We start from the raw sequence: 114,063 nt of genomic DNA on the forward strand, positions 1-114,063 counted from the left end.
CCGGATGGCCCATGTAGTTCGGCATGAAGAACACGAACACCGCGAAGATGATCATGAAGATCACCACTGCGAAGCCGTCCTTCAGCGTGACGTAGGGGTTGAACGGGACGGTGTCCTGCGGGCCCTTCGGGTCGATGCCGAGCGGGTTGTTCGAGCCGCAGACATGCAGCGCCGCCGTGTGCAGGATCACCAGACCCAGCAGGACGAAGGGCAGCAGGAAGTGCAGCGCGAAGAAGCGGTTCAGCGTCGGGTTGTCGACCGAGAAGCCGCCCCACAACAGCGTGACGATGGGGTCGCCGACGATGGGGAAGGCCGAGAACAGGTTCGTGATGACGGTGGCACCCCAGAAGCTCATCTGGCCCCAGGGCAGCACGTAGCCCATGAAGGCGGTGCCCATCATGACGAGGAAGATGATGACGCCGAGGATCCACAGGATCTCGCGCGGGGCCTTGTAGGAGCCGTAATAGAGCGCACGGAACATGTGGATGTAGACGGCGATGAAGAACATCGACGCGCCGTTGGCGTGCACGTAGCGGATCAGCCAGCCGTAATTCACGTCGCGCATGATGCGCTCGACCGAATCGAAGGCCAGCGAGGTGTGGGACGAGTACTGCATCGCCAGGAACAGGCCCGTGGCGATCATGATCATCAGCATGATGCCGGCAATCGCACCGAACGCCCACAGATAGTTGACGTTCCGCGGCATCGGGTAATGGTTGTACTCGTGATCCAGCATCGTGAAGATCGGCAGGCGGCTGTCGATCCAGTTCACGACCGGATTCTTGAACTTGGTGGCTTGAGCCTGAGCCATCTCGGGGGTCTCCAGAACCGTTGGGCCGCGTTAACCGAGCCGGATCTTGGTATCGCCGGTGAAGGCGTACGTCGGAAGGACAAGGTTGGCGGGGGCCGGGCCCTTGCGGATGCGCCCAGCGGTGTCGTAGTGCGAGCCGTGGCAGGGGCAGAACCACCCGCCGTAGTCGCCGCGCGGATCGGTGACCTTCTGCCCGAGCGGCACACAGCCCAGATGCGTGCAGATGCCGATGACGATCAGCCATTCAGGCTTCTTCACGCGGGCATCGTCGGCAACCGGGTCGCGCAGGTCGCCCAGATTGACCTTCTTGGCGGACTCGATCTCCTCGGCGGTGCGGTGGCGGACAAAGACAGGCTTTCCGCGCCAGGTGACCGTGATCGCCTGACCTTCGGCCACGGGGGCCAGATCGACGTCGATGGAGGCAAGCGCCAGGGTGTCGGCCGCCGGGTTCAGGCTGTCGATGAAGGGCCAGGCCGCCGAGGCGGCCCCGACGACACCGACCGCACCGGTGGCAAGATACAGAAAATCGCGGCGGGAACCCCCCTCGCCGCTGGAGGCCGCGTGGCCACCCGTCCCGGGCGGATGCGTGGTCTGAGCCATAAGCCTGTTTCTCCTCAAGGCATGCCCGACGCCCTTTGCCCGCGCCGGACGACCGATGGACCATTTTTATGCATGACACGGCACGCCCGCCCGCCGAAGGAAAAACCCTCAGGCACGCCGCATCGGTCCGGAGTGGGTATCTCCAGCTTCTGCGCTGCGGTATACCGTCGCGTCGACATCTTGAAAAGTCCTTGGCCGGGAGACAATTTGTCGCGTGTACAGGGGCAAGAACATTTGTATGCAAAACAAACACTTCGAGGCAAGGCCCGCGTTGCGCCTTGTGCTGTTCGAACCCGACATTCCGCAGAACGCCGGGACCCTGATGCAACTCGCAGCCGGGCTGGGGGTGGCTTTGGATCTGATCGAACCCTGCGGTTTCGTGCTGGATGACCGAAGGTTGCGCCGCGCCGGGATGGACTATCTCGACCATCTCGACTGGACCCGGCACAGCTCGTGGACCGCGTACCGCGCGGCACCGCAGGGCGGCCGGCTGGTGCTGCTGACCACGCGGGCGGCGATCCCCTATACCGATTTCCGCTTCGCCCCCGGCGACCGCCTGCTGGTCGGCCGCGAGAGTGCCGGCGTGCCGGACGAGGTGCATGAGGCCGCCGACGCCCGGCTGGTGATCCCGATGGTGCCGCCCGCCCGCTCCTTGAACGTTGCGGTCAGCGCGGCGATGGTGTTGGGTGAGGCCTTGCGGCAGACTGCCGCACTTGTTTCCACCGCTCCCGCACAGCCGGAAATGCCATCGCCATGACAACCAACTCCAGCACCGTCGAAGAGCGCAAGGCCCGTGCCGCCGCCTGGTTCCGGGACCTGCGCGACCGCATCTGCGCGGCGTTCGAGGCGCTGGAGGACGAGCTGACCGGCACCCATGCCGAGCTGCCCGCCGGCCGGTTCGAGCGCAGGAGCTGGACCCGCCCCGACCATGCCGGCGGCGAGGGCGGCGGCGGCACCATGTCGGTGATGAAGGGCCGGGTGTTCGAGAAGGTCGGGGTCAACATCTCGACCGTCCACGGCACATTCAGCCCGGAATTCCGCGCCAACATCCCCGGTGCTGCCGAGACCGGCGAATTCTGGGCGGCGGGCATCAGCCTGGTGGCGCACATGCGCTCGCCGCTGGTCCCGGCGACCCACATGAACACCCGCCACATCGTGACGACCAAGGGCTGGTTCGGCGGCGGCGCCGACCTGACGCCGATGATGGAGGACGAACGGGACACCGCCGACTTCCACGCCGGCCTGCGCGCCGCCTGCGACCGGCACGACCCCGACTATTACCCGCGCTACAAGGAATGGTGCGACCGCTATTTCTACCTGCCCCACCGCGGCGAGGCGCGCGGCGTCGGCGGCATCTTCTTCGACAACCTCGAGTCGGGCGACTGGGAGGCGGATTTCGCCTTCACCCGCGACGTCGGCACCGCCTTCCTCGACAGCTACGCCGCCCTGGTCCGCCGGCACATGAACCGGCCCTGGACCGCCGAGCAGCGCGAACACCAACTGGTCCGCCGCGGCCGGTACGTCGAGTTCAACCTGCTCTATGACCGCGGCACCACCTTCGGCCTGAAGACCGGCGGCAACACCGAGGCGATCCTGATGAGCCTGCCGCCCGAGGTGAAGTGGCCGTAAGGCGACGGCACACCCTGGGTCAGGCGGCCGGGCTTGCCCGGCCCGCAGCCGGAAAGGCCCCGCCGGGAGTGTCGACGCGGCCGGCGCCGGTGCGGAAGTAGCCTGTCGGCGTCGTCCCCATCGCCTTCTTGAACATCACGATGAAGGCGGTGACGAACTCGTAGCCCAGGTCGCCGGCCACCCGCTGGACCGTCGCCCCGCCGGCGAGGTCGCGCAGCGCGACGACCAGATGGAGCTGGCGGCGCCACTGGCCGAAGGTCAGCCCGGTTTCCTGGACCATCAGCCGCTTCAGGGACCGCTCGCTCATGGCGACATGCGCGGCCCAGCCGGCCAGCGTGCGGCGGTCGCCCGGATCCGCCGTCAGCGCCCTGGCGATCATGGCGATCTTGGGGTGGCTGGACACCGGCAGCCGCAACCCCTCCCTCGGCATCAGCGCCAGCTCGTCCAGCAGGACTCGCACGAGGCGGCCGGTGTGGTCCTCCGGGTTGTAGCCGCCCGGCACGTCGGCCAAGCGGAGGATCATCTCGCGGAGCATCGGCGACACCGACAGCGTGCAGCACTCGCGCGGCAACACTGCCGCGTCGGGTTCGACGAACAGGTAGGACAGGCGGGCGTTGGGCGTGACCTGATTGCTGTGCGGGACGCCGCCCGGAATCCACACCCCGCAATCCGGCGGAACGAGCCAGAGGCCGTTCGCCGTCGTGCAGGTGACGGCACCGTGCAAGGCCAGGATGAGCTGGCCCTGCCGGTGGCTGTGCTGCGGCACTTCGGCCTCGTAGTCGCTGAAGTCGAGATGCAGGGCGACCGCCGGACGGTCCGGGCGGTCGGAGTCGCAGTCGAAGTCGTCGATGCAGGGACGCGGCCCCGTCGCCGATGGGGACGCCGAGCGGGATGCCGGCTGGGACGCTGAATGGCCTGTTTTGGAGATCATATGGCATTATCTCCAAATTCATGCGGACGGCAATCCGCTATCACTGGGGCACGACAGCGCGGTCGCCCATCCACAGGGTGCGACCCCGAACAGCTGACCCCCATTGGAGATTGCCATGCGCATTGCCGTCGTCGGCGCGACCGGAAGGATCGGCGCCCCGCTCACCCGCACCCTGCTGGGCGCCGGGCATCAGGTAAAGGCCCTGTCGAGAGGCGGTCCGGCCCTCGACGCCCTGGTCGCGGCCGGAGCGGAGCCGTTTTTGGGAAGTTTCGACACCGGCACCGGAGATCTCGGCGAGTTCTTCCAGGACGCCGATGCCGCCTTCCTGATGGTGAAGACCGACTGGACCAACATTCACGGGCATTATCCGACGGTCGCCCGGCGCTTCGTCGATGCGCTCCGCGGCTCTCCGGTCAGGCTGGCCGTGAGCCTGACCGCCATCGGATCGGAAGTCGGCGGCAGCACGGGCCATTTTGAAAGCTTCCACCATCTGGACCGGACGCTGAACCAGCTCGACGCCATCGACCTCGTGCATCTACGTGCCGGCTGGTTCATGGAGAACATGCTGTTCTTCGCCGATGGGGTCGCACATCATGGCCGGATCGGCTGGTCGCTCCAGCCCGATGTGGCCCTGCCCTGGGTGGCGACGCAGGACATCGCCGGGCTGGCCGCCCGGGAACTGACCAACCCGACGGGCCAGCACCGCGTCGTCCGCGAGGTCGGGTCGGAGGATCTTCACCATGCCCGAGGTGGCGGCCCTCATCGCCCGGGAGATCGGCCGGCCGGTGGAGTATCGCTTCGTCGACCGGAACCGGCCGGAGGTCGAGGCCGCGTTTCTGGAGAGGTTCGGCACGCCGGACCGCTGGCTCGACGACAGCCTGACGCTGGACGCGCTGAACAGCCGGCGGGTGCGGTTCCATGACAGCCGCAGCCCGCTGCCCACCAGGATGGAGGGTTTCCTCAAGGAGGTCTGGAAGCCGGCCTATCTGCGGGCGCTTGCCGGGCAGCAGGGGACCGAAACCTTCTTCACATGGTGCTCCCGGCTCTGACGGCCGAGGAGGTCAGCGCCGCGGCGCCGAACCGCCCTGGCCCCAGGGGCCAGCCTGTAGCCAGGGCGCCCAGGCCTGCCGCACCATCTCGCCCCACAGCCGCATCGGCGCCAGCCACAGATCGGCCGCGGCCGACCCCATCGGGTCGGCGCCGCCCTGCCCTGTCCACTGCCCGCTCCGGGCACCGAAGGCGGGGCCGGCCAGCAGCAGCGGGTTCATCATGGCGGGCGCCAGCAGGCCGGCGACGGCGTCGAAGGACGGCGTGGCGCGCAGCTGGATGGCGATGACCTCCGCCCCATCCTCCCCGGCCTCGCGGTGCCGGATCTGGATTTCCAGGTTCGGCAGATGGGCGGTCAGAATCGTCTCGTCCGGCTTGCGGTCCATGGTCTGGCGCTCCAATCGGAATCGGGTCGGGGATGGGTTGGGATCTTGGGGGCTCTTGCGTCGCAACAGTACGGTTTTTGCAACTGCGAAGAAACCCTCCCCGAAGGGGGTAGCGGAAACCAACTCCCGTTCCGGCCGTTGTTGGCCATATGGACAGCCCCCTCCCCCGCCCGATGGCGCCACATCCGATGCCGCATCCGATCAGGACGGCCCCTCCCCCGAACAGGAGGCCGCCTGCGCCGGGCTTGCCTACAGCTCCGACGAGACGCCCGGCATCCGGCGGCGGCGCTACGGCAAGGGCTTCCGCTTCCTGTGGCCCGACGGCACCCAGGTGACGGAGGAGGACACGCTGGCGCGCATCCGCAAGCTGGCGATCCCGCCGGCCTACAAGGATGTCTGGATTTGCCCCGATCCGGACGGCCATCTCCAGGCGACCGGCCGCGACGCCAAGGGGCGCAAGCAGTACCGCTACCACCAGCGCTGGACCGAGCTGCGCGAGGGCACCAAGTTCGGCCGCATGGTGGAGTTCTGCCACGCCCTGCCCAAGCTGCGCGAGCGGGTGGATGCCGACCTCGGCCGGCGCGGCCTGCCGCGGGAGAAGGTGCTGGCAGCGGTGGTGCGGCTGCTGGAAACCACGCTGATCCGTGTCGGCAATGAGGCCTATGCCCGCGAGAACCGCAGCTATGGCCTGACCACCCTGCGCGACGACCATGCCGAGATCGAGGGGACGGAGGTCCGCTTCTCCTTCAAGGGCAAGTCGGGCAAGGAGTGGAACGTCGCCTTGAAGGACCGCCGGCTGGCCCGCGTCGTCGCCGCCTGCCGCGATGTGCCGGGGGACGAGCTGTTCCAGTATCTCGACCGCGACGGCCAGCACCACGCCGTGACCTCCGGCGACGTGAACGCCTATCTGCGCGAGGCGACCGGCGCCGACTTCACCGCCAAGGATTTCCGCACCTGGGCCGGCACGGTGCTGGCCGCCATGGCGTTGCGGGAGTTCGAGAGCTTCGACAGCGCCAGCGCTGCCAAGCGCAACGTCACCCGCGCCATCGAACAGGTCGCCACCCGGCTGGGCAACACCCCCAGCGTCTGCCGCAAGAGCTACGTCCACCCCGAGGTGCTGGACGCCTATCTGGAGGGCGGACTGCTGGCGTCGCTGAAGCAGGAGGTGGAGGCGGAGCTGCGCGACGATCTGGCCGGGCTGAGCGGCGAGGAGGCCGCGGTGCTGGCCTTCCTGCGCGAAAGGCTGGAGCGCGAGACCGCGGCGCGGGCGCGGGAGGGCGCGCGGCGGAAGAAGTAGGGGGCAGGCGGGAGCGTCGCCTTCCGACGGTCCCGCTTCAGATAGCCGTGGTCTCAGACCGTCTCGGCCGTCTCCGTCACCGGCAGCAGGCGGCGCATGACCAGACAGACCAGATCCCCGGCAAGGATGCCATCGGCGCCGACATGCGCCTGCACGGTGCGCAAAACCATCTCGGTGCGGTCGCGGGCGGACATGCCGCGGCTGTGGGCGAGGGCCGCGGCAAGGCGGGCCTCGCCGAAGGGCTCGCGATGGCCGTCGACGGAGTGGAGCACGCCGTCGGTGCACAGGAAGAGCGTCTCGTCCTGGGTCAGCAGCGCGGTCGCTTCGCTGTAGGGGGCGCCGCGGCGCACGCCCAGCGGCTGGCCGCCGGCCTCGGACAGGAACTGCACGGCACCGTCCGTCGCGACGCGGGCGGCACCGCGATGGCCGGCGGAGGCGTGCACCAGCGTGCCGGCGGCGCGGTCATAGACGGCGACGAAGGCGGTGGCGAAGCCGTTGAAGGGGCTTTCGCCGCACAGGCGCTCGTTGGCATGGGTCAGGATGGCGGCCGGGCCGACGCCGGGGCGGGCGGCCTCGCGGATGGCGCCGCGCACCATCAGCATCAGGAAGGCGGCGGGCACGCCGCCGCCCGACACGCCGGCGGCGACCAGCAGGCTGTGGCGCTCGTCCAGCTCGACCACATCGTAGAAATCGCCGCTGACGGCATGACCGGGCACCAGGATTCCGTAGAACTGGCTGTCGCGGCTGACCGGCAGCTGGCGCGGCAGCAGGCCGGACTGCACGTCGCGGGCGGCGCGCTGCTCCTCCTCGATCAGCTGTTCGGCGGCGGCCAGCTTCTCGCTCTTGGTCTCAAGCTCCGCCCCGCGCATGACCAGCTGGGCGTCGAGGGTCTCCTCGCGCGCGTTCGCCTCCATCGCCATGCGGCGGAAGACGCGCGACAGCCGGCCGAACTCGTCGTCGCGGTCGGCGGCCTCGTTGAGGGTCAGGGGGTTGAAGCGGCCGGCCTCCACCGCCTTGACCGCCTCGCTCAGCCGCTCCACCGGGGCCATCTGGTCGCGGGCGAAGCGCAGGCAGGCATAGACGCCGAGCGCCAGCACGAAGATGCCGACCAGCCCACCGATCTTCAGCTGGCGGCTCAGCATCGCGCCCGGGTCGGTATAGGCCACCCGCACCGCGGCGACCGTCGGCAGGGCGGCCCCGGAAGCGGCGGCGGGACCGGGACCGGCATATTTGATCGGTGCCAGCGCCAGCAGGCCGTTGCCCGACACGCGGACGGCCACGTCGCCGCCGGGCGGCAGCGCCTTGGCCGCGGCGGTGTCGGCGTCGGACAGCGACGCGCCGTCGGCCAGCACCGCGCCGCGGGCCAGCACCCGGCCGTCGCGGTCGAGCAGCCAAGCCGCCTCCACGGCACGGGTGGCGATCAGCCCGTCGACCAGACCCTCGGCCCCAGACTTGCGCAGCAGGTCGCCCAGCCGCCGCAGGTCGGCGCCGACCTGCACGATGCGCGGCTTGTCGACGCCGGCCACCCCGGCGAACTTCATCAGCTTGCCGTTCTCCATCGCCGGTTCGGACACCACCGACGCCGGGGAACGGTTCAGCAGGCCGGCATAGGCGCCGTGGCGCGGGCCGCCCTTGGCATCCTGGCCGAACAGCGGATCGGATCCGGGCAGATTGTGCAGATAGGCGCGGCCGCGGTTGTCGGTGATCCACATCTCGTCCGGGCCGCCGGCCTCGGCGATCTGCTTCAGCCGGTCGTTGATGGCGCGCGGCGCCATCTTCGCGGTTTCGGCCAGCGCCACCAGATGCGCGGTCAGCGTCGCTTCCGACAGCAGGCGTTCCGACAGCAGGGCGTCGACGTCCTGCGGGATGTCGCGCGACTGGGCGGCACCGCGGGCGAGCAGGCCGGCGGCCAGCCGCGCCTCCGTCTCGATCCGTTCGGTCAGGGCGGCGCGCGTCGTCCAGGCCATCGTCGTGGTGACCGCCGCAACCGCCAGCAGCACCAGACCGGTGACCAGCAGGATCAAACGCTGTTGGAACGTCATGGGATTGCGCCCGCCCCCCGTCGTTGAAGAAATGGCCGATGCCACCGCTTCTACCGGTCCGGGGCGCGCAAGTCCAGGCACCGGGGCGCTGCACCCGTCATGTCACGGCGACGGATGGCCGCAGCGGCCCGGCGGCAGCACGAAAGCCGTCATCGCGCCGGATCGGCAGGCGATCCACGCAAGATTCGACCGCGGGCGCGACATTATCTCTTTCGTAACCAGATGGCCGGTAAGACGAAAAACCCCGCCGCCTTCCCGCTGGTGCACGCCGATGCCGATGAATGTCCTGGAGATCGCCATCTACGCCATGGTTCTCACCGCCAGCCAGCCGAACGCCTACGAATGCGTCGCGGTCAAGCCGGAGGGGGTGAACTGCACCAACGGGCTGTCGGCGAAGCCCGACGGTCCGAACCTGCTGTTCAACACCGGCATCCAGGTGATCAAGGACCGTCAGGGCCGCGTGCAGCTGAGCAACGGGCTGCAGACCCGTTTCGACAGCTCCGCCTGGGTGGAATTCCAGGATGCGGGGAAGAAGCCGGTGGTCAGCGTCCGCAAGACCGGCCCGCTGCGCTTCCGCTTTTCCAACGGCTTCCAGTGCGAGGCGATGGGCAACCCGGAAGACATGGCCCGCTGCTACAAGCCCTGACGGCTGGCCTTCCTCAGCGATTGATGCCGCGGCGCTCCATCTCGTCCTCGATGGCTCGGCGGTTCTGCCGGAGCTGGCGCTGTTCCTCGCCCAGCCGGTCATACTGGCTGCGCAGGTCACGGTCGGAATAGTCGCTGTAGGCATTGCCGCGGCGGTTGCCCGATGCGCCTTCGTAGCGGCGGTTATCGCGGTTCACGTCGCGGCTGGCATCGCGATCATCCGCCGCGCGCCCGTCGCGGTCCTGCGGATAGGCGTTGGGGTTGACGGCCCGGTTCAGCTGGTCGAGCGCGCCGCCCCAACCGTTCTGGGATTGCCCGCTTTGGGCTAGGGCGGGCGACGACAGGGCCAGCACGGCGGCGGCGGCGAGGATGACGCTACGCATTGGACGAACTCCCCTGAGCGATTGTCGTTTCCTTCTGACAACCGCCGGGGAGCCGATCCGTCACGCATCACACCGGATCCGGCCCCAGGCCGCCGCGCCCGTGCGGCGCGTCGAGGTCCAGCTTCGGCCCCTTCGGCACGATGCCGGTCGGGTTGATGGTGGCGTGGCTGCCGTAGTAATGGCGCTTGATGTGGTCGAAATTCACCGTCTCCGCCACACCCGGCGCCTGATAGAGGTCGCGCAGATAGCCCGACAGGTGCGGATAGTCGGCGATCCGCCGTTGGTTGCACTTGAAATGCCCGACATAGACCGCGTCGAAGCGCACCAGCGTGGTGAACAGCCGCCAATCCGCCTCGGTCAGCCGGTTGCCGACCAGCCAGCGCTGCGTCGCCAGCTTGGCATCGAGGCCGTCCAGCGCCGCGAACAGCGCGTCGAAGGCCGCCTCGTACTTGTCCTGGGAGGTGGCGAAGCCGGCCTTGTAGACGCCGTTGTTGACGGCGTCATAGACGTGGGCGTTGACGCGGTCGATCTCCTCCGCCAGGTCCGCCGGGTAGAAATCGGTGCGGACGTCGGTGAAGGCGTCGAACTCGCGGTTGAGCATGCGGATGATCTCCGCCAACTCGTTGTTCACGATGCTGCCGGTCTTCTTGTCCCACAGCACCGGGACGGTCACCCGGCCGCTGTAGCCGGGCTTGGCCTTCAGATAGACCTCGTAGAGCCGCCGGGCGCCGGTGACGGGCTCCGGCTCGGCGAAGGTCCAGCCGTCGGCCAGCATCAGCGGATCGACGATGCTGACGCCGATCACGTCGTCCAGCCGCTTCAGCTTGCGGAGGATCAGCGTGCGGTGCGCCCAGGGGCAGGCCAGCGACACCATCAGGTGATAGCGCCCGGCCTCCGCCGGATAGGGGGTGGAGCCGTCGGCCGACACCCGGTCGCGGAACTGCGCCTCCGTCCGGACGAACGCGCCGCCGCTCTTCTTGGTGTCGTACCACTGGTCTTGCCACTGTCCATCGATCAGCAGGCCCACGGCTCCCTCCCCTTCTTCACTCTCTGACGAAAATCAACCGTGCAGCTTGGTGGTGATCTCGGCAACGTGGCGGCCCTGGTAGCGGGCGCCGTCTAGCTCGACCGCACTCGGGCGGCGCGAGCCGTCGCCGTCGGCGATGGTGCTGGCGCCGTAGGGCGAGTTGCCCATCACTTCCGAAACGCCCATCTGGCCCTGGAAGGAATAGGGCAGCCCGACGATCACCAGACCCAGATGCAGCAGGACGGTGTGGGTGCTGAGGATGGTGCTCTCCTGCCCGCCATGCTGGGTGGCGGTGGAGGTGAAGACGCTGCCGACCTTGCCGACGAGTGCGCCCTTGGCCCACAGCCCGCCGGTTCTGGTCGAGGAAGTTCTTCATCTGCGAGGCCATGTTGCCGTAGCGCGTCGGCGTGCCGATGACGATGGCATCGTACTGGGCCAGCTCGTCGACCGTGGCGACAGGGATGTTGCTCTCGTCCTTGTAGTGGGCGGACTGGCGGACGGCTTCCGGCACCAGTTCGGGCACGCGCTTCACCGCCACCTCGGTCCCGGCGACGGAGCGGGCGCCTTCGGCCACCGCCTGCGCCATCTCCGACACGTGGCCCCAGCTGCTGTAATAGAGGACCAGAACCTTCGCCATCGCCGTCACTCCCTGTTGGTTTGCCTGAATGGGTCGTCGATTTTCCGGCCGCCGCGGACAGGTGCCGGCCGCGGCGGTGACACCAGAAATAGGGCGCGGCGGCGCTTTCGGTAATGGCGGATCTTGGCACCTCATTGTTTCCGGGTGTACAACAATGCCATGGATCGCCTCGACGACATGCTCGCCTTCATCAAGGTGGTGGACACCAAGAGCTTCACCGCCGCCGCCGACCGGCTCAATCTGTCGAAGTCGGTGGTCTCCCGCCGCATCGGCGAGCTGGAGAACAGGCTCGGCGCGCGGCTCTTGAACCGCACCACCCGCAAGCTCAGCCTGACCGAAGTGGGGCAGGCCTATTACGAGCGCTGCACCCGCATCCTCGCCGATCTGGAGGAGGCGGAGCAGGCGGTCGCCGACCTGCATGCCGCCCCGCGCGGCCGGCTGCGGCTGAACGCACCGGTCAGCTTCGGCATCATGCATCTGGCGCCGGCGGTGGCGGAGTTCCTGGAGCGCTACCCGGCCATCGAGATCGACATGGACCTGAACGACCGCACGGTCGATCTGGTCGACGAGGGGTACGATCTGGCGGTGCGCATCGGCCGGCTGCGCGACAGCTCCCTGATCGCCCGGCGGCTGGCCCCGGCGCGGATGGCGCTGTGCGCCAGCCCGGCCTATCTGCAAAAGCACGGCGTGCCGCAGACGCCGGACGAGCTGAGCAACCACGCCTGCCTGATCTACACCAACGTGCCGACCCCCGACCTCTGGCCGTTCATCGTCGATGGGGAAACGCGCAGCGTCCGGGTGACGGGCCCGATCCGCAGCAACAACGGCGACCTGCTGCGCGAGGCGGCGGCGGCCGGCGTCGGCTTCATCATGTCGCCGACCTTCCTGTGCGGACAGGCGCTGTCGCGCGGCGAGCTGGTCAGCATCCTGCACCGCCATGTCCCGGCCGAGGTGAGCGTCAATGCGGTCTATCCGCAGAACCGGCATTTGTCGCCGAAGGTGCGGGTGTTCGTCGATTTCCTGGTGCAGCGCTTCGGCCCGCGCCCCTATTGGGACTGCGCGCTGCTCGACACGCTGCCCGAAGAAGCATGGCCGCATGAGTGAGCGGGCGCGGCAGCCCGGCCGAACGGCCTCAGGACGGCTGGTTCGGCCGGCGGCGGGAGCGCAGGTTCAGCGCGGTGATGAAGTTGGGCTGCTGGCCGACGACCTGACCCTGGGGAACCGGCTTCTTCGGGGCGGTGGACAGGAAGCCGCCGACCCGGCCGCGCAGTTCGACCGAGTGATGCGCCGCCTCGTCCGCGGTTTGCGCCACCTGGCGGCGGACCGACGGCTCCAGCGTGTTGAAGGCACGCGAGGCGAACTCAAAGGCCGGCTGCGATTTGGTGGCGATCACCTGACGCAGCGCCTTGGACACCAGCACCGTGTCGAGACCGCCCGGCCCCTCGACCCCATCCAGCACGTCGGCCAGGATGCCGATGGCCTGGAGCGTGCGGTTGTCGTCCAGCGAAAGGTCGTGAGCGTCCATACGGGTCTTCCGATCGTCTCAAGCGGTACGGGTCTCGCCCCAGAGGACACCCGGCTTCTACCGCTTGAATCATAGTGTTTGCGCCGGCATCTGGCAATGGACGGCAGCGCGGGCCGCCGGTTGAATCGTTAAGACCGTGGCGGCCACGCTACTCGGCGACGGTGGTGAGGACCGCGGAGCGGACGGCCACGGCGCCCCTGGCATCGGCCGGCAGCGCCGCCAGCGCGGCGCGCAGGCCCGCCAGATAGGGACCGGCAGGCTCGACCTCCTCCCGGTCGGCGGGGAACAGCGGCTCGCGGGTCACCAGCGCCAGGATCATCGCCGGGCCGAAGGGCGGTGAGATGGTGTAGATGCGGTCGGCCGACGATTTCGCGACGCCCAGCGTCACCGGCCGCCCGGCCTCCACACGGTCGTCCCGGCGCAGGCGCATCGGCACCATGTGGATGACGCTGCCGTCGCCGTCGATGTAATCGACGGTCAGATGGCCCGGCATGCCGGCGGTGACCGTGATCTCCAGAGTCTCGCCCTTGCGGTAGACCAGCGACGGCCGGTTGAAGGAGAGCGTCGGGGCGTCGGTATCCTGACCCGCCGATTGCGTCGCCAACTGTGTGGGCAGCCCGGCGATGCCCAGCGCCTCGCACAGCGGCCAGGGCCGCACGGCCACCCGCGCTTCGAGATCGATGCCGGGCGGCAGCGCGGTGAGCACCGCCTTCAGGCCAACCGCATCCTCATCGCTGCCGACATAGCCGGAGATGCGCAGCCCCTTGGCGGTCTCGGCCGTCCCGACACCGGCGCAGTTCAGGCGGCCGACCGCGGCGTCCACCTCCTTGCGGGCCTCGGCGACGGACGGGCGCGGGGGGTCCACAGCGGTGGCCGCCGGCGGGGTCTGTGCCTGCGACAGCCCGGCCATCAAAAGGCAGGCGACGCCGGCCGCTGCCGGAAGCCCGGCTCCCCATCGTCGCGGGGATGACGGATCGGACGGGAATCGGATCATGATTGACGGTTCCGAACGGGCGGTTTCCAGACGGGCATTCAAGGTTTTGCCGGCTAGGGCTTCCCCGGCTCCGGCGCCGCCAGCGGGAAGGGGTTCAGCTCGTTGCCGCCGGTCTTGAAGATGGCCGACTGGTTCCACCGCTTCTCCCGCGCCAGACGCGGCACGGCGCGGTTCACATACTGGCCCAGCGTCAGGTTGTAGATCGCCTCGTCGCCCGGCAGCAGGGCCTTGCCCTTCAGCCCTTCCAGCACCGCATGGGCGAAGATGCCGTTGCGGCCGTCATAGCTGTCGAGCGCCTCCTCCTGCTCCGACGAGGCCGCCAGCAGATAGCGCTGGCCCATGTCCTGGTAGAGCTTGTCGACCGTGCCGGCGGACACGGCACCCGAATGGCAGGTGTCGAGCAGAACCAGCACGTTGCGGGCGGCGATGGCGCTGACCAGCCGGTTCAGATCCTTCTCCGACAGGCCCTGCCGGGTGATCGCGTCCGGCGTGGTGGCGGCCACGTCCTGGGTGATGAAATGGTACAGCTTGACCGAGGGGTCCTTCGGCGACGGCACGATCACGCCATGGCCGGCAAGATAGAGCACGACCGTGTCCTGTTCGCGCGCGTTGGCGGCCAGCGCCTCCAGCCCGGACACGACGGCGTCGCGGCTCGCCTCCTCGTCGTAAAGCGTCCGCGACAGCGCCAGCGACTGCTCCCGGTCGTAGGTCGCGGGAATGCGTCCGCGCACCGCCTCGGCGAAGGAGGTGGCGTCGGCACGGGCGAAGCGCAGCTGCGAGCCCGCCGGCCGGTATTTGTCGATGCCGACGACGAAGGTGATCAGCCGCGGCCGGTCCGGCACGTCCCGCGCCTTGGCGTCCTCCGCCTGCGCGACCGGCGCCGGCAGCACGAAATCGACCAGGGCCGAGCGCTCGTAGATGGCGTCGGACCCGCTGTAGGCACGGATCTGCACGCGGTTGCTGCCGGGATCGAGCCGGACGGTGCTGACCCGCTCCTCCGCCACCGGCGGCCCCTGGTCCTTGGCGGCGTCGCCAGCGGGGGGCGGGGATGACGGCGGCGGGGAGGTCTGTTCGGCAGGCTGCGGCGCCGGTTCCTTGGCGCGGGCGAAGGCGCGGGACTTGTCCTGGCCGCTGACGTTGCGGCCATTGCGGAACAGATCGACCGTCCCGATGCCGCCGCCGGTGTCGGCGATGCGGTAGCGCAGGCGCACCGCGCCGATCCCCTCCGGCAGCGCCACGGTCAGGCGGGGCGTGTCGGCCGTACCGTCGGGATCGGCCCCTTGCGCCGTCCCCTGGATCGCCCCTTGCGCCGCCCCTTGCGGCGGCGTCTTGGCGGTGGCTGGCGCCGGTGCGGCGGCCGGAACAGGCTCCTTGGCGCGCGCGAAGGCACGGCTGACCGGCGTCATGTCCAGCGGATGGCAGGTTTCGGCGTCGGCCGTCACCGCCGGGGCCGGGGGCGTAGTCGGGGCCGGGGACGTAGTCGGGGCCGGGGCCGGCGCGGTGGCCTCAACCGCACCGGTGCCGAGCGCCAGACCGCGGGCGGCGGCGGGCACGGTGCAGTAATCCAGCAGGGTCACCTGCGGACGGCGCTGGGTCAGCAGGCGGATGTCGCCGATGGCGGACAGGCGCGCCGCGATCTCCGCCTGCCCGGTCTGGCGCAGCTTGGCGCGGACCAGTTCGGGGGCGTCGAACACGCGGTAGACCTGCTTGAACTCCACCCATTGCAGCCCCTTCTTCTTGGGGTCGTTCAGGTGGAAGCCGACCAGGGTCTCGCCGCCGCTTTCGGAATGGTCGAAGAAGGCCTCAGGCGTCCACAGCACCCAGCGGCGGCCGTCGCGGTGCGGGAACAGCGCCGCCAGCTCCTCCAGCGGGCGGGCGCCGCCGGACAGGGCATACCAGCGCAGCGTGCCGTCGCCCAGCGCCGCCACGGCGACCCGGCCGTCGGCCGATGCGACGACGCCCCACACGGCGGCCGGCACCTCGGCGCGGGCAAGCTCGGCCCCGGCGGAATCGAGAAGGCGCAGGCTGAATTCGCCGCCCAGCAGGACGCGGCGCTGCGCGCCCAGAACGGTGACGCTGCGCGCCCACTCGCCGCTGTCCAGCTTCACCGGCTGGCCGTTGACCTTGGCCGCCCGGCTGTTGCGCCAGTCGGAGACGCCGATGCCCGGCCCCTCGGCGGACGGGCGGTTCAGGCCGGGCAGCGCCTCGGGCGCCGGCGTCAGGCTGCGGGCCAGCACGTCGAAGCGCATCGGCCGCCGGCCGCCCTGCTCCATGCCGAATTCCAGCACCAGCCCGTCGTCCGACAGGCCGAAACGGCCGAGATGGATGTCGCGGTAATCGGCGATGTCGCCGATGCGGGCGAACAGCAGCCGGCCGGCCGGATCGAGCACGCCCCATCCGGGATCGGCGGCGGCGAAGGCCACCCCGCCGCCGGGCAGCGCCAGCAGGTGGGTCACCGAATTCGCGCGCCACGGGGGTGTCGGCGAAGGCGCCCTTGCCGCCGTCGGCCCAGCGGCGCACCACGTTGCGGGTGCCGTCCGTCGTCGCGGTGCCGGCGGCGACCAGCGCCGTGCCGTCCCAGGCGACGGCGGCGAAGCTGCCGCCGGAGATGCCGGCGGTCTTGGGCGACAGGCGCGCCTTCAGGTCGCTGCCGGACAGCACGTCGACCCGCGTCTGGTCGGCATAGCCGACGGCCAGCTGCGATCCGTCGGGCGAGAAGGCCACCGAATAGGGCATGCCGCTGCCCGGCTTGCGCTTGGCCTTCTGCTTGAAGCTGGAATCATAGAGGCGGACGTTGCCGTCGAAGGAGGCGGTGGCGAGCCGGCCGTCGGGCGCGAAGGCCAGCGCCGAAACCCGCGCGCCGTAGCCGGTGTCCTCGGCGACCAGCTTGAAGCCGGCGCTGTCCCAGACGCGGATGCCGGCGGTGCCGCCGAAGGCCCCGGCGACGAACCGCCCGTCGGGCGAGAAGGCCAGATCGTTCAGCACCTGCGGTTGGCCGGCAAGCCGGGCCTTCAGCCGCTGCGCCTTCACGTCGAACAGATAGAGCGTGACGCCGTCGCCCCAGCTCGTGCCGGTGTTGCCGGCCGCCACGGCCAGCGACCCGTCGGCGGACAGGGCGACGGCATAGAGCGCCCCCTCGTCCCCCGCCTCCATCGGCACGCGCAGCACGCCCAGCGGCTCGCCGTCGCGGCTCCACAGCCGCAGGGACTTGTCGTTGGAGACGGTGGCGATCAGCCGGCCCTGCGCATCGCTGGCCAGCCGGTTGACGCGGGCGGTGGGGCCGCCGGTCTCGATGCGCAGGAAGGCGCCGGTCGATGCGTCGCCCGCCAGCGCGCTTCCCACCGCGAGCCCGCCCAGCAGAAGGCCGAGGAGGACGGCAAGGAAAGCGCCGAAGCGGGCGCCGAGACGGGTGCTGCACCGCAGCAGCGCGATTCTGTGAGGGAGACAGCCGGCCATCGTCGGTTCCGCTTGCACTGAATGTCGAAAACCGCCCGGCCGCGGCATCCCTGGAGATGCCGCAGCCGGGACGGACCCTATCGGAGCACGCCTCAGACCGCGCCTCAGACCGCGTCGAGGGTGGCTTCCTTCTGGGCCATCTGCTGGATGGCGTTGGTCGAGGCGTTGATGCGCTCCGACGTTTCAAAGGCGGTGTTGGTGCGCTGGACCACCTGCGACGGCGAGGCGGCGCCGGCGGTCGTGGTCTGCTTGGCCGGCTTCTTCTTGGTCTGCGCCTTGGCCGCGCTCTTGGTGCGGATCTTCTCGGCGGCGCCCGGCTGGATGTTGTCGGCGGCGATCAGATACTCGTCGCGGCGCTTGACGATGTTCTGGTTGATCGCGCTGGCGATGCTGTAGTCCTTGTCCAACTGGCCGCGGATCAGGGCGAGACGCTGCTCGGCCTCCGGCTTGCCGATGCGGTTCGCCTTGTAGTCGGCCTTGACGCGCGCGATCTCGGCGCGGCGGCAGTTCACCAGCTGGTCGAGTGCCACCTGGGTGCGGTCCAGATTCTGGTTCTCGGTGTCGAGATCGTTCGCCACGCCCAGGATCGCCTGGTCGCGGCCCTGCTGCATCCGGGAGTTCCAGTAGCCGCCGAGCGTGCCGACGGCGGCCCCGGCCGCGGCCCCGATCAGGGCGCTCTTGAGGTTGCCGCCGGCCAGCGCACCGGTCAGAGCCCCGGCGCCCGCACCGATGGCCGCACCCTTCAGCATGTCCTCGGCATAGAAGTTGCCGGTCGAATCGAGGGCGACCCGGTACTGGTAGCAGGCATCGGACCCGTCATTGGCGCCGATGCGGTCCTGCTGCGTGGTCACGCAGCCGCTGAGCGCCATGGCGACGATGGTAACGGAGAGGAGGCTTGCCCTGACACGGTTGCTTCGCATGAGCTGAATTCCCGTTTGCTTTTCTGTTTAAGTTGGCACTCGTTTCAGTCCAGAATTCCCGACAGCCCGCACCACCCCCACAGTGGATGCGGCCCCCCGCCGATCAGGACCGGCTGCAAAGCTGCCACAGCAACAACTGTAACGGAAGGGGGCATTACTGTGGATTCGCGCGGTCTTTTATGCACTTTCGTCCATACCTAGCCTTGGTTATACGCTATACTTGGGGACTATGATGTTCGGTAAAACACGTTTCTGGATGATGACGATCCTGGCGGGTTTCGCGGCCGGCATCGGCCTGATGGCGGCACCGGGCCCGGCGCGGGCGGAAATCGCGGCGCTGGTGATCGGAATCGACCGGTACAGCAGGATCAATCCGTTGCAGGGGGCGGTCAACGACGCCCGTGACATCGCGGACGCGCTGAAGGGTCTGGGCGTGCGCAAGCTGCGCCTGTTCGTCGATGGCGAAGCCGAGCGCAGCCGGATCATCGCGACGTGGCGGCAGCTGATCGCCGAAACCTCCCCCAACTCGACGCTGGTGCTGACCTTCGCCGGCCATGGCGCGCAACAACCCGAACGTGTGCCCGGCAGCGAGGCCGATGGGCTGGACGAGTTCCTGGTGCTGGCCGATTTCGCCCCGCGCGGGCCCGGCACGGCGCAGCGCCTGACCGACGACGAAATCGCCATCCTGTTCAAGGAGGCGGCGCCGCGCCGGGTGATCTTCATCTCCGATTCCTGCCATTCCGGAACGATGACCCGCGCCTTCGACGACCGCGCCGGCAAGCTCGGCACGCGGGCGGCCACCATCGACGGCGTGCCTGTCGACCATATCGAGGACGACGCCCTGCCGCCGCCCACCCGCGCCGCCTTGCAGGCGGAGGCGGAGGAGCAGCCGAACGTCACCTTCTTCGCCGCGGTGGCCGACGACGAGCTGGCGCCGGAGGTGATGATCGACCGCAAGCCCCGCGGCGCGCTGAGCTGGGCCTTCGCCAACGCGCTGCGCGGGCAGGCCGACCGCAACGGCGACGGCGTCGTCACCAAGGGGGAGCTGGAGGCGCACATCCGCGACTCCGTCCGCATGGCGCTGGAAGGGCGGCAGCATCCGCAGGTCCAGCCGCGCGGCCGGGGCGAGGTGCCGCTGATCGACCCGGTCGCCGCCCGGCCGAAGCCGCCCTCGCTGCTGCCGGCCGTCGGTGCGATCCCGCTGCGGATCCTGGGCCAGCCGGCGGCGGTGAAAAAGCTGGCCGCCGGTTTCACCGGGGTCGAGATGGTCGGGACGGAGGGCCCCGCCCTGGTCTGGGACACCGGCAGCGGCGAGGTGGTCAGCAATGTCGGCGACGTGCTGGCCAGCATCGCCGGCGACCCGGCAGCCCCGGAAACCCGGCGGCGTGTGCAGGGGGTGGTCGACAAATGGTCGCTCGTGCTGCGGGTGAAGGCGGCGGCGGAGGGCCGGTCGCTGGCGCTGGCCGTCGAGCCGGGCGACCGCGATTACCGCAAGGGCGAGACGGTCTCGCTCGACATCGGCGGCAACAGCGGCACCTATTTCACCCTGATCAACCTCGCCGCCGACGGCACGGTGAACTACCTCTACCCGCTGGCGGAGCGCAAGGATCCGCCGCAGATCCCGCGCGGCGGCCCCTACCGGCTGGCGCTGACGGTGGAGCCGCCCTTCGGCGCCGACCATTTCCTCGCCATCGCCTCGCCCAAGCCGATGGCGGCGCTGCAACGCGACCTGGCCGCGCTGGACGGCAAGCCGGCCGCCGCGGAGGTCGCCGCCCTGCTGAACCGCCATCTGGCCGGGCAGCCGGTGGAGTTCGGCATCCACGGCGTCTACAGCACGGCGCGCTGACGACGCGACTTCGGGATGTCAGGCCAGGGCCGGCAGTTGCGGGGCGAGCGCCAGATGCAGTTCGTGACGCCCGTCCTGCCGGCCGGGGCGGTGGCCGAAATCGAGCGCGATGCCCGACAGCGTCAGCCCGTTCGCCGCGGCATGGGCGTGAAGCCGGTCGAAGCCGTCAGCCATCGACGCGGCCATCGCCGCCTGCGGGCCGTCCTGCACGGTCCGCAGATATCGGCCGGCGTCGAGGTCGAGGCGGACCATGCCGTCGGGGATCTCGCTGGCCTTGGCCGCCATGAAACCGACCAGCCGGCGCTGCAGGCCGTTCTCCTCGGGCAGCGACACCGCGGCGAAGGCTGCCGTTCCGACATCGGCGGCGAACACGCGCTCCCACGCCGCGGCGACCGCGGCGGGCAGTTCGTCGCCGCTCGCCTCGACCATGCAGCCGATGACGGTCAGTTCGGGAAAGGTCACGGTCTCGATCATCACGGTCCCTCTGGATGGCGACGGATTACAGGTCGGGGTCGGCCAGCAGGCGGGCCAGGACCGGTCCCGTCGCCCCGCTGCCGACCGGGCGGCCATCGACCGCCACCAGCGGGCGCAGGCCCAGGCTGTTGGTCAGGATGGCCTCGTCGGCGCGGACGAGGTCTTCCGGGGTGAGCGGCGCCTGCTCCGCGCCATGGCGCTCCAGGACCAGGGCGCGGCGGATGCCGGGAAGGGCGCCGTCGGCCAGCGGCGGGGTCAGCAGGCGGCCGCCGATCGACAGGAAAAGGTTGGCGACGCTCGATTCCGCCAGCCGGCCGGCGGCGTTCAGCAGCAGCGCCTCGTCGGCGCCGCGCTCCGCCGCCTCCTGCCGGGCCAGGATGGAATCGAGGTAATTCAGCGACTTCAGGCGCGACAGCGGCGAATGCTCGTTGCGGCGGGTGCTGCGGGCGACGATGGCGGACACCGGCGCGGTCGTGTGGGCGGCGGGCGCCACGGTCATCAGCAGGGTCGGACGGGCATCGGCCGGCGGCAGCACCCCGCGGGCACCGGTGCCGCGCGACAGGGTCAGGCGCAGCACACCGTCGGCGATGCCGGTCGCCCCGATCAGCGCCGCCATCGCGTCGGTCAGGTCCGCGGCGCTGTGGGGCAGCGGCAGTCGGAGCAGCCCAACCCCGGCCGTCAGCCGGTCGAGATGGCGCGGCAGGTGGCGCGGCAGGCGGTCCTTGATCCGGATCGTCTCGAACAGCCCGTCGCCAAGGGTGAAGCCGCGGTCGGCCGGGTCGATCCGCCCTTCCGCCGCCGGCATCAGCCGCCCGTTCAGCCAGATCGTCATGGCGTTCCCTCCCCCACCGGATCTCCCGCCGCGCGCAGCTGGGCACGGGCCTTGACCAGCATTTCCTCATGCTCGTCCGCCGGATCGGAATCGGCGACGATGCCGCCGCCGGCCTGGGCGATCACCGCGTCCGGCGTCACCGACAGGGTGCGGATGACGATGTTGCTGTCCATGGCACCGTCGAAGCCGATCCAGGCGACCGAGCCGCAATAGGCGCCGCGGCGGGCCACCTCCAGCTCGTCGATGATCTGCATGGCGCGGATCTTCGGCGCACCCGTAATCGACCCGCCGGGACAGGCGGCACGCAGCAAATCCACCGGCCCCAGCCCCGGCAGCAGGCGCGCGGTGACGACGGACACGAGGTGATGGACGGTGGCGAAGCTCTCCAGCCCGAACAGCACCGGCACCCTGACGCTGCCGACCTCCGACACCCGCGCCAGATCGTTGCGCAGCAGGTCGGTGATCATCAGGTTTTCCGCCCGGTCCTTGATGCTGGCCGACAGGTCCGCCGCCGCAGCGGCGTCGGCCGCCGGGTCGGCGTGGCGCGGACGGGTGCCCTTGATCGGCCGCGTTTCGATGTTGCGGTCGGCGCCGAGCCGGATGAAGCGTTCCGGCGACGCCCCGGCGAGCCGCAGCTTCGGCCCGCAATTCAGGAAGGCGGCGAAAGGCGCCGGGCTCAAGGCGCGCAGGCGTTCGTAGAGCGCATAGGCGTCGATGGTCCCGCCGGTATCGGCGAGGAAGCGCTGGGTGAAGTTGGCCTGATAGATGTCGCCGGCGCGAATATAGTCCAGCACCCGGCCGACCCGGTCGAGATAGTCGGGGCGCGCCAGTTCCGACCGCCAGCGCAGCGGCGCCGGGCCGGCAGATTGTTCCGGAGGCGGAACGGACAGCCGGGCCGCCATGCGGCGCGCGCGGTCCTCCGCCTCCGGCCGGGCGGCGATGACCCAGGCGCGGCCCTCCTGCCGGTCGAAAGCGGCGACGACATCGTAGAGCCCGAAGGCGAAGTCCGGCTGGCCGCCCGGATTGCCATGGCGGGAGCGCAGCCCCTCCAAAGCCGTTCCGGCTTCGTAACCGACGAAGCCCACGGCCCCTCCGGTGAAGGGAACCGGACCGTCGGAGGGAAGCGGACATGCCGCCAACGCCCGTTCCAGCGCATCGAAGGGGCTGCCGCCGACCGGCCGGCCGTCGACCAGGGTCTGCCCGCCGGTGGCCTCCACGGTTTGGAACGGGTCCGCAACGATGTATGAATAGCGCCCGTTCTGCGGATGGGGGGCGGCGCTGTCGAGCAGCATCGCCCAGGGCTCGGCGCTCCAGGGACGGAACAGGGCGGCGGGATCGCCGCAGGAGATCGGGATCGTCAGCATGGCGGTGGCAGTCGGCCGGCGGCTTACATCAAGATGGTGGCGCCGCCATCGACGACCAGGACATGGCCGTTGACATAGGACGCCGCCGCCGAGGCCAGGAACACCGCCGCCCCGGCAATCTCCTCCGGCCGGCCCCAGCGCCGCATCGGCGTGCGGTTGGCGAAATAGGCCGAGCGCTCCGGATCGCCGGTGATCGCCGCATTCGTTTCGGTTGCGAAAAAGCCGGGCGCGATGGCGTTGCTGGTCAGCCCCAGCGGGCCGTATTCGGCGGCCAGCGCCCGCACCATGCCGTTCAGCCCGGACTTCGCCGCGGCATAGACGCTGTCGTTGGCCCGCGAGATCTGCCCGGCGACGGAAGTGACGGCGATCAGCCGGCCGCGCCCGCGCGGCAGCATCAGCCGCGCCGCCTCCCGCGCCAGGATCAGGCCGGAAGCCAGATCGACATCGAGCAGGCTGGTGATCTCGTCGTCGGTCAGATCGGCAAGCGGCTTGCGGTTGCGCTGTCCGACATTCTGGACCAGCACGTCGAGCCGGCCATGCTCGCGGTCGATCCGCGCGAAGGCGTCGCGCACCGCCGCCCGGTCCGCCACGTCGAAGGCCAGCGCCGACGCTCTGCCGCCGGCCGCTTCGATCTCGGCGACACGCGGTTCCAGCGTGGCGGCGTCGCGGCCGTTCAGCAGCACATGCGCGCCCGAACCGGCCAGCGCCCGGGCGATCTCCAGACCCAGCCCGCGTCCCGAGCCGGTGACGAGCGCCACCTGACCGGCAAGCGAGAAAGTCGACAGGTATGCCAAGTGGGAAGGAGTCGTCGCGGTCATGTCTGCCCCCTGTCCGGTGCGGCGTTGCAGCGGTCATTTAGCAGACGCAGCGGCGCAAGGGCAGCCCTGGAAATGGAAAAGGGGGCGCAAAACCCGCGCCCCCCTTCCCCTTCACATGTCACCCGGTCAGTGGACCGACGCCTCGCGGCTGGCGGCGGAACTCGCCACCGGCGGCAGGGCGAAGCCGAGCGGCGGGCGTTCCGGCGCCTTGAAGCCGTGCGCCCGGTCCTCCTCGACCACCACGCCGTCCAGCGCCAGTTGGCCGTCGACCACCGACAGGGTCATGGTGGCCTTGCCCTCGACCTCCTCGTCGAGCAGACGCTCGGCGATGGGATCCTCGACAAGGCCCTGGATGGCCCGCTTCAACGGACGGGCGCCGAAGGCCGGATCCCAGCCCAGATCGCCCAGCCGCCGCTTGGCCGCGGCGTCCGCCGCCAGGGTGACGCCGCGCTCGGCCAGCCGCTCGTTGACGCGGGACAGCTGGATGTCGACGATCCGCGACATCTGGTCCCGGCCCAGCCGGCGGAAGATCAGAACATCGTCCAGCCGGTTGAGGAACTCCGGCCGGAAGGCCTTGCGCACCGCGTCCATCACCTCCACCGTCACGCCGGCCATATCCTCGTCGTCGCCCAAGGCGCTCAGCGCCTCGGCCCCCAGATTGGAGGTCATGATGAGGATGGCGTGGCGGAAATCGGCGGTCCGGCCCTGCCCATCGGTCAGCCGCCCGTCGTCGAGCGCCTGCAACAGGACGTTCAGCACGTCGGGATGCGCCTTCTCCACCTCGTCCAGCAGCACGACCTGATAGGGCCGGCGCCGGATGCGTTCGGCCAGCGAGCCGCCGTCGTCATAGCCGACATAGCCCGGCGGCGAGCCGATCATCCGGCTGACCGCGTGCTTCTCCATATATTCCGACATGTCGAGCCGGGTGATCGCCGTCTCGTCGTCGAACAGGAAGGAGGCCAGCGCCTTGGCCAGCTCCGTCTTGCCGACGCCGGTCGGGCCCAGGAACAGGAAGGAGCCGGTCGGGCGGCTGGGGTCCTTCAGCCCGGCGCGGGCACGCCGCACCGCCTTGGACACCGCGCGCACCGCCTCCTTCTGGCCGACGACGCGCTCGGCCAGCTTGTCCTCCATGCCCTTCAGCCGCTGGCGCTCGCCCTCCAGCATCCGTTCGACCGGAATGCCGGTCCAGCGGGTGACGACGGCGCCGATGTCCTTGGCCGTCACCTCGTCGCGCTCGGCGCTGGCCCGCGATTCGGCCTCGGCCAGACGCTTCTCCAGATCGGGCACCACGCCATAGGCCAGCTCGCCGGCCTTGGCCCAGTCGCCGTCGCGCTGGGCGCGCTCCAGCCTGGTGCGGGCCTGGTCCAGCTCCTCCTTCAGGCGGCGGCCCTCGGTGCGGCGGGACTGCGAGGCGCGCCATTCCTCCTCCATCGAGGTCTGGCGGGCTTCCGCTTCGACCAGTTCGCCTTCCAGCACATGCAGGCGCTCCTGCGAGGCGGCGTCCGGCTCGGCCTTCAGTGCCTCGCGCTCGATCTTCAGCTGGGCGACGCGGCGGTCGACGGCGTCGAGCGCCTCCGGCTTGCTGTCGATGGCCATGCGCAGGCGGCTTGCCGCCTCGTCGACGAGGTCGATGGCCTTGTCGGGCAGCCGGCGGTCGCCGATGTAGCGCGCCGACAGGCTGACCGCCGCGACCACCGCCGCGTCGGCGATGCGCACGCCGTGATGCACCTCGTACTTGCCCTTGATGCCGCGCAGGATCGACACCGCGTCGTCGGCCGACGGCTCGTCCACCGTCACCGGCTGGAAGCGGCGGGCGAGTGCCGCGTCCTTCTCGATATACTTGCGGTACTCGTCCGGCGTGGTGGCGCCGACGCAGCGCAGCTCGCCACGCGCCAGGGCGGGCTTCAGCATGTTGGCGGCGTCCATCGCCCCGTCGGTGCGGCCGGCACCGATCAGCGTGTGCAGCTCGTCGATGAACAGGATGATGCGGCCGTTGGCCTCCTGCACCTCGGCCAGGACCGATTTCAGCCGCTCCTCGAACTCGCCGCGGAACTTGGCGCCGGCCAGGAGCGCGGTGAGGTCGAGCGACAGCACGCGGCGGTCCTTCAGCCCTTCCGGCACGTCGCCGGAGGCCAGACGCTGGGCCAGCCCCTCGACCACGGCGGTCTTGCCGACGCCGGGCTCGCCGATCAGGACGGGGTTGTTCTTGGTGCGGCGGGCCAGAACCTGGATGGTGCGGCGGATCTCGTCGTCACGGCCGATGACCGGGTCGAGCCGGCCCTGCCGCGCCTCTTCCGTCAGGTCGCGGGTGTAGCGGGCCAGCGCCTCGCCGGCCGTCGTCTCGGTCTCGGCATCGGCGGGATGGTCCTTGCGCTGGGCATCGGCGGCGGCGGCCAGCGCGTCGGCATCGACGCCGGCGCGGCGGAACAGGGCGCGCAGCGGGCCGCTCTGGCGGGCGAGGCTCTCCAGCAGCCGTTCGGCGGTGACGAAGCGGTCGCCGCCGGTGCGCGCCGAGGCGACGGCACCCTGCAGCACGGCGGCCAGCGCCGGCGACATGTAGAGCGGCTGCGGGCCATCGTTGGCGCCGGCCTGGACCGGCGCGCGGGACAACTGCTCCTCGGTCGCGGACTTCAGCAGATCGGGGTCGCCGCCGGTGTCGCGCACCAGACGCGCCGCCACGCCGCTGCCCTCGTCGATCAGGGCCTTCAGCAGATGTTCGGGGAGAAGCTGTTGATGCCGCTCGGCAAGGGCGGCGATCTGCGCGGCCTGAATGACGCTGCGCGCACGATCGGTGAATTGACCGAAGTCCATCCGGCACTCCGTTTCCAAGGTCTTCCGCCCAGTCATCCGGCGCGGAACGGCGCCTCCGCGGTCCGCGAATGCGCGACCGTCCGGTGCCTGATGGGTAAATGGTTAACGGATTTACGGCGATCAAGAGGGGGGCGGACTCAAGGCGCCGCCCAGAACGCCCGCCATCGCCTGACGTGATTTCCTTGCCCGCCGCACAGCCGTGCGTTGAGCTTGCAAATGTCCCTCCCCTGACCGATTCTGGGTCGCGCGGGACGGCTTCGGCACGCTTGAAGAGTACGAAGATTATCGTATATTATTGGGGGCGCCGGTGGGGTGGTCGACGGTGAAGCCCAAGGTCATCAGGGCTTTGAAGGATGGGACGTTTCAGCACGAAGCCCGAACTGCGATCGACACGAAGAACCTGCTCCAGATGGGTGCGGTTACCGCCGATCAAGTCATTCAGGTTCTGAAAAGCGCCAGCGGCAACGATCATAGCATCAGCCCCCACCACCGGGACCCGAACATCGAGGTCAACATCGTCAGAAATCGGGGCTGGTACATCAAGTTCTACTTTGTGGATCCCGACACGATCTTTATCAGCGTCCATCAATGAGGTGCCGTCGTGAAGATCTACCGTGAAGGCGACAAGAGCAAAGCCGTTTGCGGGACGGAACGGGCTGACGACAACCACCTTCGCCTTGCGCGATGTTCCGTTCGACGACGGCAAGGGTGTGGCACAGAACATCCTTGTCGCCGTCTGCGACAGGTGCGGTGCGGTCGTCGCCACTCCGCCGCAATCGACCCCGGCGATCAAGGCCGCCTATGACAGGGCGACGATTTCCATAGAGGCCAACCTGCCGTCGGTTTATACCGACGCTCTCGATCTCGCCGCCTATCGCATCGATCCGGGCCTGACGACCGAGTTCCGCAAGCCGCTTTTGATGTACTACATCAACCGGTTCGCCGCCGACCGGGCCCTGTCGCGCCAGCTTGCCGACAGCCTCGACGAGACCAGAGCCTTCTTCGAAGGTTCACCGAAGACAGGACGCGGTTCGGCAAGGCGGCGGCTGTCGATGAAGATCACCCCGACCATGTCGCGTGAGCTGGAGACGGTCGTGGAAGTCACGGCGCTCAACAAGACCGACGTCATCAAGTCCGTGATCGGCTGCATCCACAAGGACATCGTCGCCCCCGACAAGCCGAAGGGGCTGAAGACTTTCCGAATGCTGGCCGCCGTCGCCTCGTGAGCGCCAAAGCCGCGCGACCGCGGGCCGTGGCATCGCGCAGAGCGCGACTTCATCGGCACAGAGTGTCCCATATTGACACGCGATCTCCTCCGCCGCTTTCATAGCGTCACGGTATGGGCGGCAAGGGGTCCGGCGTTATGGACGTACGGCAGCTTCGCTATTTCCTCGGCATCGTCGAGCATGGCTCGATCTCGCGGGCGGCGGATGTGCTGCGGGTGGCGCAGCCGGCGCTCAGCCTGCATCTGAAGCGGCTGGAGGAGGATTTCGGCTGCCAGCTGGTGCTGCGCACGGCACGCGGCGTGGTGCCGACGGAAAGCGGGCGGCGGCTGGCGCAGCGGGCGGCGGCGCTGATCGGCCAGATGGACGGGCTGCGCGACGAGGTGAGGGCGGTGGAGGCGGTGCCGGCAGGACCGGCGACCGTCGGCATCCCGACCTCGCTGGGGCCGGTGCTGACCGTGCCGCTGGCGCTGGCGGTGCGGCGCACCCATCCGCAGATCAGGCTGCGGGTGGTGGAGGGGCTGTCCGGCCACATGCTGGAATGGGTGCTGTCGGGGCAGCTCGACCTCGCGCTGGTGTTCGGCACCAAGGAGATGGGCGGGCTGGAGACCCAGCTGGTGGCGCGCGAGAAGCTGCATCTGGTCGGGCCGGCCGACGACCCGCTGCTGCGCGGCCGCAGCGCCATCCCCTTCGCCGAGGCGCTGTCCCTGCCGCTGATCCTGCCCGGCCGCCCGCATGGCGTGCGCGAGGAGGTGGAGCATGCCGCCCTGCTGGCGCGGGCCGGCGTCACCGTGGCGCTGGAGATCGACGCGCTGGAGCAGATCAAGGCGCTGGTGGCGGAAGGCTGCGGCTACACCGTGCTGTCGGACCGGGTGGCGCGCCACGGCGGGACGGCGGAGCGGCTGACCGGCCTGCCCATCGCCGATCCGCAGATCGACCGCAGCATCCTGCTGGCCCATGCCGCCGGCCGGCCGATGTCGGCCGCGGCCCGCGCCACCCACACCATCCTGACGGACATCCTGTCCGGCCTGACCGAGAATGGCGGCTGGCGGTGAGGCCGGGTTGAGGCCCGGATACGGGGAGCGGCATAGCCCCTGCTCGCGGCCGGCGCATCGCTGCGGACCATTTTTGCCGCAGGAATTTGCGGCCCATGGCCTTGCCCCCGCCACAGTGCGGCGATACCGTGCAGCCCACGCCGCAGCCGTTCCGTGGAACCATGCACGACATCGTCATTCAAGTCCTCGGCGTTGCCGGGCTTCTCGCCCTCGTCAGTTTCCTGCCGCCCCTCGCCGCCCGCTTCCAGATGCCCTACACGGTGCTGCTGGCCGGCGTCGGCGTGGCGCTGGGGGCCGTGATCCAGACCTTCGCCGGGCCGGGCAAGGATCCGCTGCATGACTTCCTGAATTCGCTGGCCGAGCTGGACGTCTCGTCCGACGTGCTTTTGCACGTCTTCCTGCCGATCCTGCTGTTCGAGACGGCGCTGGCGGTCGATGTGCGGCGGCTGTTCGAGGATCTCGGGGCCGATCCTGCTGATGGCGGTGGTGGCGGTCTTCGTCTGCACCTTCGCCGTCGGCTATGCCGTCAACCTGTTCACCCCGCTGCCGCTGGTCGCCTGCCTGCTGCTGGGCGCCATCGTCGCCTCCACCGACCCGGCGGCGGTGATCGGCATCTTCCGCGACCTGGGCGCGCCAAGACGGCTGACCACGCTGGTCGAGGGCGAGAGCCTGCTGAACGACGCCGCGGCCATCGCGCTCTTCACCCTTCTCCTGGAAATGCTGACGCGCACCTCCCACGGCGGGGCGGCGGCGGCGGCGGTGGATTTCCTGCGCGACTTCTCCGGCGGAGTTGTCACCGGCTATGTCTGCGGCCGCATCGTCTGCATGCTGGTGGAGCCGGTGCGCAACCAGCCGATGGCGGAGATCACGCTGACGGTGGCTTTGGCCTACCTCTCCTATGTGCTGGCCGACCATTATGTCGGCGCGTCGGGCGTGGTGGCGACGGTGACCTCGGCGCTGGTCATCGGATCGGTCGGGCGCACCCGCATCTCCCCCGCCACCTGGGGCGCCATGGAGCATGTCTGGCAGCAGCTGGGCTTCTGGGCCAACTCCATGATCTTCCTGCTGACCGCCATCCTGGTGCCGCGCCTGCTGGCCGACGCCGGCTGGGCGGAGGTCGGGCTGGTGGTGGTCGTGGTGCTGGCGGCCTTCGCCGCGCGGGCGGTGGTGCTGTTCGGGCTGCTGCCGGTGCTGTCCTGGGCCGGGCTGGCGCAGAAGGTCAGCAACTCCTACAAGTCGGTGATGCTGTGGGGCGGCATGCGCGGGGCGGTGTCGCTGACGCTGGCCCTGGCGGTGACCGAGAATTTCCGGGTGCCCGACAAGCTCCAGAGCTTCATCGCGGTGATGGTCACCGGCTTCGTCTTCGTCACGCTGTTCGTCAACGGCACCACGTTGCGCTGGCTGATCCGCCTCCTGAAGCTGGACGAGCTGACGCCGGTGGAGCGCGCCATGCGCAACCGGGCGCTGGCGCTGTCCACCGACAGCATCCGCGACCGCGTTTCCGCCGTCGCCCAGACCTATGAGGTGGATGGCGCGGTCAAGGACGTGATGATCGCCCGCTACGAGGAGCGGCTGAAACGGATCGACCGCGACAGCCAGGAAGAGGCCAAGCTGACCGACGAGGACCGCGTCACCATCGGCCTCGTCATCCTGGTGAACCGCGAGGAAGAACTCTATTACGCCCACTTCTCCGAAGGGGTGGTGTCGCGCGCGGTGATGGAAATGCTGGCCGGCCGCAGCGGGCGCCTGCTCGACGCGGTCAAGAGCCAGGGCCGCAACGGCTATCGCGCCTTCGAGGAGCCGTTCATCGCCTTCTCGCCCTGGATGCGGACCGCAAGCTGGCTGCAACGCCGCTTCGGCATCCACAGCCCGCTGGCCCGGCGCCTGTCGATGCGGTTCGAGGTGCTGGTCGCCGTGCGCACCGTGCTGCGCGAGCTGCTGGCCTTCACCCGCGACCGGCTGGCGCGCGTGCTGGGCCAAGAGGTTGCGTTCGAGCTGGAAGGCATGCTGGTCGGCCGGCTGGGCATCGTCGAGCAGGCGCTGTCGGCCCTGAAGCTGCAATATCCCGATTACGCGGTGGTGCTGCAAAGCCGCTATGTCGGCCGGGCGGCGCTGCGGCTGGAGCATGCCGAATACCGCGCCATGCACGCCGAATCGATCATCAGCCAGGAGGTTCTGACCGACCTGGAGCGTGATTTGGAACAGCGGCGCCGGGTGCTGGAGCGGCTGCCGAAGCTGGATGTCCGCTTCGACGTGGCGGAGCTGGTGCGTCGGGTGCCGCTGTTCGCCGAGCTGCCGGCGGAGCGGGTGGCGACCATCGCCACGCTGCTGCGCGCCCAGCTGGCGCTGCCGGGCGAGACCATCGTGCGCAAGGGCGACCGCGGCGACGCCATGTTCTTCATCGCGTCGGGTGCCGTCGAGGTGCTGGTGCCGATGCTGGCGGAGCCGGTGAAGCTCGGCACCGGCGACTTCTTCGGCGAGATGGCGCTCCTGTCCCGCCAGCGGCGCAATGCAGACGTGCGGGCGCTGGGCTATTGCCAATTGCTGGTGTTGGATGAGAAGGATTTCCGCCGGCTGGTGCAGAAGGACGCGGATTTGCAGTCCCACATCCAGGCGGTCGCCGAAGCGCGCCGCCAGCCGACCCAGTCGTCTCCGGCCGTTCCGGCGGTGAGCTGACCGCGGACGGGGAAGGGACTTAAAAAATGGGCGGGACCGCGACGGGCGGCCAGAGCTGGCTGCGCCTGATGCCGGGCCTTTTCGTGCTGCTGTGGAGCACCGGCTTCATCGGCGCGAAATACGGCCTGCCTTATGTGGAGCCGCTGACCTTCCTGCTGATCCGGCTGGGGCTGGTCGCCGTGGTGCTGGCGCTGGTGGCGCTGGCGAGCCGGGCGCCCTGGCCCAAGGACTGGGCGACCGCCGGACGGATCGCGCTGGCCGGGCTGCTGGTGCACGGCGTCTATCTCAGCGGCGTCTTCCTCGCCATCGCCCATGGGCTGCCGGCCGGCGTCACCGCGCTGATCGTCGGCATCCAGCCGCTGCTGACCGCCGCCCTGTCCGGCCCGCTGCTGGGCGAACGGGTCAGCGGCCGGCAATGGGTCGGGCTGCTGCTCGGCCTTGCCGGCGTCGGGCTGGTGGTGCGCGAGAAGCTGTCGGTCGACGCCGAGCATCTGATCGGCATCGGCTATGCCATGGCGGCGCTGGTCGGGATCACGCTCGGCACGCTGTACCAGAAGCGCCACGGCGGCGGCATGGATCTGCGCAGCGGCACCGCCATCCAATATACCGCCACCGCGGTCGTGCTGGCGGTGGTCGCTCCGCTGACCGAGACGATGCAGGTCCAGTGGACGGGCGAGTTCGTCTTCGCCCTGCTGTGGCTGTGCTTCGTGCTGTCGGTCGGCGCCATCTTCCTACTGTTCGCCCTGATCCGCCGCGGTGCGGCGGCCAAGGTCGCCAGCCTGTTCTATTTGACCCCGCCGGTGACGGCGCTCGTCGCCTGGGTGCTGTTCGGCGAGAAGCTGGGCGTCGCGGCGCTGGCCGGCATGGCGGTGGCGGTCTGCGGCGTGGCGCTGGTGAACCGGAAGTAAGACAGGTGCGGCGGTCAGCCGGCGCTGAGAATGGCAGCCAGCCGGCCGGGCTTGGAGAAGAGGATTTCGGAATCGAGCTTGCGCCGGTGCGATCCGTCGTCGAACAGCAGGGTCGGCACGCCATTGGCGCGATAGGAGGCCATCAGTTGCCGGCCGCGCTCGACCCGCGCGGCGTCGGCGACCGTCAGTTCGCCCACCCCCTCGGCCGCCCCCTCGGCGAAAAGGGACGCAGCGGCATCGAGGCCCAGGCCGGTCAGGATGTCGGCCAGCGTCGCCGCCGCGGTGATGTCGCGCCCGTCGGCATAGCGCGCCGACTGGATGGCGGCCAGTGCTGCGAACTCGCGGTCGGGTGCCGTCAGTGCGACCGCCGTCAGGGCCAGCGTCGCCGGGCCGCTGTCGATCCTCTGGCTCCGGTCGCCCAGGACGCCGGTGCGGTAGCGCTCGCTGAAGATTTGCCCGGTCAAAGCATGGATGCGCTGGTCGTAGGCCCAGGCATGGGCGGCGAAGCCGTCGTCCAGCGGCCGGGCGCCCGCGCCGGAAAACAGCCCGGTCGGCAACAACTCCAGCGCAAGATCACCGACCTCCGACAGCGACGCGATGGCCGGCGAGGCGCCGTAGCACCAGCCGCAGAGCGGGTCGAACAGATAGGTGACGGTCCTGGTCCGGCTCATGAAAAGCATCCGTGGCTGGCGATGGGCAATGGGATTCAACTTTAACCGCGGCCGATTGTGCTGGGTAGTTGGCACAAAACCGACATATCGTATGCCATTGGCAAACAATCGACCGGCGTCCGATGAGCGATCCCCGGCATCTGAACCGCATCGCCTATTTCGCCGCGGTGGTGGAGACCGGCTCCTTCACCGCGGCGGCGGCACGGCTGGGCATCACCAAGGCGGTGGTCAGCCAGCAGGTGGCGAAGCTGGAGGAGGAGGTCGGGGCCAGCCTGCTGGTCCGCACCACCCGCAAGGTGCGGCCGACCGAGGCCGGCATGGCTTTCCACCGCCGCTGCGTCGTCATCCTGCGGGAGGCCGAGGATGCCTTCGGCGAGCTGGCGGAGACCGCGGCGGCGCCCTCCGGGCTGCTGCGGCTGACCGCCCCCTTCGATTACGGGGTGGCGGTCGTCGTTCCGGCCATCGCCGCCTTCGTCGCCGCCCACCCCGCCTGCAAGGCCGACATGGCCCTGTCCGACCAGTCACTCGACCTCGTCGGCGGCACCTTCGACCTCGCCATCCGCGTCGGCTGGCTGGCCGACACCAGCCTTCAGGCCCGCCAGTTCGGCAGTTTCCAGCAGCTTCTGGTCGGCACCCCGGCGCTGGCTGCCCGGATCGGCGAGAATGCCGGGCCGGACGACATCGCCGCCCTGCCCTTCGTCGCCAACACGGTGCTGCGCAACCCGTTGAGCTGGCAGTTCACCGCCGCGACAGGAGAAATGCGCACGGTGTCGATGCGGGCATCCATCGCACTGGACGCCACCTTCGCCGTGCGGGAGGCGGTGCGCGAGGGGGCCGGGCTGTCGGTCCTGCCGGATTACTGCGTGGCCGACGATCTGGCGTCCGGCCGGCTCGTCCGCCTCTTGCCGGGCTGGACCCTGCCGCCGGGCGGCATCCATGCCGTCTTCCCGGCCGCGCGCTTCCGCCCGACCAAGGTGCGGGCCTTCGTCGATCTGCTGACGGAGCGCGAGCGGCAGCGGATGGCGGGGTGAGAGGCGGGAGTGGGCGGGCGGGAGACCGGGGGAGTTCGCCGCGACGGATCCCGCTGCGGCGAAATTTCTCTGGATCGTCCGCCCGGTCAGCAATCTAATATGCCTGACAAATCAACAGATCCCCTCGGGAGGGACGCGGATGGCGGACGGGATGGCGGGCGTGCTCGACTTCGGCAGCTTCGATTACATCATCGCAGGCGGCGGCACGGCCGGCTGCGTGCTGGCCAACCGGCTGTCGGCCGATCCCGACGTTTCGGTGCTGCTGCTGGAGGCCGGCGGCAAGGACAGCTGGGTGTGGCTGCACATCCCCGCCGGCTATCTGTTCTGCATCGGCAACCCGCGCACCGACTGGTGTTTCAAGACGGAAGCCGAGCCGGGGCTGAACGGCCGCAGCATCCATTACGCCCGCGGCAAGGTGCTGGGCGGCTGCTCGTCGATCAACGGCATGATCGCCATGCGCGGGCAGGCGCGCGACTATGACGAGTGGGCGGCGATCACCGGCGACAGCCGCTGGAGCTGGAAAGAGGTGCTGCCGGTCTTCAAGGGCAGCGAGGATTACTGGCGCGGTGCCGACGAGATGCATGGCAGCGGCGGCGAGTGGCGGGTGGAGCGGCAGCGGCTGCGCTGGGATTTGCTCGACCGCTTCGCCGAGGCGGCGCAACAGGTCGGCATTCCCCGCAACGACGATTTCAACCGCGGCGACAATCTGGGCGTCGGCAGCTTCGAGGTGAACCAGAAGGGCGGCATCCGCTGGAGCGCGGCCAAGGCCTTCCTGCGTCCCGCCCTCGACCGCCCGAACCTGAAGCTCGCCATCGACGCGGCCATCGACCGGGTGGAGATCGCCGACGGCCGCGCCACCGGCATCCGCTTCACCGTGAATGGCGAGCCGGCGCGGGCGACCTCCAGGGTCGAGACGGTGCTGGCCGCCGGGTCCATCGGCAGCCCGGCGATCCTCCAGCGCTCCGGCATCGGCCCGGCGGCGCATCTGAAGTCCCTCGGCATTCCGGTGGTGCTGGATGCGCCGGACGTCGGCGCCAATCTGCAGGACCATCTGCAACTGCGCATGATCTACAAGGTCGACGGCATCGTCACGCTGAACAAGCGGGCCGGCAACCTGTTCGGCAAGGCGATGATGGGGCTGGAATATGCGCTGTTCCGCAAGGGGCCGCTGACCATGGCGCCCAGCCAGCTCGGCGTCTTCGCCAAATCGTCGCCGGAGGTCGGGAGCGCCGACCTCGAATATCACGTGCAGCCGCTGTCGCTGGAGAAGTTCGGCGACCCGCTGCACGGCTTCCCCGCCTTCACCGCCAGCGTCTGCGACCTGCGCCCGGCGTCGCGCGGCTGGACCCGCATCACCAGCGCCGATCATCGCGCCAACCCGGCCATCGCCCCCTGCTACCTGTCCGATCCGGCCGACCGGGCGAAGGCGGCGAAGGCGCTGGCGCTGACCCGGCGCATCGTCTCGCAGCCGGCGCTGGCCCCCTACCACCCGCAGGAATACAAGCCCGGCCCCAGCTTCCAGACCGAGGAGGAGCTGGCGAATGCTGCCGGCGACATCGGCACCACCATCTTTCACCCGGTCGGCACCTGCCGGATGGGCGGCGCGGACGATGCCACCGCCGTCACCGATGCCGAGATGCGGGTGAGGGGGGTGCGCGGCCTGCGGGTGATCGACGCCTCGGTGATGCCGACGCTGACGTCGGGCAACACCAACACGCCGACGGTGATGATCGCCGAACGCGGCGCCGCCCTGATGCGGGCCGACCGCCGCGCCGCCCTGCGGGGGTGACCCCGTCCGGACGGGCCGGTGCCGCGCAAAAATTTCGCTGACTCAGTCAACAATCCGCAACAGGATTTTCCGAACACCCCCGATCCCCGGCCAACCCGCAAAATCATTTGCCTGCGAAAGGCGCAGACTTGTCCCCAGAAAAGAAATCCGAGGGGACGAGAGATGGACGGCATGCAGCCGGGATTGCGGGGAGGCCTGCGGCCGGAACAGGCGGAGATCGACCGGAGCTATCGCCTCGACGACCGCTACTGCCGCACCGAGGGGCAGGTCTATCTGTCCGGCACCCAGGCGCTGGTCCGGCTGCTGCTGCTCCAGGCGGAGAGCGACCGGCGGGCGGGGCTGAACACCGCCGGCTTCGTCAGCGGCTATCGCGGCTCGCCGCTGGGCGGGCTGGATCAGGCGCTGTGGCAGGCTAGCCGGCATCTGGACGCCCACGCCATCACCTTCGTCCCCGGCGTGAACGAGGATTCTGGGCGCCACCGCCGTCATGGGCACCCAGCAGGTCGAATCCTCCGGCGAGGCCACCGTCGATGGCGTGTTCGGCATGTGGTACGGCAAGGGGCCGGGGGTGGACCGCTCCGGCGACGTGCTGAAGCATGCCAACGCCTATGGCAGCTCGCCGCGCGGCGGCGTGCTGGCGGTGGCCGGCGACGACCATGGCTGCGTGTCCTCCAGCATGCCGCACCAGAGCGACCTTGCGATGATCGCTTGGTCAATGCCGGTGCTGAACCCGTCGGGCGTGCGCGAGTATCTCGATTTCGGGCTTTATGGTTACGCCCTGTCGCGGTTTTCCGGGGCGTGGGTCGGCTTCAAGGCGATCTCGGAATTGGTGGAAAGCTCGGCCACCGTCCGGCTGCCGTCGCTGGAGCGCGGCTTCCTGCCGGTGCCGTTCGATCCGCCGCCGGGGGGCCTGCATTACCGCTGGCCCGACCTGCCCAGCCTCGCCATCGAAGAGCGGCTGGCCGCCAAGGTCGCGGCGGTGAAGGCCTTCGCCCGCGTCAACCGCATCGACCGCACTGTCCTTGGGAGTGGCGGCTGGCTGCGCATCGTCACCACCGGCAAGGCGCATCTCGACCTGATGGAGGCGCTGCGCCTGCTGGGCATCGGCCCGGCGGAAGCGGCGGAGATCGGGCTGTCGGTCCACAAGATCGGCCTGTCCTGGCCGCTGGAGCCCGACTTCGCCCTGACCGCCGCGCGCGGCGCGGAAGAAATCCTCGTGGTCGAGGAGAAGGCGCCGGTCATCGAGAGCCAGCTGAAGGATTCGCTGTTCCATTTGCCGGCCGGCGAACGGCCACGTGCCGTCGTCGGCAAGACCGACGAGTTCGGCGCGCCCCTGCTGCCCGCCACCGGGGAGTTGCGGCCCTGGATTGTCGCCAAGGCGCTGGTGGAGCGCATCCGCCACCGCTTCCCCCAGCGTGATTTCTCCGCAAGGCTGGCGGAGCTGCTGCCGGGCGAGGCGCCCGCCGCCCCTGCCCTGCCCCGCACGCCCTATTTCTGCTCCGGCTGTCCGCACAACAGCTCGACCAAGGTGCCCGACGGCAGCAAGGCGATGGCCGGCATCGGCTGCCATTTCATGGCGTCGTGGATGGACCGCGACACGGTCGGCCTCAGCCAGATGGGCGGCGAGGGCGTCAGCTGGATCGGGCAGGCGCCCTTCAGCAAGCGCCCGCACATCTTCCAGAATCTGGGCGAGGGCACCTATTTCCATTCCGGCCTGCTGGCGATCCGGCAGGCGGTGGCCGCCAGAATCAACATCACCTACAAGATCCTGTTCAACGACGCCGTCGCCATGACCGGCGGCCAGCCGGTGGACGGCCCGATCTCCGTCGACGCCATCACCCGCCAGCTGGCGGCGGAGGGCATCACCCGCATTGCCGTGGTCAGCGACGCGCCGGAGAAATACGACAGCCGGTCCGGCCTCGCCCCCTTCACCACCGTGCATCACCGCGAAGAACTGGATGCCGTCCAGCGCGAGATGCGCGAGATTCCCGGCGTTACGGCAATCGTCTATGAGCAGACCTGTGCGGCGGAGAAGCGCCGCCGGCGCAAGCGCGGCACCATGGCCGACCCGGCGCGCCGGATGGTGATCAACGATCTGGTCTGCGAAGGCTGCGGCGATTGCGGGAAGAAGTCGAACTGCCTGTCGGTGCAGCCCAAGCAAACCGAATTCGGCGTGAAGCGGCAGATCGACCAGTCCAGCTGCAACAAGGACTATTCCTGCGCCGACGGCTTCTGCCCCAGCTTCGTCTCGGTGGTCGGCGGGTCATTGCGCAAGCCGAACCCCGACAGGGTCGCCGCCCGCTTCGCCGACGATCTGGCGGCGCTGCCGCTGCCGCAGCTTGCCGCCAGTGCCGACCCGGCCGAGATCCTCATCGTCGGCGTCGGCGGCACCGGAATCGTCACCATCGGGGCGGTGCTGGCGATGGCGGCGCATCTGGAGGGCAAGGCGTCCTCGGTGCTCGACTTCATGGGCTTCGCGCAGAAGGGCGGTGCGGTCTACAGCTATCTGCGGGTGGCGGAGGATGCGGGGCGGCTCAATCAGGCGCGGATCGATCCGAAACAGGCGCAGCTGGTGCTGGCCTGCGACACGGTGGTCGCGGCCTCGCCGGACGCGCTGAAGACGGTGCGGCTGGGCCGCACGCGGGTGGTGGCGAACGCCCATGTCGCTCCGACCGGCGCCTTCACCCGCGATGGTAGCAAACTGCCCGATGCCGGATCGCTGCTGCGGTCCTTGCGCCGCGCCGCGGGACCCGAGCGGGTGGAGGTGGTGGACGCCAACTGGGTGGTCACCGCGCTGTTCGGCGACAGCATCCTCGCCAACGTCTTCCTGATGGGCGTCGCCTTCCAGAAGGGGCTGCTGCCGGTCGGTCTGGAGGCGCTGACCCGTGCCATCGAGCTGAACGGCACCGGCGTGCCCGCCAATCTGCGCGCCTTCGCCTTCGGCCGCCTCGCGGCGCACCGGCCGGAGCTGCTGGCGACACTGGGGGCGGAAGAGGACGCGCCGGCCACCGATCTGGCGAGCATCGTCGAGCGGAGGGCGGCGTTCCTGGCCGATTATCAGGACAGCGCCTATGCCGACCGTTACCGCGCGCTGGTAGAGCGGGCAAGGCAGGCGGAGGCCCGCGTCGCCCCCGGATCGACGGCGCTGGCCGAAGCGGTGGCGCGCAGCGCCTTCAAGCTGATGGCCTACAAGGACGAGTATGAGGTCGCCCGCCTGCACAGCGACCCCAGCTTCCGCAAGAGCCTGGAGGAGCGTTTCGACGGCGACTGGAAGCCGGTCTTCCACCTCGCCCCGCCCCTGCTGTCGCGCGACACCAACGGCTATGGCGAGCCGCGCAAGATGGCGCTGGGCGGCTGGATCCTGCCGGTGTTTCGCGGGCTGGCGGCGATGAAAAAGCTGCGCGGCACGGCGCTCGACCCGTTCGGCTACACGGCGGAGCGGAAGATGGAGCGCGCCCTGGTCGCCCGCTACGAGGCGACGGTGGCGGAGATCGCCGAGCGTCTGTCGGCCGACCGGCTCGCCACCTCGGTGGAGCTGGCGGCCTTGCCGCAGGAGATCCGCGGCTTCGGCCCGGTCAAGCAGCGCGCGGTGGAGGCGGTCGAGCCGCGCTGGCGGGCGCTGGAACAGCGGCTGCGCGAGCGGGCTGCACAGGCGGCGTGAGACCGCCTTACTTTTCGAGGAAATGCAGGAAGGGGAAGGCTTCAAAGTCGAAGCGGATCAGGGCCGGCGCCTCGCCGTTGCGGACCAGATGGTCGTGGGTGCAGTAGGGGGCCGCCTGATCCAGCCCCCAGAAGGCCCGGCCCTCGTCGAAATGCCGGCCGATATAGCCGGCGACGAGGTCGAGATAACGCTGTGCCGCCGGTGTGCGGTTGAAGGCGAGGAAGCCGGCGAGGAAATCGCGGGTGGGCCCGCGGCCCCGGCGGTCCTGCATCACCGCCACGTCCCAGGACGGCCACGCCGCCATGGCGAGGCCGGGATCGGCGAGCAGCAGCGCATCGACATCGATCTGGATCACCGGCCCGGCCCCCGCCCGCAAAAGCTGCTGCGTCACCGCGAAACGGGCGGAGGCGTAATAGGTGAGCCGCACCGGCTCCGGCAGGGCGCTCAGATCGACGGTCTCGCAGGAGAGCGACAGCGGCAGGCCGTCGCCGGCCAGCCGCATCAACTCGGCCTCGACATCGGCCGGCGGGTTGACGACATGGACATGCAGGGCGCAGGAAGCGGCCTTGTTTTGCCAGCTTTCGAGAAAGCCGGCGCCGAAGCGGCGCCAGTAACCGCCGTCGCAGCCGACCAGCAGGATCGGCCGGCCATCGGACTTGGGGGCCACCGGCATGCGGCGGGCGGCACGGGCGAAGCAGTGCGGCGGCTCGGCGGCCAGCCGCGCGAAGAAGGCCGGCCCGCCATGCACCATCGACCACAGCAGCATCTCGAAATCGGCGGCGATGTCTTCCGCCGTCCAATGGCGGGCGAACTTGCGGAAATAGCGCTCGGCAAGGGCGAGCCGCTGCCGCCGGTAGAGGGCGTAGCAGACCACCGACAGGGCGACGCTGTCGCGCGGCTCCGCCATCAGCCGGCGGCGGGCGGCGGCGGCGACCCGCTCCAGCGTCGCGTCGTCCATCACGCCGGTCTGGATCGCGACGACCGCCGTCCCGAACAGGTTCCGGCAGGCATCGCCATGGCCGCCGTCGGCGGCACGGCCGAAGGCGGCGATGGCCTCGGCCAGGGCCGCCCGGTCGACCAGCCGGCCGGCAGCGGCGAGCGCGACGCCCATCACCCGGCTCGCCGCCAGCCGGCACAGGCCGAGACGGTACAGGCAGTCGGGCCGGCCGGGCTGGAGCTCGTCCAGCCGGCGGTAGTGTGCCTCGGCCTCCGCCGTCCGGTCCTGGGCGTACAGGCAATCGCCGAGCCGCAGCAGGTAGCCGTCGGTGTCCGGCGCCAGCCGCAAGGCCCGGCGCAGCGCCTCAGCCGCTGCAGTTGCGTCGCCAAGGTCGGTCAGGGCGCCGGCGAGGTTGCCGAACGGCTTGACCCAGGCGGGGTCAAGCGCCAGCGCCGCCCGATGCTGGCCGGCCGCCTGGGCGGCCTGCGTCGCCGCCCGCAGCGCCGATCCCAGATTGTCGCGGTAGGCGGCACACAGGGGATCCCGGCCGATCGCCTCGCCGATCAGCCGCACCGCTTCGGCATGCTCGCCCGACTGGTGGTGCAGAACGCCCAGCAGGTGCCACGCGTCGGCGACCTCGGGGGCGGCCTGGAGGATCTTCCGGTAGATGTCCGCCGCCTCGGCCAGCCGGTTGCCCTGGTGCAGGCCGACGGCGATGCGCAAGGCTTCGGATATCGTGGTCATCGCCGGCGCGCTCCTAAAGTCCCCCCAGATCCTGTGCTTCCAGGATCGTCTCCGGCAGGGTCAGGGTCAGGCCGTCGAAGGGGGCCAGCAATGCCCGGATGTTGGAGCCGACGCCGCAGACCCGGTATTCCAGCCGGACGGCCTCGATCCGTTCCGGCAGCATCCGCTTGTGGTCGGTGATCAGCTGCCAGGCGAGGACACAGCTGTTCTCCGCGTCCTGGGCGGTCGCATAGTCGTAGTCGCCGTAGCGGTTGCGGCGGGCGATGTCGGCGACCTTCACCTTCATGTCGGGAAACTCGCGCCGGGTCGTCGCCGTCAGCGTTTCCATGGTGTAGAGCGGCACCGGGAACACGCGCGGCGGCTGGACCAGCGCGCCGAACAGGCTGTCCGGCAGCGTCTGCACGTCGACGGTCAGGCGGTTCTCCCCGGCCAGCGAGGTCGGGTTGCCCAGCGCCACATTGTAGGTCTTGTAGACCGTACCGGTGTCGCGCATGCGGGCGGCGACGATGGGGAAGTCGCGGCTGTCCGGCAGCGTGACCGGCAGCGCCGCCGGCTGGATGCGGCGCCAGGGGGTGGCCGACTGGGTCAGGTTGTCGCGGACCCAGCCGGCGCAACCGGAGGTCAGCAGCATGGCCGCCGCCAACGCCGCCCACAGCGCGGCGCGCCCCGCGGTTCGGGGAACAGGAGTCACGGCCATCTCCATTACGGCCCTCGGGGCTTCCTTACCAGTCATGGTAGATCGTCTTCCAGGCAGTGGAGAGGCCTTCGCGCAATTCCTCGGTGCTCAGCCGGTCGTCGATGGACTTGAACTGGACGTAGGCCTCGTCGAAGCGCATCAGGTTGTAGAGCGCCCAGCCGCGCACGATGCCGAGGTTGCGCGGCTCCGGCTCCAGCTCCTTGCGGGCATCGAGCAGGCGCAGCACGTCGTTGTAGCGCTTGTCCTCCAGCGCCCGGCCGGCCTCCGTCGCCATCAGCGAGGCGCGGATTTCCGCCCGCTGCGTCGCGGTCAGATTGGCACGCGGCAGGTCGCGGGTCAGGCCGGTCACGTCGCCGGTCGCCAGCCGCGCGATGGCCTGCCCATAGGCGTTCTCCTGGGCCGGCGTCGCCGTCTGCGGCAGGCCCGACGCGGCGGGGCTGCGGCTGCCCGCCTTTCCGGGCGCGGTTCCCGTCGCCGAAGCCCCGCCTTTTGCCGGCTCGCGGGCGGCCAGGGTCTGCGCCTCGGCGAAGGCGGCCTCGGCCTCCGACGGGCGCTTCAGCTCCAAGAGGCACCAGCCGCGCTGCTGCAACAGGGCGGCGGTCGGGCCGCTTTTCGCAATGGTGCCGCGGATGATGCTGATGCACGCGGCGAAGTCATGGCGGGCCAGCGCGCGGTCAAGCTCGCTCGGGCCCTGCGGTGCGCTGCGTCCGCCGCCGGGGCCGGCGGGGCCGCGCGGCGGGTCAACCGCCTTCAGCGCCTGGTCGATGCGGCTCGACTTGCCCTTCCACGGAGCGGCGGCGGCACGGGCCTGCGCCTTGTCGCCCAAGCCGTTGTAGGCCAGCACCAGCCCCTCTGCCGCCTTGTCCGACGGCGTCCACTCGTTGGCCTGGGTGAACCAGCCCTGCGCCTCGGCGAAATTCTTCTGCTTCTGGAAATACCAGCCGAGCGCGATGGCGCCGTCGGCGTCCTGCTTGTCGCGGACGATGCCCTGGACGCGCGACAGGTCGGCCGCCGACAGGGCGCCGGGCTTCGCGTTCCCGAGCCGCTCCAGCAGGCGGCCGGTCTCCAGCTCCGCCTCGGCGCTGCGGACGGCGGAGTAGTCCTCCCCCGTCGCCGGGTTGGCGGTGGCGCCGAGCGCCGACAGCTCGCGCAGCCGTTCCGGGCTGAGATGGCGCGACGCCTTGAAGATGGTGTCGCGCCGCTCCTTCGCCTTGGGGCAGGTGGTGACGATGGTCTTGTAGGTGTCGAAGGCGCGGTCGGTCTGCTTCAGCTCGGCATAAGCCTCCGCCAGACGCCATGCATTGTCGAGCCGGTTGCAGGCCACCGCCTCCGGCTGGGCGGCGGCGGCATCGACCACCTCCTGCCAGCGCTTGGTGTCGCTGGCCGAGCGGATGCGCCCGGCGCTCTCGGCGAGGTCGAGTTCCTGGAGAAGCTTGTCGGACGGCTGCCAGGACGGCGACTTGCGCCGCTGCTCGGCGATGGCGGCGCGCGCCTCCGCCACCTTGCCGGCGGACAGCAGCGACCAGAACGGGCTTTCGTCGACGCCGGTGGCGGCCGGCTGCGGCGCGAACGAGATCCTTGGGCGGTTCCCAGCCGGGATCGAGGGCGCGCAGGCGGGCGATCTCCGCCTCCATCCGCTCGCCGTCGCCGATGCGGGCATAATAGCGCAGCGCCGTCTCGTCCACCTTGCCGGCGGCGGGGGCGGAGCCGCTGCCGGGAGCCGGCGCCACCTCCACCTTCACGCCGGGAGCCAGCGCGCGGGCGCCGCCGTTCGACTGCGCCCAGGCATCCGACCCGCCGCCGGTGGCGGTGGCGGCGAGGATGAGGGCGGACAGGAGGAGAGGACGGGTCACGGATCGATCCCCAGGCTTTGCGCCGCCAGCGCGGACAGATGGGCCAAGGTGGTGGAGTAGTAATCCTCGTCGGGCGCCAGCGGCGGCACCGTCACGGCGTCGCCGGCCCCGGCAAGCTTGCAGGCCAGCCGGTAGACCGCCAGCATGCCGACCGACGCCGCCACCTGCGTGGTGGTGCCGCCCGGCAGCGACACGGTGGCGGGGACCGCCGAGCCGCCATATTTGGTGGCCCCGAAATTTCGTTGCCAGCGTCGCGAAGGGGCGGAAGTAATAGGGATCGCGGTAGCCATCCATCGCCAGATAGAGCGGCACCCGCACGGCGTCGTAGCCATACTGTTTCTTGAAGCCATCGGCGATGCCCACCGTTCCGGCGGCGTCGAGCGTCATCCAGTCCGGCGGCAGCTGGAAGCCGCCGAAGCGCGCCTTCGACAGCAACACCAGCCCGGAATCCGACAGCTTGCCCCAGCGCTCGCCCCCCGGCAGTGCAGCGAAGGCGCGGATGGCGGGAAAAATCCAGTAGCTGGGGTTGAGGACCAGCGTCTCGCCCTTGCGGAAGCCGTCGCGACCCGGCAGCAGCACGGTCAGCCCGGCCTGCTCCACCAGAAGCCCGGCGGCCAGCGCTTTGACGATGGCGGCGGCGGCGGTGCGGTAGGCCTCCGCCTGCCAGGTCTCGGCGGCGCGCAGCAGCGCCCAGGCGATCAGCATGTCGCCGTCGGATGCGTTGTTGCGGTCGGCGACCCCGCCGTCGGGCGTCCAGCGCCACGCCACCAGCCCGTCGCCGCGCACCATCAACACACGCTGGGTCCAGCCCCACATCCGGTCGAAGGCGGCACGGTCGCCCCCGGCCACCGCCAGCAGCATGCCGTAGCCCTGCCCTTCGGAATGGCTGATGCCCTTGTTGCCGGTGTCGACGATGCGGCCTTCCGGCAGCAGGAAGCGTTCGGCATAGCGGCGCCACGCCGCCCCGTCATAGGGGGCGGCGCGCGATGCCGCCGGCAGTGCCGCAGCCAGCCCGAGGGCGGCCGTCCCGGCCAGCATGCCGCGCCGCGATGTTCCGACAGGGGACGTCATGACCCGCTCCGTTCCCGATGCCCGCTCTTCAGCAGAAGGCGCATGCTGACCGTCAGCACCACCGCCGTCCCCAGCAGCAGGGCGAACAGAAGCTCGATCCGCTGCGACAGGTTGCGGGCCAGAATCAGGATCAGGTTGCCGATGTCAAAGGGATTGAGAATGATCTGGTAGGGACGCGACACCTCCAGCGTGGTGATGGCCGGCGCAGCACTGCTCCACAGCGCCCCGCCGCCGCGCAGCTTGTCCCACAGCCCGGCCTCGCCCAGGCTGCGCATGGCACGGTCGACGGCGCGCGGATCCGCGGCGGTCAGCAGCGTCCAGGTCAGCGGCTCGGCCCCCGGCGCGCGGTATTGCAGCAGCGCTGCCTCCGGCAGGGTTTCGGCATTCTCGGTCAGCGCCACCACGTCGACCGGCGCCTCCTCCACCGTCCAGCTGTTGATGTAGCGCGCCGCCGCCGCCATCACCCGCCGCGCCCAGTCGGGCACCCAGCCGCGCCCGGTGGCGGCCGGGTCCTTGGCGTCGCCCGCCATCCGCTGCCAACGGTTGGCCGCACCGCCGTCGGCGGCCAGCGCCGAGCCCGCGATGCCCATCTGCTGCCCCAGCCCCTGCGGCACGCCCCCCGGCCGCGCCGGTCCCGGACGGGCGGCAGCGCCGGACCAGCCCAGCCGCAGCCGGTCGGCCAGGGCGCGGCGGTCGGATGCCGCCATCGGCTCGCCCCGCGCCTTGGCCTGGGCGATCAGGGCGCCGGCCTCCAAGAGACCGGCCAGCCGGTCGGCCGGCAGCGGGGCCGAGGTGAAGACGGCCTGCGGCAGCGCCGCGACCGGGCCGACGATCAGCGCGTTGTCGTTCGGCAGCCCGTCCCAGCCGGTGTAGGGCACCACCGCCATCAGGTCGCCGGCCCGCTGCGCCAGCTTGGCGGTCAGGCTCCAGGCGGCGCCGAACCAGGCGGGGTCGCGCCCGACGACGACCAGATCGAAGGGCGGCGCCTGCTCTCCCCCGGCGGTGCCGCCATAGGGAAAGGCGGTGTTGGCGAAGCCGCCCAGGCTCGGCAGCGTGACCAGACGGGCGAAGCCGGGGATTTCGATGCTGGAGCTGTCCAGCAGGGTGAAGGTCGGGCGCCGCACCGCGAAGACGCAGTCGGTGCCGCCGGCCGGCGGCAGTTCGGCCTCCAGCTCGATCAGGTTGGGGCCGGGACGGAACAGCGCCATCGGCAGCGGCATCTCGCCATTGTCGATGATGCCGCTGGAGCGCTTGTCGATCTCCATGGCGCCGGCCGACTTGCCGTTGACCCGGACGTTCAGCACCGCGCCGGGGCCGAGGTTGCCCTCGAACGCGGCGTTGACGTGGAACAGGATGGACCGGTCGCTGACCGGGGCGAAGCCGGCCGGCAGGGTCAGGCCGAAGCGGCCGGTGTAGCGGTAGCCGCTGTGCTGCACCGTCTGGAAGCCGAGGTCCGACAGGCGGTAGCGCCCCTCCGCCTGCACCGGCGGGGCCGGCGGCGCGGCCGGGACCGCCGCGTCGGTGACGATCATCGCCGTTTGGGTCGGCAGCGGCCGGGTCACGTCGGCCAGCCGCATCACCGCCTGATCGACCTCCTGCTGGGTCCGCCCCGAAGCGACGGCGACGAATCCGCCGCCGCCGGCGCCGCTGCCTTCAGGTCCGCCCTTGTTGACGGCATAGGGATAGACGCCGAGGAAGGGTCCGCCGATGGCGGCGGCCCGCGCCTCGCCCAGCAGGGGGGCGAGGCGGTCGCGGGTGCCGATCAGGATGTTCTTGCCGCCCGGCAGCGGCAGGCTTTCCAGCGTCGGGGCGGGAGCACCGGGAGGAGTGCCGGCGGGCTTGACCGGCACCGCCACCACCCGCGGGGTCTGGTCGCCCAGCAGCAGGCCGTAGGACTGCGCCACCATGGAGCCCCAGCCGAGATGGTCGGCGTCGATCTCGCTGCCGGGCTGGACGATGGCCAGCGGCTCCCGCGCCCGGTCGGCGGAGGCCAGAAGCTGGCGCACCATGGCGAGGTCCGGCTCCGGCACGCCGCCGTCGGACATCAGCGTCAGCGACGAGGCGGCGAGGTTGACCCGCGCCCACAGATCGTAGGTGCCGCGGACCGTGCAGATGGCGCGGTGCTGGGCGCTGGTCTGGAAGACGATCTGGTTCTCGCCTGGGGCGGATCAGGCTGCCGGGGAGCGTGATGGAGGCGTTGACCGGCCCGCGGAAGGCGGCGAGCGGCAGGTCCGCCACCGGAGAGCCGTTGATGAAGACCGACATCGATCCCTTTTCGGGCAGGATGTCGATGCCGTTCTCGTAGGTCAGCGTCAGCACGGCGCTGGTCAGCCCGATCACCGGCGGCAGGACGGCGCGCAGCGCCACCGTCTCCGTCTCACCATGCAGCGTGACCTCGGGCTGGCCGTCGCGCAGGTTCGACAGCGGGATCACCCGGCGGTCGGCGGCCAGCGCCGGCCCGGCCCAAACGCCGATCCACAGCGACAGCAGCGCGCTCAGGGCCGCCAACACCGTCCGTGGCGACGCCCGCAGCATCCGGCCCCCGCCGGTCTGTTTGCCCATACCCGCCATCGCCGTTACGGAGCCTGGAAGGTCAGGATGCGGCGCAGCGCGCCCGGCAGGGCCAGCAGGACATGGCCCAGCCGCGGAACCACGCGGGTGGCGAAGAACAGCAGGCCGCCGAAGAAGGTCGGGGCGGCCACCCGCTTGCGGTCGAGGAAGATGTCCCAGCCGACGCTGTTGCCGAAGACGAAGCGCGCCATCTCCACGATGTCCTGGCGGTCGCGCGGGGCGAAGCCGGCGCCGACCGCCAGTTCGCCGTTGCGCATCTCGATGCGGAAGAAGCGGACGCCGGTGGTGGTCGCCGCCTCCGTCTCCGTCGCGGCGATGGTCAGCACCGGCGTTCTGGTCGGGCCGGCTCAGCAGCTCGCGCCATTTCGGATCGACGATCAGCCCGACGCCGCCGGCCGACACGTCGGCGACCGTCAGGTCGATGACAGTGCCGTCCTCGAACTTCAGCACCGCGGAGCGGTCGACGGTGAAGCGTTCCTGCCGGCGGACGCGCTTGCGCTCATAGACGACGGCGAGGCCGCCCAGCGCCAGCAGCAGGCTCAGCGAGCACCACACCGCCACCGGAACGATGGCCGCCCGGTGTTCGGGGAAGATGGAATAGCGCCATGCGCAGGCCGCCAGCCCGGCCGCCAGCAGCAGCGTGGTGACGATGAAGGGGGTGGCGAGCGGCGAGAAGCCGTCCTCCTCCACCGACTGGCCCTTGGCGGTCACCTTGAACACCGGGTCGCGCGGCCGGATCAGCGTCGCCAGCGCCGCGCGGGAGACGTGGAAGGATTGCAGATACTCGTACAGCTCCGAGAACAGCGGCCAGCGCATCCGCCCGTGCAGGAACTGCGACAGGAAGGCGGCGGCGAAGACGTGCGGGATGACGAAGCAGCCGAAGTCGGGCAGGTTGATGCGGTAGATCTCCAGCCCGAACAGGGCATAGCACAGCGGCGACAGCAGGAAGATCGGCCGCCAGAACCAGAAGAACCAGTAGAGCATGGTGCTGAGGTAGCACAGCCGCTGCGAGACGGTCAGGCCGCGCTTGAACAGCGGGTTCTTCAGCAGGAACAGCTGGATCATGCCCTGGGTCCAGCGCGACCGCTGGGCGATGAAGCTGTCGAAGGTCTCCGGCTGCAACCCGGCGATCAGCGGGCGCGGCAGATAGACGCTGCGCCAGCCGCGCGAATGCAGCTCCAGCGCGGTCTCGCAATCCTCCGTCACCGTGTCGCCGCTGAAGCCGCCGACCTCCTCCAGCGCGGCACGGCGCAGGATGGCCGCGGATCCGCAGAAGAAGGAGCCGTTCCAGCGGTCCAGCCCGGGCTGGATCGAGTAATAGAACATCTCGTTCTCGCTCGGCATCCGCTCGAAGGTGCCGAGGTTGTATTCGACCGGGTCGGGATTGACGAAGAAATGCGGGGTCTGGACTAGGAACAGGCCGGGGTCCTGCTGGAAGAAGCCGACCGTCGCCTTCAGGATGCCCACGGTGGGCACATGGTCGGCATCCAGGATCAGCAGCAGATCGCCGGACGTCTTGTGAAAGGCGTGGTTGATGTTGCCGGCCTTGGCATGCTCGTTGCGCGGCCGGGTCATGTAGGTGACCTGCAACCGTTCGCACAGCGCGGTCAGCGTCTCCCGCCGGGCCGAGGCCGCCGCGGCCTGCTCCGGATCGCTGTGGGCCAGCTTCTGGTCGGTGCCGCCGTCGTCCAGCAGATAGACGTGCAGCTTGTCGCGCGGATAGTCGATGCAGACCGCGGCGGCCAGCGTCGTCTCCAGCAGCTCCGGCTCCTCGTTGTAGGAGGGGATGTAGAACGTCGACGCTGGGCCAGAAGGCGGGATCGCCCGTCGGTTCCGACGGCTCGCGGGCGAGCGGGTCGATGATGACGAACAGCGAGGTCAGGAACAGGACGAAGGACAGCGCCTCGGCAGCGAACAGGGTCACGCCGGGAATGAAATTCACCAGATCGTCCACCGGCGGCAGCGTGCCGGTCAGCCGCCAGAAGAAATAGCGGAAGGTGACGAAGGCCAGCAGCAGAACGGTCAGCGTACGGGCATGCCAGAAGCGCTGGGCGAAGCGCCCGAGCACGAAGGCGGCGGCCACCACGCCGGCCGAGATGGCGGCGCTTGCAAATCTTCCAACGGGCAAGGCGGCCAGCGCAAGAAACAAACCCGCCGACAGCAACAATAGAATCCAGAGCAGAACCGAACGCAGGGAGAATCGGCGGCTGTTCAGGTTCGGCTGTCGCTTGGATTGCTGCGCCTTATTGTTCAGGGGCCGAACAACGGTCTTGGCGCCGGGCGAGGTTGTCATGCGGATCCGCAGAATGGGGCCATTGCACCCTAGTGGGTGCCCCCTTATGGCTCAAGCTTCGTTACAAATCGTTACTGACTTGTGATGAAGCTTTCTAAAAAGCCGTATTTCTCCGGACCTGTGTCATCGAAATCGCAACGCTGGCCGTCCTCCGAACCGGCGGCGCTTCACCGGGAGTGCTGCGAACTCGGGAGGGCCGGGCCGCAGCATCCCGCCGCGCGGCCCGGCCCCCCGATCAGTGGGGATCGATCCAGGACCGATTACGCCGGCGGATTGACGGTGATGGTCGGATCCCAGGAGAAATAGCCGACCGTGGTCAGGCCGCCCGAGGAACTCGCCTGCACCAGCATGAAGTAGACCTTGTACTGCTCCGCGGTGCCGGCGTCGTTGTTGGTGATGGTTGCCTGCATGACATAGTCGTACTGCGTCGGCCCCCGTATAGGCGGGGCCGGTCGCCGGGACCGGCAGCGTCATGATCGGTTCGTCCGGCTGGAGCATGATCGGCAGCGGCGTCGACATGACGTTGGTTCCGGCGAAGGTCGATCTGGTAGGGCAGCGCGTACATCGCGACCTCCTGCGACAGCGTCGAGAAGGTCCAGCGAACGTTGTCGCCGACGTTGCAGGTGATGTTCGAATCCGCCGTCGCCTGGGTCGTCGGCGTGGTCGACGTCACGAACACGGGCTGCGTCACCATATAAATGTATTCGTGCGCGATTGGCGTCGGGCTCGCGAAAGAACCCAGATTGCTTTGATAGGTGTTGTAAATCGTCTGAGCATCAACGACGAGACCTCGATATTCACAGTTGACATTTTCCATCATCCTTTTACGTGAAATTATGTTTAGGCAAATCTGCCTCTTGTTAAGTTGATTTAATGAGACGAAAAAAGCAACCGGCGATTCAAAATGAATCTGAAAATTCATAATGAGATTGTTAGTAACAAAACAATAATAAATAATAATTTTCCTTCGTATTCATTGGGGCTCATTGCAAATTTAAAAAATTACTATTGTGTTCATTGACGATTACATTTGAATGCGAGCCGAAATTTGCATACCATTGCGCCAACTGGGATGCTTTCCAGGGCTGGCGCCGCTGCCGCCCTACCCGGCGGCATCCGATCCCTGCCGCGCGGCTGCCCTGCGTCCCGGCTTGGGCTTGGGGGGATGACGGCGGGCGGGAATGCCGCCATGGTGGCTGACAGTCCGCCCACCCACCTGTTGCAGCGCAGGGTTCCGTCCGTCTCCACGCCCATCTACGCCCTTCTGTCCGACGCCTTCGCCGTGCTGGCCCCGGTTTTCGTGGTGGCGGCATCCTCGGTTACGGCTGGACCCGCGGGAAGCTGCCCTACGACAGCGCCTTCATCACCACCTTCGCGATCAACGTGTCGTCGCCCTGCCTGGTCTTCTCTCGCCCTGACCCGGCTGCACCTGTCCGCCGACGTGATGGGGGAGATGGCGCTGGCGGCGACGCTGTGCATGGCGCTGACGGCGCTGGCGTCGGTCCCGGTGCTGCTGGCGTCGGGGCTGTCGCTGCGGGTCTATGTGCCGGCGATGGCCTTCCCCAACGCCGGCAACCTGGGGCCGCCGGTCTGCCTGTTCGCCTTCGGGGAGAACGGCCTCAGCCTCGCCGTGCTGTTCTATGCGGTGATGTCGGTGGGGCAGTTCACGCTGGGGCCGGCGCTGGCCGCCGGGCGCTTCGACCTGGGACAGATGGCGCGCACCCCGACGATCTACGCAGTGGCGGCGGCGGTGGCGATCCAGCTCGCCGAACTGCCGCTGCCGGTGTGGATCGGCAACACCACCACGCTGCTGGGCAACTGCGCCGTGCCGCTGATGCTGTTCTCGCTGGGGGTGGCGCTGTCGAAGCTTCGCCTCTATCCGGCGCGGTGCGCGCTTTGTCGATGTCGGCCTTCCGGCTGGCCGCCAGGTTTCCGGGCGGCATGGGGCTGCTGGTGGCCTGGGCGATGGGGCTGACCGGGGCGGCGCGCAGGCGTGGTGCTGGTGCAGGAGAAGCTCGATGCCGGTGGCCGTCTTCGACTATCTCTGGGCGCTGCGCTACGGCAACGCGCCGGAGGATGTCGCCGGCATGGTGCTGGGGTCCACCGCCATGGCCTTCGTCGGCCTGCCGGCGCTATTGATGTTCGTGATGCAGTCGATTGGGAGGGGGTTTGCGGCGCACAGGGAACACCGCTATGCCGTCCGGCTCGACTGGACCGGCAATCTCGGCACCGGCACCTCGTCCTACCGGGCCTACAGCCGCGACCACACGCTGAGCGCCAGGGACCAAGCCGGGCGATCCCCGCCACTTCCGACGCGGCCTTCCGCGGCGATCCGGCACGCTGGAACCCGGAGGAGATGCTGGTCGGCGCCCTGTCCTCCTGCCACCAGCTCTGGTACCTGCATCTCTGCTCGGCCGCCGGGATCGTCGTCACCGGCTACAGCGACGACGCAGACGGCGAGATGGAGGAGGAGGCCGACGGCGGCGGCCAGTTCACCGCCGTCGCCGTCCTGCGCCCGCGGGTGACGCTGGCGCCGGGATCCGACGCCGCCAAGGCGCTGGCCCTGCACCACGAGGCGGCGGAGAAATGCTTCATCGCCCGGTCCGTCGAATTTCCCGGTTCGGCACGAACCGGCGGTGGAGGTCGAGGGAGAAATGGGGGGAGAGGCGGCCGGCGATGAGCGCTGACTCCCTGCCCTCGCAAAACGCCCTGCCGGTCCTCGACGCCGTCGCCGGCCGGCGCAGCATCCGCGCCTTTTTGGCCACGCCGGTGGAGCGGGAGACGGTGCGGCACATCCTCGACCTCGCCGCCCGCGGCGCCGAGCGGCTCCAACATCCAGCCCTGGAAGGTCCACGCCATTGCCGGTGAGGCGCGCGCCGCCCTGTCGGCGGAGCTGCTGGCCGCCCATGAGGCCGGGGAGCCGGAGGTGCCGGAATATCCCTATTACCCCGAAACCTGGCGGGAGCCCATCTGGGCCGCCGGCGGGCGGTGGGCTGGGCGCTCTACGGCTCCATCGGCATCGGCAAGGGCGACCGCGATCGGATGGCGCGCCAGCATGGCCGGAACTGGCTGTTCTTCGGCGCGCCGGTCGGGCTGTTCTTCAGCATCGACCGCGACATGGGCAAGGGGGCGTGGCTCGACCTCGGCATGTTCATGCAGAACGTGATGATCGTCGCCCGCGGCTTCGGGCTGGAGACCTGCCCCCAGGCCGCCTTCTGCTACCGCCACGCCATCACTGCGCGGCACCTGGGCCTGCCCGACACGGAGATCATCGCCAGCGGCATGGCGCTGGGCTTCGCAGACTGGTCGGCACCGGAAAACAATTTCCCGACGGAGCGCGAACCGGCCGAGGGCTTCACCCGCTTCACCGGATTCTGAGCGCGGCGTCCTTAGCAGGGTGCGGGAAAACCATTTTGCTGGCTGCGGTCGGGTTCTTCCGGCAATCTCGCGTCAAGACCTTGCAAGATACCACCAGTATCTTGCTTCGGCCTTTCCTAATCTTGCCGAAAAGCCCCTCCCTCGCGACGCAAAAGCCTTTTTCCGCACCCTGTTAGAGCGTCACGAACCCGTGGGGCGCCGCCGCGGACGGCGCGCAGGGCGACAGCATGCCGGCGACGAAGGCGGCGGTCTGAACCAGCACGCGCGGCGAGAAGGGCTTGACGATGTAGCCCAGCCCGACGCCGCCGGCCTGCGCCTTGTTGGGCGGGTTGCCGGTGGCGAAGACGCAAGCGATCCCCATCGCCTTCAAGGCGCGGGCGACGTCGAGCCCGTTCGAGCCGTTGGCCAGCTTGATGTCGACGAAGGCCATGTCCGGCCTCTCCTGCCCGGCAAGGGCGAGAGCGGTCGGCAGATCATCGGCGATTCCCGTCACCGCATGGCCGGCCGACTGCAAAGTCAGCGACACGCCCTCGGCGATCAGGAATTCATCCTCTATGATCAGTATCTTCATTGTTCTTCTTATAAATTCTGCGCGTCGGCCGGGAGGATCACGCCTGGGTTGGAGTGTGCGGCTTCATCGGGAAAGTTAAAAGGAAACGCGTCCCCGGTGTCAAACGTTCGATCTCCAGATGCCCCCTCAATTGCCGCGTAAGATTGCGGACCGTGTTCAGGCCGAAGCCGCCGCCACCGCCGCTCGCGACCCCCTCCGGCAGGCCGATGCCGTCGTCGGCAACGTCGATGCGGACCTCGTTCCCCGCCACCGCCATATCCACCGTGACCCTGCCGCGCCGCCCGTCGGGAAAGGCGTGCTTGTAGCTGTTGGTCAGCAGCTCGTTGACGATCAGCGCCACCGGCACCGCGGTGTCGACCGGCGCCGACAGCGGCGTGCCCGCCGCCATGGTCATCGCCGGTTCGGCACTGCCGGTGAGCGGGACGGCGTTTTCGGCGATGCTGCGGATCAGGTCGGTCAGTTCGACGGTGTCGTACACCGCCCCCTCGCCATAGAGGCGGCGATGGACCTCGGCGATCGCCAGCACGCGGCTGCTGCTGTCCAGCAATTCCTGCCGCACCTCGTCGCTGCGATGCCGCATCGCCTGGGTCCGCAACAGGTTGGCGACGATCTGCAAGGAGTTCTTGACCCGGTGGTTGACCTCGTCCAGCAGGATCCTGTTCTCCTGCAACGTCGCGGCCAGCGCCTCCCCTTCCGCCCGCTCGGCCTGGTAATCCCGCTCCATCCGCCGGACGGTGGAGAAGCAGAGCCAGCCGGTGACGGTGACGAAGACGGCCCCATAGGCAATCGTCAGCAACTCCAGGATGGTGGCATGCCGGCTGCGCCGGGCGAGCAGCAGGTCCTCCTCCGCCCGCATGGTGGCGGTCAGGCGCCGGATCGCGGCCATCGTGGAGGCGCCTTTTCCCTCGCGGATGGTCGCCAGCGCCTGCTCCAGCCCTTCGTCGGTGACCTGCCGCAGAACCCCGGCTATCTGGTCCAGCCTGTCGGCGGTCAGGGCGCGCAGGGCCTTCACCTTGTCCTGCTGCACCGGGTTGTCGGCGGTCAGCGTCCCGATGCTATCCAGCAACCGGTGGCTGCGCTCCCTCCCCTCCTCGTAGGCAGCGAGATGAATGGGGTCCGGCAACAGCAGGTATCCGCGCTGGCCGGATTCGGTGTCGGACAGGGTGGATTGCAACTCCTCGACGGCGGAGATGACCTCGTGCGTGTGGTCGACCCAGTCGATGGCACGGCGATATTCGATGAAGACGGCGACGAGCAGCAGGAAGCCGACGAACAGGCCGCCAAGCAGCAGCGCCGATAGTCTGGCGGCACGGGCGCGCACCATCCGGCGCGCAAGGCTGGCATCCGTCCTGTTGGGCATGGGTTGTCCCCGCTTTACGCCGTCACTCACCTCTCCGAACAGTTCGGACAGTCTGGATCTTCATCTGTCCGGAGCATTGACGTAAATCAAGAAAAACTGCGCCGGCGAAGGATTGCGGGGGGATTGTGGGGTGCGCCCCATGCCACGGTCAGCCACTCAACGCCGCCGCCAGCGTATCGTGCAGGCGGCCGGGCTGGATCGGCTTGTGCAGCAACGCGCATTGGGCGCCGGCCGCCTCCCGCAGCCGGTCCGCCGAGGTGTCGCCGGTCAGCAGCACGCCGGGAATGTCGCGCGACAGGCGGCGGCGGACCATGTCCATCACCATCAGCCCCGTCGTCCCTTCCGGCAGGCGGTAATCGGCCAGGATCAGGTCGGGCTCCTCCCCCGAACTCGATCAGGTCGCCCAGCAGCTGCTCCGCCTCCGCCCCGCTGCCGGCCTCCGCAACGCGATAGTTCCAATCCTCCAGCATCAGGACCAGCGCCATGCGGATGACGGCGTCGTCCTCCACCAGCATGACCAGCCGCCCGGCCTTGTCGTCGGTCCCGCTGCGGCCGGCGCTGCCGGACCGGTCGGTCATGTCCGGCCTGGTTTCGGTCAGGGGCAGGCTGACGGTGAAACGGCTGCCGCGGCCCAGCGAGGAGGTCACGTCGATGGTGCCGCCCAGCATGGTGACCAGCCGCTTGGCGATGCTGAGCCCCAGCCCCAGCCCTTCACGCCGGTCGCGGGCGGCGTTGCCGACCTGGTAGAAGTCCTGGAAGATGCGGTCGATGTGCTGGTCGGCGATGCCGATGCCGGTGTCCCACACCTCGATCTGCACATGGTCGCCGCGCTGCCGCGCCCCGATCAGCACCCGCCCGCCGGGTGCGAAATGCAGCGCATTGGTCAGCAGGGCGCGCAGCACCCGCTCCAGCAGCCGCGGATCGGTGCGCGTGGTCAGAGGCGGCGCCACCAGACGCAGGGCCTGCCCCGCCTTCTCGGCCGCGGATACGAATTCCCCATGCAGCCGGGCCAGCAGGGCGGCGATGTCGACCGTTTCCGGATTGGGGGCGACCAGCCCGGCTTCCAGCTTGGAGATGTCGAGCATCCCGTCCAGCATGCCGCCCAGCCCGCCGAGCGAGGACTGGATCTGCTCCGCCATCCGCCGGGCGCCGGGGGCAAGCGATTCCTTCATCAGCAGGTCGGAGAGCAGCATCAGGGCCTGCACCGGCTGGCGCAGATCGTGGCTCGCCGCCGCCAGGAAGCGCTCGCGCGCATCCAGCGCCACGTTCAGCTCGCGCTCCAGCGCCTTCACCGCGGTGATGTCGGCGACGCTGGACACCACAGCCTCGACATGGCCGGCCGGATCGGCGACCGGGCGGCTCGACACCCGCAGCCAGCGGGTGGGGGAAGTCGCCTCCTCCCCCTCGACCACGCCGATGATGCGCTCGACCACCGGCTTGCCGCTGCGCGCCGCTTCCGCCGCGGGGGGCAGCCCATGCAGCCGGTTGCCGTTGGCGTCGATGAAGCGGCGGCCGGCGGTGGTCGGGACAATGGTGGCCGGGGCGGTGGCCGGCGCCAGCAGCCCGTCCGCCCGGCTCTCTGCCTTGCCCTCCGCATCGAAGGCCGCCGCCATCGGGTCGAGCAGGGCGCCGGCGGGGCCGTCCAGCAGCCGCTCGGCCATGGCATTGGCCAGCAGGCTGCGGCCATCGACCGCGGTCATCGCCAGCGCATCGTGCAGCGACTGCACCAGCACCCGGTGCCGCCGCTCGCTGAGGTTCAGCGCCGCTTCGGCGGTGCGCCGCGCGGTGACGTCGCGGAAGGCGACGACGGCTCCCTGAATGCGCTCCTGCATCGGGGCGAGGCGCATGCCGGACGCCAGCATGGGGGAGATGGTGACCTCCACCAGCAGCGTCCCGCCATTCTCCCGGCGGAGCTTCTCGCAGGTGACGCTGCGCGGCCGGCCGTCGGTCAGCGACAGGGCCAGCGCACGGGCCGCCCCGCCCGCCGGGGATGCCGCCGGGTCCGTTTCGCCGACCGGCAGCCCGGTTACGGCCTCCGCCGGTCCGGCAAACAGGTCGGAGGGAGGGCGGCCGATCAGGTCGAGGTCGAGATGGCCGGTCATGGCCGTCGCCGCGGCGTTGACGAAGCGGATGCGGCCGTCGGCGTCCACTCCCAGGATGCCGTCGCCGACCGACTGGAGGATGTGGTGATAGTCGGCGCGCGCCCGCTCGGCATCGTCGCGGGCCTGCTGCACCTCGCGAAGCCAGGCGTTGCGTTCGGTCAGGTCGGTGATGGTCAGCAGCACGTCGCCGCGGTCGCTGTCGTCCAGCGTCACCCGGCGGGCGTCGGTCAACCCGTCGATGATCGTGCCCTGCGGCCCGAGATAGCGGAACTCCTGCCGGACCCACTCGCCATGGTCGCGCAGCCGGGCGAGCGCGGTGAACAGCCGGCCATGGTCGACGCTGTCGAGCAGCAGGGTCAGCGGGCGGCCCTTCAGCCGCAGCATCGGCAGGCCGAACTGCCGTTCGGCGGCGGCGTTGGCCTCGCCGACGATGCCGGCGGCGTTCACCGCCAGGCAGGCCAGCGGCACCGACTGGAAAAGCTGGAGATATTGCAGGCGGGACGCCTCCAGCGCCTGCTGGGCGCCGCGCAGTTCCTCGTTCTGGATCTCAAGCTCGGCCTGATGGACATACAGCTCGTGCAGCAGTTCCTTCATCGAGGTGGCGGTGACGTCCGTCGCCTCGAACGTCCCGCCGTTGAGAATGGTTTCGGCACGGCGGCGCAGTCGGCCGGAGGAATCCTCGCTCATTCGTCGCCCCCGTCGCCCTTACCAGCATTGTCGAACTGCAATTCCATCAGCTTGCGGTTGGTTATGTTGATGTGGCTGACGACGATGCCGCCGTCTTGGTCGTTCAGGCGGGTGGCGTGCATCAGGAACCAGCGTTGTTCATCGGGCGAATGGCAGGGATATTCGACGGAGAAATCATCGGCCTCGCCGTCCAGGATGCGGCGCAGCCCGTCATGCACCGCGCGGGCGATGCTGTCCGTCGACGCCGCCTCCGGGTTGAGGCAGACATCGAGATAGTTGGTGCCGACGCCGCAGCGCTCGGTCGCCGGGGCGCCGTTGCGCTGGGCGAAACCGCGCCAGGCGGCATTCACCATGACGATCCGGCCGTCGTGGTCGGTCACGGCGATGTGTTCCGGCAGGCTGTCCAGCACCTTTTGCAACCGCTCCTGCGCCTGCTTGGTCTCCGTCACGTCGACGAAGGTCACCACCACGCCGCCGATCTGGCTCTTGTCGGTCAGGTAGGGCAGGATGCGGGTCAGCACCCAGCGGCCGTCATAGACCCGGACATGGCGTTCCACCGCCTCCTGCCCGTCGAACACCTTGCGGATGTCGGCGAGGAAGTCGGGATAGTCGATGTTGGTGGACAGATGCGCGATGGACCGGCCGATGTCGCGCGGGATGATGTTGATGAAGCCGGCCGCCGCCGGGGTGAAGCGGCGGATGACGAAGTCGCCGTCCAGAAACACCGTGCCGATCTCGGTCGAGCGCAGCAGGTTGTCCAAGTCGTTGGTGATCTCGGTCAGCTCCTCCACCTTCGCCTGATATTCGGCGTTGACCGAGTAAAGCTCCTCGTTGACCGATTGCAGCTCTTCGTTGGTGCTCTGCAACTCTTCGTTCGAGGCCAGCAGCTCTTCGTTGGTGGCCTGCAATTCCTCGTTGGCGGTTTCCAGCTCCTCGATGGTCGCCTGGAGATTCTCGCCGCGCGACAGCAGCTCCTGCTCCAGGCCGCGGATGCGCTCGGCGGCGTCGGCATTCAGGTCGAAGTCGGAATCGGGAACCGACAGCGGCAGCATGTTGGCCCGGTCCAGCACCACCAGGGCGAAGCGGCGCCCGGTCTTGCGCGCGACATAGGGCTGGACCCGCAGGCTAAGCGCCGCCACCCCCTCGCGGTCCTTGACCGGGATGTTGGACAGCGCGAACTCCTCGCCGGAGCGGAAGGCGCGGTTGAGTGCCGTGCCCGTCACCATGGCGACCGAGGAGGGCAGCAGCTTCAGCACGTTCAGCGTCGCCTCGCCCGCCGGCACCTTCAGCAGGGACGACGCGTCGCCGAAGACATGCATGATGGTCATCTGTTCGTTGACCAGCAGGCAGGGCGGCACATAGGCCTTCATCAACGCGCCGATGGCCTCGTCGATGACCGCCCCTTCCTCCATGCCATGGCTTACGGCGTCCTCGCCATGGCGGGCCAGCGGGGCCGCCACCGTCGGCACCAGCAGGCGCGACAGCCGGAAGGAGCCGGCGCGCAGGCTCTGGAACACCTTGTTGCGGCTGTCGACGGTGTGGAAATCGGACTGGAGGTCGCCCAGCGTCTCGCTGGTGCCGAGGAACAGGAAGCCGCTCTGGCGCAGGGCGTACTGGAACAGGCTGAGGACCTTCCGCTGCAACGGCTGGTCCATATAGATCAGCAGGTTGCGGCAGCTCAGCAGGTCGATCTTGGTGAAGGGCGGGTCGCGCATGATGTTGTGGGCGGCGAACACCACCATGCGGCGGATGTCGCGCGACACCACGTAGCTGTCGCCGCGCGCGGTGAAGAAGCGGCTCAGCCGCTCCTGCGACACGTCCTCGGCAATCGCGCGCGGATACTCGCCCAGGCTGGCGATCTCGATGCTGTCCTGGTCGATGTCGGTGGCGAAGATCTTGACGTCGAAGCTGCGCCCCAGCTTTTCCTGCGCCTCGGCGAACAGGATGGCGATGGAATAGGCCTCCTCCCCGCTGGCGCAGCCGCAGACCCAGACGCGGACCATGTCGGTCGGGCTGCGGTTGGCGAGCAGGCTGGGGATCACCCGGTCGGCCAGGACGCGGAAGGCCGCCTCGTCCCGGAAGAAGCGGGTGACGCCGATCAGCATCTCCTTGTAGAGGTTGACCGTCTCGGCGCTGTTCCGCCGCAGCAGGGCGGCATACTCGTCCATCGACTCCAGGCCGGCGCCCTGCATCCGCCGCTCGATCCGCCGCAGCAGGGTGGCGAGCTTGTAATGCGAGAAATCGACGCCGGTGACGGAGCGGATGACCGCGATGATCTGGGCCAGCGGGTCGTCGCCGTCCTCGCGCCGCTGGCGCGGCGGCATCGGGCGGGCGCGGGCCAGGGTCTTGCGCGCATGCTCGATCAGGCGGGCCGGCAGAGCGTCCGGCGCCAGGGTGGCGTCGATCTGTCCGGTGGCCAGCGCGCTGCGCGGCATGCCGTCGAACTGGGCGGTCTCCGGCTGCTGGACCGCGGTGAAGCCGCCGGCCGACTTGATCGCCATCAGGCCGCGCGTGCCGTCCGATCCGGTCCCCGACAGGATCAGGCCGATGGCGAACGGCCCCTGGTCGCGGGCGAGCGCGGTCAGGAAGATGTCGATCGGCAGGCTCATGCCGCCGCCGGCATCCTTGGCGGTCAGCCGCAGCCGGCCATCCTCGATGCTCAGATGCTTGCCCGGCGGCAGCAGATAGACGGTGTTGCGCTGGACCGGAACGCCGTCGGTCGCCTGCACCACATCCATGGCGGTGTGCTTCGCCAGCAGGTCGACCATCAGGCTCTTGTGCACCGGCGACAGGTGCTGGACCACGACATAGGCGAGGTCGCTGTCGCCGGGCACCGCGTCGAAGAAGCGCTGCAACGCCTCCAGCCCGCCGGCCGAGGCGCCGATGCCGACGATGCAGCAGGCCGGCTCCGGCGGCGCGCCGGTCTCCGCCGGAACGCCCGCTTCCGCCGGAACGCCCCCTGCGTCTGCATCGGGCGATGCGGCGGGCGTCGGGTCAGGATGCGTGGCGGGCGTATCCGTTGGCACGGTGATAAACGAGTCCTTCTGGCGTCGGCCTGCCGGTTGTCTGTGCAAGCCAGACCCTGCCTATATCCAACGCATTTGATTTGGTCAACTTGACTGTCGCAGGCCATCGTTCTTCGACATTGTGCATTTAACTGGAATGTCCATATCTTTCCATCGATTTGACTTTGGTTTTATAACGAATGTATCGTGTCTAAAGCATTGCTCCGGCACGCCGGCTCACCAGTCCGCACCGAATGCCGGAAAGCCGGGGATGGGGTTGGGACGGGGGACCTGACGCGCGCGAAATTCCTGCTATGTTTGCTGCCCCGGGGCGTCGCATCCTGGGGCGTCAATGGCATGCAAGGCAGCGGGAACGGGTCATGAGTTTCACCTCGATCTATCGCCACGGCTTCGCGCGGGTGGCCGCCTGCACCACGCGCAGCACCCCCGCCGACCCGACGGCCAATGCCGCGGCGGTGCTGGAGGCGGCGCGCGCCTGTCACGAAAAGTCGGTGGCGGTGGCGCTGTTCCCCGAACTCGCGCTGTCCGGCTACGCCATCGACGATCTGCTGATGCAGGACCCGCTGATCGACGCGGTGGAGCAGGCGATCCTCGATCTGGTGCAGGCGTCGGCCGGGCTGATGCCGCTGCTGCTGGTGGGGGCGCCGCTGCTGTATGACGGGCGGCTCTACAACACGGCGGTGGCGATCCACCGCGGCGAGCTGCTGGGCGTGGTGCCGAAGCAGCATCTGCCGAACTACCGGGAATTCTACGAACGCCGCCAGTTCGCGTCGGGCGCCGGCACCGAAGGCGGGACCATCCGCATCGGCGACCTGACCGCTCCCTTCGGCCCCGACCTGCTGTTCTCCGCCGAGGACCAGCCCGGTCTGGTCGTCCATGCCGAGATCTGCGAGGACCTGTGGGTTCCGGCCCCGCCCAGCACCATGGCGGCGCTGGCCGGCGCGACGGTCCTCGCCAACCTGTCGGCCAGCAACATCACCATCGGCAAGTCGGACACCCGCCGGCTGCTGGCGAAGTCGCAGTCGGCGCGCTGCCTAGCGGCCTATCTCTATTCCTCGGCCGGGACGGGGGAATCGACCACCGACCTCGCCTGGGACGGCCAGACCTCGATCTTCGAGAATGGCGAGAAGCTGGCGGAAACCGACCGCTTCCCCGACGGCTCCCAGATGGCGGTGGCCGACGTCGATCTCGACCTGCTGCGGCAGGAACGGCTGCGCCAGGGCACCTTCGACGACAACCGACGCCTGTACCCCGGCGCCACCGGCGGCTTCCGCACCGTCGCCTTCCGGCTCGACGCGCCGGAGACCGATGTGGGGCTGCTGCGCGTGGTGCCGCGCCTGCCCTTCGTTCCCGCCGCCGCCGAACGGCTGGAACAGGACTGCTACGAGGCCTACAACATCCAGGTCGCCGGCCTTGTGCAGCGGCTGCGCGCCACCGGGATCAGGACGGTGGTGATCGGCGTGTCGGGCGGGCTGGACAGCACCCATGCCCTGATCGTCGCCGCCCGTGCCATGGACCGGCTCGGCCTGCCGCGCACCGGCATCCTCGGCTACACCATGCCGGGATTCGGCACCAGCGAGGGCACCAAGTCCAACGCCTGGAAACTGATGACGGCGCTGGGGGTGACGGCCAGGGAACTCGACATCCGGCCGGCCGCCAACCAGATGCTCAAGGATATGGACCACCCCTACGCCCACGGCGAGGCGGTGTACGACATCACCTTCGAGAATGTGCAGGCCGGCCTGCGCACCGATTACCTGTTCCGCCTCGCCAACCAGCACAACGGCATCGTGCTCGGCACCGGCGACCTGTCGGAGCTGGCGCTGGGCTGGTGCACCTATGGCGTCGGCGACCAGATGTCCCATTACAACGTCAATGCCGGCGTGCCGAAGACGCTGATCCAGCACCTGATCCGCTGGGTCGGCCGCACCGGCCAGTTCCAGCAGGAGGTCTCGGCGACGCTGGACGCCATCCTGAAGACGGAGATCTCGCCGGAGCTGGTGCCGGCCGGTTCCGACAAGGCGCTGCAGAGCTCCGAATCCGTGATCGGACCGTACGATCTGCAGGATTTCACCCTGTTCTACGTGCTGCGCTACGGCTTCCGCCCGTCGAAGATCGCCTTCCTGGCCCGCCATGCTTGGTCCGATGCCGAAAAGGGCGACTGGCCGGAGGGCTATCCGCTGGAGAAGCGCCGCGCCTACAGCCCGGCCGAAATCCGCGACTGGCTGCGGGTGTTCCTGCGCCGTTTCTTCGGGTTCAGCCAGTTCAAGCGCTCGGCCATGCCGAACGGCCCGAAGGTGACCGCCGGCGGCTCGCTGTCGCCGCGCGGCGACTGGCGCGCCCCGTCGGATGGCAACGCCCGCATCTGGCTGGAGGAGCTGGACCGCGAGGTTCCGGCGGAGTGAGCGGACAAAAAAGGCCGGCGCCCCATCGGAGCGCCGGCCTTTCTCCTGTCGGTGGCGATTCCTGATCGTCCGCGATGGCGGTCAGATCGAGATGCGCAGGAACTCGCGGTTGACCGGGGCGGCGTCCGGGGCGGTCATCGGGCGCGGCGGCACGGCGGGGCGCATGCCGGCCGGCGGCTGTCCCGGCGCCGGCGCGGCCTGCGGGGCCTGGGGCGCTTGCGGAGCTGCCGCCTGCGGCGTGCCCGGATGCGGCTGGGTGGCCTGCTGGGCGGCGATGAACTGGCCCTGGGCGGTCAGGCCGCTGGCGACGTTGCGGTTGATGTTGACCAGCGTGTCGATCTTGCCGAAATCCAGGTCGATCAGACGGTTGGTGGTCTCGCGGTCGACCAGCAGCGACAATGCTGCGATGTTGGTGCGGACCTCCGGCGGATGGCCGCAATCCTCCTCCGTGATCGCCGCCTGGAAGATCGTCCACAGGCGCTGATTCAGCTGAAGAGCCTCGCGGTAGGCCTTTTCGTCCTTGGCATGGCTGGCGGCGATGATACGGCGCGCCGCTTCCGCCAGGGCCCAAGCCTCGACGTCGCGCGGATTGTCCGAGGTCGGCTTGTTGGCGTAGGTGGGAGTCGGCTTCATTCCAAACCCTCGGGGGAAAACCCATCCGGTGGGGGCGGACCTGCCCCTTTGCTTCGTCCCGGAAGTGTCGGTTATCCGACCGGCTTTGTCAACGCAACGGGGGTAGTTCGGCCGGCGCGGAGGACCCTGACGCAAACTGGTCACAAGTTCTATGCGTTTCGGAGAGGAGTGAGGCCGCCGTCTCCGCCACCCGGTCCTCGTCGATGCCGTCCATCAGCCCGCGGGCGTTGGGGTCGGCGGTGACGCAGGCCAGCAATTCCGGCTGCGGGACGCTGCTGACCACCACCCGGCCGCGCGGCCCCCAGGGGCCGTAGATGGCGGGATAGCCGGGACCGAACAGCCCGACCGTCGGCACGCCCGCCGCCGCGGCGATGTGCATCAGCCCGCTGTCGTTGCCGACATAGAGCGCCGCCCGCTCCAGGCAGGCGGCGGCGGCCATCGGGTCGGTGCGGCCGGTCAGGTCGATGGCCCGCGGCCCCAGCGCCGCCAGCACCGGCTGCGCCCGTTCCCGCTCCGGCCCGGCTGCCAGCACCGCCACCCGGGCGCCGGCCAGCGGACCGCCCTCCCCGGTCAGGCACAGGGCCAGCCGGGCGAAGCGCTCCGCCGGCCATTCCTTGCCCAGCCAGTTCGCCGTCGGCCCGATGGCGAGGACCGGCCCGGTCCCGGCGGGGATCAGGGCATCGGCCTGCCGCCTCGCCTCCGCGTCGATCCACAGGCGCGGGGCCGGCGGCGGCGACAGGCCCAGCACGGCGGCATTTTCCTCCACCTTGTGCATCGGGCGCGCCGCTTTGGCGTGGAAGACACGGCGCCGCGCCGGCACCAGCCGCCCGACCGCCGAATTGCGCAAGTCCACCACCAGATCCCAGCGCGTGCCGACGCAGTCCAGCCACAGCCGCAGCCAGTGCCGCGCATAGGAGCGCTTCGCCAGCGGGATCAGCCGCTCCAGCCCCGGCACCGACCGGAACAGCGGCGCCGGCAGCGGCCCGCAGGCGACGGTCAGCCGTGCCGCCGGATAGGCGTCGGTCAGGTGGCCGAGCAGCCCGGTCGACAGCACCGCGTCGCCCAGACGGTTGGAGGTGATGAAGAGGATTCGGCTCATGACGCCGACGACCCGGCCCGGCCGGCATCGGGGCCGGCATCAGGACCGGCATGGGGGTCGGCATCGGGCGCGCCCTGCCGGCGTCCCGGACGCAGGCTGAGGCCGCGCGACATCACCCAGAGCGGCGGCAGCAGCATCGCCAGCGGCATGGCGTACATCAGCGGCACGAAGACGGTCGCCTTGCCGGCAAGGCTGGTCAGACCCAGCGCGCCCGCCTGCAACCCCATCACCGCCAGCACGGCGATGGTGACGCGGGAAGACTGGCCGCGCCGGTTGAATTCCCCCGACAGCAGCGCCGACAGCGCCACCAGCGCATAGGTCAGGGCCAGCAGCGGCGAGGAGAAGCGGTGGTGCAGCTCGGCGATCAGGCCGCGGCGCATGCGGTCGTCCTGGGCGGGGACGTTGCCGTCCATCAGCTCCGCCGTCGTGCGCTCGCGCGCGTCGGGCCAGCGGTCCGCCGCCTGCGGCGCCACCGCCTTCAGGTCGACGGCATAGCGGTCGAAGAACAGCTGCGACAGCCGGTTGGTTCTTGCGGTCCAGCTCCTGCCGGTTGCCGTCATAGACGACGAAGCGCGTGCCGTCGGGGCCGGTCTGCATCACCGCGCGGTCGCCCATGATCGTCACCGGCTTGTCCGGCTGGCGCCCGTCATGGATCAGCACCTTGTGCAGGTTGCCGTCGGAATCGCGGTCGCGCAGGAAGACGCTGAAGCGGTCGCCGACCTCGTTGAACACGCCCTCGCGCAGGAACAGCTGCGAATAGTCGCTGCGCACGGTGTATTCCATCCGCACCAGCTCGCGGTGGGCGGCCGGGGTGATCCAGATGTTCAGGGTGAAGACGACGGCCATCACCCCCACCGCCAGCGCCAGCGCCGGGGTCGACAGCGAGAAGGGGCCGACGCCGGCCGCGCGCATCACCACCAGCTCGCTGTCCGTCGCCATCTTGTTGTAGGTGAACAGGATGGCCCCGACCAGCGCCAGCGGCAGCACGATGCCGAGGAAGGTCGGCACGGTCAGCAGCAGCAGCCACAGGAACATGCCCATCGGCGCGCCGGCGCTGACCACGATCTCGATCAGGCGCAGGGACTGGCTGAGCCAGATGGTCAGCGTCAGGCCGGCCGTCGAATAGAGCGTGGCGATCAGCAGGTTGCGGAACAGGTACCGTTGCAGTCGGTTCATCGGGGATCGGCCGGGGGCTGTATACGGCCGGCAAGCTGACCGCCCCGGCCCGCCGGGTCAAGTGTTGAAAACCGCGCGCCCCGACACGGGTGCCCCCTCGGACCGGGAAAGCGCTGGCGCCCGCCCGCGCCAGCCGGTATGACGGTCGTCATGGCGACGATCCAGGAAGCGATGGCTGCCGCGGTGGCGCATCATCAGTCCGGCCGGCTCGGCGAAGCGGCGGCGCTCTATCACGCTGTCCTGGACGCCCTGCCCGGCCATGCCGACGCCGCCCACCTGCTGGGCGTCGTCCATCTGCAATCCGGCCAGCCCGACCGCGCCGTCACCCTGATCCGCGGCGCCATCCAGCACAATCACCGGGTCGCCGACTATCACGACAATCTCGGCAGTGCGCTGAAATCGCTGGGACGGCTGGAGGAAGCGGTGGCCGCCCACCGGCAGGCGGTCCGCCTGCGGCCGGAGTTCGCCCAGGCGCTCTACAATCTCGGCAACGCGCTGGAGGCTCAGGGCCGGCTGGAGGAGGCGGCGACCGCCTTCCGGCAGGCGGCGGCGCGCCGTCCAGGCTATGCCCGCGCCCGCTTCAACCTGGGCAATGTGCTGGCCGCACTAGGCCGGCGGGCGGACGCCGACGATGCCTACCGTGCCGCGCTCGCCGACGAACCGACCTTCGTCGAGGCGCATGCCAACCGCGGCGCCCTGCTGCTGGCGCTGGAGCGCCCGCGGGAGGCGGCGGCTGAACTGGTCCGCGCCCTGGCGCTGCGCCCCGATCACGCTCCTGCTTTGTCCAACCTCGCCGCGGCCCGGCTGGCGCTGGGCGACCGCGACGGCGCCGAGCTTGCGGCCCGCCATGCCGTGGCCGCCCGGCCGGATCTGGCCGACTGCCTGCTTCGGCTGGGCGAGGTGCGCCATCGCGCCGACCGGCTGGGCGCCGCCGCCGCCGCCTACCGGACGGCGCTGGCCTGGGAACCGGCGCTGGCCCAGGCGCTGGCCAACCTCGCCCTTGTCCGCCAGGGCCAGGGGCTGCTCGACGCGGCGGAGGCCGGGAACCGGCGGGCGCTGGTGCTCGATCCGACGTTGGCCGATGTGCGCTCCAACCTCGCCTATCTGCTGCTGTTCCGGCCGGGGGTGACGGCGGCGGCGGTGCTGGAGGCGCATCGCGACTGGGACCGGGTCCATGGTGCCCCCCACCGCGGGCGCTGGGTGAAGCCGGGCAAGGCCGGCGCGCGCCCCGGCACACGCAAGGGGCCGCTGACCGTCGCCATCCTGTCCGGCGACTTCCGCCGCCACCCCGCCGGCCTGTTCGCCCTCCGCACGGTGGAGGCGCTGCCCGGCCACGACATCCGCCTGCTGCTCTACGCCAACCAGAGCGAATCCGACGACGTGACCGACCGCTTCCGCCGGGCGGCGGCGCAGTGGACCCCGGTCGCCGGCCTGACGGATGCGGAGCTGGCGGCGCGGATTCGCCACGACCGGCCCGATGTGCTGATCGACCTCGCCGGCCACAATGCCCGCGGCCGTCCCGGCGTCTTCGCCCGCAAGCCGGCACCGGTGCAGGTGGCGTGGTCGGGCTATATGGCGACGACCGGGCTGGCGGCGATGGATGCGCTGGTCGCCGACCGCCACCATGTGCCCGACGGGATGGAGGCCTTCTATGCCGAGCGTGTGCTGCGCATGCCCGACGCCTTCATCGCCTACGACCCGCCCGGCAGCGACGACGAACTGCCGCTGACGCCGCCGCCCTGCCTGTCGGGCGGGCCGGTCACCTTCGGCAGCTTCAACATCCTGACCAAGCTGAACGACGGCGTGCTGGCGGCCTGGGCGGAAATCCTGCGCCGGGTGCCGGACTCGCGCCTGCTGATGAAGACCAAGGCGCTGTCCTGCCCCGACACCGCCGCGCTGTGGCGCGGCCGGCTGGCCGCCGCCGGCATCGATCCCGGCCGGGTGACGATGGTGGGTGCCACCGGCAGCCTGGATCATATGCGCCATTGCGCGTCGGTCGATGTGGCGCTCGACCCCTTCCCCTTCTCCGGCAGCACCACGACGCTGGAGACGCTGTGGATGGGGGTGCCGGTCGTCACCCTGCCGGGCGAGACTTTCTCCAGCCGCCATTCGCTGGCCTTCCTGTCGGTGGCCGGCGTGGAGGGCTGCATCGCCGCCGATCCGGCCGATTACGTCGAGCGCGCCGTCGCCTGGGCCGCGGACCGGCAGAGGCTGGCGGAGCTGCGCCGCACTTTGCGGACCCGCATGGCCGCCGGGCCGTTGTGCGACGGCGGGACGCTGGCTGCCGCCCTGGCAGCGGACCTGCGGGCCCTGGCCCTGCCGCATTGAGGGCTGTGGCGGAACCAACCCGAATGCACCGGCGTTGAACGTGGGTACCCCCTCAGGCCCACAGACGCGGGATTTCGGCGCATGCACAGCACCACACGGCTCGCCTTCATGCTTTCGGCGACGGTCGCCGTCCTGTCGCTCGCCGGATGCGGCGATCAGGCGTCGCTGCCGGTGTCGGCCGGCACCGGCCCTAACCCGACGCTGCCGGCGCCGAAATCCACGCTGATCCCGACGGTCAACATCGCCGACGCCATCGGCTGGCCGCAGGGCGCGCAGCCGGTCGCGGCCAAGGGGTTGAGCCTCACCGCCTTCGCCACCGGGCTGGACCATCCGCGCTGGATGCTGGCGCTGCCCAACGGCGACATATTGGTGGCGGAGACCAACGCCCCGCCGAAGCCGGAGGATGGCAAGGGCATCAAGGGCTGGGTGATGGGTCTGGTGATGGGCAAGGCCGGCGCCAAGACGCCGAGCGCCAACCGCATCACCCTGCTGCGCGACAGCGACGGCGACGGCAAGGCCGATGTCCGCGAGCCTTTCATCGAAGGGCTGAATTCGCCCTTCGGCATGGCGCTGGTCGGCGGCGACCTCTACATCGCCGACACCGACGCGGTGGTGAAGGTGCCCTACAAGCAGGGCGACACCCGGATCACCGCCAAGCCGGTGAAGGTCGTCGACCTGCCGGGCGGGCCGATCAACCACCATTGGACGAAGAACATCATCGCCAGCCGCGACGGCACCAAGCTCTATGCCACGGTCGGCTCCAACAGCAATGTCGGGGAGAACGGGATGGAGGCGGAGCAGGGCCGCGCCGCCATCTGGGAGATCGACCTGAAGACCGGGGCGCACCGCATCTTCGCGTCCGGCCTGCGCAACCCGAACGGCATGGATTGGGAGCCGACCTCCGGCCTCCTGTGGACCGCCGTCAACGAGCGCGACGAGATCGGCAGCGACCTCGTCCCCGACTATATGACCTCGGTGAAGGACGGCGCCTTCTATGGCTGGCCCTACAGCTATTACGGCCAGCATGTCGACCAGCGGGTCGAGCCGCAGCGCCCCGACCTCGTCGCCAAGGCGATCCCGCCCGACTATGCGCTGGGGCCGCACACCGCCTCGCTCGGCCTGACCTTCTCCCGCCAGGGCGATCTGCCGCCGAACCTGCAGGAGGGCGTTTTCATCGGCCAGCACGGCTCGTGGAACCGCGACCCGGCCAGCGGCTACAAGGTGATCTTCGTGCCGTTCCGCAACGGCAAGCCGGCGGGCGAGCCGGTGGACGTGCTGACCGGCTTCCTCGACAAGGACGGCAAGGCGCAGGGCCGTCCGGTCGGCGTGATCCTGGACAGCAAGGGCGCCCTGCTGGTCGCCGACGATGTCGGCAACGCGATCTGGCGCGTCGGCGGCACCGCAACCGCACAGTCGGCGGAGCGTCCGGACCAGCCGGCGAAGTGAAGGCAGGGAGGGGAGGCGGCTATCCCCCTCCCCTTCCTCTCGCATCGGCGTGATACTGCGCCATGATCTATCTCGACCATCTGGCCTCGACGCCACTCGATCCGCAGGTGCTGGAGGCGATGCTGCCCTGGATGCGGATTGAGGCGGCCGGCAACCCGCACGCCGCCCATCCGGCCGGCTGGCGCGCCGCCGACGCCATCGAACAGGCACGGGGCGAAGTCGCCACGCTTGTCGGCGCCCAGCCGGGCGAGGTCGTCTTCACCTCCGGCGCCACCGAGGCCAATGCGCTGGCGGTGCTGGGCGGCGTGCCGGCGGGCGGCGGCTGCGTCGTCTCGGCGGTCGAGCATGCCAGCATCCTCGGCTGCCTGCCCGAACTGCGGCGGCGCGGCCATCCAGTGGCCGTTCTGCCGGTCGACGGCAGCGGCCGGGTCGATCCGGCCATCCTGGACAGCGCCCTGGCCGGCCTGCCGACCCCGTCGCTGGTGTCGGTGATGGCCGCCAACAACGAGGTCGGGACGGTCCAGCCCCTGGCGGAGCTGGCCGCGGTCGCCGCACGGCACGGCGCGACGATGCACAGCGACGCCGTGCAGGCGCTGGGCACGCGCACGCTCGACATGGCGGCGCTCGGGCTGCATGGGCTCAGCCTGTCGGGGCACAAGCTGTATGGGCCGATGGGCATCGGCGCGCTGATCGTCCGGCCGCCCCTCCGGCCGGTGCCGGCCTCGGCAGGCGGCGGACAGCAGCGCGGCCTGCGGGCGGGAACGCTGCCGACGCCGCTCTGCGTCGGGCTGGGTGCCGCCTGCCGGCTGGCTCGGACGCGGCGGGAGCAGGACGACAGCCGCATCGGCGCGCTGCGCGACCGGCTTTGGCAGCGCCTGCGGGACCGGCTGCCCGGCATCCGCCGCAACGGGGCGGCGGATGGGCTGGCCGGCTGCCTGAACGTCACCGTCCCCGGCATCGACGCCGCCGACCTGCTGCTGGATCTGCCGGAGCTTGCCGTCGCCACCGGGTCGGCCTGCCACAGCGGCGCTGGCGAGCCGTCGCATGTCCTGCTGGCGCTCGGCCTGTCTGCGGCGGACGCCCATGCCAGCCTGCGCTTCGGGCTGGGCCGTGGCACCACGATCGCGGAGGTGGACGAGGCGGCCGACCGGCTGGCAGCCGCGATAGGGTCCGCCATGCTGAATCCGGCGAAGCCGGGGGAATGAATCGCCGGGCCGGAGCGTCTCCTTCCCACTGGCTCCGCCGGCAAGGGCTGATCCGGCGGGCAATAACAACGGCAAAGGGAGAGAAACCATGATCGGTGCGAGCATCCGGACCGCGGCGGCGGCCGCCTTCCTGCTGGCGATCCCGGCGGTTGCGTCGGCGCAGCAGGCCGGCCCGTCCGCCATGACCTTCTTCGTCACCAGCACCGGCACCGGCAAGGGCGCCGATCTCGGCGGGCTGGCCGGCGCCGACGGGCATTGCCAGCAGCTGGCCCAGGCGGCGGGCGCCGGCAGCCGCACATGGCGGGCCTATCTCAGCACCCAGGCCGCCGACGGCCAGCCGGCGGTCAACGCGCGGGACCGCATCGGCAAGGGCCCCTGGCAGAACGCCAAGGGCGAAATGGTCGCCCGCTCGGTCGAAGAGCTGCACGGCACCAACGCCCTGACCAAGCAGACCGCGCTGAACGAGAAGGGCGAAACGATCAACGGCCGCGGCGACCAGCCCAACACGCACGACATCCTGACCGGGTCGCAGCCCGACGGCACCGCCTTCCCCGCCGGCCAGGACATGACCTGCGGCAACTGGACCAAGAGCGGCACCGAGGGCGCGGCCATGCTCGGCCACCATGACCGCATGGGCCTGGACGAGCAGCCGCCGGCGAAGTCCTGGAACTCCTCGCACGCCTCGCGCGGCGGCTGCAGCCAGGACGCGCTGAAGAGCACCGGCGGCGCCGGGCTGCTCTATTGCTTCGCGGCGAACTGAGCGGTTCGCCACCGGCTGCGGCGGGGGGATGGAGACGTCATTCCCCCGCCCCGTCCGTCGCGCTCAGAACACCAGACGCGCGCCGACCTTGACCACGGCACCCAGGGAGTCGGCCCCGGTGTCGATGTTGGTGTCGGCCATCATCTGCCACTGCGGCGTGATGCGATAGGCCAGATCGGCGAGGTAATGGCCGCTGGCGGCACCATTCTCCGGCAAGGTCCGCCGCGCCTGCAAGGACAAGGTCATGTCGCCGCGCCCATAGGCCAGCGCCGCGTTCAGGCTGCGCACCGACACGCCGTCGGACTCCTGCTGCTGGCGCAGGTCGCCGTCGAGCGTCACGCTCTGCCATGCGAACTGGGTGCCGACGATCCAGGACTGGCGCGGCAGGCGACGGCTGTCGCTGCGCACCCGCGCCCGGCTGGTCCCGGCGGAAAAGCGGGTGCTGATGCCGCCCATGAGGACGGTCTTGCGCACCGCCGCCTCCACCAGATGCATGGCCTCGCGCGGGTCGGGCATGTCGCCGGCACCGCGCGGCATCGGGGTGTAGCTGGCGCCCAGCTCGAAGCCGCGCAGCGGCGGGGTGTAATAGCTGAGCTTCGCCGTCCGGCTTCCGGCCCCGGTGGAGGCCGGAACGGCCGCCGCCCCGACCAGCCGGTTGCGGGCGCTGTCGGCCTGCCCGATCTCCAGCTCCCCCCACGAGACATCGACAGCCAAGAAATGGCGCTGATCTGAAAAACTACCCTTTTGGTATAGGATATCCGCAGATGCGCCGCTTGCCGATAAAATCGCCATTGCCGCCAGAATAGGCATGGAAATGTTTCGTTTCATTTGACAAGCCCTGTGCTGTTCGGCCGATGGTCGACTGTCCGTTTGGTAGGTACGGCTCTATGTATCCTTTCCGGTTTGAGGGATGTTCGTCTAAAATTCTGACAAAACTGTGACCCGCTCTTTGCATGCTGCGATGCAAAAAGTTCGAGTGACTCGCGTCATGCGGGAAGCGTCAGATCGGGACGGCTGCCCTGGCAAGCAGCAGTGGCTAGACCACCGCGCTCACCGTCACCCCTGCCGCCTCCAGCGCGCGGCGGACGGTCGCCGCCATGGCGACGGCGGTCGGCGTGTCGCCATGCACGCAGATGGTGTCGGCCACGATGGGCAGCCGGGTGCCGTGGCGGCTCTCCACCGCCCCGTCCAGCACCATCCGCACCACACGGGCCGCCGCCAGTTCCGGGTCGTGGATCACCGATCCGGCCACCGTGCGCGGCGTCAGGGTGCCGTCATCCTCATAGGTGCGGTCGGCGAAGGCCTCGCGCGCCACGCGCAGGCCCAGATCCTGGCCGGCACGCTCCATGGCACTCAGCGGCGGGACGACGAACAGCAGGGCGGGATCCACCGCCTTGACGGCGCGGGCGATGGCGCCGGCCAGATCCGGCTCCACCGCCGCCATGTTGTAGAGGGCGCCGTGCGGCTTCACATGGGTCACCTGCCGGCCCGACAGCGCGGCACAGGCCTGGAGCGCGCCGACCTGATAGGCGACCAGCCGTTCGACCTCCGTCGCCGTGATGCCGCGCATGACGCGGCGGCCGAAGCCGGAGCGGTCTTCGAAACCGGGATGGGCGCCGATGCGGACCCCCTTCTCCCCCGCCAGCCGGGCGGTGTCGGCCATGATGGTGGGATCGCCGGCATGGAAGCCGCAGGCGATGTTGGCGGAGGTGACGATGTCCAGCATCGCCCGGTCGTCGCCCATGGTCCAGGCGCCGTACCCTTCCCCCATGTCGCAGTTCAGATCGATGCTCGGCATGGCGTTTCTCGCTCGTTCAATCGTCGGAAGACCCCGGCGTTCTCACGCCGCATCCGACTGTCGCAGGGAATGGATGAAGCCGGCAACCTCGCTGCGCATCGCCCCCATCTGGTCGGTCAGCATGCCGGCGGCAGTGTCGAGTTGCGCAGAGGCGTCGCCGGTCTGTCCGGCCACCTCGGAGGTGGCATTCACGTCGCCCAGCAGGGCGCGCACGCCCTGGGCGGCTTCGCTGACGCCGCGGCCGATCTCCGCCGTCGCGGCGTTCTGCTCCTCGACCGCCGCGGCGATGGAGGCGCTGATCTGGCTGAGGCTCTCCACCACGCGGGCGATCTCGACGATCTCGGCGGCGGCGGAGCCGGTGGAGCCCTGGATGGCGCGGATCTGCGTCTCGATGTCCTCGGTCGCCTTGGCGGTCTGGGTCGCCAGCGCCTTCACCTCGCCGGCTACCACGGCGAAGCCCTTGCCGGCCTCTCCGGCGCGTGCCGCCTCGATGGTGGCGTTCAAGGCCAGCAGATTGGTCTGCTTGGCGATGGCGTGGATCAGCGTCACCACCGCCGACACCCGGTCCGACGCCTGGACCAGCCCGGCCACCTGATCGGTGGCGCGGCCGGCGCGGCGCGACGCCTCGTCGGCGATGGATTGCGAATGCTGGGCCTGGGCCGAGATCTCGCGGATGGAGGCGACAAGCTCGTCCACCGCCGCGGCCATGCCGTCGACCGAGGCATTCACCGCCGCGGCGTTGCCGGCGGCCTGCCGGCTGACCTGCCCGTTGTGGTCCGCCACCCCGGCAAGGCTGCGGGTGGCGAGCCCCATGCCGTCGGTCGTGCGCATCACCTCGCCCAGCCTGCTGCCGACGCGCCGCTCGAAATCGTCGGCGACCGCGGCGATGGCGGCATGCCGCTCCGCCTCGGCCTGCCGGCGCAGTTCAACCTGTTCGGTCTCAAGCCTCTGCTTGGCGGCGCCCTGCTCCTTGAAGACCTGGACGGCTGCGGCCATGCGGCCGATCTCGTCGCGGCGGTCGAGCGACGGCACATCGACCGCGCCCTCGCCGGCGGCCAGCCGGGTCATCACCCCGGTCAGGCGGACGATGGGCCGGGTGGCGCCGCGCACCATCAGGAAGAGCACGCCGCACAGCGCGACCAGCGCCGCCAGCCCGCCGCCGGCCAGCAGCCACGCCCGCTCCGCCGCCTGACGTTCGGCCCGGCGGGGCGACAGGTGGATTTCCACGGTGCCGAGCTTGTCCATCCGGCTGCCGGCCTTGCGCAGAATGTCGGCATTGCGGACCAGCACCGACGGGTCGCCGTCCGACACGGTGCCGCTCTTGGCGAAGACCTGTCCCTTGGGATCGAGCACCCGGCTGCCGAGATAGTCGGGATCGTTGGTGAGTGCCGCCAGCTGTGCCGCGGCGGATTCGGCATCGACGTTCCACAGCGGCTCCGCCAGCCCGCCGGCGATGACGCGGACGGTGACCGCCGCCTTGTCCTGCAGTGCGCTGCGGGCATCCTCGCGGTTGACGGTGACGACGGCGGCTATGCCGGTCGCGCTGATGACCGTAACCATCAGGGCGATGGGAACGACGACACGCATGGCAAGGGTACGGCCCACACGCTGCAGCATCAGGTCCACTCCATCTGTGGGTTTTGGGGCGTTGGAAAGCGAAAGATCAGTCCCAGCCGGTGACAGCGCCGCCGATCAGGTTGAAGCCGAGCAGCCGGCCGCTGTCGTAGAGCGCGAAGCCGCCGGCCGATTGCAGGAGTGCCGGCAAGCCGTCCACCAACTCGCGATGGCGGGCCTGGATGCGCCCGGCCTCCGCCGCGTCGACGGCGGCGAAGCGCAGCCGCTCGCCGGGCCGCATCTGCGCCAGCGCCGCGACGTCCGGCCCGACGACGCAGGCGATCTTGGGATAGCCGCCGGTGGTCTGGCGGTCGGCCAGCAGCACGATGGGCCGCCCGGTGCCGGGAACCTGCACGGCGCCCAGCGGGATGCCGTCCGACGTGATGTTGAAGCCGCGGGCATGCTCGATGACGGGGCCGTCCAGCCGGCAGCCCATGCGGTCGGCCTCATGGCTGACGGTGTAATCCTCTTCAAGGAAGGCTTCGATACCGGCAGGGGTGAAATACTCCTGCTGCGGACCCAGCATGACGCGCAGCCGCCCTCCCCGCGCCGGCAGCAGGGAGGGGTCGAGGCAATGCTCGCCCCGGTCCGCCGCCTGGTCGAGGGCCAGCGGCAGCCGGTCGCCGGCCTTCAGCGCGCCACCTTCCAGACCACCCATACGGCTGCGTATGTGGGTGGCGACGCTGCCCAGCACCGGCTGGAGCGCGAAGCCGCCTTCCACCGCCCAATAGCCGCGCATGCCGCTGCGCAAGTGCCCGATGCGCAGGGTCTGGCCGTCGGTCAGACGCAGGCTGGTCCAGCCCGGCACCGGGTCGCCGTCCACCGTCAGCTCCGCATCGGCGGCGACGGCGATGCGCACCGGCCCGCCCTCGACCGTTACGCTGTCGCCGGCCAGGGTGAACTCCACCGCCCCCTCCCCCGGCCGATTGCCGAGCAGGGCGTTGGCAGCGGCATGCAGCAGCGGATCGGCCGCCCCGGCGACCGAGACGCCGTAGCGCTGATAGCCGACCCGGCCGCGGTCTTGGATGGTGGAGCTGGGACCGGCGGCCGCGACGCGCAGATGGGTGGTCATGCGGCAGCTCCCTGCATCAGGGCGATGGACGGCGTTACTGTTTCGCAGTCCGGCAGATAGCCGCTGATGCCGTCCAGCCGGTCATATTCGGCAGCACTGATCGCGGTGAAGCGGATGCGGTCGCCAGGGGCCAGCAGGAAGGGCGGTTCCCTCTTGAGATCGAATGTCCGGGCCGGGGTGCGGCCGAGCAGATGCCAGCCGCTGGGCATGGCGATGGGGGAGATCGCCGCCTGTGCCCCGCCCTGCATGACGCTGCCCGCCGGTGTGACCATGCGCGGGTTCTCGCGCCGGGGCTGGTGCAGCATCTCCGGCAACCCGCCGAGATAGGCGAAGCCGGGCGAGAAGCCCAGCATGTAGACCCGGTAGTCGGCGGTGCAGTGCAGCCGCACCACCTCCTCCGTGCCGAGGCCGCAGCGGCGGGCCACCTCGTCCAGATCCTCGCCATGGGCACCGCCGAAGCAGACCGGCACAATCCAGCGCAGCTGCGGTTCCGCCGCCGCCTGCGTCATCTCTGTCGCCAGCCCGAGCAGGGCTTGGCCCAGCGGTTCCGCCGCCGTCACCGCCGGATCGAACTGCACAAGGATCGAGCGGTATGTCGGTACCGTCTCAACGATGCCCGGCAGCCGGGCGTCGGCGATGCGGCGGTCGAGCCGGTGGACGGCGGCATTCAGATCCGGGGCGATGCCGTCGCCCAGTTCGACGATCAGGGCACTGTCCCCGGCCGCCCGCAGAACGGGGGCCGGGACCGGGGTGGTCACGCTCATGGCGGATTCTCGAAAGCTGGTCGAAGGGGAAGGCGACCGCCGGTCAGCGGGCGTTTTTCAGCGGGCGTACTTGTCCAAAATCTGCTGGTAGGCGCCGCTGGCCTTCATCGCCGCGACCCCGGCGTCGAATTCGTCGCGCAGCTTTGCGGTGTCGCGCGCCTTGGTGAAGGCGATGTAGCTGGGGATGTCCTGCACCGCCGGGGTCAGTTCCTTGACCTTGTCCAGGGCGCCGGCCTGCTTCAGGAAATACTGCGCGACATAGCGGTTGCTGGGCATCACCTCGAACCGGCCGGAGACCAGTTTCTTCACGTTGCTGTCGCTGTCGTTCGACTTCTCCACCGCCGGCAGCACGCCGGTCTTGATGGCGTCGTCGACGATGGAGCCGTAGCTGATCTGGTTGACCACGCCGAACTTGTGGTCGGCCAGCTTGGACAGGTCGCCGTCGAAGCTGACGGCGCTGTCCTTCGCCACGAACAGCGAGACCACCTGCGGCACCAGCACCTGGGTCGAGTAATTCAGGAACTGCTCGCGCTCCGGCGTCTTGTAGGCGGTGAAGACGGCGTCCGCCCCGCCGTCGCGCACGGTGTCGAGCGCGCGGGCCCAGGGCATGATCTCCACCGTCACGCTATGGCCGGCGGCCTTCATCGCCTCGGTCACGATGTCGTAGGCGATGCCGGCCGGCTTGCCGCCATCGTCATAGATCAGCGGCGGGAAGCTGAGCGCCACCATGCGCAGCTGGTCGGCCGAGGCCGGCGCCGCGGCGGCGGTCAGCAGGAGAACGGAGCCCAGAACGCTGGAAGAGAGCAGGCGGACGGAAAACGGGGTCTGCATCGGGCAAGCCTCCACCGTGTCCGCAAGGGGGCGGAATGCCCGCGCGGCGGCCGGTATCGCAGGGGATGAAGCGGGGGAGAGGAGCGGTCAGAGCACCGACAGGTGCGTGTTCAGCAGATCGGTGATCAGCATCGCGCCGGGGCTGTGGGTGATGGCGATGGGCGGGCGGGCGGTGCGGATCGCGACCTGTGGCGTCACCCCGCAGGCCCAGAAGACCGGCACCTCGCCGGGCTCGATGGGGACCGCCTCGCCATGTTCCGGGTGGGCGATGTCGCGGATGCCGATGGCGGCCGGGTCGCCGAAATGCACCGGCGCGCCATGCACCGACGGGAAGCGCGACGTGATCTGGATGGCGCGGATGGCGTCCTTCGGCACCATCGGCCGCATCGACACCACCATGTTGCCGCTGAAGCGGCCGGCCGGGGTGCAGGGGATGTTGGTCTCGTACATCGGCACATTGCGGTTCATCGCGATGTGGCGCACCGGCAGCCCGTCGGCCAGCAGGGCCTCCTCGAAGGAGAAGGAGCAGCCGATCAGGAAGGCGACGAAATCGTCCTGCCACAGGTCGCCGATGTCGGTCGGCTCGGCTGACAGCACGCCGTCGCGATAGACGCGGTAGCGCGGCACGTCGGTGCGGATGTCGATGTCATGGCCCAGCGTCGGCAGGCGCGGGTCGCCGACCTCCGACACCGCCAGCAGCGGACAGGGCCGCGGGTTCGCCTGGCAGAAGCGCAGGAAGTCGCCGGCCCAGTCGGCCGGCAGGATGGCGAGGTTGGCCTGGACATGGCCGGGGGCGAGGCCGGCGGTCTGGCCGCTGTTGGCGCCGCTGCGGATGCGCAGGCGTTCGGCGGCGGCGGTGAGCGGAGTGGTCGTCATGGGGATGGTCCGGAAAAGGAGTTGGGAGGATGGCGTTCGTCGATGGAAGAACTTCTCACATGCCCAGATACGCCTGCCGCACCTCGTCGTTGCCGAGCAGGTCCTGGCCGCTGCCTTCCATCACGACGCGGCCGGTCTGGATGACATAGCCGCGGTCGGCGATCTCCAGCGCGCGGTGGACGTTCTGTTCGACCAGCAGCACGGTGATGCCACGCTGGCGGATCAGCTGGATGGTCTCGAAGATGCGGGTCACCAGCTTGGGCGCGACGCCCCAGGAGGGTTCGTCGAGCATCAGCAGGTCGGGCTGGCTCATCAGGCCGCGGCACATCGCCAGCATCTGCTGTTCGCCGCCCGACAGGGTGCCGGCCTGCTGGCGGCGGCGTTCGCCGAGCACGGTGAAGGTGTCGTAGGCGAATTGGAGCGTTTGCTCGCGTTTGGCCGCATCGCCGGTGGTGAAGCCGCCCAGCATCAGGTTCTGTTCCACCGTCAGGCGGGGGAACAGGCGGCGGCCTTCCGGCACCAGCACCAGCCCGCGCTTCACCCGCTCGTGGGCGGGAACGGACGAAATGTCCTGGCCCTTCAGCAGGATCGAGCCGCCGTCGAGCGCGTTCAGCCCGGCGACGGCACGGAGCGTGGTCGACTTGCCGTTGCCGTTGCCGCCGACGAGTGCCACGATCTCGCCCCGGTTCAGGGTCAGGCTGATGTCGCGGATGGCGGGGACGCGGCGGTAGCTGGACTGGATGTTGCGGACCTGCAGCATCGCCTCGCCTGCGGGTGCGACAGAGACGGCGACGGGGCGGACCGGTTGGGACAGCGTCGGTTGCAGCATCGTCTCATTCCCCCAGATAGGCGGCGATGACCGCCGGGTTCTCGGCGATCTCGGCCGGCGTGCCGTCGGCGATCTTGGCACCGTAATCGAGAACGAGCATCCGGTGGGCGATGGGCATGATGCCCTCCATCACATGTTCGACGATGATGCTGGCGATGCCGCGCTGGTGGATGCGGTGGACCAGGGCAGAGGCCTCGCGCACCTCGGTCGGGTTGAGACCGGCCATCACCTCGTCCAGCAGGATCAGCTTCGGTTCGGTGGCGAGCGCACGGGCGACCTCCAGCCGCTTCTGTTCCGACACCGTCAGGTCCGACGCCGGGGTGTCCGCCCGGTGCGACAGGCCGACGAAGGCCAGCTCGTCCTCCGCCCGCTCGCGCGCCTCGGACACCCGCTTGTTGCGCAGCATGGCGCCGACCATGACATTTTCCAGCGCCGTCATCGACTGGAAGACGCGGACGATCTGGAAGGTGCGGGCGATGCCGAGTGCTGCCGCCGATTCCGGTGTCGAGCCGGTGATGTCGTGGCCTTCGAAGGCGATGCGGCCGGTGGTCGGGGTGTGGAAGCCGGCGAGGCAGTTGAACAGGGTGGTCTTGCCGGCGCCGTTCGGACCGATCAGCCCGATGATCTCGCCATGATGGACGACGAAGCTGATGTCGCGGTTGGCGACCAGACCGTCGAAGGCCTTGCCCAGGCCGTCCACGGCAAGCAGGGGGGCGGTGTTCACGGGCGGATCTCCTTGGCGCTGGTTTCGACCTCGGCCGGCTTTGCTCCCGGCAGGTGGCGCCGCAGGTCGCCCAGAAGCCCCAGCACGCCGGACGGGCTGAACACGGCGACCAGGATGATCATGGCGGCGTAGATGATCATGTCGGTGCCGGAACCGGTGCTGCCGAACAGGGTGCGGCTGTATTCCTCGATGGTGATCAGGATGACCGCGCCCAGCACCGGGCCGGTCAGCCGGCCCACCCCGCCCAGGATGGCGATCAGCGCAATCTTGATCGAGATCGTCCCGGCGAACACCGAACCCGGATCGATGAACATCTCCTTCTGGGCGTAGAAGCTACCGCCCATCGCGGTCAGGAAGGCCGACACCGTCAGCGCGATCAGCTTGTAGCGGGTCAGGCTGACGCCCAGCGCGCGGGCCGCTTCCGGCTCGTCCTTGATGGCGCGGAAATAATAGCCGATGTGGCTGCGCTCGATGGCCCAGGACACCAGCACCGTCAGCACCAGCAGGCCGAGGATGACGTAGTAGTAGGGAAGCTTCGACAGGAAGATCAGCACGCCCCAGCCGCTCTGGTCCATCGGCAGGTAGAGGCCGACGGCCCCTTCGAGGGCGTCGCTGTTGGTGACCAGGATCTGCATGATCTCCGCCACCGCGATCGTCGCCATGGCGAAATAATGCCCCTTCAGCCGGAAGCAGGGCCAGCCCATGACGAGCGCGAAGGCCGCCGCCACCAGCCCGCCGGCGAGCGCGCCGATCCAGGGCGTCAGCCCCAGCGTCAGCAGCAGCATGGTCGAGGTGTAGGCGCCGATGCCGTAGAACACCGCATGGCCGAGCGAGACCTGTCCGGCATAGCCGCCGACGATGTTCCAGGCGACGCCCATCTGGGCGCCCATCAGGATCAGGATCAGGAAGTTCTGCTGCGACGGCTCGGTGACCGCCAGCGGCAGGACGGCGGCGAGCGCCAGCAGGGCGGCGGTGCCGGCCATCTTACGGGAAACATTGGTTCCGGTCGTCATCAGGCTTTCCCCAGCAGGCCGCGCGGACGCACCAGCAGTACGATCAGCAGCAGCGACAGCACGATGGCGGTCTTGTATTCCGGGCCGACCAGAAAGCCGCCCAGCACCTCGATCAGCCCGACGATGATGCCGGCCAGGAAGGCGCCGGTGACGCTGCCGAAGCCGCCCAGCACGACCACCACGAAGGCGATCAGGATGAAGTTCGACCCCACCTCCGGGAAGATCGGGAAGAAGGTGGCGATCAGCCCGCCGGCCAGACCGGCGCAGGCCGCGCCGATGCCCCAGGCGAGCGCGAACATCTTCTGGCCGTCGATGCCCATCAGGGTGGCCGCCTCACGGTCGATGGCGGTGGCCTCCAGCGCGGTGCCGAGCCGGGTGCGGTGCAGGAACATCCACAAGGCACCGGTGACGCCGACGGCCCCGAGCGCGGCGACGAACTGGGGCAGGCCGAACTGCACCGGACCGAAGGCGACGTTGCCGCTGACGAGGCTGTGCGGGATCAGCCGGTGGTCCGGCTTCCAGAAGAACTGCGCCAGACCGCGCAGCAGGATCATCAAGCCGAAGGTCGCGAAGATCTGCGACAGCATCGGCGCCTTCAGGATGCGGCGGATCACCGTCTGGTAGACGATGACGCCGACCGCGAACAGCAGCAGCGCCGTCAGGGGAAGCGCCACGATGGGGTCGATGGCGAAGAGGGCGAAGGCCCAGAAGCTGGCATACATGCCCAGCATCAGGAATTCGCCATGGGCGAAATTGACGATGTCCATCACGCCGAAGATCAGCGTCAGACCGACCGCGACCAGGGCGTAGATCAGCCCGATCAGGAGGCCCGAGACGAGCACTTGGAAGAGAATGTCTGCGGTCATTGCAGCACCCTTTTTGCGGTCAGGGTGGGCCGGAAGAGATTTGACAAGCGGCATATCCCCCTCTCCCCCGGGGAGAGGGCCGGGGTGAGGGGGACGCGCGGCGTGGCGATCCCGAAGGTCCCGCCATGCATCCCCCTCACCCTAACCCTCTCCCCGGGGGGAGAGGGGATTGCGGGCGCGCTGATCAAAGCCCCAATTGAAAGAATGCAACCTCAGCGGCCGTCCCAGGCGGGCATCGGGTAGACGACCGGCTTGGTCGCCACGTCGAACGGCCACACCGTCACATACTGGCCGCCCTGGACCTGGACGATGATGCCGGTGCCCAACTCGTTCTGGCCGCTGGCGTCGAACTTGACGCCCTTCCACGGCATGATCAGGCCGCTGGCCGGGATGTCGGTCTTCTGGAGCGCCTCGCGGATCGCGTCGGGCTTGGTCGAGCCGGCACGGTCCAGCGCGTCGGCCAGCACGGCGATGCCGGTGAAGGCGCGGGCCGAGTTGCCGTTGAAGTTCACGCCCGACCGCTTCTGCATCAGCTCGTTGACCTGTTTGATCAGCGGGTTGCGCTCGGCCTGATCGAGCGCCCAGAACCTCGCGGCTGATGACGAACTCGCCATCCTTGCCCATGGTCTTCAGGAACTCGCTGTCGTTGAAGCCGGCATCGTTGGCCAGCAGCATCTTCGGCAGGAAGCCCAGCTCCTTGTAGGTCTTCATCGACAGGATGGCGTCGCCGAGATAGCTGGACTGCATGATGACCGCCGGGGCGGCGGCCTTGATGCGCTGCACCTCCGACGTCATCTGCGTCGTCTTCGCCGGATAGAGGATCTTCTCGGCGATGGTGAACTTCTGCTCCTCCGACAGCTTCACCTGAAGCTTGGTCGTCTCGTTGCCCCACAGCGTGTTCTCATTGAACAGCGCGACGCTGCGCAGCGTGTCGCCGGTCTTCTTCTCCATGTCGCCGAGGAAGGTGAAGAAGTTGCCGACGAACAGGTCGTCATGCGGCGTGGTGCGGAAGAACCATTTGAACTTGCGCTGGGTCAGCGAGGCCGAGGAGGATTCGCCGTTCAGGAAGGGCACGCCATAGCGTTCGGCGACCTGGCTGGCGGTGGCGGTGACGTTGGAGAAATAGGCGCCGGTCAGCGCCACGACCTTCTCGCTGGTGATCAGGCGCTCGGCCTCGGTGGCGCCGACCTGCGGGTTGCCCTGGTGGTCGCCGAAGATCAGCTTGATTTTCGCACCCTTCAGGTTCGGCAGGCCAATGCCGGCGACCAGACCCGGCGGGGCCGGGATTTCCTTGTTGACGATGGCCGCGGCCAGTTCGGCGGCGGCCTTCAGCTCGACGCCGGTGGAGGCGGCGGCACCGGTCAGCGGATAGATCACGCCGATGCGGATCTCGTCCTCGGCATGGGCCGGAGCGATGTCGAGGCCGATGCCGGTCAGCGCGGTCGTGGTCAGCAGGGCCGCCGCGGCAAGCAGGCGCTTGATCGTCTGGCGGCGGCTGGGGAGGCTGCCTTTGGGCAGGCGGGTGGGTTCGGTGATCGCTGGCGCGAACCGCATCGTGAAATCTCCTCTGTTCGGTGCCTTGGTGGCTTGCGGCGCCTGCCTTTGCGGCTGGTCGTTTGCGCCTTCTGAACAGGATGATGCCACGAACAGTCTTGGGTCCGTCCAATCGTAAGTTTTGATCTGGATTGATAAGCGGAGACGATCAATCGTCTGCTGATATGCGGGGCGCCTCGTTGCCGGTGGCCGCCTCGTATTCGGCAGCCACCGCGGCGGCCAGATCCGCGACCACCGACGCCATGTGGTTCTCCGCCGTGGCGGAATGGGCGGCGCAGAAGGTCATTCCGGGCAAGGGCGCCTGCGAGCGGATCAGGCGCAACCGGCCTTCCGCCAGTTCCCGCTGGACGATCACCGTCGGGATGACGCTGACGCCCACCGCGTCCACCGCCATGCGGACGACGCTGGCGAGCGAGCTGTTTCCGAACATCCGCACCTGCAATCCGACGGAGGAGAACATCTCGCGGATCACGCCATAGGGCTGGGTGGTGCGGGAAAATGTGATGATCGGCCAGGCCGCCAGATCGCGCAGCGACACCGGCTCCTCCGGCAGGGGCAGGGACGGGCTGACCACCCAGCCCAGCGGATAACTGCCGACCGGGACCGACCGGAACCGCACGTCGGTGTAGGAGGCCAGCATCACCGCCACGTCCAGCTCGTGCCGGGCGAGCGCATCGCGCATGCTGGGCGAGGTTTCGACCTCGATCTCCAGCGACACCGCAGGGTAGAGGGCGTTCAACCGTTCGATCAGCTGGCTGAGCCAGGTGTGGACCACCGTCTCCGCCACGCCCAGCCGGATGACGCCGCGGATGGCGCTGCGGTCGGCCACCGCGGTCAGCAGCTCCGATTTGAGCGCCATCATCTTCTCGGCATAGGTCAACAGCACCATCGCCTGCGGCGTCGGCGCCACCCGCCGGCCGACGCGGTCGAACAGGACGACGCCCAATTCGTCCTGCAGCTGGGCGATGCGGGCGGAGATGGCGGGCTGTGTGGTGTTCAGCCGCTCCGCCGCCCGGCGGAACCCGCCGAGCCGCATCGTCCAGATGAAGATCTCCAGCGACTTCAGGTCCAGCATGCCTCACCCATCCCCGTCCCGGATCATCGCACGCCGTACAATCGCCGCAGCCCTGTCAGTCCCGCTCGTCCAGCGCCGCCAGTTCAACCTCGATCACCGCCAGCCGTTCCCGCAGCCGGTCGCGTTCGGCCTCCAGCGCCTCGCGGCGGCTGACATGGTCGAGGGCGCGGTTCCGCAGGTCGCGCTTGAACCGGACAATCTCCGGCCGGGTCACGTCGGGCCGGATCAGGTTGCTCTGGTCGGCCAGCCGCAGCTGCTCGCCGGTCAGGGTGGCAAGCTGGTAGACGGTGGCGTAGCTGGGCGGCAGCTTCGCCCCCGGCAGCCGACCGCTGTCCACCGCCTCCGCCACCATGCGCAGCTGGTAGGCGACCTGATAGCCGAAGGGCAGCTCGTTCTCGACCATCGCCTGGAACTCGCCATGCGGCAGCCGCGCCCGCGCCTGGACCAGATAGCGGCCGATCAGCAGGAACTTCTCCTGCGCGCTGCGCCAGAGGGTGGAGATTTCCTGGACGAACTCCTCGCGCCGGACGAGGTCGACCGTCGCCTCCGACATGCGCTCGATCCGCTCGTCCACCGCGATGTGGCGACGGGCCTGGGCCTTGGAAACCTGCTTGAACCCGCTCATTGCGCCAGCTCCAGTTCATGGCGGACAAAGGCCCAGACACCGGCGACATGCTCGGCCCCCTTGCCCCCCTTCAGCTCCAGCAGGCCGAGACCGCGGCCGGCGGTGAACTGGATGTCCTCGTAGTCGGGAACCTCGACCGGGCAGATCCGGCCGTCGCCCAGCAGCTTGCGCTGCGCCTCGGTGAAGCCGCGGGTGCGCGGCTTGACGCGGTTCATCACGAAAGCCGCGTTCTTGCCATAGCGGCGGACGAAGCGCATCCAGGGCCGGACGGAGTCCAGATCGTCGTCGCTCTGGCCGGTCGGCACGACGATCAAGTCGGACGACAGGGCCAGCAGCTTGAATTCCTCCGGGTGGTCCTCGATCGACGGCGGCGTGTCGATGACCAGCAGGTCGAACCCCGCGATGCCGTCCAGGGCCGCCCGGATGTCGAGCGGCGTCATGCCCGCCTCAAAATGGGTGATGGACGCCATGCCGTCCGGCCGCTTGGCGAACCATTTGGTCAGACTGCGCTGCGGATCGAGGTCGAGCGTCGCCACCGCGCATCCGTCGAGCGCCGCCGCAACCGCGATGTTGCGGCTGAGCGTCGTCTTGCCGATCCCGCCCTTCGGACCATTGACCAGCAAGCGCTTCACCGGCACGTGTCCCGTGTCGTTGCTCATTCCCGTGCCCCTTATCGCCATCGGCTGATGGCCCCTTTTACCAAAGCCAGGCCGTGGCGCAAATCTAAGACATGTCTTAACTTCGCAGCATCCGGACAGGGTGTCGCCCCGGCCACAGGCGGAACACCTAAGACAGAAAACCGCACCATCATCGCATACGGCGCATGGCCGACGCCAGCACCGGACGCACCGCACCGGTCGCGCAGCCGGTCTCCCCGGCCCGTTCGCCCGCCATGGCAATGGCGCGCAGCCGGGCGGCAAGGGCATTTTCCTCGGCACAGGCCTCCTCGCACAAGGCGCGGATCTCGGCAATGCTCGGCCGCCATTTGCGGGTACGCCGCCACCGGCGTGCCGCCTGATCGATGGCCCAGGCCGGGAACTCGCCCAAATCGTCGGCCCAGTCCATCGCGAGCAATTGCTCCACCTCCGGGCTGGTCGCCTTTGCCGGAAAATGGCTCAGCAGAGCCAGCACCCGCCCCAGCAAATGGTTGGCCGATGCCGGAGCCAGGATGGTATCGGCGATCTCCGACAGAGCGTGGCGGGCCAGTGCGGCATGGCGCGGCGTCACCCCGTCCGGTGGCGTCCAGTCCTCAACGACATCGGCGAAGCCGTCTTCGGTGAAACGGCTGTGGCGTCCGACCTGTCCGCGGTCGAGAAGGCGCTGCAACGGTTCCGGCAAGGCTTCGCGGAGCATCCGGTTGCGCAGGGCCGGCGCCATCGCCGGGTCGAAGGGCAGCGGCAGGCCGGGCGGTGCGGCAGCCGCAGAGGAGGTGGTGGGGAACTGGTGCAGGTTGCTCATGCGATCCCCCAGGGGGTGGCGGGTGTGTTCGACCCTGTGTTCGGCGGCGTGTGGTTCAGGCGGGCGGCAACGCTGGCCCAGGCCGACAGGCGTTGTTCGGCGTTGGCGGCGGAATTCGGCCCGGAGGCGGCAGTGCGGGGCGTGGTCCGCGCTGTGCGCTCGTCCGGCCCGCGGCTGTTCGGTCCGCGGGCGCTTGCCGCGGGCTGTTGCGCCATACGGCCGGCGTCCTGCAGCAGCCAGGATCGCCACGCCGCGGCCGGATCCCGGTAGCGGTAGCCATGGGCCCGGCATTGCAGGACGAAGCGTTCGGCATGGCTGTCGATGTCGAGGTCGGGAAAGCGCTCTGCCGCCCATTGCCGGTCGGCCGGGGGAGGCGCCCAATCGGGGACAACCGGCTTGGCGGCGACCGGTTCGGCGGCATCGGCAGGGATGCACGACGTGCCCTTGTCCGCACGCCGGTGGAGCGTGTCAGGAATCTGTTCTGGTTCAGGCTGTTCCTGACTCGTGGCTGAACAGGGGGAGTTCGTGGACGAGTTAGCGGGGATGTCCACCCCTGCACCGTCCTGCGCCCCGCCCGACGCGATCAGCGCCAGCCGGTAGCGGCAGCTCGAGACGCCCGCCATTGGCCGAGCGGCGGTGTTCGATGCCGACCAGCCCGAGCGCCTCCAGCCGGCCCAGGATCCGGTTGACGGTCGGCCGGCTGCGTTTCAGCTTGTCGGCCAGCGTCGCCTGCGACGGCCAGCACACCCCCGCCTCGTCGGCGTAGGTGCTGAGCGCCGCCAGCACGGCGAGGCCATCGGCGTCGAGGTCGGGGTGGTCGAGCCACCAGGCCGGGATCCGGCCCAGCGATTCTGTCCGGTGTGCGTTTGCCGGGTGGGGTTTTGCCCGCCGGGGTGCAGGCTTGCGGTCCTGTTTGTCATCTGTGGCGATACTCCTCCGCGCCCCTGGACGCGAGATTGGCGCAAGATTGGCCGCATGATCGGCCGTCGCGATTGGTGCGGAGGATTCGGAGCGGTCGGCGGAAGAGTCGAATCGCGGGCTCGCACTCCATGAAGCCGCAGCCCGCGGATGGTCAGCGACAGCCCGCGACCGTAAAGCCCCTGCCCGCGACCATGGAGCATCGGCCCGCGATTGGCCGGCGATGCCGCGCCGAATCGGGATCCTGGCGCCTTTGGCCGCGGATGTGGAGCGATTGCCCGCGATTGCCGGCGGCCCGCAGCCCGCGAACCTGGAGCAACAGCCCGCGATTGGCCGGCGATGCCGTGGCGATGGTGTGAATCGCGGGCAATCCGGTGCCGAAGCGATCCGCATCCGCCCCCTATGGAGCGGCAGCCCGCGGTTCGCCTCGCCGCGATTCCCGGCCGGCGGGGCCGATTCTCCCCGATTCTTCAAGGGCTCGCGGAGTTCGGCCCCGGCGATGCCGCGTCCGGGCGGCAATCGCGGGCTATCGCTCCATGACCGCGGGCCGTTGCTCCATCATCGCGGGGTGCCACACCATATCCGCGGGCTGTCGCTCCATCCCGGATGCGGTAAACTCACTGCGTTCTGTTGCACCGGCGGGTCCGCCGCGCCATGGTTACTCCCGACATCCGGAGACGTTCATGACCAAGATGGCCCCGACCAGCGCCGCACAGCTCATCCTGTTCGAGCTGGAAGACCGTTCGCAATCGCACCTGATCGCGCTCTACGATCTGGCGCCGCGCTTCGTCTTCGTCTCCCGCGACAACGACAAGGAAAAGGCCGCCAAGGACAAGGGCGAGCTGGTCACCAAGGACAACTTCATCAAGTCGGTGCGGCGCGAGTTCGCCTTCCGCGGCCGCAATTACCGCCTGACCGTCCAGCCCGCCCGTATCGACCGGCTCAGCACCGCCAAGAAGGACGACCGCGCCCCCGGCGCCGGTCCGGATCTGGTCGAAGTGGAGATCTTCCCGTCGGAGCGCGAACAGGTGGTGGAGCAGGTCGTCCGCCGCCTCGCCATGGACCGCTCGCGCCTGTCTCTGACCGGCGAGAACCGCGACAAGGTGCAGATGCGCTTCAGCCTCTACGAGATCCAGCGGGAGCTGCGGGCGGTCAACCACACCCTGTCGATCCAGGACATCCGCGAATCCCTGACCATTCTGGCCCGTTCGCGCATCATCATCTCAACCGGCGGCAGCGCCGAGCCGGGCAAGAAGAGCCGCGGGCAGAACCTGCTGGAATCGACCGCCTTCCCGGTGCTGGCGATCCGCTCGCGCCCCGATCTGGTCGATGAGGACGGTGGGGTCGAGGAGACCTATCTGGAGTTCAACCCGCTGGTCTCCGCCGCCATCCGCGACCTGGAGTTCAAGCCGGTCTCCTACGCCTGGCTGATGAAGCTGAAGTCGCCGGTGTCGCGCTGGCTCTACAACCGCCTGTCCATCGAGTACGACACCGCCGACGACGAGGCGAAGCCGGTGTCGATCAGCGCCGACGAGATCATCAAGAACAGCGGCATGAACGAGTGGTCGCGCCGCCGCGACACCTTGCGCGTGGTGACCTCCGCGGTAGACGCCCTGGTGGACGAGGGCATCCTCGACATCGCCGACAAGGAATACACCAAGGTCGGCAAGCGCATCGACGCCATCGACTATGTGCTGACGCCGTCGCAGAAGTTCCTCGATCAGGTCCGCCGCGGCCGCCGGGTGCAGATCACCAACATCGACCTGCTCAAGCAGATCGTCGGCAACGCCATGCGGCCCGACGGCTTCGTGCCGTTGAAGGCCGGCGAGGTGGCGGAAATGCGCAACAAGCGCGCCAAGCGGCTGGCCGATCCGGCGAAGGCCGAACAGGCCAGCCTGCCGCTGCCGAAGAAATAGCCGCTCAGCGTGCCAGCAGGCGGCGCGCCACCAGCGTGATGGCGGTCCCCAGCAGGGCGCCGGCCAGCACGTCGGACGCCCAATGGCGGTGCTTGACCACCCGGCCGCTGGCCATCGCCGCAGCGGCGCCGTAGATCATCAGGCTTTGTGCCGGCGACCGGCTGACCGTGGCGAGCGCGGTCGCGGCGGCGAAGGCGCTTCCCGCATGGCCGGACGGTAGCGAGCGGGCGCTGATCTTCTTGCCCGGCCGCTGCCGCGGCTCGCATTCGTCGGGACGGCGGCGCTTGACGTAGCGCTTGATGGAGCGGCTGGCCGTCGCCGTCGCCACCAGCCCGAGGACGCCGACACTGCCGGCGCGGCGCAGATCCTCCTGTCCGGTCAGCAGTCCGACAAGTCCGGCGATGGCGAAGCTGGGGATCAGGACCGGCCGCTTTATGACGTAATGGCCCGCGCTTGCCAGCACCCGGCTCATCGGTCCCGGATCGCAGGTGACGATGTCGTGGACCTGGGCGTCGAGCGCATCGACCGCCGTCAGAGCCGGCTGAAGCACCGCCGGTGCGGGCCGCCCGCCATAGCCGATGCCGCCGCCCGGATTCTCGATGCCGCCCTGCTCAACATTCTGTTGGATGATGTCGCTCAACGCCGGTCCCCTGCATGCCGCGCCGCGAAAACCGGCGCAGCAGGGGAACGCGGCGGATGCGGGGGCGGTTCCCCGCCCCCACGTGCCTGTCGGCTTCTGTCAGCCCTGTGCTGGCCGCCAGCCGGCGAAGGCGTTCAGCAGTGCGGTCAGCACCCGCTGCAGGCTTGAAGCCCGGTCCGGGCGATAGGCGAAGGGCGGCGCCTCCTCGTCCATGTAGCGGTCCTGCGCCAGTTCCATCTGGATGGCGTGGACGCCGTTCGCCGGCTGGCCATAAGCGCGGGTGATGTGGCCGCCGACGAAGCGGCCGTTGGTGACGCAGGTCAAGCCTTCCGCCGCCGCGGCGCTCTCCATCGCCGCGACGACCTGGGCGGCCAGCTGCGGATCGATGCTGGCGCCGCGCGCCGTTCCCAGATTGAGGTCGGGCAGGCGTCCGTCGAACAGCCGCGGCACATGGCTGCGGATCGAATGGGCGTCATAGAGCAGGGCGAAGCCATGCCGTGCCTTCACCCGCTCCAGCTCCGCCGCCAGCGCATCGTGGTAGGGGTGCCAATAGGCCTCGACCCGCTGCGCCACTTCGGCCTCGTCGGGGGCTTGGCCGTCGCGGTAGAGCGGCGTGCCGTCGAACATCACGTCCGGGCAGAGGCCGGTGGTCGCCTGTCCGGGATAGAGGCTCTCGCCGGTCGAGGCGCGGTTGAGGTCGACGACATAGCGGGAATAGCGGGCGCTGAGCAGCGTGGCGCCCATGTCCTTGGCGAAGCCGTACAGGCGCGGGATGTGCCAGTCGGTGTCGCGCAGGGTCAGCGCCTCGTCCGTCAGCCGCTCGGCCAGACCTGGGAAAAGGTCCGTGCCGCAATGGGGCATGCTGATGACCAGCGGCCCGTCGCCTCGCTCCAGATCGAAGATGGTGTCGGTCATTGTGCGGTCTCCAGGGATACCGGCATCAGATGGTCGAGCGACCCGTCGCGCACCAGGGTACCGATGGCGGCCGAGATCCGGGGCGAAGTAACGGTCGACCTCGTAACGCGGCACCTGGGCACGGATGGTGGCGATGGCCTGCTCCAGCCGCTCCGTGGTCTTCAGCGGGCGATGGAACTCCAGACCCTGAATCGCGGCCAAAAGCTCTATACCGACGATGTCGGCGACATTGCCGGCGATGTCGCCCAGCCGGCGCGCCGCGAAGGTCGCCATGCTGACATGGTCCTCCTGGTTGGCGGAGGTCGGCAGGCTGTCGACGCTTGCCGGGTGGGCGAGCGTCTTGTTCTCCGACGCCAGCGCGGCGGCGGTGACATGGGCGATCATGAAGCCGGAGTTCAGCCCCGGTTCGGCGACCAGGAAGGGCGGCAGGCCGCTGATGGTGGTGTCGATCAGCATGGCGATGCGGCGTTCGGCGAGCGCACCGATCTCCGACGCGGCGATGGCGAGCTGGTCGGCGGCCATCGCCACAGGTTCCGCATGGAAGTTGCCGCCGGACAGCACCTCGTCGGTGTCGACCAGCACCAGCGGGTTGTCGGTGACGCCGTTGGCCTCGATCACCAGGGTGCGCGCGGCCTGCCGCATCTGGTCGAGCACGGCGCCCATCACCTGCGGCTGGCAGCGCAGGCTGTAGGGATCCTGTACCCGGTGGCAGTCGGGGCCCTGGTGGCTGGCGTTCAGCTCGCTGCCGGCCAGCATGTCGCGGAAGGCGGCGGCAACGGCGATCTGGCCGGGCTGGCCGCGCAGCGCGCTGATGCGGGCGTCGAACGGACGATGGCTGCCCATCACGGCCTCGACCGATAGGGAGCCGGCGACCAGCGCCGCCTTGAAGGTGCGCTCGATCTCGAACAGGCCGGCGAGCGCCAGACCGGTCGAGACCTGTGTGCCATTGATAAGGGCGAGACCCTCCTTGGCCTTCAGGTCGAAGACCGGCAGCCCGGCGATGCGCAGACCCTCTTCCGCCGGCAGCGTCTCGCCCTTCACCCGGACATGGCCGATGCCGAGCAGCACGCCGCAGAGATGGGCCAGCGGCGCCAGATCGCCCGAGGCGCCGACGGAGCCCTTGCCCGGCACCACCGGCAGCACGTCGGCCTCATAGAGCTTCAGCAGCGCGTCGACCAGCGCCGGCCGGACGCCCGAGGCGCCGACGGCGAGGCTGACCGCCTTGATGACCAGGATCAGCCGCACCACGCCATCGGCCAGCGGGGCACCGACGCCGGTGGCATGCGACAGGATCAGGTTGCGTTGGAGCTTTTCCAGATCGCTGGCCGCGATGTGGGTGTGGGCGAGCTTGCCGAAGCCGGTGTTGACGCCGTAGACCGCCTCGTCGCCGCCGGCGATCCGGTCGATCAGGGCGCGCGAGCGTTCCATCCGCGGATAGGCCGCCGGGTCGAGCGTCAGGGCCGGACGGTCGCGGTAGATGCTGCGCAGCGTGTCGAGCGACAGCGCGCCCGGAACCAGAGTGATGGTCTCGCTCATCCCAGAAGTCTCCCAAGTGTCTTTTTGAAGCGTTCGGCGATTTCGTCCTCGCGCGGGTGGCGGCGGTCGCGGACGACGGCGCGTCCGGCGATCAGCACGTCCCGGACGAGGGGGAGTGTTTCCGGCGAAAATCCAGCCATCCAGCAGCGCGTCGCCGCCGGATACCATTTGCGCCGCCAGTAGCGGGTGGTCGGTGTCGAGCACGACGATGTCGGCGCGCAAGCCCGCGGCGATGCGCCCGGCCTCGAAGCCGGTCGCCTGCGCGCCGCCGGCCTGGGCATCCTCGACCAGCCGGCGGGCGGTGGAGCGGCGGGGGCCGCCGGCCAGCACGGTGCGCCGTTCGCTGGTCAGCCGCGCGCCGTACTCCAGCCAGCGCAGTTCCTCCACCGGGCTGACGGAGATGTGGCTGTCGGAGCCGATGCCCCAGCGCCCGCCCTGGGCCATATAGGATTGGGCGGCGAAGAAGCCGTCGCCGAGATTGGCCTCGGTTGTCAGGCACAGACCGGCGATGGCGCCGCTGGCGGCGACGCCCGCCACCTCGGCGTCATTCATGTGGGTGGCGTGGATCAGGCACCAGCGGCCATCGACCGGCTGGGTGTCGAGCAGATGCTCCACCGGGCGTCGGCTGCGGTAGGCGACGCAGTCCTCGACCTCCCGGCGCTGCTCGGCGATGTGGATGTGGATCGGGCCTTGCGGGTTGGCGGCGACGGTCTCGGTCAGGAGTTCGTCGGGGACGGCGCGCAGCGAATGCGGGGCGATGCCGAGTTGCACGTCGTCAGCGTCGCCATAGCTGCGGCGCAGGGCCGTGGTCAGCCGGTCGAACCCTGCCCCGTCATGGATGAAGCGGCGTTGCCCGGAGGTCGGCGGCGTGCCGCCGAAGCCCGACGCGTTGTAGAGCACCGGCAGCAGCGCAATCGGCAGACCGGCGGTCCTTGCGGCGGCGATGGCGCGGTGGCTCATCTCCGCCGGGTCGGCATAGGCGCTGCCGTCGCGGTCGTGGTGCAGGTAATGGAATTCGGCGATGGCGGTGAAGCCGGCCTTCAGCGTCTCCACATAGAGCTGGGCGGCGACCGCCTCGAAATCCTCCGGCTCCATGCGGTCGAGCGCCCGGTACATCACATCGCGCCAGCTCCAGAAGCTGTCCGAGCCCTCGCCGGAGGATTCGCCCATCCCGGCGATGGCGCGCTGGTGGGCGTGGGAGTGCAAATTGGCGATGCCGGCGACCGCCGCCCCGGCAAAGCGCTCCGCATCGGCCGGGCAGGCGGAACCGGGCGTCGCCGTAACGATCCGGCCCCGGCCGTCCACCGTGACCAGCACATCCTCCGCCCAGCCGTCCGGCAGCAGCGCCGAGGCAAAAAACAGGTTGCTCATGAGGGCGCCCTCGCTATTATAGACAACACTATACAAGTATAGGCAACCTGATGCCAAGAGGGTTGCTGCACGAACTTGTAGGAAGGAGCCGAACCGATGCCGACCAGTGCGCCGTGGGAATTCCCTGTGGATCGACCTGTCCGTTGCGACGATGAACGACGGGGAAGGCTATGGCGCCATCGCCGACGCGGCGGTGGGCATCAAGGACGGCCGCATCGCTTATGTTGGGCCGCGCACCGAGCTGACCGGCGCACCGGAGGATCTGGCGACCGAGGTGCAGTCGGGGCAGGGCGGCTGGATGACACCCGGCCTGATCGACTGCCACACCCACCTCGTCTATGGCGGCAACCGCGCCCGCGAGTTCGAGATGCGGCTGAACGGCGCCAGCTATGAGGAGATCGCGCGGGCCGGCGGCGGCATCCTGTCCACCGTCACCGCCACCCGCGCCGCCAGCGAGGACCAGCTTCTCGCCGCCAGCCTGCCGCGGCTGGACAGCCTGCTGGCCGAGGGCGTGACGACGGTGGAGGTCAAGTCCGGCTATGGCCTCGACACCGAAACCAGAGACGCGCATGCTGTGCGTCGCCCGCCGGCTGGCCCAGGTCCGCCCGGTGGAGGTGCGGACGACATATCTCGGCGCCCACGCCCTGCCGCCGGAATTCAAGGGGAATGCGGACGGCTACATCGACCGCATCTGCACCGAGACGCTGCCGGCTATCGCCGAAGCGGGCCTCGCCGATGCGGTGGACGCCTTCTGCGAAGGGATCGGCTTCTCCGTCGCCCAGACGCGCCGGGTGTTCGAGACGGCGAAGCGGCTCGGCCTGCCGGTGAAGCTGCATGCCGAGCAGCTCAGCAATCTCGGCGGCGCCCGGCTGGTGGCGGAGTTCGGCGGGCTGTCGGCCGACCACATCGAACATCTCGATGAAGAGGGCGTCGCCGCGATGGCCAAGGCCGGCACGGTCGCGGTTCTGCTGCCCGGCGCCTTCTACGCTCTGCGCGAGACCAAGATGCCGCCCATCGAGCTGCTGCGCCGCCATGGCGTGCCGATGGCGCTGTCCACCGACAACAACCCCGGCACCTCGCCGGTGACCTCGCTGCTGCTGATGCTGTCGATGGGCTGCACCTTCTTCCGCCTGACCCCGGCGGAGGCGCTGGCCGGCATCACCCGTCATGCGGCCAAGGCGCTGGGGCTGGACGACCGTGGGGTGATCGCGCCGGGCAAACGCGCCGATCTGGCGGTCTGGCGCATCGAGCATCCGGCGGAACTGGCCTATGCCATCGGCCTCAACCCCTGCATGGCGGTGGTCAATGGCGGGGTGGTCCGCAAGCCGCACGTCGAAGCGGGGGCCGCATGAGCGACACCATCTCCACCGCCCAGCCGCGCTATGCCCAGATCAAGGAGGCCATCCGCCGCCGGATCAGCTCCGGTGACTGGCCCGAAGGCTTCCAGATCCCGTCGGAGCATAAGCTGCTGGAGGAATTCTCGGTCAGCCGCATGACGGTCCATCGCGCGCTGCGCGACCTGACCGACGAGGGGTTGCTGACCCGCGTCCAGGGGCTTGGCACCTTCGTCGCCGAACGGCCGCCCAGCACCGACGTGGTGGAGCTGCGCAGCATCGCCGACGAGATCGCCGAACGCGGCAACGTCCATGCCTGCCGGGTGGAGCGATTGCTCGCGGTTGCCGCCGATGCCGGGCTGGCGCGCCGCTTCAACCTGCCGGTCGGGGCGAGGCTGTTCCATTCCATCGTCGTCCACAGCGAAAGCGACGTGCCGGTCCAACTGGAGGAACGCTGGGTCAACCCGGCGGTGGCACCCGACTATATCGACCAGGACTTCACCCGCCAGACGCCGGGCGAGTACCTGATCCGGCTGGAATCCTCGCCCCAGGTGGAACACGTCATCGAAGCGGTGTCGCCGACGGCGGAGATCGCCCGCCTGCTCGACATCCCCGTCACCGAGCCCTGCCTGCGCGTGACCCGCCGCACCTGGGTCCAGGGTCGGGTGGTGACGGTGGCGATGCTGGTCCATCCCGGCAGCCGGTACCGGCTGGGGGCGCGGTTCCAGCTGCCGCCCCATTAGCAAGAACCGACCCTAGAAACGCACATCCCTCCCACCAGGAGCCATCCACCGATGTCATCCCGCCTCGACAACCAGCGCGTCATCCGTGCCCCGCACGGCCCCGAACTGAGCTGCAAGAGCTGGCTCGCCGAGGCGCCGATGCGCATGCTGATGAACAACCTCGACCCCGACGTGGCGGAACGGCCGCAGGAGCTGGTCGTCTATGGCGGCATCGGCCGCGCCGCCCGCGATTGGGAGAGCTTCGACCGCATCGTCTCGGCGCTGAAGACGCTGAACGACGACGAGACCCTGCTGGTCCAGTCGGGCAAGCCGGTCGGCGTCTTCCGCACCCATGCCGACGCGCCGCGCGTGCTGATCGCCAACTCCAACCTCGTGCCGCGCTGGGCGACCTGGGAGCATTTCAACGAGCTGGACCGCAAGGGTCTGGCGATGTACGGCCAGATGACCGCCGGCAGCTGGATTTACATCGGCAGCCAGGGCATCGTGCAGGGCACCTACGAGACCTTCGTCGAGGCCGGGCGCCAGCACTACAACGGCGACCTGAAGGGCAAATGGATCCTGACCGGCGGCCTGGGCGGCATGGGCGGGGCGCAGCCGCTGGCCGCCACCATGGCCGGCGCCTGCATGCTGGCGGTCGAATGCCGCCCCAGCAGCATCGAGATGCGCATCCGCACCGGCTATCTCGACCGCCACACCGCCGACCTGGACGAGGCGCTGGCCTGGATCAACGAGGCCTGTGCCAAGGGCGAGGCGATCTCCGTCGGCCTGCTCGGCAACGCCGCCGACGTCTTCCCGGAACTGGCGCGCCGCGCCGGCACCGACATCAAGGCCCGGCCGCACATCGTCACCGACCAGACCTCCGCCCATGATCCGGTGAACGGCTACCTGCCGCAGGGCTGGACGCTGGAGGAGTGGGAGAGCGCCCGCGAAAGCCAGCCCACCGCCGTCGCCGCTGCCGCCCGCAAGTCGATGCGGGTGCAGGTGGAAGCCATGCTGGCCTTCCACGCCATGGGCATCCCGACCGTCGATTACGGCAACAACATCCGCCAGATGGCGAAGGAGGAGGGGCTGGAGAACGCCTTCGACTTCCCCGGCTTCGTCCCCGCCTACATCCGTCCGCTGTTCTGCCGCGGCATCGGTCCCTTCCGCTGGGCGGCCCTGTCGGGCGATCCGGAGGACATCCGCAAGACCGACGCCAAGGTGAAGGAGCTGATCCCCGACGATCCGCACCTGCACAACTGGCTCGACATGGCGGCCAAGCGCATCCAGTTCCAGGGCCTGCCGGCGCGCATCTGCTGGGTGGGGCTCGGGCAGCGCCACCGCCTCGGCCTCGCCTTCAACGAGATGGTGAAGTCGGGCGAGCTGAAGGCCCCCATCGTCATCGGCCGCGACCATCTCGACAGCGGCTCGGTCGCCAGCCCGAACCGCGAGACCGAGGCGATGAAGGACGGCACCGACGCCGTGTCGGACTGGCCGCTGCTGAACGCCCTGCTGAACACCGCCAGCGGGGCGACCTGGGTCAGCCTGCACCATGGCGGCGGCGTTGGCATGGGCTTCTCGCAGCATTCGGGCATGGTCATCGTCTGCGACGGCAGCGACGCGGCGGCCAAGCGGGTCGAGCGCGTGTTGTGGAACGACCCGGCCACCGGCGTGATGCGCCATGCCGACGCCGGCTATGACATCGCCATCGAGTGCGCCAAGGAGCAGGGGCTGAACCTGCCGTTTCTGAAGTAAGGCGGGGAGGGGGGCGGTCACGCCCCCCGGATCAAATCCGAATACCAGCGCGCGGATTCCTTCGGGATCCGCGCCTGGGTTTCGAAATCGACCCGGACGATGCCGAACCGCGTGCCGTAGCCACCGCCCCATTCGAAATTGTCCAGCAGCGACCAGACGAAATATCCCTGCACATCGGCGCCCCGCCGCTTCGCCTCCGCCATCGCCGCGATGTAGGCCTGGAGGTAGGACAGCCGCTCGGTATCGACCACGCGGCCCTCGGCGTCGGGTGTCTCCGCCGCCTTGGTGCCGTAGCCGTTCTCCGTCACATAGATCGGCAGCCGGTAGCGCCGCGTCAGGTCGAGCAGCGTGTCGCGGAAACAGCCGGGGTCAAAGGGCCAGTCGATGGCCGTCCGCTTCATTCCCGTCGGCGGCGAGCCGAAGCCGAAACCCCAGATCAGGCTGTCGTCCCGCCGGCCGTAAACCGGTGCATAGTGGTTCAGCCCGAACCAGTCCACCGGCCGGGCGATGCGCGCCATGTCGCCGGGCTGCACGTACGGTTCGATGGCGTCGGCGATGCGGCGTGGGTAATGGGCCAGCAGCTGCGCGTCGGGGAAGGCGCGGTTCCAATGCTCGTCGAACAGGGCCGCCGCCTCGACATCCTCCGGCCGGTCGGTCTCCGGCCGCATCGGCTGGACGCTGTGCACCGCGCCGATGGAGGCATCCGGCACCAGCGTCCGCAGCACGTCGACCCCGGCGCCGTGGGCGAGGTTGACGTGGTGGATCACCTTCAGATGGGTGGCGCGGTCGGCGATGCTGGGCGCCCCCCAGCCGAAGGCCCAACCGAACAGGGTGAAGACCGAGAACTCGTTGAAGGTGGCCCAGCGCTTGACCCGGTCGCCGTAGCGCCGGGCGCAGAGCGCCGCATAATCCTCGAACCAGCCGATGCTGTCGCGGCTGGCCCAGCCGCCCATGTCCTGCAAGGCCTGCGGCAGATCCCAGTGGTAGAGGCAGAGCCAGGGCTCGATGCCCCTGTCCAGCAGCCGGTCGATCAGCCGGTCGTAGAACTCCAGCCCCTTGCCGTTCGGCGCCCCGCGCCCGCGCGGCAGCACCCGCGGCCAGGAGACGGAGAAACGGTAGGCCTGCAAGCCCAGCTCCGCCATCAGATCGACGTCCTGCGGCATCCGGTGGTAATGGTCGCAGGCGACATCGCCGCTGTCGCCGTTGTCGACCCGGCCCTTCAGCTTGCAGAAACTGTCCCAGATGCTGGGTGCCCGCCCGTCGGCCTCGGCCCCGCCTTCGATCTGGTAGGCGGAGGTGGAGGCGCCCCACAGGAAATCTTTGGGAAAAACCGGACGTTCGGCCATGGCGGATCACCCGAATGGAGAGTGCCGGAATCCTACCCCTTTCCCGTCGGCGGGGAAGGGGCCAATCGTCGCTGGGGCGATGTCGGGGGCACCACCCTCCGCCGGGTATTCCGTCACCATATCGCGGTCGACAGGACGGCGCGGCGCTCCTATGGTCTCGCCGACCGGACGAGTGAATTCAGAAAGGAACGGGCGCATCATGGCGAAAAAGGACGGAGTCAACGGCAAGGGCGGCCAGTTCAGCGGGACGCCGGCCGACCGGCTGGTCCGGCTGTGGCGCAACAACGACGAGCGCTTCGGCGCGCTGCTGGACGAGGTTCTGGACGGCAACCGCCAGGGCGTGATCGAGGCCGCGGTGGGCAAGCTGCGCGAGGAGGAGAGCTACGACTTCATGGACGAGGTCGAGGCCTTCTCGGAAACGGCGCAGAGCACCGACGAGCAGGGCGACCCGACCCTGTCGACCCTGTTCTGGCTGGCGCTGGAGGTCGATGGCCGGCTGGACGAGCCGCCGTCGGTCGACACCATCGAACGCGCGCTGGATTCGGCCGGGCTGCTGGAGAAGGCGTCCGACATGCGCCTGCTGCCGCTGTGGCTCGACCCGGAACCGCTCTCCTACCTTGAGGCCGCCGACCGCCGCACCCTGCTGCGCCGCCTGATCGATTCGACGGAGGCGGCGGAGGCCTTCGTGCGCGAACAGGATCTGGTGGCATCTCCCGATGACGCCGGCGTCCGCCTCGTCGGCGTGGTCGGTCTGGTGATCGAGGAGGATGCCGTGCAGGATGGCGAGGCGATGCCCGACCCGCTCAACCTCGGCTTCACCGGCGAGGGCCAGGAGATGGAGATCGATCCCATCGAGCAGGAGCGCATCCGTCAGTCGATGGCCGCCTTCGCCGAGGCGGTCGGCGCCGCCGACCCGCGGGTCAAGCGCTGCGAGCCGGTCGGCGGTCTGAACGACCTGCTGGACTTCACCGCCGAAGGCGTCTGGCCGGACGATGTGGATGCCAACTTCGACGAGGTCAACGACTTCCTCGACATCGCCGGCAACGAGACCGGCGACGGCGTCCTCGACGTGACGGTGAGCGAGGGGCCGGACGGCCTGCAACTGCGCGCCTACAACTCCGACGGCGTGCTGCTGGACGAACGGTCGTTCGACCTGAGCGGCGACCGTGCGGACGAGGCGCTGGCCCTGATCAAGCGACGCTGCCGCCGCGTCAGCGAAGGCTGAGCGGCAACAGGGCCGAGGGGGCGGGGGCCGGTCAGGCCCCCGGCGCCACCACGAAGCAGGCCATGCCCTGGTTGACCAGCCCGTTGCAGGCGTTGGCCGCGTCCTGCTGCGACAGGCCGGACAGGCGGGCGCGGTAGAGCGGCCCGGTCTGGGTGTCCACCGCCTGCACGATCCGCTGCGAGCGCGACAGCGCCGGCACCGAGCTGCGGGCGCGGTCGATCACGCGCTGGCTGTCGTCGGGCGAGCGGAAGGCGCCGAGCTGCACCGTCCACACCCCACCGCCGGCGGTTGCCGCCCCCGCCATCGTCGCCACCGGCCGCGGTGCCGGAGCATCGGGGGTGGAGGTGTCGGGTGCCACCACGCGGACTGTCGGTGCCGGTGCCGGAGCGGGCAGGGCCGCCACCGCGATCGGTGGGCGGCTGGCTGCCGGCCGGCTGCTGGCGGGCGGCGTGTAGGATGGCGCCGGATTGACGGGCGCCGAATAGGAGGAGGACGGCCGGGCGTAGGGCGAGCCGTAATCCGGCGGCGAATCGGACGAGGTGACCGGCGGCGCGCTGACCAGCACGATGTCGGCGCCGTTGGGGGCCGGGGTGCGGTTCAGCCGCGGCCCGACCGACGCGATGTAGCGCTTGGTCTCGCCCGGCAAGGTGCGCTTGCCGGCCAGATAGTCGCCGTAGCAGCCGGGACCGCAATTGTAGGCGCCGAGGAAGCCCGGTGCGCCGAACAGATTGTACATCTCGCGCAGGTAGGCGGTGCCGGCGATGATGTTGTCATGCGGATCGAAGGGGTCGGAGCCCAGATTGTGCTTGCGCCGCATCTCGTCATAGGTCGCGGGCATCACCTGCATCAGGCCCATGGCGCCGGCCTTGCTGACGATGGGTTTGCCGTTGACGGTGGTGCGCCCGCCGCTCTCCTGGCGGATCACCTCGCGGATCCACAGCTCCGGCATGTCGAACCGCTTGGAGGCTTCCGCGACATGGGCGTCGACTTCCTCCGGAGAGGCAACGCGATGCGAGCCGCCCCCGCTGGCGCAGGCGCTCAGCAGCGCGGTCAGGGCGGCACAGGTCAGCAACGGCTTCAGGCGACGCACGGAACCCCCGGTCATCGTTCAGTTCAATCTTTTGGATAAGCCCGATTTGGAGGTAAGGACATTTGCACATTCCCGGCCCGCCGTAAACCGTCCCAGCTGTGACCTTCGACGCGGCCGGAGAGCGCGGAGGGGGAGGGGCATTCCAGTCCTTCGGACGCGCAAGCGGCCGTCCGGGCATCTGCCGTCCGGTGCGGCCTATGGCGGGATTTCCATCACCGGATTTTCAGGCCATCAACTCTCGCGGCCCTCAGCTTTCGCGATCGTCGTCCGGATCGCGGCGGGTGGCGAGTTCGCGCATCAGCCGCTCCTTGGCGGTCTTCCGGCTCGGCCGGCCGCCGCCGCGCCCGAACAGCCCGCCCAGCAGCCCGCCGGGCTTCGGCGCGTCCTCCGGCTCCTCGGTCATCTGGGCGCGCTCCGCCTCGCGCCGGGCCAGCATGGCGGCGCGGTCGACCAGCGGGTTGCGCAGCCGGCGCGGCAGCGCCTTGAAGGCGAGGTTGGCGCGTTCCAGGTCGGCGATGTCCTCGGTGGAGCGGGCGATGCGCAGCGCCACCCGCAGCAGGTCGAGCCGCCACGCATCTTCCGGCGCATGCGGCAGCGTCTCCGCCGCCGCCAGCAGGGTGTCCAGCCCCTTGCCGGTCAAGGCGCTGGTGGATCGTTCCCCGCCGGATTGCTCCCCATTGGGTCTGTCGGTGTCGCGGTCCCGTCCCATTCCGTCATCGAAGCTGTCGCGCCGAAGGCGGACTTTAGGACGCCGACCGCCGCTTTGTCTGCCCCCAAGCGGGGGCCACACCGTTTGGGTGGGGGAGGGCAGGGCATTTGGCTTTCCCGGGAGAGGCAAGACGTCGGGTGGTCCGCCAGAGGAACTCGGGATAGGGGCATGGTTTCCGGCGTCGCTTTGGGCACAAGTGCTGAAGATCTGTGCACATGATGCGCCACTAATACTGCCTCTGATCAAGATGTTGCCGGAGCAGGACCGAGCGTTCCTGTGAAGCTGTGGTCACTCCCCAAATACAGTTAGGGCTTTCTTCATTATTTCCGGCCGTAGCATACTATTATGGTATGCAGAGACGGTATGGCCGGGCGAAGGCCAGGGCAGCTCTACCCGATCCTGCGGTACACCCAGGAGAGCGACCATGTTCCGCGGAATGAAGATCGGTGCCCGTTTGGCGGTTGCTCTGGCGGGAAGCGTCGTGCTGGCGGTCGGTGCGACCACACTCAGCAACTTGTGGCTCAGCCGCCTGCTCGTCGAACATGCCGCCGACAATCAACTGAAGACGTTGCAGGAATTCCTGGATGCAAATGTCGCGAGCGAGGCCCGGCGTGCCCTGACCCTTGCCCAGGCGCTGGCGGGGAACGGGGAAATCCAGGCTGCGTTCGCCGCTCAGGACCGCAACCGTCTTGCGGGCATGCTCGTGCAGGGGTTCAAGGATCTCAAGGAACAGCACGGCATCACCCAGATGCAGTTCCACACACCGGCATCGGTATCGTTCCTGCGGGTTCATCGACCGGAGAAATTCGGCGATGACCTGTCCTCGTTCCGCTTCACCGTGGTCGAGGTGAACAGGACCCACAAGCCGGTCTTCGGGCTGGAGAACGGCGTGGAAGGCCTTGGCATCCGCGGCGTCGTGCCGATGGTCAGCCAGGGTGCCCAGATCGGCTCCTTCGAGGTCGGCCTTTCCTTCGGCAAGCCGTTTTTCGAGGCGTTCCACAAGGAGACCGGTGCCGAGGTCGCGTTCCATACCGTGAAGGACGGAGGCTTCGAAACCTTCGCCTCGACCTTCCGCGAGGCGCTCGCCCTCGGCCAGGACCGGATGAAGGACGCGCTGATCCGGGAATCGGAAGTGCAAACCTACCAGCTCGGCGGCGCCAATTATGCCGTCCGGCTCGCTCCCGTCCGCGACTATCGCGGAACCGCCATCGGTTTCTACACCATCGCGATGGACCGGAGCGCGTTCGACACGGAAATTGTGGAAGCGCGGACCTCGGCGATCCTGATCGGATTGGCGGTGCTCGCGGTGGCGCTCGGCGTTGCCTGGCTGGTGAACCGGGGTATTGCGCGTCCCATCCAGGGGATGACCGAGTCGATGGGCGACCTCGCCAGGGGGAACACCGATATCCGCGTTTCCGGGATCGGGCGCCGCGACGAGATCGGCGCCATGGCGGACGCGCTCGAGGTTTTCCGCCGCGGCATGATCGAGAACCGAGGCGCTGCGGGCCGAGCAGGAGATTCTGAAGCAGCGGGCGCAGGAGGACCGGCGGGCGGCGATGCTCGACCTTGCCGACCGTTTCGAGGAGAGGGTCGGCCGTCTGGTCGGGGCCGTATCCTCGGCGGCGACGGAAATGGAGGCGTCCGCAGGGTCGATGTCAACCACCGCGGAGCAGACGAACCGGCAATCCGCCGCGGTGGCCGCGGCCTCTGAGCAGACGTCCGCCAATGTCCAGACGGTGGCGGCGGCGACCGAGGAGCTTGCCGCCTCCATCACCGAAATCGGCAGCCAGGCGTCGCAGTCGCAAAGCGTGGCGGGCAATGCCGTGACCGATGCGAGGCAGACCGACGAAGCCGTGCGCAAGCTGGCCGACAGCGCGAAGCGGATCGGGCAGGTCGTGGATCTGATCCAGGATATCGCGAGCCAGACCAATCTCCTGGCCTTGAACGCGACCATCGAGGCGGCAAGGGCCGGTGAAGCCGGGAAGGGCTTCGCCGTGGTGGCTTCCGAAGTCAAGGCGCTCGCCACCCAGACCGCGCGGGCGACGGAGGAGATCAGGCAGCAGATTTCCCAGATGCAGCAGGATTCGGATGGCGCCGTCGACGCCATCAAGGGGATCGGCGGGGTGATCGGCGAGATCAGTGAGATCGCCTCGGCGATCGCTGCGGCGGTTGAGGAACAAGGCACCGCCACGCAGGAAATCTCGCGCAATGTCCAGCAGGCGGCCGTCGGAACGCAGGAGGTGTCCTCGCACATCGTCAGTGTTCGCGAGGCTGCCAATGAAACCGGGGCGGCGGCGGCACAGGTCCTCGGTGCAGCCCAGGAACTGTCGCATCAGGCGGAGGTCCTGGCGGCCGAGGTCAAGGGCTTCCTCGACAATGTCCGGGCGGCATAGCGCACAGCCGGTCGGCGGGCGGTCTTCACAGAAAAAGCTCCCTCCCGGTCGCCGGGAAGAGGGCTGCAAGTCAGTCGGGGGAAATTCGCGGCAGGATGCCGGCAATCATGCCGGCGCCCGCGGGGGCAGGCGCGGCATCTCGAAGCCGGCCCTTGCGCGACGCAGCGAAAGGGCCGGGAAACTCACCTTACAATCGGGTTATTCGGCGGACTGCGCCACGGTCAGGCCCAGCCGCTTGGCCACGCCCTCGCCATAAGCGGGGTCGGCGGCCAGGAAATGGTTCAGCTGGCGCTGCTGGATGTTCAGCGGGGCGTTGCGCAGGCTGCCGGCGATGTTGTCCATCAGACGGTCCTGCGCTTGCCCGCCGATCAGGCGGAACAGGGCTCCTGCCTGGGCATAGTCGTCGTTGCCCTCGCGGTGGTCGTAGTGGGCGGCGTCGCCGCTGATGCGCAGCGGCGGCTCGCTCGCCACGCCGGTCTGGGTCGGACCGCCGAAGCTGTTCGGCTCGTAGTTCGGCCGGCCGCCGCCGTTGCCGTCGGTGCGCATGGCGCCGTCGCGCTGGTAGTTGTGGACCGGGCAGCCCTGCGGCTTGTTCACCGGGATGGTGGCATAGTTGCCGCCCAGCCGGTAGCGATGGGCGTCGGCATAGGCGAACAGCCGGCCCTGCAGCATCTTGTCCGGGCTGAAGGAGATGCCGGGCACCACGCTGGCCGGGCTGAAAGCCGACTGCTCGGTCTCGGCGAAGAAATTCTCCGGGTTGCGGTTCAGCACCAGCTCGCCGATTTCGACCAGCGGGTAGTCGGCATGCGGCCACACCTTGGTCAGGTCGAACGGGTTGATGCGGTAGGCGTCGGCCTCGACCTCCGGCATGATCTGCACCGATACGGTCCAGGCCGGGAAGTCGCCGTCCTCGATGGCGGCGTACAGGTCGCGGGTGGCGTGGTCGGGGTCGATGCCGCTCATGGTCTCCGCCTGCCCGGCGGTCAGGTTCTGGATGCCCTGGCGGGTCTTGAAGTGGTACTTGACCCAGAAGCGTTCGTTCGCCGCGTTGATCCACGAGAAGGTGTGGCTGCCGAAGCCGTCCATGTGGCGATAGCCGCGTGGGGTGCCGCGGTCGCTGAACAGGATGGTCAACTGGTGCATGGTCTCCGGCGACAGGGAGAAGAAGTCCCACATCGCGGTGGGATCCTTCAGGTTGGTGGCCGGGTTGCGCTTCTGGGTGTGGATGAAGTCCGGGAACTTCAGCGGATCGCGCAGGAAGAAGACCGGCGTGTTGTTGCCGACCAGATCGTAATTGCCCTCTTCCGTATAGAACTTCACCGCGAAGCCGCGCGGGTCGCGGGCGGCTTCGGCGGACCCCTTCTCGCCGCCGACGGTGGAGAAGCGCAGGAAGACGCCCGTCTCCTTGCCCACGCCCGACAGGAAGGCGGCCTTGGTCCACGCCGTCACGTCGCGGGTGACGCGGAAGGTGCCGTAGGCGCCGGCGCCCTTGGCATGCACCACGCGCTCCGGAATGCGTTCGCGGTTGAAGTGGGCCAGCTTCTCGATCAGGTGGAAGTCCTGGAGCAGCAGCGGACCGCGCGGCCCGGCGCTCAGCGAATTCTGGTTGTCGGGAACGGGCTGGCCGAAGCTGGTGGTCAGGGTGCTCATCCGGGTCATCCTCGTTGGGGCGGTGTTGCCTGAAGCGGCATCATTGTCTCGCCCCTGGTTATCCGGCGTCTTGAACGATATATCCAAGACATAGAAGGAAATGCACCAATAGGCATCGTCTATGAATGTCTCCGGCAATCTCTCCGGCCTGTCCCTGCGTGACCTGGAATATGTGGTCGCCGTCGCCGAGCTGCGCCATTTCGGCCGGGCCGCCGAACGCTGCGCTGTCAGCCAGCCGTCGCTGAGCGCCCAGATCCGCAAGCTGGAGGAGTTGCTCGGCCTCTCCCTGTTCGAGCGGACCAGCCGCAAGGTCCTGCTGACCCCGCGCGGCGAGGCCATCGTCGCCCAGGCCCGCGTCGTGCTGGAAGAGGCGCGGCGCCTGCTGGCGCTGGCCGACGGGTCGGACGGGGCGCTGACCGGCCGGCTGCGGCTGGCGGCGATCCACACGCTCGGCCCCTATCTGTTCCCGCATATCCTGCCGCAACTGCGCGACGCATGGCCCGACCTGACGCTGATCCTGTCGGAGGGCCGCACCGAAACTCTGCTGGAGGAGGTGCGCGACGGCCGGCTCGACGCCGTGCTGCTGGCCCTGCCGGTGGACGGCGACGGGCTGGCCGCCGAAGCGCTGTTCTTCGAGCCTTTCCTGCTCGCCCACCCCGCCGGCCATCGCCTGTGCGGCGCTCCCCACCTGTCGCTGGGCGATCTCGATCCGGCGGAGCTGCTGCTGCTGGAGGAGGGGCATTGCCTGCGCGATCAGGCGCTGGCCGCCTGCGGCCTCAGCGCGCGGGGCGGCGGCGTGCATGCGACCGGGCTGGAAACCCTGCGCCACATGGTGGCGGCCGGGGCGGGCTGCACGCTGATGCCGTTGCTGGCGACCAGGGGGGAGGAGGGCCGGACCGCGACCGTCGGCGGGCTGGTCGATTACCGTCCCTTCGACGGGGCATCCGCAGGGGGGCGGCCGCCCGGCCGCGTCATCGGTCTGGTCTGGCGCAGCAGCGATCCGCGCGACCGCGGCCTGCATGATCTGGCGGCCTTGCTGCGCCGCACTCTGCCGCCGGGCACGGAATCCGTTCTATCCCGAAGAGATGACTGAGGCCGGAAGGAACAAGCGCCCATCGGCTGGGTTGAAGGCTCGGCCCGCGCCTCTCACTGTCCAGTGACGCGGGAATGACTTTCGATCCAGGCGGAGAAACGGGCGATCATGGCAAATATCCTGAAACAGGCAACGCGGCTCGGTGAAGGATTGCCCTTTCCTCTGGGCGCGACATGGGACGGGCTTGGCGTCAACTTCGCCTTGTTTTCCGCGAACGCGACCAAGGTCGAACTGTGTCTGTTCGATGAAAGCGGCGAGGAGGAGCTTGAGCGCATCGAGCTTCCCGAATTCACCAACGAGATCTGGCACGGCTATCTGCCCGACGCCCGCCCCGGCCTGCTTTACGGCTACCGCGTGCATGGCCCCTACGAGCCGGAGAACGGCCACCGCTTCAACGCGAACAAGCTGCTGCTGGACCCCTATGCCAAGGAGCTGGTCGGCGAGATCCGCTGGAACCCGGCCCATTTCGGCTATGTGATGGAATCGGGCGACGACCTGACCTTCGACGAGCGCGACAGCGCGCCCTTCATGCCCAAGTGCAAGGTGATCGACCCCGCCTTCACCTGGGGCCGCGACCTGAAGCCCGGCACCGCCTGGGACCGCACCATCTTCTACGAAACCCATGTGAAGGGCTTCACCAAGCTGCATCCGGCGGTGCCCGACAGCCTGCGCGGCACCTATGGCGGCATGGCGGTGAAGGAGGTCGTCGACTACATCAAGTCGCTCGGCGTCACCTCGGTTGAGCTGCTGCCGGTCCATGCCTTCGTCCAGGACCAGCATCTGGTCGACAAGAATCTCGCCAACTACTGGGGCTACAACTCCATCGGCTTCTTCGCGCCGGAGCCGCGCTATGCCGCGTCGGGCAACACCATCAAGGAATTCAAGGAGATGGTCGCCCATCTCCACAATGCCGGGCTGGAGGTGATCCTCGACGTCGTCTACAACCACACGGCCGAGGGCAACGAGCGCGGGCCCACCCTGTCCTTCAAGGGCATCGACAACGCCTCCTACTACCGCCTGCTCCCGGACCAGAAGCGCTACTACATCAACGAGACGGGGACAGGGAACACCGTCAATCTCAGCCACCCGCGCGTGTTGCAGATGGTGACCGACAGCCTCCGCTACTGGGCGACGGAGATGCATGTCGACGGTTTCCGCTTCGACCTCGCCACGATCCTCGGCCGCGAACCGTATGGCTTCGACGAGGGCGGCGGCTTCCTCGACAGCTGTTTGCAGGACCCGATCCTCAACAGCGTCAAGTTGATCGCCGAACCGTGGGACTGCGGTCCCGGCGGCTATCAGGTCGGCAACTTCCCGCCGGGCTGGGCGGAGTGGAACGACAAGTTCCGCGACACCGTCCGCGCCTTCTGGAAGGGCGACGAGGGCAAGCTGCCGGAGGTGGCGCCGCGGCTCTGCGGTTCGGGCGACGTCTTCAACAAGCGTGGGCGCAAGCCCTGGGCCAGTGTGAACTTCATCACCGCCCATGACGGCTACACGCTGAACGACCTCGTCTCCTACAACGACAAGCACAACGAGGCGAACGGCGAGGACAACAACGACGGCCACTCCCACAATCTGTCCTGGAACCATGGGGCGGAAGGGCCGACCGACGATCCGGAGATCAGGTCGCTCCGCGAACGGCAGAAGCGCAACCTGCTGGCGACGCTGCTGCTGTCGCAGGGTTCGCCGATGCTGCTGGCCGGCGACGAGTTCGGCAACACCCAGCACGGCAACAACAACGCCTACTGCCAGGACAACGAAACGGCCTGGCTGAACTGGGACGACATCGACGAGGACGGCCAGTCGCTGATCGAGTTCGTCCGCCGCGTCATCGCGATCCGCCAGTCCTTCCCCATGCTGCGCCGCGGCCGTTTCCTGTCGGGCGAATACAATGCAGAGTTCGACGTCAAGGACGTCACCTGGCTGACCCCCGCCGGCGACGAGATGGACGAGAGCCATTGGCACGACGGCAACGCCCGCTGCCTCGGCATGCTGCTGGACGGCCGCGGCCAAGCCAGCGGCATCAAGCGCCCGGCGATGGACGCCACCCTGCTGCTGGTCATCAACTCCCACCATGACGTGGTGGAGTTCACCCTGCCGGAGGTGACCGGTGGCAGCGTCTGGCGTTGCCTGCTCGACACCAACCTGCCCGACCCGGACGAGGTGCCGCGCGTCAACACCGGCGAGGGCTATATGGTGACCGGCCGCTCGCTGCTGCTGCTGGCGCTGGAGCCGGACGGCAAGACCTCCTTCGCGCTCCGCCGCGCCGCCCGTGCCCTGCGCAACGTCGCCGAAAGCCCGACCCTGTCCTTCGGCGAGGAGAGCGCGGAGACGGCGAAGCCGTCGGAGACCATTGAGACGGCGAAGCCGTCGGAGGCCGTGGAGCCTGCGGAGACGAAGGAACCGGCCGAGGCAGAAGCGGTTGCGGAGCCCGCACCGGCGACGGGCGAAGCCCCCGCGAAGACATCCACCTGACCCATCGCCTTGTTTCCCCCTCTCCTTGCAAGGGAGAGGGGGCCTCCCGGACCCCGGACAGCCCGCCATGAAACTCTACGAATGCCAGAACTGCCACCAGCCTCTCTATTTCGAGAACACGCTGTGCGAACGCTGCGGCTACCGGCTCGGCTATCTGCCGGATGTCGGAACCCTGTCGGCCATCGACCCCACCGACCATGACGGGGTGTGGAGTGCGCTCGCCACCAGCGAACCGCTCTACAAATTCTGCGCGAACGCCGAACTGGACGCCTGCAACTGGATGCTGCCGGCCGATTCGGCCGACACCCACTGCGCCGCCTGCCGGCACAACCACATCATTCCCGACCTGTCCGACACCGACAACCTGACGCGCTGGCGCAAGCTGGAGCTGGCCAAGCACCACCTGTTCTACACCCTGACCAACCTGAAGCTGCCCTTGCAGACCCGGATCGAGAATCCGGAGGAGGGGCTGGCCTTCGACTTCCTGTCCGACACGGTGGCGCCCGACGGCACGGTGACGCCGGTGCTGACCGGCCATGCCAACGGCCTGATCACCATCAATGTCGCCGAGGCCGACGACGCCGAGCGCGAGAAGCGCCGCACCGACATGGGCGAGCCCTACCGCACTCTGCTCGGCCATTTCCGGCACGAGATCGGCCATTACATCTGGGACCGTCTGGTGCGCGACGATCCGGCGCTGCTGGAGCGGTTCCGCGCCCTGTTCGGCGACGAGCGGGAGGATTACGGTGAGGCGCTGAAGCGCCATTACGCCAACGGCGCGCCGACCGACTGGCAGGCCAACTTCGTCAGCACCTATGCCACCGCCCACCCGTGGGAGGATTTTGCCGAGACCTGGGCGCACTACCTGCACATCGTCGACACGCTGGAGACCGCCCGCGCCTTCGGGCTGAAGATCCGGCCGCGCATCACCGAGGGGGCGGAACTGGAGGCGGAGGTCGACTTCAACCCGCACCGGGCCCGGCGGATCGAGGATCTGATCGACCCCTGGCTGCCGCTGACCTATGCGGTCAACAGCCTGAACCGCAGCATGGGCCAGCCGGACCTCTACCCCTTCATCCTGTCGCCCACGGTGATCGAGAAGCTGGGCTTCATGAACGGGATGGTGCGGGGGCTGTAACGGATGCCGGCTCCCTAACCCTGCGCCCCCATCACCGACCGAAGCCAGCGCACCGCGCGGTTGCGCCCGTCGCGCTTCGCTTTGTAAAGCGCGGCGTCGGCGTGGCGCATCACCGTCGCCATGTCGCGGTCGTCCTCCGGCCACGAGGCGATGCCGATGGAGCAGCCGACCCTGATTCGCTCGCCGTTGAACGACACCGGCTCGTTGACGGCGGCGATGATCCGGGCGGCCAGCTCCGTGGTGTCCGGGGCCGGCCGGCCGGCGCGGCGGGGAAGCACGGCGGCGAACTCGTCGCCGCCCAGCCGGGCGACCACGTCGTCGTCGCGGAAGATGCTGGCCAGCCGGCCGCCGATCTGGCGCAGCACGACATCGCCGGCATCGTGGCCCAGCCGGTCGTTCACCGGCTTGAAACCGTCGAGATCGATGTACATCACCGTCGCCGAGCCGCCGCCGGTGCCGGTGGAGGCCTCGACATACTGCTCGAAATAGCGCCGGTTCGGCAGAGCCGTCAGCCGGTCCTCGTAGGCGATGTCCTCCAGCCGCATCAGCGCGGCATCCTTGTTGGTCAGACTGTCGATCATGTCGCGCAGCGCCGCCGAAAGCCGGCGGATCTCCGCCGCACCGCCGACATCGGGGATGGCGACGCCGCGCTCGCCCTTGCCGATCTGCTCGGCGGCATCGGCGATGGCACCCAGCGGCCGGGCGATGCGGCCGGCGGCGATCCAGCCGATCCCGCTGAACAGCAGGGCCAGCAGCGCGCCCGACCCGATGATCATCGCCCGCAGGCGGTCGGTCTCGGCATTGACGATGTCGGCCGGCTGGCTGGCGACGACGGTCCAGCCCAGCCCGGCGTAATCGTGCAGCCCCCTGCCATGGGCGACGCCGGTCACATAGGTGATGCCGTCGGGCCAGACCTCGCTGCGCCAGCCGTCGCGCAGCCTGGAGTTCAGCGTCGCCACCGGCAGGGGCTTGCCGACGGCCGAATCGGGCCCGATCAGCACGGTTCCGTCGGCCGACAGGATGTAGAGCGTCAGCCCCTTGTGGTCGGCGAGCGGCTCGACCAGCTGACGGATCAGGGCATGCGCCCACTCCCAGCTGTAATGGGTCGCCAGCACGCCCACGGTGCTGCCGTCCGCCTTCTGAAGCGGGGCGGACACGTCGACGAATTTCGGCGTCTCGCCTTCCAGGTAAGGCACCTTGCCGCGCAGCGCCACCGCCTCGTGCACGTCGCCGACATAGAGACCCTTCATGCCTTCCTGGTGGACCGGCCGGGTGGAAATGTCGGCCCCCATCAGCAACCCGTTGGACGCGGCGACCACCCGTCCGTTCACATCGGTCATGCCGATCCAGGCGATGGTCGGGTCGCGGCGCTTCAGCTCGTCGATGGTCGATTGCGCCACCGCCGGGTCCTTCAGCGCGTCGATGCGCGACAGCGCGGCGATCTGGTTGGCGCGCGCCCACATGGTCGAATCGAGCTGCCGGGCCAGCGACTGCGCCAGCCCGGTCATCGAGTTGCCGACCTCCTTCGCCAGCGCATCCGCCGCACCGTTGCCGACCACCAGCCCCTTCACCAGCGTCGAGCCGAGCAGCAGGACGGCCACGGTGACCGCAACGGTCGTTCGCAGGCCGATGGCGTGGCCCGGCTTGCGGGCCGGTCTGCTGCTCTCTCCGGCAGCGCTGGCGCTCGGCTGTCCAATGGCCGTCATCGTGGCATGATCCTTTCGGGCGATCTCGGCCCAGGCCGGATGAGGAACGGTCTGTAGCGACGCTCTATCATCCCAGCCCTTTATAAAGGGTCAAGCGGAACCATGACTTTGCTGTGCAATCTGCGGGCGTATCCGGTCGCGCTGCGGACCCGTTTCGAGCGCATGGCGATCAAAAAAGTTCGCAAAGCTGACTTTCAGCATATTGCGTAAAAAGGAAAAGGCCGCTAGCAATACAGCCGCGGCCCGAGTTTAGGGAGGAAACGCCTGAAAGGCGATAGAAACAACAAATAATGCTGCGTCGCCGAAAATCCAGCCCGATGAGGCTGGATTTTTCGTTTGCGCCGCAAGAATCTTCCTCCAAACCACGCCGCCCCGTCAATGGAGGGATTCCCCGAAGGGTTGGTTGCGCTATCATGGTGGCCCAACGAACCATAAGATCGGGAAGAGTCCTCATCATGAAACGGCGTGCGTTTCTCACCAGCGCCGGCGTCGGCCTTGCCGCCGCCGGGACCGCCGGGACTGTCGCGGCTCCGGCCATCGCGCAATCCTCCCAGCCCGAAATCAAGTGGCGCATGGCGTCGAGCTATCCCAAGAGCCTCGACACCATCTATGGCGCGGCCGAATTCATCGCCAAGCGGGTGTCCGACGCCACCGACGGCAAGTTCCAGATCCGCACCTTCGCGGCCGGTGAGATCGTGCCGGCGTTGCAGGTGCTGGACGCCGTGCAGAACGGCACGGTCGAGTGCGGCCAGTCGGCGGCCTATTTCTATGTCGGCAAGGATCCGACCTTCTGCTTCGACACCGCCATGCCCTTCGGCCTGAACACCCGCCAGCACATCGCCTGGATGATGCATGGCGGCGGGCTGGAGCTGATGCGGGAGGTGTTCAAGGATTACAACATCCACCACATCCCCGCCGGCAACACCGGCGCCCAGATGGGCGGCTGGTTCCGCAAGGAGATCAAGAGCCTGGACGACCTGAAGGGCCTGAAGATGCGCATCGGCGGTCTGGTCGGCCAGATCCTGACGCCCTTCGGCCTCGTGCCCCAGCAACTCGGCGGCGGCGACATCTATCCGGCGCTGGAACGCGGCACCATCGACGCGGCGGAGTTCGTCGGTCCCTATGACGACGAGAAGCTCGGCTTCCACAAGGTCGCCAAATACTACTACTACCCCGGCTGGTGGGAAGGCTCGGCCCAGAT

90 protein-coding genes and 9 pseudogenes (2 of these 99 only partly in view) are annotated in these 114,063 nt (G+C 69.3%); 36 read left to right on the forward strand and 63 right to left on the reverse strand.

From position 1 onward, the window contains the following. Both ACWPN3_RS09045 and petA read right to left on the reverse strand, forming a co-directional pair. A protein-coding gene (locus ACWPN3_RS09045; protein ID WP_109095666.1) for a cytochrome b crosses the window boundary here: on the reverse strand, positions 1 to 811 show its 5' portion. Its footprint begins 458 nt before the window's first position; the window shows 811 of its 1,269 coding nt (coding positions 1–811); the start codon lies at positions 809 to 811; its stop codon lies off the left edge, out of view. Positions 812 to 841: 30 nt separating this feature from the next. Further along, positions 842 to 1,411, reverse strand: coding sequence for a ubiquinol-cytochrome c reductase iron-sulfur subunit (gene petA / locus ACWPN3_RS09050; RefSeq protein WP_098738145.1), 570 nt, complete (start codon positions 1,409 to 1,411; stop codon positions 842 to 844). A gap of 271 nt (positions 1,412 to 1,682) precedes the next feature. Here petA and ACWPN3_RS09055 point away from each other — a divergent pair, with 271 nt between their 5' ends. Both ACWPN3_RS09055 and hemF read left to right on the forward strand, forming a co-directional pair. Next, a complete protein-coding gene (locus ACWPN3_RS09055) occupies positions 1,683 to 2,168 on the forward strand; it encodes a tRNA (cytidine(34)-2'-O)-methyltransferase (protein WP_492261418.1) in 486 nt (161 codons plus the stop codon). Beyond that, positions 2,165 to 3,040: an oxygen-dependent coproporphyrinogen oxidase gene (hemF, locus tag ACWPN3_RS09060; RefSeq protein WP_492261269.1), complete on the forward strand. Its 876-nt coding sequence runs from the start codon at positions 2,165 to 2,167 to the stop codon at positions 3,038 to 3,040. The genes ACWPN3_RS09055 and hemF overlap by 4 nt, the downstream gene beginning before the upstream one ends. A gap of 19 nt (positions 3,041 to 3,059) precedes the next feature. Here the strand turns inward: hemF and ACWPN3_RS09065 are convergent, their stop codons facing one another. Continuing rightward, a complete protein-coding gene (locus tag ACWPN3_RS09065; protein WP_492261270.1) occupies positions 3,060 to 3,971 on the reverse strand; it encodes an AraC family transcriptional regulator in 912 nt (303 codons plus the stop codon). Between the two features lie 115 nt (positions 3,972 to 4,086). Here ACWPN3_RS09065 and ACWPN3_RS09070 point away from each other — a divergent pair, with 115 nt between their 5' ends. Next, positions 4,087 to 4,893 (forward strand): NmrA family NAD(P)-binding protein, encoded by an 807-nt coding sequence (locus ACWPN3_RS09070; protein WP_492261271.1) that lies wholly within the window; start codon positions 4,087 to 4,089, stop codon positions 4,891 to 4,893. Between the two features lie 139 nt (positions 4,894 to 5,032). Here ACWPN3_RS09070 and ACWPN3_RS09075 read toward each other — a convergent pair whose 3' ends face one another. Beyond that, the gene (locus tag ACWPN3_RS09075) at positions 5,033 to 5,404 is read right to left on the reverse strand and encodes a hypothetical protein (RefSeq protein WP_492261272.1); all 372 of its coding nucleotides are present in this window, start codon (positions 5,402 to 5,404) and stop codon (positions 5,033 to 5,035) included. A gap of 55 nt (positions 5,405 to 5,459) precedes the next feature. On the opposite strand from ACWPN3_RS09075, the gene ACWPN3_RS09080 reads away from it, so the two are divergent. Beyond that, positions 5,460 to 6,701 carry a DNA topoisomerase IB gene (locus ACWPN3_RS09080; protein ID WP_492261273.1) on the forward strand — a complete coding sequence of 414 codons (1,242 nt, stop codon included), beginning with the start codon at positions 5,460 to 5,462 and terminating at the stop codon, positions 6,699 to 6,701. A gap of 53 nt (positions 6,702 to 6,754) precedes the next feature. On the opposite strand, the gene ACWPN3_RS09085 is transcribed toward ACWPN3_RS09080, so the two are convergent. Continuing rightward, positions 6,755 to 8,743 carry a PP2C family protein-serine/threonine phosphatase gene (locus ACWPN3_RS09085; RefSeq protein WP_492243052.1) on the reverse strand — a complete coding sequence of 663 codons (1,989 nt, stop codon included), beginning with the start codon at positions 8,741 to 8,743 and terminating at the stop codon, positions 6,755 to 6,757. A gap of 271 nt (positions 8,744 to 9,014) precedes the next feature. Between ACWPN3_RS09085 and ACWPN3_RS09090 the strand changes: the two genes are divergently transcribed. Then, entirely contained in the window at positions 9,015 to 9,389 is a 375-nt protein-coding gene (locus ACWPN3_RS09090; RefSeq protein ID WP_109095674.1) for a hypothetical protein, read from the forward strand. A 13-nt stretch (positions 9,390 to 9,402) separates the two neighbouring features. On the opposite strand, the gene ACWPN3_RS09095 is transcribed toward ACWPN3_RS09090, so the two are convergent. From ACWPN3_RS09095 to wrbA, 3 genes and pseudogenes are all read right to left on the reverse strand, one after another. Then, a complete protein-coding gene (locus ACWPN3_RS09095; RefSeq protein WP_492243053.1) occupies positions 9,403 to 9,771 on the reverse strand; it encodes a hypothetical protein in 369 nt (122 codons plus the stop codon). Positions 9,772 to 9,838: 67 nt separating this feature from the next. Beyond that, complete coding sequence (locus ACWPN3_RS09100; RefSeq protein ID WP_492261274.1) at positions 9,839 to 10,798, reverse strand: glutathione S-transferase family protein; 960 nt, start codon at positions 10,796 to 10,798, stop codon at positions 9,839 to 9,841. Between the two features lie 33 nt (positions 10,799 to 10,831). Beyond that, positions 10,832 to 11,435 (reverse strand): annotated as a pseudogene (wrbA, locus tag ACWPN3_RS09105) (NAD(P)H:quinone oxidoreductase). A gap of 159 nt (positions 11,436 to 11,594) precedes the next feature. Here wrbA and ACWPN3_RS09110 point away from each other — a divergent pair. Next, positions 11,595 to 12,539: a LysR family transcriptional regulator gene (locus ACWPN3_RS09110; protein ID WP_109452254.1), complete on the forward strand. Its 945-nt coding sequence runs from the start codon at positions 11,595 to 11,597 to the stop codon at positions 12,537 to 12,539. Between the two features lie 28 nt (positions 12,540 to 12,567). On the opposite strand, the gene ACWPN3_RS09115 is transcribed toward ACWPN3_RS09110, so the two are convergent. The 5 genes from ACWPN3_RS09115 to ACWPN3_RS09135 form a co-directional block, all read right to left on the reverse strand. Further along, positions 12,568 to 12,960 (reverse strand): hypothetical protein, encoded by a 393-nt coding sequence (locus tag ACWPN3_RS09115; protein ID WP_098738133.1) that lies wholly within the window; start codon positions 12,958 to 12,960, stop codon positions 12,568 to 12,570. Positions 12,961 to 13,108: 148 nt separating this feature from the next. Next, positions 13,109 to 13,954: a DUF4384 domain-containing protein gene (locus ACWPN3_RS09120; protein WP_492243055.1), complete on the reverse strand. Its 846-nt coding sequence runs from the start codon at positions 13,952 to 13,954 to the stop codon at positions 13,109 to 13,111. Between the two features lie 53 nt (positions 13,955 to 14,007). Next, positions 14,008 to 15,360, reverse strand: a complete 1,353-nt coding sequence (locus ACWPN3_RS09125; RefSeq protein WP_492261419.1) for a caspase family protein — start codon at positions 15,358 to 15,360, stop codon at positions 14,008 to 14,010. 397 nt (positions 15,361 to 15,757) lie between these two features. Then, positions 15,758 to 17,410 carry a WD40 repeat domain-containing protein gene (locus ACWPN3_RS09130; RefSeq protein ID WP_492261275.1) on the reverse strand — a complete coding sequence of 551 codons (1,653 nt, stop codon included), beginning with the start codon at positions 17,408 to 17,410 and terminating at the stop codon, positions 15,758 to 15,760. A 104-nt stretch (positions 17,411 to 17,514) separates the two neighbouring features. Then, on the reverse strand, positions 17,515 to 18,330 hold the full coding sequence (locus ACWPN3_RS09135) for a YMGG-like glycine zipper-containing protein (RefSeq protein WP_109095680.1): 816 nt from the start codon (positions 18,328 to 18,330) through the stop codon (positions 17,515 to 17,517). Positions 18,331 to 18,586: 256 nt separating this feature from the next. Here ACWPN3_RS09135 and ACWPN3_RS09140 point away from each other — a divergent pair, with 256 nt between their 5' ends. Next, positions 18,587 to 20,176, forward strand: coding sequence for a caspase family protein (locus ACWPN3_RS09140; protein ID WP_492261276.1), 1,590 nt, complete (start codon positions 18,587 to 18,589; stop codon positions 20,174 to 20,176). 18 nt (positions 20,177 to 20,194) lie between these two features. On the opposite strand, the gene ACWPN3_RS09145 is transcribed toward ACWPN3_RS09140, so the two are convergent. The 5 genes from ACWPN3_RS09145 to clpB all read right to left on the reverse strand — a co-directional run bounded on the left by ACWPN3_RS09145 (position 20,195) and on the right by clpB (position 26,475). Next, positions 20,195 to 20,650, reverse strand: coding sequence for a hypothetical protein (locus tag ACWPN3_RS09145; protein ID WP_492243058.1), 456 nt, complete (start codon positions 20,648 to 20,650; stop codon positions 20,195 to 20,197). Between the two features lie 25 nt (positions 20,651 to 20,675). Further along, positions 20,676 to 21,482: an aminotransferase class IV gene (locus ACWPN3_RS09150; protein ID WP_492243059.1), complete on the reverse strand. Its 807-nt coding sequence runs from the start codon at positions 21,480 to 21,482 to the stop codon at positions 20,676 to 20,678. Further along, complete coding sequence (pabB, locus tag ACWPN3_RS09155) at positions 21,479 to 22,846, reverse strand: aminodeoxychorismate synthase component I (RefSeq protein WP_492243060.1); 1,368 nt, start codon at positions 22,844 to 22,846, stop codon at positions 21,479 to 21,481. Before pabB ends, ACWPN3_RS09150 begins: the two co-directional genes overlap by 4 nt. A gap of 23 nt (positions 22,847 to 22,869) precedes the next feature. Next, the gene (locus ACWPN3_RS09160) at positions 22,870 to 23,664 is read right to left on the reverse strand and encodes an SDR family oxidoreductase (RefSeq protein WP_109095685.1); all 795 of its coding nucleotides are present in this window, start codon (positions 23,662 to 23,664) and stop codon (positions 22,870 to 22,872) included. 126 nt (positions 23,665 to 23,790) lie between these two features. Then, positions 23,791 to 26,475 carry an ATP-dependent chaperone ClpB gene (clpB, locus tag ACWPN3_RS09165; protein WP_492243061.1) on the reverse strand — a complete coding sequence of 895 codons (2,685 nt, stop codon included), beginning with the start codon at positions 26,473 to 26,475 and terminating at the stop codon, positions 23,791 to 23,793. Positions 26,476 to 26,797: 322 nt separating this feature from the next. Between clpB and ACWPN3_RS09170 the strand changes: the two genes are divergently transcribed. The 6 genes and pseudogenes from ACWPN3_RS09170 (at position 26,798) to ACWPN3_RS09195 (ending at position 32,337) form a co-directional block, all read left to right on the forward strand. Then, positions 26,798 to 27,067, forward strand: coding sequence for a hypothetical protein (locus tag ACWPN3_RS09170; RefSeq protein WP_492243062.1), 270 nt, complete (start codon positions 26,798 to 26,800; stop codon positions 27,065 to 27,067). Positions 27,068 to 27,089: 22 nt separating this feature from the next. Then, entirely contained in the window at positions 27,090 to 27,701 is a 612-nt protein-coding gene (locus ACWPN3_RS09175; protein WP_492261277.1) for a hypothetical protein, read from the forward strand. A gap of 137 nt (positions 27,702 to 27,838) precedes the next feature. After that, complete coding sequence (locus tag ACWPN3_RS09180) at positions 27,839 to 28,753, forward strand: LysR family transcriptional regulator (protein WP_492243063.1); 915 nt, start codon at positions 27,839 to 27,841, stop codon at positions 28,751 to 28,753. A gap of 248 nt (positions 28,754 to 29,001) precedes the next feature. Next, positions 29,002 to 29,154, forward strand: a pseudogene (locus tag ACWPN3_RS09185) (hypothetical protein); the annotation flags it as partial. 34 nt (positions 29,155 to 29,188) lie between these two features. Then, positions 29,189 to 31,429 (forward strand): cation:proton antiporter, encoded by a 2,241-nt coding sequence (locus tag ACWPN3_RS09190; protein ID WP_492261278.1) that lies wholly within the window; start codon positions 29,189 to 29,191, stop codon positions 31,427 to 31,429. A 26-nt stretch (positions 31,430 to 31,455) separates the two neighbouring features. Then, positions 31,456 to 32,337 carry a DMT family transporter gene (locus ACWPN3_RS09195; protein WP_492243065.1) on the forward strand — a complete coding sequence of 294 codons (882 nt, stop codon included), beginning with the start codon at positions 31,456 to 31,458 and terminating at the stop codon, positions 32,335 to 32,337. A 14-nt stretch (positions 32,338 to 32,351) separates the two neighbouring features. On the opposite strand, the gene ACWPN3_RS09200 is transcribed toward ACWPN3_RS09195, so the two are convergent. Next, complete coding sequence (locus ACWPN3_RS09200; protein WP_492243066.1) at positions 32,352 to 33,008, reverse strand: DsbA family protein; 657 nt, start codon at positions 33,006 to 33,008, stop codon at positions 32,352 to 32,354. A gap of 122 nt (positions 33,009 to 33,130) precedes the next feature. On the opposite strand from ACWPN3_RS09200, the gene ACWPN3_RS09205 reads away from it, so the two are divergent. The 3 genes from ACWPN3_RS09205 (at position 33,131) to ACWPN3_RS09215 (ending at position 39,489) form a co-directional block, all read left to right on the forward strand. Continuing rightward, complete coding sequence (locus ACWPN3_RS09205) at positions 33,131 to 34,039, forward strand: LysR family transcriptional regulator (protein ID WP_492243067.1); 909 nt, start codon at positions 33,131 to 33,133, stop codon at positions 34,037 to 34,039. Between the two features lie 151 nt (positions 34,040 to 34,190). Continuing rightward, positions 34,191 to 35,828 (forward strand): GMC family oxidoreductase, encoded by a 1,638-nt coding sequence (locus tag ACWPN3_RS09210; RefSeq protein WP_492243194.1) that lies wholly within the window; start codon positions 34,191 to 34,193, stop codon positions 35,826 to 35,828. Positions 35,829 to 36,315: 487 nt separating this feature from the next. Next, positions 36,316 to 39,489: an indolepyruvate ferredoxin oxidoreductase family protein gene (locus ACWPN3_RS09215; RefSeq protein ID WP_492261279.1), complete on the forward strand. Its 3,174-nt coding sequence runs from the start codon at positions 36,316 to 36,318 to the stop codon at positions 39,487 to 39,489. Positions 39,490 to 39,496: 7 nt separating this feature from the next. Here ACWPN3_RS09215 and ACWPN3_RS09220 read toward each other — a convergent pair whose 3' ends face one another. From ACWPN3_RS09220 to ACWPN3_RS09260, 9 genes and pseudogenes are all read right to left on the reverse strand, one after another. After that, on the reverse strand, positions 39,497 to 41,170 hold the full coding sequence (locus ACWPN3_RS09220) for a tetratricopeptide repeat protein (protein ID WP_492243069.1): 1,674 nt from the start codon (positions 41,168 to 41,170) through the stop codon (positions 39,497 to 39,499). 13 nt (positions 41,171 to 41,183) lie between these two features. Beyond that, positions 41,184 to 41,867 carry a cellulose biosynthesis protein BcsN gene (gene bcsN / locus ACWPN3_RS09225; RefSeq protein WP_492243070.1) on the reverse strand — a complete coding sequence of 228 codons (684 nt, stop codon included), beginning with the start codon at positions 41,865 to 41,867 and terminating at the stop codon, positions 41,184 to 41,186. Positions 41,868 to 41,892: 25 nt separating this feature from the next. Further along, positions 41,893 to 43,527, reverse strand: a complete 1,635-nt coding sequence (locus ACWPN3_RS09230; protein ID WP_492261431.1) for a hypothetical protein — start codon at positions 43,525 to 43,527, stop codon at positions 41,893 to 41,895. Between the two features lie 189 nt (positions 43,528 to 43,716). Next, complete coding sequence (locus tag ACWPN3_RS09235) at positions 43,717 to 43,914, reverse strand: hypothetical protein (RefSeq protein ID WP_492261432.1); 198 nt, start codon at positions 43,912 to 43,914, stop codon at positions 43,717 to 43,719. 148 nt (positions 43,915 to 44,062) lie between these two features. Beyond that, a pseudogene (locus ACWPN3_RS09240) lies at positions 44,063 to 44,791 on the reverse strand (family 8 glycosyl hydrolase); the annotation flags it as partial. Then, positions 44,788 to 46,800: a cellulose biosynthesis cyclic di-GMP-binding regulatory protein BcsB gene (locus tag ACWPN3_RS09245; protein WP_492261280.1), complete on the reverse strand. Its 2,013-nt coding sequence runs from the start codon at positions 46,798 to 46,800 to the stop codon at positions 44,788 to 44,790. The pseudogene ACWPN3_RS09240 and the gene ACWPN3_RS09245, both read right to left, overlap by 4 nt. A 217-nt stretch (positions 46,801 to 47,017) precedes the next feature. Continuing rightward, positions 47,018 to 49,183, reverse strand: a pseudogene (gene bcsA, locus ACWPN3_RS09250) (UDP-forming cellulose synthase catalytic subunit); the annotation flags it as partial. Positions 49,184 to 49,915: 732 nt separating this feature from the next. After that, positions 49,916 to 50,095 carry an AidA/PixA family protein gene (locus ACWPN3_RS09255; protein ID WP_492261420.1) on the reverse strand — a complete coding sequence of 60 codons (180 nt, stop codon included), beginning with the start codon at positions 50,093 to 50,095 and terminating at the stop codon, positions 49,916 to 49,918. A 161-nt stretch (positions 50,096 to 50,256) separates the two neighbouring features. Continuing rightward, positions 50,257 to 50,577 (reverse strand): annotated as a pseudogene (locus ACWPN3_RS09260) (AidA/PixA family protein); the annotation flags it as partial. Between the two features lie 267 nt (positions 50,578 to 50,844). Here ACWPN3_RS09260 and ACWPN3_RS09265 point away from each other — a divergent pair. The 4 genes from ACWPN3_RS09265 (at position 50,845) to ACWPN3_RS09280 (ending at position 53,033) form a co-directional block, all read left to right on the forward strand. Further along, positions 50,845 to 51,630 (forward strand): AEC family transporter, encoded by a 786-nt coding sequence (locus tag ACWPN3_RS09265; RefSeq protein ID WP_492261281.1) that lies wholly within the window; start codon positions 50,845 to 50,847, stop codon positions 51,628 to 51,630. A gap of 381 nt (positions 51,631 to 52,011) precedes the next feature. Next, complete coding sequence (locus ACWPN3_RS09270) at positions 52,012 to 52,335, forward strand: OsmC family protein (protein WP_492261282.1); 324 nt, start codon at positions 52,012 to 52,014, stop codon at positions 52,333 to 52,335. Next, entirely contained in the window at positions 52,332 to 52,523 is a 192-nt protein-coding gene (locus ACWPN3_RS09275; RefSeq protein ID WP_492261283.1) for a nitroreductase family protein, read from the forward strand. The genes ACWPN3_RS09270 and ACWPN3_RS09275 overlap by 4 nt, the downstream gene beginning before the upstream one ends. 120 nt (positions 52,524 to 52,643) lie before the next feature. Further along, positions 52,644 to 53,033 (forward strand): nitroreductase, encoded by a 390-nt coding sequence (locus ACWPN3_RS09280; protein ID WP_492261284.1) that lies wholly within the window; start codon positions 52,644 to 52,646, stop codon positions 53,031 to 53,033. A 172-nt stretch (positions 53,034 to 53,205) separates the two neighbouring features. On the opposite strand, the gene ACWPN3_RS09285 is transcribed toward ACWPN3_RS09280, so the two are convergent. The 4 genes from ACWPN3_RS09285 to ACWPN3_RS09300 form a co-directional block, all read right to left on the reverse strand. Then, positions 53,206 to 53,604, reverse strand: a complete 399-nt coding sequence (locus ACWPN3_RS09285; RefSeq protein WP_109095702.1) for a response regulator — start codon at positions 53,602 to 53,604, stop codon at positions 53,206 to 53,208. 37 nt (positions 53,605 to 53,641) lie between these two features. Then, on the reverse strand, positions 53,642 to 54,964 hold the full coding sequence (locus ACWPN3_RS09290; RefSeq protein WP_492243076.1) for a sensor histidine kinase: 1,323 nt from the start codon (positions 54,962 to 54,964) through the stop codon (positions 53,642 to 53,644). 86 nt (positions 54,965 to 55,050) lie between these two features. After that, entirely contained in the window at positions 55,051 to 57,753 is a 2,703-nt protein-coding gene (locus ACWPN3_RS09295) for a PAS domain S-box protein (RefSeq protein WP_492261285.1), read from the reverse strand. Further along, complete coding sequence (locus ACWPN3_RS09300) at positions 57,750 to 60,779, reverse strand: chemotaxis protein CheB (protein WP_492243078.1); 3,030 nt, start codon at positions 60,777 to 60,779, stop codon at positions 57,750 to 57,752. The genes ACWPN3_RS09295 and ACWPN3_RS09300 overlap by 4 nt, the downstream gene beginning before the upstream one ends. 359 nt (positions 60,780 to 61,138) lie before the next feature. Between ACWPN3_RS09300 and ACWPN3_RS09305 the strand changes: the two genes are divergently transcribed. Then, complete coding sequence (locus ACWPN3_RS09305; RefSeq protein WP_492243079.1) at positions 61,139 to 63,184, forward strand: NAD(+) synthase; 2,046 nt, start codon at positions 61,139 to 61,141, stop codon at positions 63,182 to 63,184. An 81-nt stretch (positions 63,185 to 63,265) separates the two neighbouring features. Here ACWPN3_RS09305 and ACWPN3_RS09310 read toward each other — a convergent pair whose 3' ends face one another. From ACWPN3_RS09310 to ACWPN3_RS09325, 4 genes and pseudogenes are all read right to left on the reverse strand, one after another. Further along, a complete protein-coding gene (locus ACWPN3_RS09310; RefSeq protein WP_492261286.1) occupies positions 63,266 to 63,817 on the reverse strand; it encodes a flagellar biosynthesis regulator FlaF in 552 nt (183 codons plus the stop codon). Positions 63,818 to 63,905: 88 nt separating this feature from the next. After that, a complete protein-coding gene (locus ACWPN3_RS09315; RefSeq protein WP_492243080.1) occupies positions 63,906 to 64,916 on the reverse strand; it encodes a glycosyltransferase family 9 protein in 1,011 nt (336 codons plus the stop codon). Next, positions 64,913 to 65,476: an LptF/LptG family permease gene (locus tag ACWPN3_RS09320; protein ID WP_492261287.1), complete on the reverse strand. Its 564-nt coding sequence runs from the start codon at positions 65,474 to 65,476 to the stop codon at positions 64,913 to 64,915. The genes ACWPN3_RS09315 and ACWPN3_RS09320 overlap by 4 nt, the downstream gene beginning before the upstream one ends. A gap of 22 nt (positions 65,477 to 65,498) precedes the next feature. Beyond that, a pseudogene (locus tag ACWPN3_RS09325) lies at positions 65,499 to 66,092 on the reverse strand (LptF/LptG family permease); the annotation flags it as partial. A gap of 150 nt (positions 66,093 to 66,242) precedes the next feature. Between ACWPN3_RS09325 and ACWPN3_RS09330 the strand changes: the two are divergent. The 4 genes from ACWPN3_RS09330 to ACWPN3_RS09345 all read left to right on the forward strand — a co-directional run bounded on the left by ACWPN3_RS09330 (position 66,243) and on the right by ACWPN3_RS09345 (position 71,831). Continuing rightward, entirely contained in the window at positions 66,243 to 68,420 is a 2,178-nt protein-coding gene (locus ACWPN3_RS09330) for an O-linked N-acetylglucosamine transferase, SPINDLY family protein (RefSeq protein WP_492243082.1), read from the forward strand. 81 nt (positions 68,421 to 68,501) lie between these two features. Next, positions 68,502 to 69,866: a PQQ-dependent sugar dehydrogenase gene (locus tag ACWPN3_RS09335; RefSeq protein WP_492261288.1), complete on the forward strand. Its 1,365-nt coding sequence runs from the start codon at positions 68,502 to 68,504 to the stop codon at positions 69,864 to 69,866. A gap of 62 nt (positions 69,867 to 69,928) precedes the next feature. Then, positions 69,929 to 71,071, forward strand: a complete 1,143-nt coding sequence (locus tag ACWPN3_RS09340; RefSeq protein WP_492243085.1) for a cysteine desulfurase family protein — start codon at positions 69,929 to 69,931, stop codon at positions 71,069 to 71,071. 88 nt (positions 71,072 to 71,159) lie between these two features. Next, entirely contained in the window at positions 71,160 to 71,831 is a 672-nt protein-coding gene (locus ACWPN3_RS09345) for a hypothetical protein (RefSeq protein ID WP_492243086.1), read from the forward strand. 63 nt (positions 71,832 to 71,894) lie between these two features. Here ACWPN3_RS09345 and ACWPN3_RS09350 read toward each other — a convergent pair whose 3' ends face one another. The 18 genes from ACWPN3_RS09350 to ACWPN3_RS09435 form a co-directional block, all read right to left on the reverse strand. Continuing rightward, positions 71,895 to 72,659 (reverse strand): porin, encoded by a 765-nt coding sequence (locus ACWPN3_RS09350; protein ID WP_492243087.1) that lies wholly within the window; start codon positions 72,657 to 72,659, stop codon positions 71,895 to 71,897. Between the two features lie 208 nt (positions 72,660 to 72,867). Next, a complete protein-coding gene (locus ACWPN3_RS09355) occupies positions 72,868 to 73,629 on the reverse strand; it encodes a LamB/YcsF family protein (RefSeq protein WP_492243088.1) in 762 nt (253 codons plus the stop codon). A gap of 42 nt (positions 73,630 to 73,671) precedes the next feature. Next, entirely contained in the window at positions 73,672 to 75,246 is a 1,575-nt protein-coding gene (locus ACWPN3_RS09360; protein ID WP_492243089.1) for a methyl-accepting chemotaxis protein, read from the reverse strand. A gap of 46 nt (positions 75,247 to 75,292) precedes the next feature. After that, complete coding sequence (locus ACWPN3_RS09365) at positions 75,293 to 76,315, reverse strand: 5-oxoprolinase subunit C family protein (protein ID WP_492243090.1); 1,023 nt, start codon at positions 76,313 to 76,315, stop codon at positions 75,293 to 75,295. Beyond that, positions 76,312 to 77,079, reverse strand: coding sequence for a 5-oxoprolinase subunit PxpB (pxpB, locus tag ACWPN3_RS09370; protein ID WP_109095715.1), 768 nt, complete (start codon positions 77,077 to 77,079; stop codon positions 76,312 to 76,314). The genes ACWPN3_RS09365 and pxpB overlap by 4 nt, the downstream gene beginning before the upstream one ends. 57 nt (positions 77,080 to 77,136) lie before the next feature. Further along, positions 77,137 to 77,910, reverse strand: coding sequence for a substrate-binding periplasmic protein (locus tag ACWPN3_RS09375; RefSeq protein ID WP_492243092.1), 774 nt, complete (start codon positions 77,908 to 77,910; stop codon positions 77,137 to 77,139). A gap of 87 nt (positions 77,911 to 77,997) precedes the next feature. Further along, entirely contained in the window at positions 77,998 to 78,786 is a 789-nt protein-coding gene (locus ACWPN3_RS09380) for a putative hydro-lyase (RefSeq protein ID WP_109095717.1), read from the reverse strand. A 55-nt stretch (positions 78,787 to 78,841) separates the two neighbouring features. Continuing rightward, positions 78,842 to 79,615: an ABC transporter ATP-binding protein gene (locus ACWPN3_RS09385; RefSeq protein ID WP_492243093.1), complete on the reverse strand. Its 774-nt coding sequence runs from the start codon at positions 79,613 to 79,615 to the stop codon at positions 78,842 to 78,844. Between the two features lie 4 nt (positions 79,616 to 79,619). After that, entirely contained in the window at positions 79,620 to 80,339 is a 720-nt protein-coding gene (locus tag ACWPN3_RS09390; protein ID WP_247872749.1) for an ABC transporter ATP-binding protein, read from the reverse strand. Then, a complete protein-coding gene (locus ACWPN3_RS09395) occupies positions 80,336 to 81,352 on the reverse strand; it encodes a branched-chain amino acid ABC transporter permease (protein WP_492243094.1) in 1,017 nt (338 codons plus the stop codon). The genes ACWPN3_RS09390 and ACWPN3_RS09395 overlap by 4 nt, the downstream gene beginning before the upstream one ends. Then, positions 81,352 to 82,218 (reverse strand): branched-chain amino acid ABC transporter permease, encoded by an 867-nt coding sequence (locus tag ACWPN3_RS09400; protein ID WP_109049546.1) that lies wholly within the window; start codon positions 82,216 to 82,218, stop codon positions 81,352 to 81,354. The genes ACWPN3_RS09395 and ACWPN3_RS09400 overlap by 1 nt, the downstream gene beginning before the upstream one ends. Before the next feature lie 141 nt (positions 82,219 to 82,359). After that, positions 82,360 to 83,772, reverse strand: a complete 1,413-nt coding sequence (locus ACWPN3_RS09405) for an ABC transporter substrate-binding protein (protein ID WP_492261289.1) — start codon at positions 83,770 to 83,772, stop codon at positions 82,360 to 82,362. Between the two features lie 148 nt (positions 83,773 to 83,920). Continuing rightward, positions 83,921 to 84,847 carry a LysR family transcriptional regulator gene (locus ACWPN3_RS09410; protein WP_109095721.1) on the reverse strand — a complete coding sequence of 309 codons (927 nt, stop codon included), beginning with the start codon at positions 84,845 to 84,847 and terminating at the stop codon, positions 83,921 to 83,923. 55 nt (positions 84,848 to 84,902) lie between these two features. Beyond that, positions 84,903 to 85,472 (reverse strand): hypothetical protein, encoded by a 570-nt coding sequence (locus tag ACWPN3_RS09415; protein ID WP_109095722.1) that lies wholly within the window; start codon positions 85,470 to 85,472, stop codon positions 84,903 to 84,905. Next, complete coding sequence (locus ACWPN3_RS09420; RefSeq protein ID WP_098738091.1) at positions 85,469 to 86,131, reverse strand: ParA family protein; 663 nt, start codon at positions 86,129 to 86,131, stop codon at positions 85,469 to 85,471. Before ACWPN3_RS09420 ends, ACWPN3_RS09415 begins: the two co-directional genes overlap by 4 nt. 148 nt (positions 86,132 to 86,279) lie before the next feature. After that, positions 86,280 to 86,930 carry a hypothetical protein gene (locus ACWPN3_RS09425; RefSeq protein ID WP_492243095.1) on the reverse strand — a complete coding sequence of 217 codons (651 nt, stop codon included), beginning with the start codon at positions 86,928 to 86,930 and terminating at the stop codon, positions 86,280 to 86,282. Then, positions 86,927 to 87,481 (reverse strand): hypothetical protein, encoded by a 555-nt coding sequence (locus tag ACWPN3_RS09430; RefSeq protein ID WP_492261290.1) that lies wholly within the window; start codon positions 87,479 to 87,481, stop codon positions 86,927 to 86,929. The genes ACWPN3_RS09425 and ACWPN3_RS09430 overlap by 4 nt, the downstream gene beginning before the upstream one ends. Then, positions 87,465 to 87,716 carry a helix-turn-helix domain-containing protein gene (locus ACWPN3_RS09435; protein ID WP_492261291.1) on the reverse strand — a complete coding sequence of 84 codons (252 nt, stop codon included), beginning with the start codon at positions 87,714 to 87,716 and terminating at the stop codon, positions 87,465 to 87,467. The genes ACWPN3_RS09430 and ACWPN3_RS09435 overlap by 17 nt, the downstream gene beginning before the upstream one ends. A gap of 815 nt (positions 87,717 to 88,531) precedes the next feature. Here ACWPN3_RS09435 and ACWPN3_RS09440 point away from each other — a divergent pair. Further along, complete coding sequence (locus ACWPN3_RS09440; RefSeq protein WP_109095725.1) at positions 88,532 to 89,764, forward strand: plasmid replication protein; 1,233 nt, start codon at positions 88,532 to 88,534, stop codon at positions 89,762 to 89,764. Between the two features lie 4 nt (positions 89,765 to 89,768). Here the strand turns inward: ACWPN3_RS09440 and ACWPN3_RS09445 are convergent, their stop codons facing one another. From ACWPN3_RS09445 to ACWPN3_RS09460, 4 genes and pseudogenes are all read right to left on the reverse strand, one after another. Then, a complete protein-coding gene (locus tag ACWPN3_RS09445) occupies positions 89,769 to 90,404 on the reverse strand; it encodes a phosphatase PAP2 family protein (protein ID WP_492243097.1) in 636 nt (211 codons plus the stop codon). A gap of 99 nt (positions 90,405 to 90,503) precedes the next feature. After that, positions 90,504 to 91,319: an N-formylglutamate deformylase gene (gene hutG, locus ACWPN3_RS09450; RefSeq protein ID WP_492243098.1), complete on the reverse strand. Its 816-nt coding sequence runs from the start codon at positions 91,317 to 91,319 to the stop codon at positions 90,504 to 90,506. Further along, positions 91,316 to 92,855: pseudogene (gene hutH / locus ACWPN3_RS09455) on the reverse strand (histidine ammonia-lyase). The gene hutG and the pseudogene hutH overlap by 4 nt, the downstream one beginning before the upstream one ends. A gap of 174 nt (positions 92,856 to 93,029) precedes the next feature. Further along, a pseudogene (locus tag ACWPN3_RS09460) lies at positions 93,030 to 94,226 on the reverse strand (formimidoylglutamate deiminase); the annotation flags it as partial. Between the two features lie 96 nt (positions 94,227 to 94,322). Between ACWPN3_RS09460 and hutI the strand changes: the two are divergent. The 3 genes and pseudogenes from hutI to hutU all read left to right on the forward strand — a co-directional run bounded on the left by hutI (position 94,323) and on the right by hutU (position 98,037). After that, positions 94,323 to 95,578, forward strand: a pseudogene (gene hutI / locus ACWPN3_RS09465) (imidazolonepropionase). Further along, positions 95,575 to 96,303: a histidine utilization transcriptional repressor HutC gene (hutC, locus tag ACWPN3_RS09470; protein ID WP_109095730.1), complete on the forward strand. Its 729-nt coding sequence runs from the start codon at positions 95,575 to 95,577 to the stop codon at positions 96,301 to 96,303. The pseudogene hutI and the gene hutC overlap by 4 nt, the downstream one beginning before the upstream one ends. Before the next feature lie 51 nt (positions 96,304 to 96,354). Further along, on the forward strand, positions 96,355 to 98,037 hold the full coding sequence (hutU, locus tag ACWPN3_RS09475) for a urocanate hydratase (protein ID WP_492243100.1): 1,683 nt from the start codon (positions 96,355 to 96,357) through the stop codon (positions 98,035 to 98,037). A 17-nt stretch (positions 98,038 to 98,054) separates the two neighbouring features. On the opposite strand, the gene ACWPN3_RS09480 is transcribed toward hutU, so the two are convergent. Next, positions 98,055 to 99,383 carry a GH1 family beta-glucosidase gene (locus tag ACWPN3_RS09480; RefSeq protein ID WP_109095732.1) on the reverse strand — a complete coding sequence of 443 codons (1,329 nt, stop codon included), beginning with the start codon at positions 99,381 to 99,383 and terminating at the stop codon, positions 98,055 to 98,057. Positions 99,384 to 99,582: 199 nt separating this feature from the next. Between ACWPN3_RS09480 and ACWPN3_RS09485 the strand changes: the two genes are divergently transcribed. After that, positions 99,583 to 100,608, forward strand: coding sequence for a hypothetical protein (locus tag ACWPN3_RS09485; protein ID WP_492243101.1), 1,026 nt, complete (start codon positions 99,583 to 99,585; stop codon positions 100,606 to 100,608). A gap of 31 nt (positions 100,609 to 100,639) precedes the next feature. Here ACWPN3_RS09485 and ACWPN3_RS09490 read toward each other — a convergent pair whose 3' ends face one another. Then, positions 100,640 to 101,713: a transglycosylase SLT domain-containing protein gene (locus ACWPN3_RS09490; protein ID WP_492243102.1), complete on the reverse strand. Its 1,074-nt coding sequence runs from the start codon at positions 101,711 to 101,713 to the stop codon at positions 100,640 to 100,642. Positions 101,714 to 101,945: 232 nt separating this feature from the next. Next, complete coding sequence (locus tag ACWPN3_RS09495; RefSeq protein WP_247872751.1) at positions 101,946 to 102,338, reverse strand: hypothetical protein; 393 nt, start codon at positions 102,336 to 102,338, stop codon at positions 101,946 to 101,948. A gap of 493 nt (positions 102,339 to 102,831) precedes the next feature. Here ACWPN3_RS09495 and ACWPN3_RS09500 point away from each other — a divergent pair, with 493 nt between their 5' ends. Continuing rightward, positions 102,832 to 104,118 carry a cache domain-containing protein gene (locus ACWPN3_RS09500; RefSeq protein ID WP_492261292.1) on the forward strand — a complete coding sequence of 429 codons (1,287 nt, stop codon included), beginning with the start codon at positions 102,832 to 102,834 and terminating at the stop codon, positions 104,116 to 104,118. Next, positions 104,060 to 104,800 carry a methyl-accepting chemotaxis protein gene (locus ACWPN3_RS09505; RefSeq protein ID WP_492261293.1) on the forward strand — a complete coding sequence of 247 codons (741 nt, stop codon included), beginning with the start codon at positions 104,060 to 104,062 and terminating at the stop codon, positions 104,798 to 104,800. The genes ACWPN3_RS09500 and ACWPN3_RS09505 overlap by 59 nt, the downstream gene beginning before the upstream one ends. Positions 104,801 to 104,998: 198 nt before the next feature. Here the strand turns inward: ACWPN3_RS09505 and ACWPN3_RS09510 are convergent, their stop codons facing one another. Then, positions 104,999 to 106,450 carry a catalase gene (locus ACWPN3_RS09510; RefSeq protein ID WP_492243104.1) on the reverse strand — a complete coding sequence of 484 codons (1,452 nt, stop codon included), beginning with the start codon at positions 106,448 to 106,450 and terminating at the stop codon, positions 104,999 to 105,001. Between the two features lie 121 nt (positions 106,451 to 106,571). On the opposite strand from ACWPN3_RS09510, the gene ACWPN3_RS09515 reads away from it, so the two are divergent. From ACWPN3_RS09515 to ACWPN3_RS09525, 3 genes are all read left to right on the forward strand, one after another. Then, a complete protein-coding gene (locus ACWPN3_RS09515; protein ID WP_492261294.1) occupies positions 106,572 to 107,543 on the forward strand; it encodes a LysR substrate-binding domain-containing protein in 972 nt (323 codons plus the stop codon). A gap of 108 nt (positions 107,544 to 107,651) precedes the next feature. After that, complete coding sequence (gene glgX, locus ACWPN3_RS09520; RefSeq protein ID WP_492243106.1) at positions 107,652 to 110,018, forward strand: glycogen debranching protein GlgX; 2,367 nt, start codon at positions 107,652 to 107,654, stop codon at positions 110,016 to 110,018. A 67-nt stretch (positions 110,019 to 110,085) separates the two neighbouring features. Continuing rightward, on the forward strand, positions 110,086 to 111,156 hold the full coding sequence (locus ACWPN3_RS09525) for a zinc-binding metallopeptidase family protein (protein ID WP_492261295.1): 1,071 nt from the start codon (positions 110,086 to 110,088) through the stop codon (positions 111,154 to 111,156). 14 nt (positions 111,157 to 111,170) lie between these two features. Here the strand turns inward: ACWPN3_RS09525 and ACWPN3_RS09530 are convergent, their stop codons facing one another. Then, positions 111,171 to 112,862 carry a diguanylate cyclase domain-containing protein gene (locus tag ACWPN3_RS09530; RefSeq protein WP_492243108.1) on the reverse strand — a complete coding sequence of 564 codons (1,692 nt, stop codon included), beginning with the start codon at positions 112,860 to 112,862 and terminating at the stop codon, positions 111,171 to 111,173. 455 nt (positions 112,863 to 113,317) lie between these two features. Here ACWPN3_RS09530 and ACWPN3_RS09535 point away from each other — a divergent pair, with 455 nt between their 5' ends. Then, positions 113,318 to 114,063: the 5' portion of a TRAP transporter substrate-binding protein gene (locus ACWPN3_RS09535; RefSeq protein ID WP_109095742.1), read on the forward strand. 361 nt of this gene lie beyond the right edge of the window; only the first 746 of its 1,107 coding nucleotides appear in the window; the start codon lies at positions 113,318 to 113,320; the stop codon falls past the right edge of the window.

Source organism: Azospirillum sp. UENF 111221, assembly GCF_058780625.1.

Excerpts from the sequence above, each read along its gene's own strand:
- hutC (WP_109095730.1), top strand. The coding sequence starts at position 95,575 with ATGAGCGACACCATCTCCACCGCCCAGCCGCGCTATGCCCAGATCAAG.
- ACWPN3_RS09410 (WP_109095721.1), bottom strand. The coding sequence starts at position 84,847 with ATGCTGGACCTGAAGTCGCTGGAGATCTTCATCTGGACGATGCGGCTC.
- ACWPN3_RS09160 (WP_109095685.1), bottom strand. The coding sequence starts at position 23,664 with ATGACCGCGACGACTCCTTCCCACTTGGCATACCTGTCGACTTTCTCG.
- glgX (WP_492243106.1), top strand. The coding sequence starts at position 107,652 with ATGGCAAATATCCTGAAACAGGCAACGCGGCTCGGTGAAGGATTGCCC.
- ACWPN3_RS09525 (WP_492261295.1), top strand. The coding sequence starts at position 110,086 with ATGAAACTCTACGAATGCCAGAACTGCCACCAGCCTCTCTATTTCGAG.
- ACWPN3_RS09265 (WP_492261281.1), top strand. The coding sequence starts at position 50,845 with ATGGTGGCTGACAGTCCGCCCACCCACCTGTTGCAGCGCAGGGTTCCG.
- ACWPN3_RS09485 (WP_492243101.1), top strand. The coding sequence starts at position 99,583 with ATGGCGAAAAAGGACGGAGTCAACGGCAAGGGCGGCCAGTTCAGCGGG.
- ACWPN3_RS09310 (WP_492261286.1), bottom strand. The coding sequence starts at position 63,817 with ATGAAGCCGACTCCCACCTACGCCAACAAGCCGACCTCGGACAATCCG.
- ACWPN3_RS09200 (WP_492243066.1), bottom strand. The coding sequence starts at position 33,008 with ATGAGCCGGACCAGGACCGTCACCTATCTGTTCGACCCGCTCTGCGGC.
- ACWPN3_RS09095 (WP_492243053.1), bottom strand. The coding sequence starts at position 9,771 with ATGCGTAGCGTCATCCTCGCCGCCGCCGCCGTGCTGGCCCTGTCGTCG.
- ACWPN3_RS09420 (WP_098738091.1), bottom strand. The coding sequence starts at position 86,131 with ATGAGCAACGACACGGGACACGTGCCGGTGAAGCGCTTGCTGGTCAAT.
- ACWPN3_RS09135 (WP_109095680.1), bottom strand. The coding sequence starts at position 18,330 with ATGCGAAGCAACCGTGTCAGGGCAAGCCTCCTCTCCGTTACCATCGTC.
- ACWPN3_RS09085 (WP_492243052.1), bottom strand. The coding sequence starts at position 8,743 with ATGACGTTCCAACAGCGTTTGATCCTGCTGGTCACCGGTCTGGTGCTG.
- bcsN (WP_492243070.1), bottom strand. The coding sequence starts at position 41,867 with ATGGCCGTGACTCCTGTTCCCCGAACCGCGGGGCGCGCCGCGCTGTGG.
- ACWPN3_RS09145 (WP_492243058.1), bottom strand. The coding sequence starts at position 20,650 with ATGATCGAGACCGTGACCTTTCCCGAACTGACCGTCATCGGCTGCATG.
- ACWPN3_RS09290 (WP_492243076.1), bottom strand. The coding sequence starts at position 54,964 with ATGCCCAACAGGACGGATGCCAGCCTTGCGCGCCGGATGGTGCGCGCC.
- ACWPN3_RS09510 (WP_492243104.1), bottom strand. The coding sequence starts at position 106,450 with ATGAGCACCCTGACCACCAGCTTCGGCCAGCCCGTTCCCGACAACCAG.
- petA (WP_098738145.1), bottom strand. The coding sequence starts at position 1,411 with ATGGCTCAGACCACGCATCCGCCCGGGACGGGTGGCCACGCGGCCTCC.
- ACWPN3_RS09305 (WP_492243079.1), top strand. The coding sequence starts at position 61,139 with ATGAGTTTCACCTCGATCTATCGCCACGGCTTCGCGCGGGTGGCCGCC.
- ACWPN3_RS09065 (WP_492261270.1), bottom strand. The coding sequence starts at position 3,971 with ATGATCTCCAAAACAGGCCATTCAGCGTCCCAGCCGGCATCCCGCTCG.
- ACWPN3_RS09120 (WP_492243055.1), bottom strand. The coding sequence starts at position 13,954 with ATGATCCGATTCCCGTCCGATCCGTCATCCCCGCGACGATGGGGAGCC.
- ACWPN3_RS09365 (WP_492243090.1), bottom strand. The coding sequence starts at position 76,315 with ATGACCACCCATCTGCGCGTCGCGGCCGCCGGTCCCAGCTCCACCATC.
- ACWPN3_RS09220 (WP_492243069.1), bottom strand. The coding sequence starts at position 41,170 with ATGACCACGATATCCGAAGCCTTGCGCATCGCCGTCGGCCTGCACCAG.
- ACWPN3_RS09335 (WP_492261288.1), top strand. The coding sequence starts at position 68,502 with ATGCACAGCACCACACGGCTCGCCTTCATGCTTTCGGCGACGGTCGCC.
- ACWPN3_RS09415 (WP_109095722.1), bottom strand. The coding sequence starts at position 85,472 with ATGAGCGGGTTCAAGCAGGTTTCCAAGGCCCAGGCCCGTCGCCACATC.
- ACWPN3_RS09425 (WP_492243095.1), bottom strand. The coding sequence starts at position 86,930 with ATGAGCAACCTGCACCAGTTCCCCACCACCTCCTCTGCGGCTGCCGCA.
- pxpB (WP_109095715.1), bottom strand. The coding sequence starts at position 77,079 with ATGAGCGTGACCACCCCGGTCCCGGCCCCCGTTCTGCGGGCGGCCGGG.
- ACWPN3_RS09440 (WP_109095725.1), top strand. The coding sequence starts at position 88,532 with ATGACCAAGATGGCCCCGACCAGCGCCGCACAGCTCATCCTGTTCGAG.
- ACWPN3_RS09245 (WP_492261280.1), bottom strand. The coding sequence starts at position 46,800 with ATGGTGCGCCAGCTTCTGGCCTCCGCCGACCGGGCGCGGGAGCCGCTG.
- ACWPN3_RS09215 (WP_492261279.1), top strand. The coding sequence starts at position 36,316 with ATGGGCACCCAGCAGGTCGAATCCTCCGGCGAGGCCACCGTCGATGGC.
- ACWPN3_RS09285 (WP_109095702.1), bottom strand. The coding sequence starts at position 53,604 with ATGAAGATACTGATCATAGAGGATGAATTCCTGATCGCCGAGGGCGTG.
- ACWPN3_RS09395 (WP_492243094.1), bottom strand. The coding sequence starts at position 81,352 with ATGACGACCGGAACCAATGTTTCCCGTAAGATGGCCGGCACCGCCGCC.
- pabB (WP_492243060.1), bottom strand. The coding sequence starts at position 22,846 with ATGCTGACGATCCCGATCTCCTGCGGCGATCCCGCCGCCCTGTTCCGT.
- ACWPN3_RS09205 (WP_492243067.1), top strand. The coding sequence starts at position 33,131 with ATGAGCGATCCCCGGCATCTGAACCGCATCGCCTATTTCGCCGCGGTG.
- ACWPN3_RS09360 (WP_492243089.1), bottom strand. The coding sequence starts at position 75,246 with ATGCTGCAGCGTGTGGGCCGTACCCTTGCCATGCGTGTCGTCGTTCCC.
- hutG (WP_492243098.1), bottom strand. The coding sequence starts at position 91,319 with ATGACCGACACCATCTTCGATCTGGAGCGAGGCGACGGGCCGCTGGTC.
- ACWPN3_RS09110 (WP_109452254.1), top strand. The coding sequence starts at position 11,595 with ATGGATCGCCTCGACGACATGCTCGCCTTCATCAAGGTGGTGGACACC.
- ACWPN3_RS09195 (WP_492243065.1), top strand. The coding sequence starts at position 31,456 with ATGGGCGGGACCGCGACGGGCGGCCAGAGCTGGCTGCGCCTGATGCCG.
- ACWPN3_RS09075 (WP_492261272.1), bottom strand. The coding sequence starts at position 5,404 with ATGGACCGCAAGCCGGACGAGACGATTCTGACCGCCCATCTGCCGAAC.
- ACWPN3_RS09380 (WP_109095717.1), bottom strand. The coding sequence starts at position 78,786 with ATGACGACCACTCCGCTCACCGCCGCCGCCGAACGCCTGCGCATCCGC.
- ACWPN3_RS09230 (WP_492261431.1), bottom strand. The coding sequence starts at position 43,527 with ATGCCCGCATCGGCGACGGCGAGCGGATGGAGGCGGAGATCGCCCGCC.
- ACWPN3_RS09140 (WP_492261276.1), top strand. The coding sequence starts at position 18,587 with ATGATGACGATCCTGGCGGGTTTCGCGGCCGGCATCGGCCTGATGGCG.
- ACWPN3_RS09505 (WP_492261293.1), top strand. The coding sequence starts at position 104,060 with ATGTCAACCACCGCGGAGCAGACGAACCGGCAATCCGCCGCGGTGGCC.
- ACWPN3_RS09500 (WP_492261292.1), top strand. The coding sequence starts at position 102,832 with ATGTTCCGCGGAATGAAGATCGGTGCCCGTTTGGCGGTTGCTCTGGCG.
- ACWPN3_RS09275 (WP_492261283.1), top strand. The coding sequence starts at position 52,332 with ATGAGCGCTGACTCCCTGCCCTCGCAAAACGCCCTGCCGGTCCTCGAC.
- clpB (WP_492243061.1), bottom strand. The coding sequence starts at position 26,475 with ATGGACTTCGGTCAATTCACCGATCGTGCGCGCAGCGTCATTCAGGCC.
- ACWPN3_RS09180 (WP_492243063.1), top strand. The coding sequence starts at position 27,839 with ATGGACGTACGGCAGCTTCGCTATTTCCTCGGCATCGTCGAGCATGGC.
- ACWPN3_RS09480 (WP_109095732.1), bottom strand. The coding sequence starts at position 99,383 with ATGGCCGAACGTCCGGTTTTTCCCAAAGATTTCCTGTGGGGCGCCTCC.
- ACWPN3_RS09150 (WP_492243059.1), bottom strand. The coding sequence starts at position 21,482 with ATGACGATCTGGCTGAACGGGCGGCTGATGCCGGCGGCGGAAGGGCGG.
- ACWPN3_RS09125 (WP_492261419.1), bottom strand. The coding sequence starts at position 15,360 with ATGACGCCGGTCAGCCGTGCCTTCGCGCGCGCCAAGGAGCCTGTTCCG.
- ACWPN3_RS09515 (WP_492261294.1), top strand. The coding sequence starts at position 106,572 with ATGAATGTCTCCGGCAATCTCTCCGGCCTGTCCCTGCGTGACCTGGAA.
- ACWPN3_RS09490 (WP_492243102.1), bottom strand. The coding sequence starts at position 101,713 with ATGACCGGGGGTTCCGTGCGTCGCCTGAAGCCGTTGCTGACCTGTGCC.
- ACWPN3_RS09340 (WP_492243085.1), top strand. The coding sequence starts at position 69,929 with ATGATCTATCTCGACCATCTGGCCTCGACGCCACTCGATCCGCAGGTG.
- ACWPN3_RS09070 (WP_492261271.1), top strand. The coding sequence starts at position 4,087 with ATGCGCATTGCCGTCGTCGGCGCGACCGGAAGGATCGGCGCCCCGCTC.
- ACWPN3_RS09345 (WP_492243086.1), top strand. The coding sequence starts at position 71,160 with ATGATCGGTGCGAGCATCCGGACCGCGGCGGCGGCCGCCTTCCTGCTG.
- hutU (WP_492243100.1), top strand. The coding sequence starts at position 96,355 with ATGTCATCCCGCCTCGACAACCAGCGCGTCATCCGTGCCCCGCACGGC.
- hemF (WP_492261269.1), top strand. The coding sequence starts at position 2,165 with ATGACAACCAACTCCAGCACCGTCGAAGAGCGCAAGGCCCGTGCCGCC.
- ACWPN3_RS09190 (WP_492261278.1), top strand. The coding sequence starts at position 29,189 with ATGTGCGGCGGCTGTTCGAGGATCTCGGGGCCGATCCTGCTGATGGCG.
- ACWPN3_RS09270 (WP_492261282.1), top strand. The coding sequence starts at position 52,012 with ATGCTGGTCGGCGCCCTGTCCTCCTGCCACCAGCTCTGGTACCTGCAT.
- ACWPN3_RS09405 (WP_492261289.1), bottom strand. The coding sequence starts at position 83,772 with ATGCGGTTCGCGCCAGCGATCACCGAACCCACCCGCCTGCCCAAAGGC.
- ACWPN3_RS09130 (WP_492261275.1), bottom strand. The coding sequence starts at position 17,410 with ATGGCCGGCTGTCTCCCTCACAGAATCGCGCTGCTGCGGTGCAGCACC.
- ACWPN3_RS09355 (WP_492243088.1), bottom strand. The coding sequence starts at position 73,629 with ATGCCGAGCATCGATCTGAACTGCGACATGGGGGAAGGGTACGGCGCC.
- ACWPN3_RS09210 (WP_492243194.1), top strand. The coding sequence starts at position 34,191 with ATGGCGGGCGTGCTCGACTTCGGCAGCTTCGATTACATCATCGCAGGC.
- ACWPN3_RS09320 (WP_492261287.1), bottom strand. The coding sequence starts at position 65,476 with ATGACGGCAACCGGCAGGAGCTGGACCGCAAGAACCAACCGGCTGTCG.
- ACWPN3_RS09350 (WP_492243087.1), bottom strand. The coding sequence starts at position 72,659 with ATGAAACGAAACATTTCCATGCCTATTCTGGCGGCAATGGCGATTTTA.
- ACWPN3_RS09330 (WP_492243082.1), top strand. The coding sequence starts at position 66,243 with ATGGCGACGATCCAGGAAGCGATGGCTGCCGCGGTGGCGCATCATCAG.
- ACWPN3_RS09385 (WP_492243093.1), bottom strand. The coding sequence starts at position 79,615 with ATGCTGCAACCGACGCTGTCCCAACCGGTCCGCCCCGTCGCCGTCTCT.
- ACWPN3_RS09315 (WP_492243080.1), bottom strand. The coding sequence starts at position 64,916 with ATGAGCCGAATCCTCTTCATCACCTCCAACCGTCTGGGCGACGCGGTG.
- ACWPN3_RS09115 (WP_098738133.1), bottom strand. The coding sequence starts at position 12,960 with ATGGACGCTCACGACCTTTCGCTGGACGACAACCGCACGCTCCAGGCC.
- ACWPN3_RS09090 (WP_109095674.1), top strand. The coding sequence starts at position 9,015 with ATGCCGATGAATGTCCTGGAGATCGCCATCTACGCCATGGTTCTCACC.
- ACWPN3_RS09295 (WP_492261285.1), bottom strand. The coding sequence starts at position 57,753 with ATGAGCGAGGATTCCTCCGGCCGACTGCGCCGCCGTGCCGAAACCATT.
- ACWPN3_RS09400 (WP_109049546.1), bottom strand. The coding sequence starts at position 82,218 with ATGACCGCAGACATTCTCTTCCAAGTGCTCGTCTCGGGCCTCCTGATC.
- ACWPN3_RS09530 (WP_492243108.1), bottom strand. The coding sequence starts at position 112,862 with ATGACGGCCATTGGACAGCCGAGCGCCAGCGCTGCCGGAGAGAGCAGC.
- ACWPN3_RS09375 (WP_492243092.1), bottom strand. The coding sequence starts at position 77,910 with ATGCAGACCCCGTTTTCCGTCCGCCTGCTCTCTTCCAGCGTTCTGGGC.